Below are 115,343 nucleotides of genomic sequence, written 5' to 3'. Positions count from 1 at the left end.
GATTTCTACTTGCTTCGTGGTGCTTCTCTGATATTTCGGCTTTGGAACAATTTGTTTTTGAACTGTTTTTTATACATTCTCTATGATCTCATCAGATTTTTTGTCAATAGCTCGTACTACATATTTACTTAAATCCCATTCCCGACAGCTTTTCCGCTTTTCTGTAATCTAACAGTTATGACTTTCTATTTTCCGCTTTTTGGCAATTACAAATCCAATCATTAATATCAAGTTTATAATAAATACAACTACACTACCTTCAATTTTGCAGCTACCACCTGACAAAAGAGGATTTCCACTAATTGCCATATTAAACAAATGTGGATAATCTTCTGCCAAAGATACTCCTCCCAAAATAATTGCGCCAACGCCATTCCATAAAAAATGGATTATAATCGGGGCAATTAAGGACTCCGTATACTCTAAAACTGCTGTCATAAAAAGACTCATTATTATAACATTAAGCACCGGAAGAACACCTGCCTCAAAAGCGCCTCCATGTGCAAAGGTAAATAATCCAGTTGAAACAATAATCGCAGCAACTATATTATAGTTACTTTTTATCATCTGGTATAAATAACCCCGAACCAACATTTCTTGCATAACAGTATTCAAAAAAGCTGAGATCATCCACAACCATAACAGAGAGATACGATTTATTCCAGTTATATGTATCACTCCTGCCAAAGATAATATACCTATAGATGCTCCTAGCCAAACAGCTCCGGTTACACAGCCCAATATGATACTATAAACAGGTTTTTCAGTCAGATGTAATCGTATTTTTCTTTTATCCATTCGCCAGAAAATAAATGTTAGAACAACAATGGATAAAAATGGTATTAATTCAGCCCAAAATCTCCAGATTGCTGCACTCGATGTATCTGGTATTGGTATAACTGATGCACATATTGCCCAACCCACAAAAAAGATTATTGTTTTTAACGACACTGATGCTAATTTCTTCATGTACTTCACTCCCTGACAAATTCTAATTCGTTGCTTACATTATACCACCCCATCGGCCCAAAAAATAAATTTTTTTCAGGGCTTCGATGAAGTAAACGAATTGTCAGTTGAAATGAAAAAGACTTTCCTTAAAGAAAAATGATCATAGACTTATTTTCTCAATCATACAACCTACATTTCGTTATTTCAAGTTTAAATATTCCCGATTTGTTCCCTGATTGCAAGAATCTTACGTACTGTTGAACTCTCAGAAAGAGTTACGTGCAGTGTCTCTGCGTACCTCTGAACCTCTCTTTGTTTCTTCGTATACCGTTTCCGCTGATAAAATTGTTGGCGGTATCTATGATGACCGCTTACTTGTAAAACCGATACCCTCTGCAATCTGCTTCTTTCTATGTGCGACGAGCTTCCTACGCCAAAGAAGAAGAAAAACATCTCCAAAAAATAACGACAAAAAGCCCTTAGCCATGAGTTTCATACCCACAGCTAAGGGCTTTCTAATATGGATTTATTTGTTGCACAACTGTCTATCAATTATTCTCTACCATAAAACCACCGGATTACAAGAATAATAGCTCTTATGCAACTGTTATCAATTTGTTATCAAAAGTCTTTCAAAAGTGCCGCAAACCCGCATAAACGCTGGATTTTCTAAGCATTTTTGTTTATTCGAATTCGCAAAGTTCTATTTGCTTTATGGTACTTTTCCGTTGTTTCAGTTTTTAAACCGTTCATTTATGAACTGTTTTGTATGTGTTCGCTATGTTTTCATCTGATTGTATTGTCATTTTATTGTCAGCAATATACCATTTTTTTAATCAATTGACATTCTTAAATATTATAATATTAACACAGCATCTCACACACTCTCTAAACTGGAATTTTTGCTCTTGACTTTTGTAGTCTAAGAGATTTTTCCACCGCCGTGTCTGAACACTTCGTCTATACTCTTTTACCAGCTTTAAATATGCAATTAATACTTTTTGCTTTAAAGTACAGTTCTATTTCTTTTCTTATGTCCTCAATCTCTGTTTGTGGAAAATTGAAATCATCTAACCAAATCATCATGTTATTATTTTCGTCGGGTGCGGCTTCAATGATGGCTTTGTAGATATGCGTTTCATCTTTTATTGCAAGAAGATAATTGTACATATGAATGTTTTTCATAGCTATCGTATATTTTTTGTTATTGTTTTCATCTATCTCATTTGAAGTTCTTTCTTCAAGCTTCATTTTTTTATAAGTATACCAAAGCTGCCATACTAAAATTGCAATTATAATTATATCGTATATAATCCAAGAACTTCCTAAACATAGTGGCAGTAAAATACATAAGATAATGACAAAAGGTATCATCCATAATGTTCTTCTAAATTTACCTTTATAATTCATCTTCCAATAGATAATTGATTTATCTTTTTTATTTGATGTAGTATTTATATCTTCTGCTTTTTCAATAACTACCGGACATATTTTATGTAATAAATTTGATATTTCTGTTTGACGAAGTTCATCTACAGTTTGTCTGTCACTAGGCGTTAGGTATTCTTCACCATTAGAATATATAAATCTAATTTGTTCATAATTCCAAACAGGGCTTTCGTGTAAATAATATATTTTTTCAACTCCGTGTCTTGGAAAAAGACGACCGTTCATAACTACCCAGTTTTCACTAATAAGGACAGGGAAATATTTTCGTAATATATTGTGCTCAAACAATACTTTTTCAAAACATTCACCTTGTAGAGATTTCTTTAATTCTTCCTTTGTTTTGATATAATTTAATACAGGTACGCAGTGATAAGATAATTTAATATATCGCCATATCTTGCGTGCTGTAAAAATAGTGATAAGCCAAAATAAAACTGTGAGGAATATAAATACACCACGAGGATCGTTAATAGTCATAAAGACCCCTCTTACAGCATAAAATAGGCAAACAAGCCAAATTACTCCTAGTAAAATTTTTTTCAATGGATAGAATTTAAGCCATTCTATCTTTGTTAAAAAATTTAATTGTGAAGTTTGTAAATTTTCTTTAGCTTTACTGCTTTCATCAGCGATTTTTTCTGTTAGCTGTTTTCTAATATATTGGGGTAAATTAGCAAATACAAATATCAGTGCAACAGCGATAATACCATACATCATTTCTCATCCATCCTTTATAAATTTATTTTAACTTCTTTTGATTTTGCTATTTTAACAATTATGTTTTCCTTTATCTGAAGATATCAATTATCTTTACCTCTGAAATTTCAAATTCTTGTATTACTAACATCAAACAAATTCAAATTGTTGTTTACATTATACTTCATCAACAAAAAAAATGGAAGATTTTATACCCCAGAGTTTCTACTTAAACCTGTTAAAAGATTTTCTCTCTTTACCTATATAAATCCTATGATTTACAATTCCAAAAAGCAATGTCTAGACTTTACTTTTTTAGCATAGATTTGATTTCTTCTGCTCCCTTTATTTGCCCTCTCTATCTATACGTCTCTTCTTGATTTTTCGCTTTGCATTTGCCTGCTCCAAATGTTTTGCCACTTCTATCGCTTCCTTGACCTTATTTTCTCCCAAAACAGCTACGACCCGATCCATATCGTATGCCACATTTAACAAAGCTGCATTCTCTTTCTTTATAACAGATACTTCCTCTCGCAATCGATCCACACGACTTTCAAGATCTATGTTTCGATCTGATAGCTTTTGATTTTTGTTTTTCAAATCCAAATATTTGCTATATAATGACTGTATCATATTCGCAACTTTTTTCAATAGAGGGAATATCCTCTTTCGATAAGATTTTGCTGACTCTAAAGTTCCGGCTTCTGGCAGCCATTCTTCCGGGTAATATCCATACTCACGTGCATGTGAGTCAACAAGTCCAGCTTTTGAATTTAGTGCAGAAAATCGTTTTTCTAACACTTCTGTCTTTTTAATTACCGCAGCTCTCTCTTTTTCTGCCTGTTCTTTTTCCTTTTGGATCTCATCCACACATTCACTGATATCATGCAAATCATGTTCCAATAAATTCTTATGTTCCTTTAATTCTTCTACTTCCTGTTCTCGAACCTTTTTCTTGTAATCCAATACAGAAAGATGTGGTTCATGAGTTCCTTTCTGATCCCATTCTATCTCATTTTCCCTCATGACCATGGCTAATTTTTCCTTTTCTGATTGTACCCATTGATTTAGCTCCGTCTCACTTCTGGAACCACCTTTAAATCCTAATGACGATAAGGCTTGTTTTAAAGATACTCTTGTATCAAGTCCTCGCTTACTTCCTGTAACATAGGGAATAAAATCAATATGTAGATGCGGTGTTGCTTCGTCTAAATGCAGATGAGCAGCAAATACTCGCAACGTAGGATTCCGTTCTTGAAATCCTTTCATGTATTCATCTAATATCTTTGCAGCAAGTTGTCCTTCCATCGTTCCTGATCCCATATTGTCTTTATCACCGATCTGAAGGATAACCTCATGAAATAATTTTTCTTGTTTCCCGGAACGTATCTTTTCGTAGTAATCATCTATCTTACGATCTTTTCGAGTCTGTTTATCATTGTAACGCTTCAAGGCGTCGTCAAATAATTCATGATATACGTCTTTGATATCTTCATTACAATATTCAACATTCCAATGAGTTCTGTTCGGATCCGTATTCTTTGCATGAAATTTTCTACTATTATGGTTCAGGGAGCCTTTTCCTGTCATAAAACTAATCGTCCTCTTCAATAAATCTCCTTTCATTCATTTTAAAACGCCAGATATGGCGATTATGTTTTGTTACTTTTGTCAAAAGTAACGCAAAAGCACTTTCGACAGCCTAACGTCCATCAAAAGTACCCTTGCGCCCTGCCGGGAGCTTTCAAATCAGCCAGTACTGTATCGGCTACACCCTACAGCAATTCTCCTTGTTTGGTATGATACAGGTGCGTGCCACGCTCCTGTTCTATATTCCCAAAACAAACATCACCATCGATAACTGGCTGACACTCCACGCTTATCTAAATATTCCTGTCGTGCTTTCTCCTGCTCTTCCTCAGAAGGAGCAGTCTTATACTTCGTATAGAGTTCATGTCTGACTAATGCATCCAATTTTTCTTCCAAGCCATTTCGAATATCTTCTTCATACTGATCATCTGAACCCAAATGATAAAAGATCAATTTTCGAAACAGTTCATAATCAATCTGTACTTTTTTCATCACTTCACTCCTTTTTAATCAAGGTGGCAAGATTCCCTATTCTTTAAGATATGGTAATCTTGCCATCTTCCTTTACTCTTCTTGTAACATCCAGAACCATTTATTTCCTATCTTCACAGAATCAATCTGTAATTCCTTCTTCGCATTCCAAAGTGTTTTCTTTTTAATTCCTCGTTCTTCTGCTTCTTCCGCTATTTTTGCCTGTTCCATTGATCCATTTGCTAAGATCTCTTTTAAAAATTCTTTCGCACTTCGGATCTTTTGCCCTCGTCCATCACCAGACAATAAATCCTCTGCACTGATGTCATATTTTCCAATCCAATGAAATCCTTTTTCTTTGTCTAATCGAAAGGCGATAGCATCTCCTTCCGGAGCAAGAGAACTCTTTACATGACAGATCACTCGGATTTCCGGTTCATCTTTCACTCTTCCAACAATCAATACGCTTCTTGCTGCCGCTTGAAAGTCAATAGACCCCAATCCACGATAGGATGATTTTCCATTACTATTCTTATTCATATGACCGATCAGAATAATGGCACATTGATATTTCTCTGCTAATACAGAAATTCTTTTCATCAATGGACGAATCTCATTTGCCCTATGCATATCAACACCAGCCCCTAGAAAGCCTTGAATTGGATCTAATACTACAAGTCTTGCTTTCGTCTGAATAATCGCTTCTTCCAGCCTTGCATCTACCATTGTTAATGGCTGATCCTGGTCATCAATCACTAAGACTCTAGAACAATCTGCCCCTGCCGCTAACAATCTTGGTTTGATTGTATCGCCCAATCCATCTTCAGCTGTTTGATAAATCACATTGATTGGCTTTACACCTGTTTCTTCTTCAGTTATCTCATTTAGTATTGGTTCTCCCTTTGTTAATTTTGCAATGATCTGCAACACCACGGTGGTCTTACCCTCTCCAGGATCTCCCTGAATAATGGTGACCTTCCCGTATGGTATGAACGGATAAAAGAGCCATTCGATTTCTTCCACTTCAATCTGATCCATGTGGATCAATTTCAGGCATGGTTCTGCCTTTTTTACTTCTCTATAATTATCTTCCATTTCCACCTCCTGCCCAACCGGGCAAGTCCCTGGCAAACAGAATTTAACAATTGTTGCAACAACAATTTTGTGATATACTCAAGTTGTTAGGATGGTATATCAGTTATTCTGATAATCAGGGAACTTGCTCAGATTATTTCTGGGCTTTTTCTTTTTTTCTCTTTTCCTTTTTTCATAGTTTCTTTCTTCTGCAAATGCATTTAATATCTCCAACATTGTTCGAATAGGTGTAAACAACTCTTCATCGGCATCCTCTAATGTAGTTAACCTTTTCAGTTCCTCTTCAATCCCTCGAAGCTGTTTTCTAAACTGTACTAACATCAATGGATTTCCTACTGCTGTGACCTTTTGATGTAAAACGCTTTCAATGATATATTCTTGTCTCGTCTGGTATCCACAAAGCTTTACTCTTAAATCTAACTCTGCATTTTCTTCCGGAGACATTCGAAACGCTATGGTTACATTACGCCACCGATTCTTGTTATCCCTATTTTTTTCACTCATCCAGATATTCCTCTCTTTCCTGATTTAGATTTTCCGCCATCTCTGTTTGAATTGTCGGGAACAAATGTGCATATCGATATGTGATCTCCACACTTTCATGCCCTACCCTTTCTCCAATTGCCACCGCAGAATATCCCATATTAATCAACAATGACACATGAGAATGTCGTAAATCATGGATTCGTATTCTCTTCACCCCTGACAACTTCACACCACGATCCATTTCATGATGAAGATAGCTTTTTGAAATTTGGAATATCCTGTCATTTTCATTTAAACCATACAGCATTCCTATATACGATTCTAATTCTTCGCTTAAAAATTCCGGCATGGTGATTATGCGATTACTCTTCACAGTCTTAGGATCCGTAATAATATCCTTCCCCTCTAATCTTTGATAAGATTTATTGATCCGGATAGTACAAGCCTGAAAATCGAAATCTGCCGGTGTCAGCGCTAACAACTCTCCCATACGCACTCCACACCAATATAGAATTTCAAATGCATAAAAGGAGATTGGCTTATCCGCCACCGCTTCAATGAACTTCATATACTCTTCTTTTGTCCAGAAAAGCATCTCTTTTGTTCTTTCTTTTCCCATAGATCCTGCCTTGCGTGCAGCATTGCTTTTCAAATCATAGAAATTCACTGCATGATTCAAAATTGCACTCAGCTGATTATGGATGGTCTTTAGATAGACCTGTGAATAGCCTTCTCCTTGTTTATTTCGATAGTTCATCATGGTGTTCTGCCACTGTCGAATATCGGAAGGTTTTATTTCCTGCAACTTCTTTTTCGAAAAATATGGGAGAATCTTTTTTTCTACAATATGCTTTTTCGTCAGCCAGGTATTATATTTGATTCTGGATTTGATATCATTCAGATAAAGATCTACGAAATCTTCAAAATACATATCCAGACTCAAATTCTCCTTTAATTTAAACGCTCTTTCCCATTCCTGGGCATCACATTTGCGTTTAAATCCCCTTTTCGTCTTCTGCTTTCTTACGCCGGTCCAGTCCTTATAATAGGTTCTTACCTCGTAAGTATTTGACTTTTGGTTTTTGATTACTGTCAAAACATCACCTCCTGCTATTTCATTTCGTTCATACCGTAAACTCGTTCTTCAAAATATTTACGGCTGATTTTTCCTTTGACAACAACGAAACCTTTTTGCTCCAATTCAGCATTTAACTGACGGATCAAACGATACGCATAGGAATCAGATACTTCTAATTCTTTCGCTACTTCTTTTGCTGATATAAATAATTTACTAGCCATCTATATCCCTCCTTTCTTCTTTCAGTTCATTATTGAACGGTGTATACGCATCATAACATTTCATTTCCGTACTGTCAATAGAATAATTTCAAAAATGAACGGTTTATTTTTATATTTCATTTTTGAACTGTTTATGCTATACTTTTAAGTAACAATCAGCAAAGGAGTGTTTTCTTATGACAGTAGGTGAGAAAATAAGAAAATTCCGGATCGATCAAGGATATACACAGAAAGAATTGGCAATCATGTCCGGATTAAGCGAATCGGCAATTAGAAATTATGAACTTGGGAATCGTTTTCCATCATCAGAACAATTAGAAAAAATAGCAAACTCATTAAAGATCAGTCCATACGCCATGTCTGATCCAAACTTTGATACTTATGTTAGTGTCATGCACGCATTATTTGCTTTAGAGGATCAATATGGTCTGCACGCCTACCGAGATGAGTCCGGCGTACCACAACTCATGTTTAAAGACAAAGGACATGATTCTTTAAATATGCTGGATCATATTGGAACATGGGCTGATATGTACCAGAAATTCAGAAATGAAGAGATTACAGAAAAAGAATATTTAGACTGGAAGAGTCAATTCCCAGCTAAATAAGAAGAAATTATTTACAATAATATTAAAAAAGTATTGTCATTTGATTGTCAACGGACATAGAAAGAGCCAAGAAAGCCCGTAAAATAGGCATTTCTTGGCTCTAATATATTATTCAAACTCGGCGTGTCCTTTGTTATTCTTAACTATATTTGTTTAAGTTTTATGCAAATCCACGCCGTCTTTTACTTCAATTACATCAATTATTCTGGCTTGCTGATTTTCCGTTGCCAAAATGTTGCCACGCCCTTATTATAACAAATCCGCAAGGATTGACAACCTATTTTTGAATGTCGCACAGTAAAATTTCTTTTTCGGAGCGGCAAATATATTGGTAAACCGATATGCTAAATTATATTGGCAAGCACTTTATTATCAGCAGCGTTTTTCAAACGGACAACGATACTACCGATAGCACCTGAAAGATAATTCAAAAGTTCCCCGTCATTTTCATAGTAATTTTTTACGAAAACATCAAGCGCAGTCGCCAACTGTTTTTTCATCTCCTCCAAAGTTGTCTGTTCAAACACCTTCTGCATATAAGAATAATCGTCTTCCTCCAACTCAATTACCGTCAATGATTTTCCCAGTATTATATGTCCTATTACATGAATAAAAACTGTTTCACATATATTATCCATTGATTCCTTCCAATTTCCGTTATCCTTTGACAAGACATTTATAACATAACCCTCAGGAAATAATTTCAAAAATTTCTGTTCTAAACCGATAGATTTGATAAATTCAAAAATCTTGTCGATTCCTGTATACTCTGAAATATCTTTCATTAACGGATAATCAAGAGATACAATCGTATTTTGTGGTTCAAATCGAATGTCGTACCACTTAAAAAATTCTGGTATCCCTTTAACAAAAGTATCATGCAGGCATTTGTTTTCATAGTGGCAAAATTCGGGCAGAATCCTGTTGTATAAATCCAGCGCTTTTTCTGTCTTTTTCTTAACATATTCCGCACCTATTTCATACGCTCTCTGAGCTGGTATTTTTTCATTTAAGGACGGAGCATTTTCACTTATTTCCCGCAATTCGTGAATGCAATATAAGACAGCTCCCATAAGCTGTTCCGCTTTTTCGTATGTTATGGATGTGCTTTCATGTGCTGTATATTTCTCAGCCAACTTGCCCACAATCGGCACTAATTCTTCCATTTCATAGTCCATCAGTTTCACCTCCAACAGAGTTCTTTCAATGCTTCCAGATATAAATCATAATCCCATCTCTTTACATCATCAAATTTTGAATATTCTCCATAACCGTCTGAACCTTTATATCCATCGTAACCAGCCCGGATTGCTTCTGCAAAATTAGCAAGGCAGGTACTCTCTAAATAATCCAAATCGCCAAAGCATATATTTTCAAACTGTTCTTTCATTAAATGGAGAAGTTCATCATCTGTAATTTCATCATGCATTTCATTTTTATATAGATAAAATATTTCCTGCAATCGAATAATTGTTTCCACATAATTGCTTTGATGAATGTACTCAGAATCGCAAAATTCATAAATGATTTTTGTCGCAATTCCTTCACCAAACTCAATTCTTTTTTGTTCCGCCAGTGCGTTTTTCCGTTCCGCTAAAATCAATTTAGCGTCTTCCTCTGTTAAGGAAAGTCCAAACTGTTCGGTTGTCTCGTTTGTTTTAATCACATTGCTCAGTTGATTTTGTCCCTTTAATAAAACCATCCAGTCCTTGTCCAAAAGAACCCCTCCCCATCTTCGTATTTGGAAAGAGATTATAGCACCGTCCTTGAGACATTGGTAGTCTTGTTTTCAGAGCAATTTTGTGGTATTATAATAATGGAAAAAGGGAGCGGTTTTAATCCGTTCCCTTTGTATTTTATAGTTGCTTTCATTATCTTGCATCCCTATCCATCTTTCTTTTTTGTTTTCGTCTCTGCACTCTTTGTTCTTCTTCCAGCCTTTTTTCTCTTAGAACAATGGTTGCAACTGTATCTCGTCCCAAAGCCCGTTCTACCCGATTAAAATCTCCCATTCTTTCCTTCAATGTTCTATTCTCATTCCAAAGTTCCTCTACACGGGCAGTAAGAGAATTAACCTTGTCCCACGCCCTCTCATATGATCTTTGCAGATTGCCGAATCTTCTGGAAAGATCCAGATAAGCCCGATAAACTGATCGCAACACCGTCACAATCTTCTTTATCAGCGGCTTTGCCTTTTTCTCACGGTAAGATTTTCCCGTTTCCAACGTTCCTGCCTCTGGCAGTACCTCTTCTGGATCAGCAGAATATTTCTCTGCAAACATCTCCATCTCTTTTACCATAGGGGCAATCTCCGTCAGCTTTTTCTCATATTGCGCTGCCTTTTTCTTTGCCTGTTCTGCCTGCTTATCAACCTCTTTCCGGCTTTCCTGTGCTGAAAATATATCCTTCTCAACCCTCTCCAACTGATCAAGATATTTTTCGTTGACTTCCTGCATGATGGCATTATGCTCTTCCAACTCTGATTTCTGTTTTTCAAGCATAGAAACTTCCTTTGCCCTCTCCTTTTTTTCAAAATCCAACAAGGACAAATGCTTTTCATGGGTGCCTTTCTGTTCCCACTCAATTCCATGTTCCAGCATAATTGAGGCAAGCTGCTGTTTCTCATCCGCCACCCACTGATTTAATTCTGTTTCCTGTCTGGTGCCTCCTTTAAATCCAAGAGCCGTTAATGCCTGTTTCAGCGATACTCTTGTATCAAGCCCCCGCTTGCTTCCTGTCGTGTACGGTACAAAATCTATATGCAGATGGGGCGTCGCCTCATCCATATGGAGATGAGCCGAAAACACCCTTAATGTAGGGTTTCTTCTCTGAAAATCCTGCATATATTCATCCAGTATCTTTGCCGCCAGCCGTCCTTCTTCTGTTTCCGCTCCCATTGTCTCCCTGTCGCCAATCTGTAGGATAATTTCATGGAACGGCTTCTCCTGTTTCCCTGAACGGATTTTTTCATAATAATCGTCAATCCGGCGGTCATTCCTTGTCTGTTTCTCATTATAACGGACTAACGCTTCATCGAACAATTCATGATAAACGTCTTTGATATTTTCGTTGCAGTATTCCACATTCAGATAACTTCTCTCTGGATCTGTATTCTTCGCATGGAATTTTCTGCTATTATGGTTGACAGAGCCTTTCCCTGTCATAAAACTGATCGTTCTCTTCAATAACTCTCCTCTCTCCCTTTTCGGGCAGTAATCAGCGCCGGATACGGCGCACAGACTTTGTTACTTTCGCCGAAAGTAACGCAAAAGCACTTTTGACAGCCGTTCCGTCCATCAAAAGCTGCCTTTGCGCCCTGCCGGGGGCTTGTCCGTCCTACGGACGGAGCGGCTGTTCCCGCCGCTTTTCTTCCGCCGCCATAGCTTTTCGGATTGCGGATACCAGAGTTGCTACCGTGCTTTCCTCCCATCCCGCAAGCCATACCAGCGTCCGCATTTCTGCCGTTGTCAGTTCCACTTCTCCGAAGATTTCATTGAGTGCGGCAATCTTCCTGGCTTCACTTTCGTAAAAAAATCTGTTCACATTTCGGGTTCCCCATTCTGGCTGAACTATCATCAAATCACACCTTTCTCGTTGTCTGCTATTACAGGAGCGTGCCACGCTCCTGTCTGCTATCTTCAAAGGAAACTACCAGCGAAAGCTGTCCGGCACTCCACGTTTTTCCAGATATTCCCATCTGGCTTTTTCCTGTTCTTCCTGAGTGGGTGCAGTCTTATATTTCGTATATAATTCATGCCGCACCAGAGAATCCAGTTTCTGTTCCAATCCCTGCCGGATTTCATTCAGGCATCTGTCATCTTCTATCAAATGATAGCGGAGCAGAGATACAAATAATTCATGAGAAATCTGCACATTCTTCATAGTAATCCTTTCTGCGTCGGTTTGCGTCGGTAGCGTCGATATTTTCCATACCAACCTGCTATAAAAAATACCGTCGCAACCGTCGCATATCGTCGCTTTTACTCTTTCGACTCAAGCCGTTTAAGAATAATTTTCCTTTCATGCCCCCGCTTGTTATTATAAAAAATCCCATAATCGTTGAGCAGTTGGCTGTTAGCTACATTCAGCTTTCTGGACAAGACATTCGCCTGTATCTGTATATCTGTCAGCTGACCTGCAAGTTCCGTTGCTGTTCCCTCCCATTCCGGCTTGTCTTCTGTCAGAAAGTTGTTGATTGCTTCCAGCAATGGATTCGGCGGCTGTTTCCACAACTCCGTCTCTGCCTTCTTAAATTTCCAGACACAATGCTCCCGGTCAAACTCTATGGTCAGTTCCTGATCCGGCTGGTCACGTCCCACAACATCCAGCACTGCGAGATTGTCAGTACGCTTTTTCTTGTGCATAATGAACGCCCCATCTGCCGCTCCAAGAAGCCCGTTTGTGCCGGAGATCATCTCAAAGCTATCCTCAGATTCCAGCTTACGTGTATGATGTACCACTAACAGGCAGATACCGTATTTGTCGCTGAAAGATTTTAGCTTTGTCACAATCTCATAATCGCTGGAATAGCTGTACCTGTCCCCGCCGACCTCACGTACTTTCTGGAGCGTGTCAATGATAATCAGCCTTGCGTCAGTATGTTCTTTCAGGAATTCCTCTAATTGCCTGTCTAAGCCCTCATTCAAGGTTTTTGCCTGTGTCGCAAAATACAGATTATCCGCACATTCCACACCAAACATGCCGGAGAGCCGCCGCTGAAGCCTTGCGTAATCGTCTTCCAACGCCAGATACAACACCGTCCCTTTTCGGACGGGATAATCCCATAAAGAGATCCCCATTGCCACATGGTAGGCAAGCTGCCCCATAAAAAATGATTTTCCTACTTTCGGTGCCCCTACAAAGAGATAAGTACCACCATAAAGGAATCCTTCTACAATGGGTGTTCTCGGTGGGTAGACCGTATCATACAGTTCCGTCATGGAAATGGTCTGAAGCCTGCCGTTCCCGGATTTCTCCAGGTTTTGTGCGGCTTGCAGATTGATTTGTGCTGTTTCATTTGCTATAATTTCATTGTGTTTTTTTATATTCGGCTGCGCCCCATCTGCGCCAACAGATGATACGGGAGCAGTCGTTTTCATTTTTTCTGTCATTCATCTTCTCCTTTCAAACCGTATAATGTGATTGCGATTACCTGCAGCGTGTAGAGCAGCTCATCATTGTCAGGTCTTAATGTTTTCAGCCGCTTTAATTCTTCATAGATAGCAGCCATCTGATTTTTCAGAGCCTTATACACCCTCGGATTACCCTGTACTACTACGTCCCGGCACAGCAGACGCCTTGTGATATAATCCTGCTTTGTCAAACCGGACAGTGCAACCAAATCGTTAATCAGCTTTGCTTCCTCGTCCGATACCCGGAACGCTACTGTATGATTGCGCCATCGCCCTTTGTAATCAAGTGTTCTTTCCATTTGTGTTCTCCTTTGTCATTCTCTCCATTTCCAGTTTCTCCGCCATTTGCGTCTGCACCGTAGGGAACAGGTGAGCATAGCGGTAGGTGATTTTCTCTGCCTCATGCCCCATGCGCTCCCCAATCGCCAGCACAGAAAATCCCATGTTAATTAACAGAGAAACTGCGCTGTGACGAATATCATGCACCCGTATCTTCTTTACACCTGCCTGCTTCGCCCCTCGCTCCATTTCGTGGTTGAGATAGGATTTTGTGACCGTAAACATTCTCTCGTCCGGCTGAATATCATACAGCATTTTGATATATTCCTGCATTTCTTCGCAGAGAAATGGCGGCATTTTAATTGTACGGTTACTCTTTTTCGTTTTTGGGCTTGTGATAATGTCCCGTCCTTTGGAACGGTGATACGTCTTGCTGATCGTGACCGTCTGTTTCTCAAAATCAAAATCAGCAGGCGTAAGAGCCAGAAGCTCGCCAGAACGGATTCCACACCAGTAAAGCATTTCAAAGGCATAATAGGAACGGGGCTTATCCATCATGGCTTCGGAAAATTTCAGATATTCTTCTTTCGTCCAGAAGTTCATTTCTTTCGGAACCTCATTTCCCATTGTTCCTGCTCTCCTTGCCGGATTGTAGGGCAGATTATAGAAGTTTACCGCATGGTTGAAAATCGCTGTCAGTTGGGCGTGTATCGTTTTCAGATAATCCGCTGAATAAGGCTTTCCTTTCTCGTCCCGGTATGCCATCAGTTCATTCTGCCATGCAATAACGTCCTTTGCTTCAATCTCTGCTATCTTTCGATTCCCGAAATACGGTAAAATTTTTGTGCGGATTACATGGCTTTTGGATTCCCATGTGCTTTCTTTCACCCGCTGCTTTTTGTCAGCTTCATAAATCTCAAAGAAACTGGCAAACGTCATATCCAGTTTCGCTCCCTGTTTCAGCATGACCTCATGCTCCCACGCTAGTGCTTCTCTCTTTGTAGCAAATCCACGTTTCTGTGTCTGCTTCCGCTCCCCTTTCCAGTTCGTGAAACGATAGATTACCCGCCACGTTCCCGTAGCGTTATCTTTGTATACAGCCATTTCATCATCTCCTTTCCGTCAATCGCTGTAACAGACCTTTTTGTGAAAAAATGTAGCGCTCACACGTCCCGCCACTGTCAAATAGCCCTGTTTCTGTAATTCTGCATTCAGTTCTCGCACAATCTGGTAGGCTTTTGACTTTGACACACGCAATTCCTTTGCCACTTCTTCCACTGTCATAAATGATTTTTCTGCCATACTACCATCTCCTTTTCCTAACTGTTTTTGTTTAATTCTTATATGTATAATACTAAATAAATTCCGTTAAGTCAAGTGGCTTACAGAAAAATATTAACTTTTTTTATTTAAGTTTTTCCTTGCTATTCTTATTGTCTCATGCTATACTAAATTCAACAAATTTGTTTAAGTCAAAATAGTTGTATCACTATAACTGCAACGGAGGTTTTATTATGGCAATCGGCAAGCGAATCCGCTTTTTCCGTAATCGAAAAGGCATGACACAAAAACAGCTCGGTGAAATTCTCGGCTTTCTCGGAAAGACCTCTGATGTCCGTGTAGCACAATATGAATCCGAAGCCAGAAAACCCAAAATCGATCTCATCAAAGAAATGGCTCACGTCTTTGATGTCAGCCCACGGGCAATCGATGTCCCGGATATAGACAGTTACCTCGGTCTTATGCACACACTCTTTGCTCTGGAAGATATGTATGGTCTGAAAGTCGGAGAAATCGACGGAGAAGTATGTCTGCGGTTAGATAAATTCAGCGGCTCTACTTACTCGACTATGTTTGATATGTTCCACGCATGGCGGGAACAGGCTGCCCGTCTGGAGCAGGGAGAAATAACCAAAGAGGAATACGACCAGTGGCGGTATAATTATCCTGCACTGGATACATCCGGACACTGGCACAAAGTTTCGCCTTCAAAGGAACTCAGTGACTATCTCGTAGAAGCGTTCAAAGACAGGCTTAAACCGGACAAATAGTACTTTCCTTACAGATCAAAAAAACCTTACCGACTTTCAGCTTCATTTCTGAAAATCAGTAAGGTTTTTCTGTTATTGAAGTATTCTGTTATTTAATGAATGATACCAGAAGTGTTGCCAAATCGTTGCCAGCAATTAAACAAATTTGCTTGTAACCCGTATAAACACTGGGTTTTTAGAGTTCATTTCATCACTCGAATTCTATCGTCGCCACCGGCTTCGGTGTAATCTCATAGCACACTCTGCTGACGCTCGGAACCTCTGCTGTAATTCTGGCACAGATTCTTTCCAGAATATCATAATCAATTCTTTCAATGGATGCAGTCATTGCATCAATGGTATTGACAGCTCTGATCACAACCATATATCCCATACTTCTTGCGTTGTCTCTTACACCAACAGCCTTGAAATCCGGTACTACAGTAAAATACTGCCATACTTTCTTATCCAGTCCTGTTTTTGCAAATTCTTCACGAAGGATTGCATCAGACTCACGAAGTGCCTCCAGGCGGTCCCGTGTAATTGCGCCAAGGCATCTTACACCCAGTCCCGGACCCGGGAACGGCTGACGATAAACCATTTCTGCCGGAAGTCCAAGCTCCAGTCCGCAGGCACGAACCTCATCTTTGAACAGCTGTGCCAGAGGCTCTACCAGTTCAAACTGCAGATCTTCCGGAAGTCCTCCTACGTTATGATGAGATTTTACACATTTAGCTGTCTTTGTTCCACTCTCGATGATATCCGGATAAATAGTTCCCTGTCCAAGGAATTCGATTCCTTCCAGTTTTCTTGCCTCTTCTTCAAATACACGGATAAATTCTCCACCGATAATTTTTCTCTTTTCTTCAGGATCTGCAACATTTTCCAGTTTTCCAAGGAAACGCTCTGACGCATCTACATAGACAAGATTTGCATGAAGCTGATCACGGAATACCTGAACAACGCTTTCTGATTCGTTTTTGCGCATCAGTCCATGGTTTACATGAACGCATACAAGCTGCTGTCCAATAGCTTTGATCAAAAGTGCTGCAACAACAGAAGAATCTACGCCTCCTGACAGAGCCAGAAGAACTTTTTTATCTCCTACCTGTCTGCGGATTAGCTCTACCTGATCTTCGATAAAGTTCTTCATGTTCCAGTTCGGTTCTGCCTTGCAGGTTTCAAAAACAAATTTCTTCAGAGTATCCTGATCCGGAAGTTTATCAAACTTCACATCACACTGAGATTCCGGATAATCTACAGAAATCATAGGATATCCAAGATCATAAAGTTCCGGGCGGATTACTACCGGCTTTCCATCTACAATTCTGTTCTCTCCACCATTGAGAATGATTCCTTTTACATTATCAAGAGCTTTCAGCTCATCCGGGGTAATATCATGGGGATGTATCTCACTGTATACACCAAGGCTGCGGATATCACGGGCAATTACCGTATTTTCGGTACTTCCCAGATCAAGAATGACAATCATGTCCTGTTTCATAATAAACTTCTCCTTTGTTTTTATGATAATAACTGCTGCTTCTATTATAACGTCTTTCTCCAGAAAAATCATTATAAATTCAAAATAAAGCAGGTAATATCTTTACAGATTTCAACGAATTTTTTCTAATGTATCAGAAATCATAGTTATACATTTCTCAATACGTTCCAGCTTCTTCACATCTTCCTGAGGCATTTTAAGTACACGAAATGGATCAGAAGTAATATTTTTACTTTTTCTGAGAGTATCCTGAAAAATTTCCACATAAGCCTGCACAAGAGAATTTGGCTCCTGTATTCTTTCTTCTCTGCTTTTTTTCTTATACCATCCTCGGCGTACACAAATATAGTCGCCTGTATCTGTAACCAGAGTCCTAAGTGCGCCTGTCAGCATTCCATCCGTATACAAATTATTAGACCTTCTTCTTGCATAATTAAACAGCTCTATTCTGGAATGTTCCCGCTGATCTTCCAGGACTTCTTTGTAAAACACTTTTATCTGCTGTGCATTTGACAATTCTATCCACCTCTTTCTGCAGCAATATATTTGCGATTGTATTCATCCATCAGGGAATCATCCCTATCTTTGTTTATGATTTTGGCAAAAAATACCTTTGGATACCATCCTCTTTCCTGTTAAGTTTATCTTATCATCCTGCAGTACAATAGTCAATTATAAACTTTTTAATTTTTTAATTGTTTTTGATTTTAGTATGATATTATATTTTCTCTTATATGCCCTGTATATACAAATTTTAAGCCTCATTTATGTTGGTAATATTCATATATAAATCTTAATATTTTTATGCTCGGACATCACAAATTCTATTTATGAACAAGTCTATATTTACAGTATACAAATTCCAAAAACACAAAGCTCTTTTTATTTGTTAATAAGTAATACTCATTGTCACCCCGTCATTCTTTTGCATTTGCACATTATAAATATCTTTCATATCCGATTCTATTTTTTCACATTTACAATATGCAAATTTAAAAAGCACAAAATTATTTTCTACTTTGTTAATAAGCAATACTCATTGTCACCCCGTCATTCTTTTACACTCGCACATTGTAAATGTCTTTCATATCTGATTCTATTTTTTCACGTTTACAATGTGCAAATTTAAAAAGCACAAAATTCCTTTTTATTTGTTAATAAGCAATACTCATTGTCACCCCGTCATTCTTTTACACTCGCACATTGTAAATGTCTTTCATATCCGATTCTATTTTTTCACATTTACAATATACAAATTTAAAAAGCACAAAATTATTTTCTACTTTGTTAATAAAGCAATACACCTGGCAGTTCCGATTATTCCTTTATATTCGCATGTTACAGACTTCATTGTACACAATACAATATCAACTCATGTATATCTATCTTTAAATTCACTTTTATGGATTATCCAACATAACAAAAAAGCAGCCACTACAGCTGCCTTTCTGTATACAAAAGCGGTTAGAAATAATTCTTCAACAAATGTTGGAGGAAAAAATCATGCACTCTGAAGTTTTATTTACGCAAAACAGCCCGCTATATTCCTTAATATACACGGGCTGTTCTTATTATTTCTTATAAAGATAATTGCTGTATTCGGGATTCTCCAGATTTGTGGTGTCTATCCACGCCGGTTCCAGAAAAACAGTTCCCTCTGCCACTCTGTTTTCCGGATCTGTTACCTTAGCAGCTGCCAGTATGGTCTGATATCCCATTTCATAGGGATCCTGGGACACAATTCCGTATTCCCGGCCGTCCTTCACTGCCTGCTGCTGCTTTGTGGTAGCATCCACGCCGATCATTACCGGGAGTTCTTCCTCTGTCTGTTCCAGAGAAAGATATAATTCTGACACATCCGCATTTGTGCAGTATACTCCTGCTGTATCCGGATTCTCCGCCAGAGCCTCCTGCATGGCAACACTCATATCCTCTACCTGGTCTGCATAAATTTCCTGTACAACTTCCATATCTGTATATTCTGCAATGGCATTTTTAAATCCGCTGACACGTTTCTGACTGCTTTCTGTCTTTTCCTGGGCGGAAAAAATCAGAATACTGCCTTTTTCATTCAACGCTTCTGCCATCTTTTCTCCGGAAATTTCTCCCACACGCTCGTTATCTGTTCCATAAAATCCTGTTACAAGCTCATTCTCACTGATATTCGAATCAAAAATAATTACCGGAATATCATTTTCTGTGGCTGTTTCCAACTGAGCCTGGCAGGAATTCATATCACTAGCAGAAAAACAGAGAACGGAAGGATTTTCTGCAATAACCGCGTCAAGGGTATTTACCTGCTCTTCCACGTTCAGCTCATTATCCGGTCCTTCAAAAGTCATTTTAATCTGGTCATCTGACTTAAAGCCATAAGCGGTATTAAGATCTTTTACTGCATCTTCCATACCTTTATGTACCATGTCCCAGAATTCACCGCTGACGCTTTTACTTACTACTGCAATTCTGCTTCCGGCCAAAACCGGCGCTGATGTATCAATACGGGAACTGTTGTCCTCTGTCTCGCTTTTTTCTGTCTCATCTTCTGTCCGCACATCCGCGATCACGTTTTCCTCAAAAACATCACATTTAGCAAAAATCCCTGCCGCCAGAACTGTACCTGTCACAAGGGCTGCCGCAACAGTTGTTTTTTTCATTGCTTTTCTCCTCTTCTGCTACATCTGTATGTGCTTCCAACTATTTTACGTTTCGATACATCACCTTATCATATTTTACATTTTACGTCCATACTTTTCATAGTTTTTTCACGATTTTGGGTAAAGTTTTACACTTTTCCAGAAGGCATCGTTTTTTACAAACACTCAGGCAGGCAAAAGCCCTCAAATGCCTGCCCCTGAGGTGTTACATAAAAATCCATTTTCTTTCCTGTTTCCGGATGCAGAAAGCTCAGACAGCAGGAACACAGTCCCAGAGGCAGTCCCGAACTGTCTTTTGGATTATATTTTCTATCTCCGATCAGAGGCATATCCGCCTGTGACATTTGTACTCTGATCTGATGATGGCGGCCGGTTTCAAGCTGGATTTTTACCAGACTTCGGTATCCGGATACTGTCCGGTCATCAGAAATCTCTTCCAGAAGTTTATAGGACAAAATCGCTTTTTTAGCCCCCGGAGTCTTTTTTTCTACTGCAAAAGACATATTTTTTCTTCCATCTCTGCATAAATAATCTGTAAGTTTCTTTTCTTTTTCCATAACTTTTCTGTCTGTCACGGCCAGATAAATCTTACCTATTCCACCTGTTGTCATCTGTCTGTTGATATCCGCTGCGGCGGCAGATGTTTTTGCAAAAACAATCACTCCTTCTACCGGCTGATCCAGTCTGTGCAGAACTCCAAGCCACGGAATCGTTTTCCCTCCTGACTTTGATGCCAGATAGTTTTTCAAAGCACTTTCCATATCCATGCTTCCCATTCTTGCATTCTGAACTGCAAGCCCTGCCGGTTTGTGACATACCAGGATCTGGCTGTCCTCATAAAGAATATTTTCCTGTATATTTCCTCGCCACATAAAAAAACTCTCCTTTTTACTTCTGTGGAGAGTATACTCTAAAAGACTGTTTCTGGCAAGAACGACGGTCATCACTTTTTACTTCAATTTCAAAAATGATGACCGTCTTACCATTCTTCGTTATTCAATTTTTATTATCCTCTTTTTAAAGAATTATCTTGTGTCTAATTGGTTTTTATAAATATTTACCTTATTCAGTTTTTCCGTTCCGCATATATTTCTGTATATGTGATTCTTTCTCTGATTTCCTGCTCGTAAACATTATGATTATTTATCATTTTGTTTATTTAGAAAGTTGATAGATTTTGAAATTATAACTTACGGATTATAATTTCTGAAATTACAGCATCCTTTGTGAGAAAATACTCTTCTGATGCAAAGCTTCAATTCATATAAGTCATTTTACAATATCATTATATGGATTTCAAAATATCTTTCCTGTCTGTTTACAAACTTTCCAAAAACTCTTCTTTCCGGCAAAGTTCTAAGACCGGCAGTTATACCTCTTCAGTAAATATTTCTTTACATATTTCCGAAGTTCTCTGTATCAGGTTTGTGACAGTTATTCAATACGAAAAATCGTTTCTATATACCTGAAGTACGTTTTCCTTATTCATATCACTTTAGGAATTTTATCAAATATGATATCTCAATCAGTTATTCCGGTATCTGTCGCTGGAATTTTGTTTTCTGAAAAATATCCTTGCGATTCGTATCTTCCGGATCCGTTCATTCAGATTACTTACTGAATAAATTTCACCTCATGGATTTCCATCCCGCGGATTTTTTGACTTAAAACTTAATTCTCCGGATCAGATCACAAATTATAATATCAGGTGATCATCCCTTTTATGTGACTGCTATGGATTTACTTTTCGATTCTTATGTACCAGGTCTTTCTTGCAGGAAACACGATTCCTGTCACTGTTTCGTATTGATAAATAAGTAAGCTACTTTCCCAATGGAACCACCTTTGCCCTTCTCTTGATTTCATCCTTTTCACGTAACATTTATATATGCTATGAATTGAATGATTTTCTCTTTTGTGCTTTGATTGCTTTTTCTTTTGATGAGTATATAATAGCACCGGCCCTCATATTTGTCAATACATTTTTCGATTTTATTTTCATTTTTTCTACTTATTTTTACTATAATTTGTTTTAAAACAATTATCTTTTTATATTTTTTATAAATTTCAGATAATTTAAAAAGATACTATATCAATATAAAACTGTAAATGAACGTCTTATGCCTGTTTTTCTGTCCTCTTTTATTCTTCTCTCCGCGAATCATAAAAGACCTAAAACACTTCTGTTATCATCTTTATTCCGCCAGAGCAGACATATGCATGACAGATTCAAAACTATGCGCTTCTCGCAAAGTATTTTTACCGGAAAGATTCATACAGAATGTACTGCTGCCCCGGTAAATAAGAACAGCCAAAAACGGATATGAGCTGCCTTCCTGAATCTGATATTTGAAGACAGCTCAGTATTTATCCATTCCCGGCTGTTATAAATCACTTATTTTCTGTTGTAATTGATCAGGCAGCCTTTCAGTATGATTTCTCTCTCATCATCTGTAAGCTCTCCAAGAGTTACCTTAAATTCTCTCAGACCTTCCGATTTTACTACATAGCCGGAGATATTTTCCGCTTTTTCAGCCACTGCCTTACGGACATCCGGAAACAGAAGGTAATCTCCATTCTCAAACGGAAGATCTCCGTCCTGAATCAGAAATGGCAGCATTCCCCAGTTGATCAGGTTGGAACGATATCTTTTTGTTGCATACTCATTGGCAATATTAGCCCAGCCTCCAAGTACCTTCTGGCAGGATGCCGCCTGCTCTCTGGCAGAACCGTCTCCTGGTTTTACTGCAAAAATCGTGCTTCCAATACCCAGATTTCCCTCACCGATCTCCGGGAACTGTTTCTGAATAGTTTCCATTACCTGCTGCAGTTCCGGAACTGCCTCCAGAGGGCATTTACCTTCCTGGATCGCCTTCTGAGCTTTCTGGATCTCCTTGGCGCGGCCTACATATTCAGGATCCTTTCTGGATAACGTAAACTCAGCCAGTCCAAGAGGATTGGAACGATAAGAAGAGGTTTCTCCTGACGGAATCAGCTCATCTGTTGTGGTAACCGGATCATGAATTTCGGAAACCACTTTCAGCACAAGATTCTCTGCCAGTTCCGGCATTTCCGGCCAGTCCTTGATGTTTGGTCCAAACTGAATCTCCACATCCGGATCAGCTACACCCTTACTGTCAAAAATACGGTTTTCATAAATTGTTTTGTCAAAGAAATACTTCTGACCTGTATAAGTTCCGGTAAAGCTTTCTGCTGAGGTCAGGAAGCCTTTGTTCGCTGCTGTAGCCGCAATAGATCTTGCATCCATAAGCGCAACAGAAGATATCTGTCCGTTCTGGATCTTTGAGCCTTCCCGGTTAGGGAAATTTCTTGTTGTGTGGCGAATGCTGAACGCATTATTTGCCGGTGTGTCTCCTGCGCCAAAGCACGGTCCGCAGAATGCTGTTTTCACAACTGCACCTGTTGCCATAAGATCTGCCAGCACGCCATTTTTTGCAAGTTCCATATAAATCGGCGTACTTGCAGGATATACGCTGAGCGTAAAAGCATCTGCACCAATACTGGTTCCTCTGAGAATATCCGCTGCTGCACAGATATTTTCAAATCCGCCTCCGGCGCATCCTGCAATGATTCCCTGGTCTACATAAAGCTTACCGTCAACCACTTTATCTCTTAAAGTAAACGGCACTTTACCATCCAGACTTACCTGAGCCTTTTTCTCAACATCGCTTAAAATATCGTCAAGATTTTCATTCAGCTCATCAATCGTATATGTATTGCTTGGATGGAACGGCATAGCGATCATCGGTTTGATCTCGCTGAGATCCACCTCCACGCATCCGTCATAATAAGCCACATTGCCCGGCTGAAGTTTTTTATAGTCTTCTTTTCTTCCATGAATTTCATAAAATTCTTCAATGGTATCGTCTGTCTGCCAGATAGAGGAAAGACAGGTTGTTTCTGTAGTCATAACATCAATACCGATTCGGAAATCTGCGCTGAGGCCTGACACTCCCGGACCGACAAATTCCATGACCTTATTTTTTACATAACCGTTTGCAAAAACTTTTCCTATAATTGCCAGAGCAACGTCCTGAGGACCAACTCCCGGCCGTGGCTCGCCTTTCAGGTAAATGGCAACAACGCCCGGCATATTGATATCATAAGTCTGAGAAAGAAGCTGCTTTACCAGCTCTCCGCCGCCCTCTCCCATTGCCATGGTTCCAAGGGCTCCATATCGGGTATGACTGTCAGAGCCAAGGATCATTTTTCCGCCTCCGGCCAGCATTTCACGGGCATACTGATGAATAACAGCCTGATGAGGAGGCACATATACACCGCCGTATTTTTTCGCGCAGGTAAGTCCGAACATATGGTCATCTTCATTGATCGTTCCGCCTACTGCACACAGAGAGTTATGGCAGTTTGTGAGTACATACGGTACCGGGAATTTTTCCAGACCGGATGCTCTGGCTGTCTGAATGATTCCTACAAAGGTAATATCATGAGATGTCAGTTTATCGAATTTAATCTGCAGTTTTTTCATATTTCCGGAAGTATTATGGGCTTCCAAAATTCCATATGCCATCGTATTTTTTGCAGCCTCTTCCCTGGATACAGGCTGAGTCATGCTGTTTTCTTCTACGATGTCATGACCGTTTACAAGATAAACACCGCCTTCGTACAATTTCATAATAGCTCCTCCATTCATAAAATATGGTCTGTATAATTATTTCATTATAGTGCATTTTCAGAAAATCCGCAATGAATTTTCTTTACTTATATACGGATAATCGGTATACTGGGAACGTAGTAAGCAGTAATGTATATACCAGAAAGAGCGTCTTATAGACAGGAGGAATTTTATGTTTCGTTTATGGGGAAAATTATGGAAAAGTAATCGTTTGATAAAGGATACCGTAGTATGTAATGATTCAGATGACACCAGAACACACAAAATCTTCCGGGGTCTGGAAGAAATCTGCTATGAATTTGACCTGGAAAATCCCATCTGGCTTGACAGTACCGTTACGGACTTTAAACGTCATTCCAAAACGAGATTTTACCAGGACAGTTTTATAGAACAAATAGAATTCGATTACCTGGAAATTCAGGTTATCGAAGAAGACTGATCATTTTAATTTTTTGTTGGTAATGGACAGATAATCTCTGTCCTTTGCTTTTTTACGCGGAACAAAAAGAGAGATCACTCTGCGCTTTCCACGTTCTCTTGCATAAAAGAAACCGATCACTGAGAATACCACAGCTCCGATAAAATTAACAAAAAGGTCCTTGATGGTATCATAAAGCCCTATATCCAGATATCCTCCAAGTCCCAGTGCCTGCTGTGTTCCATCTCCATGAACCAGTATCACATCCGCAATTTCCCGGACTGCAACGGAATGATTGGCTTTTGCCGGATCCAGCATTACACTGCTGATCATATTTACAATGGTATCTTTCTGCATATCAAAGTTCAGGAAGCGATCTACTCCAAACTCAAAGAATTCCCACATTACGCCTACAGTCATGGAAAAACAGAATGCCACCAGCGCCAGGAAAAACGGAGACAGATCAAAAGTCAGTTTCTCATTGTCATTTAATAATAAGACCAGGGAAAATCCCACAGCCGCACACAAAAATCCATTCAATGTATGAAGAATGGTATCCCATCCGGGAATTACAATATAAAAAGCATTAATCTCTCCCAGAATCTCCGCCGCAAATATAAAACACAGAATGGAAATTTCCAGTCCTATCGGGATTTCTATCCTCAGTTTTACCTGAAGCCAGCTTGGAATATACAGAAGAAGCAGCGTCAGTACACTGAGGAAAAAGCTCTCATAATTGTGAAGAAAAATCTGGCGGACCATGCAGCCAATAACCAGGATCCTCAGTACAGAAAACACAATAAATGTACTTCTGTGCTCTTTTAATTCCATATTAATGGCCTGTCGCAGCGCCTTCATACGATTCTTTCTCTTTTGTCTTTTATCTTTCATATCAAGTCGTCTCCTAATGGCATTTTTTACATCAGCCACCTTTTTACAAAAGGAATCTTTCTAAATAAAGATACGGCAATCCAACTTACTGCAAAAATCAGGAATATAACAATGGGAATAGCAATGGCCGTATTGCACATCATCATACTGTCTATACCGTTTCTGTAAAAAAGATCCCGCACCAGCGCATGGATCAGATAGATTCCAAAGGTGCAGCCTCCCATATTGCAGATAAATTTTTCTTGCTTTTCACTCCATTTAATTTTTGAAATATAATTTTTAAAGAAAAGAAAAATTGCCACACTCCAAAAGAATACAGCAACTGTGAAATTGTCATAAAATGCCTGTATCGGCTTTCCTGCTTCTATTGATCTCTGCTGACTAAGCCAGATACCTGCAAAAATAAACCCGATTCCCAGAATATAAATCATTTTTTCCATTTTCTTCGGTACACCATATTCATACAGATAATGCCCCAGAACATAATATCCTACATAGCTTGTAATCAGCTCCGGATGCACAGTATTAAGCAAATTCTGGATATGAGGTTTCCACGGAAGATCAAAGCAACTTATGGTATAAGTCAGGATCTGAAATACCAGAAACAAAGCAATCATATATTCGCTCCACTGCTTTCCTCTGGAACTGTTTACTATTTCCCACAACAGCGGAGTAAGAATCAGAAGTCCGATCAACATGGGAAGATACCACAGATGAAACCAGGGTTCACTGATATAAACCAGAAGCTTCTTTATAAATTCTGGGCTTCCGGGCGATGGGCTTCCCTGGATCAGTATTCTGTATACTGCATAAAAAATCTGCCAGAAAAAATAGGCTGCTGCCACTGAAAGAATATTTTTTGTCCATAAACGCTTTATATCCCAGTTTCTTTTTCTGTCAAGATACAGACTTCCGCTGATCATAATAAATCCTGCTACTGCAAACCGATTAATGCCATGAAAAAAATTCGATACTTTCCAGGTGAATGTATCTATGGGAATATCCCTGAAATGCTGAGAACCTGCATGAATACCAATCACTGCGATACAAGCTGCTATACGCAGCAGTTCAATCCATGTAATTCGTTTTTTTTCCATATCAATAAACCCTGTTTCTGTCCTCTCCGGCCAGAAATGCTTCTATATTTTTTACCACCTCATCTCTGCACCGGAATCTCGTTTCCACAGGCGCCCATGCCATATGAGGTGTGATCAGAAGCTTTTTGCTGTCCTGAATCTTAATGAGAGGGTTATCTTCTGCCATAGGCTCCTGTTTCAATACGTCAAGCCCTGCTCCTGCGATCATATTTTGTGTAAGAGCAGTATAAAGATCCTCCTGATTTACAATAGGACCTCTTGCCACATTAATAAGGACCGATGTAGGTTTCATTTTTTTCAGTGCCTGAAGATCAATAAGGTTTTCTGTCTGACTGTTTAACGGCGCGTGGATTGAAAGAATATCAGATTCCTTTAATATTGTGTCGAAATCTACCTGTTTTCTGTTGGAGGGAAGCTGATATTTTCTGCCGGATGCAGAATAGCAGATCACTTTGCAGCCAAAAGCTTCCGCAATACCGGCAACTTTTTGTCCAATGGCTCCCATTCCGATGATTCCCCATGTTTTCCCACTGAGTTCATAAAAACGCTGAGAAAAATATGAGAAACTACGATTTTTCATATAAGCGCCTGATTTTACATAGTCGTCATAAAAGCTCAGCTTTTCCCACAGGTAAAAAAGCATGGCAAACGTGTGCTGGGCAACCGCATCTGTGGAATAACCGGCTACATTACAGGCATGAATGCCGCGTTTTTTCAGATATTCTCCATCCAGATTATTGATTCCTGTTGCTGTCAGACAAACCAGTTTCAGATTTTTTGCGTCTTTGAGAGTTTCCTCACACATGGGAAGCTTGTTCGCCACAATAATATCCGCATCCTTTACCCGTTCAGGCATCTCCTTCTCTGAAGTGGATGGATAAATTGTAACTTCCCCAAGATGAAGAAAAGGGGTGAAGACCATGTCCTCACCCAGATTTTCTCCCTCAAGAAAAATAATTTTCATAAAGTATCAGAGTCTTTTAAGGAGCTCTTCTCTTTCTTTTTCATAGCCCGGCTTGCCAAGAAGAGCGAACATATTCTTCTTATAGCTTTCAACTCCCGGCTGGTTAAACGGATTTACTCCAAGAAGATATCCGCTGACGCCACATGCAAACTCAAAGAAATAGAATAACTGTCCCAGATAGAACTCGTTCTGCTCCGGAATATCAACTCTCAGGTTCGGAACCTGTCCGTCTGTATGAGCAAGGATTGTTCCGTTCATTGCGCTTTTATTAACAAAGTCGACCGTTTTTCCTGCCAGATAGTTCAGTCCATCCAGATCCACTGCTTCTTCTCCGAGAACAAGCTCTGCGCTGGATTTTTCTACATTCATAACTGTCTCAAACAGGATACGGTTTCCATCCTGGATAAACTGACCCATAGAATGAAGGTCTGTTGTCAGATCTACTGCTGCCGGGAAAATACCTTTCTGATCTTTTCCTTCACTCTCTCCGTAAAGCTGTTTCCACCACTCATTGATATAGTGAAGGCTTGGTTCGTAATTTGCCAGAACCTCTACAGTTTTTCCCTTGCGAAGAAGAATGTTACGGATTGCAGCATATTTCAGCGCGTCATTATCCTCAAAGGCATTGTTAAGCGCGATCTCCCGTCCGGAAGCAGCTCCTTCCATCAGCTTATCAATGTCAGCTCCGCTTACTGCGATCGGAAGAAGTCCTACGGCTGTAAGTACAGAATATCGTCCTCCTACATCATCCGGAACAACAAACTCTTCATATCCTTCTTCATCTGCAACCTTCTTCAGGGCTCCGCGAGCCTTGTCTGTTGTTGCATAGATTCTCTTTGCAGCGCCCTCTTTTCCGTATTTCTTTTCAAGGATTTCCTTAAATACGCGGAAAGCAATGGCAGGCTCTGTGGTAGTACCGGATTTAGAAATCATGTTAATAGAGAAATCTCTGTCTCCCACTACGTCAATAAGCCCCTGGATATAGCTGCTGCTGATACTGTTTCCAACATAGTAGATCTCCGGTGTTTTGCGGATTTCTCTGGAAACATTATTATAAAAACCATGTCTCAGAAACTCAATTGCTGCTCTGGCTCCAAGATAGGAACCTCCGATACCGATTACAAGAAGTACCTCAGAATCCTCCTGGATCTTCTTAGCTGCTGCTTTGATACGGGCAAATTCTTCTTTATCATAATCAACCGGAAGGTCGATCCAGCCAAGGAAATCATTTCCTGCACCTGTTTTTTCTGTCAGGGTTTTTGCCGCTGCCTCAGCCAGTGGCTTCATCGCCTCAACTTCATGATCTGCGATAAAGCAGCCTGCTTTTGAATAATCAAATGTTACTTTGCTCATGGCTCTCACTCCTTTTATTATTTTCAATCCGGATTTCTTTTTCAGAAACGGATCGGGATATCTGAAAATTTTTCAGCACCACTTCCTGATGCTGTCCACGCTAAGTATAACAAAAACTTGTCTTTTCTACAAGAAGGAGATACCAACAAAGTATAAAAACCAACGCCATAGAAACAACATCATCTGGTTTCTGAACTATATCAGTTCATAAATTCTCTGATGATCTCCCTCATAATTTCCTCTTCTTCCGGGCTCAGCATTTTACTGAAATGACTTCCCGTAGCTGCCGTCTGCCGGATACTTGCAGTGATCTTTTCTACCATTTCCTCCTGAAATACAGGATCCTGTTTCTCGCACACTGCTGTTTCTGACATTCTCCCTGATGCAGAAATTTCTTCCTTCTTTGCCCGGGCCTGCAGAATATAATCTGCCAGAGAATTCATAACAAGATCTTCTCTGTAAGTAAAATCAAGAGCCTGTCTTAAAAGAAGCAATATCACAGGCACTGCTGTTCCAATATAAAGATACTGCAGAGAAAGGCCGTTCTTAAGCTCCAGTCTGGTAGCAAAAAAAAGAGCCAGTCCCAGACACGCCACTGACAGAAGCGACGGTCCCCACACAAGAAGATTCATCCTGTTAAGAAGCCTGTCCCTGGTTTTCCAGAGATTCAGCCATTTTTCCTTCAGGTTCATCACTGCTTTTGTTTTTCGCATGGCTCTTCTGTAGGTAAGGTGTACGGCCAGCATTCCCACTGCTCCCAGCGCTCCCAGCGCAGTCATGGTGTAAAGCAGAAGGTGCAGATCCATAATTCGTTCCAGCATGATTCCCTCCTTGATTTTCATATTCCGGCCGGTCATGTAATGAAACATCTCACCGACCGGCTTATGCCTTTCATTTTACACCCTGAAAGTCAAAGAGGGAACAAAAATCGTTCGTCAAATTCTCCCCGGTTTCTACAATTTTTCCAACGCCTGAACCACATCCTCAAATTTCATGAAATGGGACGCTTTTACCAGAACCGTATCTCCCGGCTGTATGTAATCGCTTAAATGTTCCAGAAGTTCCTCACGGGTTCTGATATGGCAGATATCAAAATCAGGATCTGTTTTCTTTGCCGCCTCTGCCATATGTGTGGAAAGCTCTCCTACACAGATACATTTGTCGATTCCGCAGGATGCCGCATGAACTCCCACTTCCTGATGAAGCTGGATCTCATTTTCTCCAAGCTCTCCCATATCTCCCAGAATGGCAACTTTCCGTCCGGATCCGTCTTTCAGAACATCCAGGGAAGCTTTCATGGACATTGGATTTGCATTATAACAGTCGTCTACGATCAGAAGCTTATCTGTCTCGATCATGTGGAAACGGCCGCTGACAGGCTCCAGACTTTCAATTCCTCTTCTGATCTCCTCTGTTGTCAGTCCGTAAATTTTTCCGATTGCAGCTGCTGCAAGGGCATTGTATACCATATGGATCCCCGGCATTGGAACAAGTACGGAAAAGCTCTGATCTCCCATATGGATCCTGCAGGACATACCTTTCAGTCCCAGACTTTTAATCTCGTCTGCATATACATCGTACTTTTGGTTTAATCCAAAAAATACCGGACGGATTCCACGATATTCTTTTACTGTGGCAAGCTTGTCATCATCACCGTTGAGAATGATATTTCCGTTGGGTTTCAGAGAGGCAAAAATTTCTGTTTTTGCCTTCAGGACTCCATCTCTGTCACCAAGATTTTCCAGATGACAGGTTCCGATATTTGTAATGACACAGGTTTCCGGTTTTGCAATTTTTGCAAGCCTGGTCATTTCGCCAAAATCACTGATCCCCATCTCCAGAACTGCAATTTCATCCTCATCTCTCAGACGGAACACAGTGAGAGGAAGACCAAGCTCGTTATTAAAATTACCCTGAGTTTTTAATGTTCTGTACTTTTCTTTCAGAACAGAGGCAATGACTTCTTTGGTACTTGTTTTTCCCACACTTCCGGTAATTCCCACAACAGGGATCTGAAGCTGCTCCAGGTAAAACTCTGCAATATCCTTTACTGCCTGAAGCGAAGATTCTATCTGGATACAGGCGTAATCAGTCCCTTCCGGCTCTTTTTCGGAAAGAGTTGCAAGACACCCCTTTTCCATTACGTCCGGAATAAATTTATGAGCATCCACCCGCTCTCCCACAATGGGAACAAAAAGAGCGCCTGCTTCAGCTTTTCTGCTGTCCGTGATAACAGAAACCACTTCACGGTCCAGAAGTTCTTCCGGTCCATGATAAGTACCGCCGCATACCTTTGTTATATTTCTTAATGTAAGATTTTTCATAATATCTGTTCCTTACCTTCCGGATAAAATGTTTCCCGGAAATTCTTATTTATATTTTTTCTCAGATACCCGGATCAGTTCCTCGCATAAAGTAGGATAATCCATACCAAGCACTGCCGCTTCCTGAGGGATCAGACTGGTAGGAGTCATTCCCGGAAGGGTATTTGCTTCCAGACAGTAGATTTTTTCATCATCTGTAACAATAAAATCAAGTCGTGCATAGCTTTCCAACCCAAGAGCCCGGTAGCCCTGAACTGCATAGTCCTGAAGCCTTCTGGTAAGCTCCTGAGAAATCGGAGCCGGACAGGTTTCTTTGACTGCTCCGGGCTTATATTTGTTTTCATAATCATAAAATCCCTGGCAGGGTACGATCTGAACAACCGGATAAGCTTTTCCGTCCACTACAGCTACTGTATATTCGGTACCCTGAATAAACTCTTCTACTACAACCTCTTCCTCATAGGCAAAAGCTTCATCCAGAGCTTTCATGTATTCTTCCTGATCTTTTACAATATAAACGCCGATACTGGAACCGCCGCAGCAGGTCTTTACAACAACAGGAAAGGCAAGTCCCAGCTCTGCCAGATCTTCCTTCCGTGTCTGACGCTTCATGGTAACTCCGCCCGGAACAGGTACTCCCTTCATCTGGAACATCCATTTCGTCACGCCTTTGTCCATTGCCATGGCGCTGCTGAGATATCCGGTTCCTGTATATTTGATTCCCATAAGGTCAAAAGCTGCCTGTATTCTTCCATCCTCACCATTTGCTCCGTGAAGTCCAAGGAAAACAAAATCTGCCTTTCTGCACAGTTCCAGCACATTTGGCCCAAAGAAATCCTTACGGGCTTTTTTCAGCTGCTCAATATGGGGATTAAAGCTTTTTATATATGCGCTGGCAGCTTCCACATCATATTCCTGTGGAAAAGGGTCTGTCCAGTCAACTGTTTCCACTCCGCAGAAAACGTCCACAAGAACAGCCTGATGTCCCTTTGCTCTCAAGCCATTGCAGATACCTGTTCCTGAAACAATGGAAACATCTCTTTCTGTACTTGTTCCTCCTGCTAAAACAACAATCTTCATAATTATTCTCCCTTACTGCCGGAGGTCTGGTCTGTACCGTTTATCCGGCTACTTTTAATGTAAAAACTGCTGCAAAAATCCCTGCCGGAATCTCTGCAGCAGTTTCATTCTGTTTATTTATAGATCACAACCGGCATACCGGATCTGACATTTTGATAAACCTCTGATGCCATATCTCCCGGAATCTCAATATAGCCACTGTTATCTGTCCATATGCCTCCGTCTGTACTGCTTTCTCCTGAGCCAAAATCACTGACCGCAGAAAAACCTTCCTCCCAGAAGCCTACGTCACTCTGAGTCAGATTGGGATTATCCACGATTCCTGAATTTTCTTTATAGGGAATCCAGAAATTCACATTCCCTCCGTTGACCTCTGCCGGAGACTGCATTTCTCCAACTGTATAGATCCCTGTTTCGGTTCCGCTTCCCGCACTGATCCCGGTATCTGCCACAGGAATACCATCCTGATATACCACCAGTCTCTGAGCCGGCAGATTGATCTCCACATATGTATAACCAATATCATTGGTATTACGACTCATTCCACTTTGTTTGTATTCCGGCTTACGGACCTGAGTATTTTTGCTTATAATCTCCTGATAAAGAATTTCCGTTTCCTTTTTCTGGTCAATGACCCATCCGTAATTGCCGCCGGAAACTGTAATCTGTCGGTTATCATAAGTTTCAAAGGTTCTCTCCGTACCTACAGTATCATATTTTTCTCCAAGAGTCTTTACATAATCTGCAATCTTCTCTTTATCAAGTACAAGATCTTCATTTCCATCTCTGGAAAGAAAAGTACGGATCACATTCCGGTCCACAGTTTCTTTTCGGTCATCAAAATCATAGGTGATCACAACATCTGTCAGCTCATTCATCTGGTTACAGTCCTTTATAAGTCTTTCATCATCACTGTAAACCTGAGGATTTATATAGCATCCATCCTCTTCAAGATCTGCCACCGGATCCCCTGTGGTCAGCGCTTTTATCACAGTCTCACGGAGCTTTTCCTGATCCACCAGATTTCCCTCTGTTTCAGGAACAATGGCAAACTCGTTTCCTGTATCTTCTATAAACGCATCTACTGGCTGTACATTATCCTGAAGGCACTTGAGGCTCTGAAACTTCTGCTCAAAAAGCTCCTCCTGACAAGAAACAGAGGAGGGAACTTCCAGAGCGCTGTGCTGTCCAAACGACAAAAACCACAGAAAGCGGTTCTGATCATGCATCAGATTTTTCACGCTTCCATCTGATTGATATACCAGACCGATTTCCTCTGCAGTCATACTCTCCTGGCCGTTTCCTCTTGTGCGTATCGCCAGCACATATGCCCGGGTTTTCTTCTCCAGAAGCTTTTCCGTTTCTGCCTGATCCATATAGGAACAGTTAAATCCGTTTACCAGCGTTCCCGGAAGGAAATGTCCGGAAAAGTAATAAACCCCGTAGCCATAAGCTGCTGCCGTTAATACCAGAAGTACCGTGATCAGGCTGATCACCAGTTTTCTGCCTGTACTCATTTTTGTCTTTTCTTCTGTACCGTTTTCCTTCACAGGCTCCTGCTCTTTATTTTTTTCTTCCATGCAGTCTCCCTTCTGCTGCTCAGGCCAAGCTGCCTGACATATATTTTTTGCTGAAAAACAGTATCTGAATATCTTTTATTCTCCCAGCAGCTTTTCTACACTTGCCAGTTTTACACATACCACAAATACATAAGCTGCTTTTTCAAGCTCCTCCATGGACGGGAAGGTAGGTGCGATACGGATATTGGAATCGTCAGGATCCTTTCCATATGGATAGGTAGCGCCAGCTCCTGTCATTACAACTCCGGCCTCTTTGGCTTTCGCCACAATATTTTTCGCACAGCCATTCAGAGAATCAAATGAAATAAAATAGCCTCCCTTTGGAGTTGTCCACTGTCCGATTCCAAGTCCTCCAAGTTCTTTATTCAGAACATCAAGCACCAGTTCAAACTTCGGACGGATGATATCCGCATGTTTTCTCATATGTTCATGAATGCCTTCCAGATTCTTAAAGAATCTGACATGACGGAGCTGGTTCAGCTTGTCATGGCCAATAGTCTGGATCTGCATATATTTGCGGAAGTCCTCAAGATTGGCTTTGGATGCCGCAACTGCCGCAATACCTGATCCTGGGAAGCTGATTTTGGAGGTTGAAGTAAACTTATATACAATATCCGGGTTTCCGGCTTTTGCACACTCAGTAAGGATCTCAAGAAGAAAATCCTGATCCTCATCATAAAGATGATGTACACTGTATGCATTATCCCAGTAAATACGGAAGTCAGGAGCTGCCGGTTTCAGGTTGGCAAATCTCTGAACTGTTCTTGCTGAATAAGTATAGCCCTGAGGATTGGAGTATTTTGGTACGCACCAAATACCCTTAATAGCCGGATCTTCGCTGACAAGCTTCTCTACCATATCCATATCCGGGCCTTCCGGGGACATGGGAACATTGATCATTTCAATCCCAAAAAATTCTGTGATTTTAAAATGTCTGTCATAACCCGGTACCGGACAGAGAAATTTCACTTTATCCAGCTTGCACCAGGGAGTGTTTCCCATAACACCGTGAGTCATAGAACGGGCAATGGAATCAAACATGACATTCAGACTGGAATTTCCATAAATAATAATGTGTTCCGGGTCCACTTCTGAAATCTCTCCCAGAAGACGTTTTGCCTCCGGAATACCGTCGATCACACCATAGTTACGGCAGTCTACTCCTGTTTCACATTTCAGCTCTGCTCCATTTGAAAGGACATTCATCATTTCCATGGAAATATCAAGCTGATCTGTACTCGGCTTACCACGGGACATATCCAGGGCAAGTCCCTGCGCTTTAATGTCTGCATACTGCTGATCCAGCTCTTTTTTCAGAGCAAGAAGCTGGTCTCTGCTCATTTCACTGTATTTTTCCATGTTTTTCCTCCTCATTCCGCTCTTTTCGGACTTCTTTCTATTACATTGCTAAATCATGCTATCTCGTCTATTTTAGTATGCTAAATTCCCTGTTGTCAAGTCCTGTAAGCGTGTATTTATAAAAACTCTTTCGTTTATTCCGGGATTTTGACATATATGCCAAAACACCTGTCGGGATAGCGACCTGCAAACAGCAAAGATATCACCTGTAAACAGGAAACTCCACTCTTTTTCACTTGCAGATTTACTGCAATTCCCCTATACTGAGTGTATCATCAGTACAGACTGATTTTATTAAAACTAATGAGAGGTTATCATTTATGTGGATTGCAGATCAATGGAAAGAATATGAAGTAATTGACACTTCCGGCGGTGAAAAGCTGGAACGCTGGGGCAAATATATCCTGGTCCGTCCGGACCCGCAGGTTATCTGGGATACCCCAAAGGTAAGCCGGGGATGGAAAAATATGAACGCCCATTATCACAGAAGTAAAAAGGGCGGCGGAGAATGGGAATTTTTTGATCTTCCCCAGCAGTGGGATCTTCATTACAAACATCTCACCTTCCACCTGAAGCCATTCAGCTTCAAACACACCGGACTTTTCCCGGAGCAGGCGGTCAACTGGGACTGGTTTGGAGAAAAAATCCGAAATGCAGGCAGACCGGTGAAGGTACTGAACCTTTTTGCCTACACAGGAGGCGCAACTCTGGCAGCCGCAGCCGCAGGCGCAAGCGTTACCCATGTGGATGCTTCCAAAGGCATGGTTACCTGGGCCAAAGAAAACGCTGCTGCTTCCGGACTGGCAGATGCTCCTATCCGCTGGCTTGTTGACGACTGTGTGAAGTTTGTAGAACGGGAAATCCGCAGAGGCAATCATTATGACGCTATTATTATGGATCCCCCTTCCTACGGAAGAGGTCCAAAAGGCGAAATCTGGAAAATAGAAGATGCCATTCATCCTCTGGTCAAGCTGTGCAAAAAGATTCTCAGTCCTGATCCTTTGTTTTTCCTGATCAACTCCTATACAACAGGACTTGCCCCGGCTGTCCTTACCTACATGCTGGCAACAGAACTGAAAGAGTTTAACGGAACCGTAGATTCTCAGGAAATCGGACTTCCGGTTACCTCCAGCGGTCTGGTTCTTCCCTGCGGCGCCTCCGGACGATGGGAATCTTTATAACTCCTTCTTTATATAAAGCCATGGGAGGAAATTACAAATGAGTAATTTTTTATCAGCCTTCAAAAATATGGATGCAAAAATAGAGCTGAAACGATACAGCTGTGCAGTGATCGCTGCAGTGATCTTTGCAGTGAACATCAAAACTTTTGTAAAAGCCGGAGGACTGTATCCGGGCGGCTTTAACGGACTCACTCTTCTGATCCAGGGTATTTTTCAGGAATTTGCAGGAATGGAAATTCCCTATACTCTGATCAACGTTATACTGAACGCAATTCCTGTTTTTATAGGTCTGAAATTTATCGGAGTAAAATTTACCATGAGTTCCTGCGTGGTAATCGTTCTGTCCAGTGTTCTGACAGACCTTATTCCCTCGCAGCCTATCACCTACGATCCGCTTCTGATCAGTATTTTCGGCGGTCTGATCAACGGTTTTGTGATCAGTCTTTGTCTGATCGGAAATACAAGCAGCGGCGGAACTGATTTTATTGCCATTTACTTTTCAGAAAAAAACGGACAGGATATCTGGAATTACATTCTCTGCGGCAACGCAGTGATCCTGGTTGCTGCAGGGCTGCTTTTTGGCTGGGACAAAGCTCTTTATTCCATCATCTTCCAGTTTACCTCTACCCAGGTAGTACAGATGCTTCATCAGCGCTATAAAAAGCACACGCTTTTTATTATTACCAGGCACCCGGATGAAGTATATGAAGAAATTTCCAAGCTGTCCCACCATTCCGCCACAAGAATTGACGGTACAGGATGCTACACCGGGGATAACACAGCCATGATCTATTCTGTCGTTTCCAGAGATGAGGCAAAAATCCTTGTAAAAAAAGTAATAGAAGTAGACCCACAGGCTTTTGTAAATATCATTAAAACAGATTATATAAATGGAAGGTTCTACCATAAAACCGATTATTAAAAAGTGACCTGTTCCGCTTATGAAGGAGCCTATTGCTACTGATGGAACGTACACAAAAAAGTACAGGTTTCTTAAATAAAGAATCCTGTACTTTTTGCTACATTGAATCATGAATATATCTCTATTTATTTCGTAGTGTACCATTCTGCTTACAGAAATTTTAAATTTCTTTCTGATCTTTTGGCAGGGTTACAGTAATCTCTGTTCCTACATCTACTTTACTTGTCAGCTTTAATGTGCCTCCCAGGAAAGTAACTCCATGTTTTACAATGGAAAGGCCCAGGCCTGTTCCTCCGATTTCTTTGGAATGGCTTTTGTCCACACGATAGAACCGTTCAAATACCCGATTCCTGTCCTCACGCGGAATTCCGATTCCATTATCCTCTACAGAAATCTGTACAGAATCCCCGAGGTCTTTCAGGTGAATCGTTACTGTTCCATTGTCCTTATTATACTTGATTCCATTGTCACAGAGATTATACAGAACCTCCTCAAAAACAGGCCGCACAGTACGGCAGATCAGACTTTCTCCGTCAATATAAAGATGAATGTTCTTTCTCTGTGCAATTTCCTTCAGGTTTCCACATACGTTTCGGGCAACTGTATAGATATCCACATTTTCCCACTCATAAGGATTTTCGCCTTCGTCAAGCTGCGAAATCTTAATCGTATCCTCCACAAGCTGAATAAGTCTCTGAGCTTCTCTGTAAATTCTGCCTGCAAACTTTTTCACATCCTCTTCTTTCACAAAGCCGTCCTGAATAATCTCGGCAAAACCTGAAATAGAAGTCAGAGGTGTTTTCAGTTCATGAGAAACATTTGCAGAAAACTCTCTTCTGAGATTCTCCCGCTGGATTTTTTCCGTTTCATTCATCAGAAGCAGAACTGCGCCTACCGCTTTTCCATCTCTCGTAACCGGATTTGCGATCAGCTGCACATATTCATTGTCCAGGCGCAAAAGCGCATTTCCATGTTTCCCCTCCAGAACCTGCTCGATCACCTTTCTGAACTCTTCATCTCTGTCCAGAGAGTACACGCTCTGTCCTGTTCCCGGCTCATTTACCTGAAAAATTTTCCAGGCGCTTGAATTGCCGGAAAGGATCATAGTATAAGAATCGATCACAAGAAGTCCTTCCTGCATATTTTCTGTAATAATGGAAAACTCTTCCTGATTTCTTCTCGCCTCTTCCAGCTGTTTCTGTATCTGGCGGTTCTGACGGTTTATTTTTCCAAGAAGAGGAGCCACCTCTTCATAGATCTCATTTTCCTCCGGTTTTTCCAAATCAAGCTCATTAATCGGCTCCACGATTTTTGAAGCAACTCTTGAAGCGATCACTCCTGCTATGATCAGCATTACAAAAATAATACAGAGTATCGGCTGTACAAGCTGAAGCATCAGTGCAAATACAGAATACTGTGTACTGGATACACGAAGAACAGAATTATCAGAAAGCCGTATTGCAGAGTAAACAGTTTTTTCCGAAAGGGTGTCAGACATACGCACGGCCTCACCTTTCCCCTTATTCAGCGCCTCCTGAAACTCTTCACGATTTTCATGGTTTTCCATTTCATCAGCATCAGCTGTGTTGTCATAAAGAACTGTTCCGTCCTGATCTATGTAGGTAATTCTGGAATCACCATATTTGATCTGTTCCAGATACTTCTCCCCTTGCTGTTCTACTCCGTAAGCCAGATATCTGGCTTCCTTTTCCAGCTCACTGTTCAGCTGCCGTCCAAAATACTGGTACAGGATTCCAAGGACAAACAAAACTCCCAGTATCAGGACAGTGGCAGAGGCAAGAACTGTAGATTTAAAAATCTTTTTTGTCAATTCCTGTTTCCTCCCACTTGGTGTTCGTTGTTTCTGTGAACACCTGTAATAGAATATTCTACCCATTCTGCAATGTTCACCGCATGATCTCCGATACGCTCCATATATTTTGCAGTCATCAGAAGATCAAGCCCTGCCTTGGCATCCATATTCTTGTAGATCAGATCCGCCAGTTTATTTTTTGCCTCGTTGAACAGCTCGTCTACAATATCATCATCATTAATCACTTTACGGCAAAGTTCCAGATCTGCCTTCACAAAAGCATCAATACTTTCTGTTACCATAATAACTGTTTTTTCCGCCATTCTCTCAATCTCATCCGGAGTCTCCACATTACTGCGGTCAATAAACTGGGATAAATCAGCAATATCCGCAGCCTGATCTCCGATACGCTCCATATCTGAAATCATTTTTAAAGCGGCAGAAATTTCACGAAGATCTCTGGCAACCGGCTGCTGATGAAGAAGTAAGCGCATACAGAGCGCCTCTATCTCTCTTTCCTGACTGTCAATTTCTCTGTCTGTATCAAAAACCTCTTTTGCATCACCTTCACCCTGGATCGCTCTGGTAGAAAGAACAATTGCTTTTTCACAATAACTTCCCATCTTAATAATCTGAATATGAAGCTCTTCAAGCTGTCTTTCAAAACGTGTCATCATATCAGCCAAATCTCCCTCTTTTCTTTATTTTTCACAACATTACATTTTACTGCTGTGATACCATTGTACGAAAATCATGTAAAATCGACTACCGCTTGATTGTTAAATCAAAGTAAAATCTATTTCCTCCCCCTTTCTTTGGATATTCTTCTATCCTTTCTTTATCTCCGTCAAGATTTTTCTTCAATGATAATTTTCTTATATTATTATGTATAAAAATAGATGATTCTGACTTTTATCTTTTCAGAATCATCCATTTCTTTTCTATCTATTCTTTTTTTTATTATGTTTCCTGAACCAGATAAGCGCTCCAATTAATAACAAAGCGCCTGCTGCAATAAAAACATACAGCATAACAGGCGTTGTATCACCTGTTTTTACCGGCTTGCCTGGGGTGCCTGGTTTTGAAAGATCAGAGGGATTTGAAGATTCCGAAGGATTTCCCTGATAAGAATTTTGAAATTCCAGCTCCCCGGATTTTTTTCCATCTCCTTTTTCTGCTATTACCTGAGTAATAAATTCCCCATTCTCTCCATTTTTTACATAGACTGTAATCTCATAACAGCTTTTATCATATTGATACTTATCTTTGTCTTCTGTTGTCTGTTTCAACTGATAATGATAAACACCCGCATGTGCATATTTCAATGAAAGCTTTGTTTCTGCCTGCTCACCGTTCAATGAAAAAGAATAGATTCCATCTTTTGCATTTTCCGGCATGGGCGCTTCCTGATCCAATGCACAGAATTCATAATTCCCTGTAAACTCCATCTCTTTCACAGGATTTTTTACAATAAATTTTTGTTTTACCTTCAATGACACTTCCGCCATATTTTGAGATGCAAAAACCTGATTTACAGGAAAACACAGAAAACTGAATAATAGAGCAGCCAAAATAAGTATCTGTTTACTCTTTCTCATATTGTAAGTCTCCCTGTTCCCTTTCAATTTCATCCATTATTCTTCCAATCAGAAGATGTCTGCCATTGGTGCTGTCAGAAGTACAGGTGGATAATGTTATAAATTTTTCATTTTCCCGAAATGAAAGTTCCTGAAAATGAACTGCCTGCTTTTTCACATAATCCAGATAAGCCTGCGTATCCTCTGGCTGCAAAAACGTATTATAAAGCATGGTGTCATACGCATCTGCCTGAAGAAAAGCAAAAAACTCCACATCATGCCATGCATGTTCGTAGTAAATAGTCCCCTCCAGATGCTTTTGAAAGTAAGACTGCTGTTCATAATACTCCAACTCACCAAACATGGCATCCTTTGCCATATGATGTCCATAAATGATATGGTTCACATCCGAAAAATCCTGCTGATTACGACAATCCAGAAAAATACTTCCTGATAAGGAAAACTCTCCCAATACGTCCATATTTACATATTTTGAATTATTTTCTCCCTGTACCAACGGATAATCAATGTGCGTATCTTTTACTGTCAGCCAGCCAAAGACTTCAGGATTCTGTTTTTGAAGTTCCGCAAGAGATAAATCATCTTTGTCCACCGGACGGTATGTTTCATAAAGAGACGCATCCGCCTGTTGATTGATATGCTGAGAATCCCATACAACATAAATCCCATAGCAGAGAACCGGCAAAAAGCACAGTACGATCAACAGGCTGATGCCCCGATCTATCATCCGGATTAATTTCTCCCAACGCAATACTATCTGTCAGATGTTCTGCGTTTTTTTACAAATACAAGCGCACCAAACGCAAGCACTGCAACACCGATCAGAAGAAGAAATGGAAGATTGTTCATAATAATGCCTGTTAATGGAACTTCATGGTAAGCATTTTCAAATTCTACCTTGTTTTCATTTTCTCCTATATGGTTTCCACTTTGAGAAGAAACTAAATCATCGGCATCTGTTCCGGTAACACCCTGTCCTGCAGTTCCATTCTCTGTTACCTTTACATGCGCCACATATCCATCTTTCGCACCTTTTTCTGTTACTGTATATTTCGTACCTGCCGGAAGATTCTGGAATTCTAATTTATCCCCGTCGGCAAGTTGAAAATCAGCAGTTCCCTTAGAACAGGTTACTGTTTCTGTTGCTCCGCCTTTTCTTGTAAGTGTTCCTGTGAAATCTGCTAAATTCTCTTCTGTTGCTGATTTTTCAAATCTAATTGTAAAATCAAATCGTTTACTCTTATCTGCTAATTCTCCGCTTGTCTTTTTTTCAATAACAAGGGAAGCGTTTTTGCGATATGTATTGGTAAATAAAATCTTCTCTGCTTTATTTGCCGGATCTCCGCTGTTCGTTCCTTTTTCAGCTGTGATCGCTTTTACAAATACTTTACCGTTCTGTCCGTTAGCAACATATACTCTCAAGGTATAGGTATCTGTGGAATAAGTAATGCCCTGATCAGTTCCCTTCGTTTCTTTTACTGTATAAACATATTCCCCGGCATGCGGAAAATTTCCAAAAGAAATCTCAGAGTTTTTGGAAATTGTATATTTTCCTCCGTTTGCCTCTCCTTTGTTATCCTTATCTGTATAGGAAATAGAAGAAATCGTAGCCTCCGGCGCATCTGAAGTTACCTTTTCAGCTGTAAAATCAAAGGTAACTGTGGGAATGCTGAGTCCTTCTGACATTTCAAAATCTTTTGTAATAGAAACAGTAGCCGGTTTCTGCTCTGTTCCGTTTCCTACTGTGGGAACTTTTACATCCGCTGCAAAAGCTGTACTGCTCATCCCCAGCATCATCGTTCCTGCTAATAATAACGCTCCGATTCCTTTTTTGCTCATCATATTTTTTTCCTCTTTTCTTTATTTATCTGTCACAGTTTTCATTAAAATCCTCTGTGACGAAGTAACGTAATTACTGTTCCCTTAATTTCTTCTTTTTTTATTGCTCCGTAAATACGGCTGTCCTTTGCATTGGAACGATTATCTCCTAATACAAAGTATTCCTCTTCTCCTAACGTAATCGGAAATGAAATTCCCTCCTCATAAGGAAGTGTTTCCGAGTAAACAGCTGCTTCCTGTTGTAAATAACCATTTACTTTCAGTCCCTCTGAAGTTATGTCTACGCTGTCCCCGGATTTTGCAACGATTCTGCGAATTTGCTTTTCTCCGTCTTTTTCGATCACAACAGTGTCTGTCGGCTGATATTCTTTTTGTAATCGATAATAAATTGCGATATCGCCATCTTTAAACGCAGGCGACATCATATTGTCACCACAACGACAAATTCCAAAAATGACGAAAAACATTACCGCAAATAATGCCAGAAAAATTACGATCTTCAGTGCAAGAAACAAAAGATCCTCTTTGATTGTATTTCCTCTTTTTTTCTGTTCCATCGCTGCTATCCTCTGCGTCTGCGGAAGAAACCTTCAAGGAAAAGCAAGAAAACTGCCACAAGGGAAAGTGCAATACCAATGCCTGCACCGTGACCTGTATTCTCTTTTATTCCTGTAGGCGGAACAAACTCTCTGTTATTTACTACCTCAACAGACGTATCCGTTTCTAACTTTCCGGCTGGAATTTCTGTTTTTCCGTTATATGTCGTTACATAATGTTCCTGATCCGCTTCTCTTTCTACAATGCTGTAGGATGCCTGATATGGAAGATCATAAATCGTAATCTTCTGTCCATGAGAAAGAGAAATCTTTGCTTCTCCTTGCGTAAACTGGATTTTACCATCTGCCGGCTTTTGTGCTCCGGAGCCTTCCTCCACACTTCCAACATAATCGTAGATTTTATTTACCGGTCGTCCGTCTTTATCTCTTAATGTTATGATAAATTCAAACTGCTTTGTTTTATCCCCCAATTCTCCGGTAACTGTTTTACTCAGTGATAGATCCGGAAGCTTGGTGTTGGTAACAACTACCTGGATCTCATCACTGATCGGAATTTCTCCTGTAGGATTTGTAATACCGCTCTGATACCCCGGCAGGCTTTCTTCTTCTACGACAAAATGTACTCCCGCCGGAAGGTTGGTGGCTTTTTTGGTTTCTCCGTCTTTTAAGGTAAATTCAGCAACACCCTTATGAAATTCTAAATCTCCATATACACCATTGATTTCTTCATGCTGCAGCAATCGCAATGTAAAATGAAAATCATTTTGGCTGTCTGTTTCTCCCACAACTTTTTTCGTAATCGATATATTGCCTACATTCTCTGCTCCAATGCCTTTTGTAATCTGCAGCGTTTTATTATGTATAATAGCGCCAATCATATTCTGAAACTTTTTTCCATCAAACACGACATCCGACATCGGAGAATATTGCTTAAATTCCTGAAGCCAGACAAACTCTGCCTGTATTCCAAAGGATTCGCCAATAGTCGGTTGGTGATCACTTACAAGTTCATAGTCCTCGTTTCCATATACATAATTCAGATTATCACACAAGGCGGTTATTCCTTCTGGCAATTCTAATCGGTATAACCCACGATATACGTCCGGTTCCCTGATACGCAAAGTACCGCTGTGCCACATTCCATCTTTTGGATTAAATGTAAATTCCAGATCACCTAACACTTCTATCTGATCGCTGCTCGGCTCATAATTAAGCAAACCTCCTCGCTCAGAATAGGTAAATAATATTTTAGAAAGTTCCGAATGTGAATCTAATGATGCTAAATCATTGTCTTCTATGCCATAAGTAAAAAGCAAATGCCAGACTGCATACTGCGTTGCATTATAGGCCTCTTCCTCTGTTACAAAATAATGCCCTCCATAAATCGTCTGAAAGTTTCCCAACGGCTCTACTGTGTTATCAGGATGGTTAAAGCAATCTACAAAACTAAATGCTGCTTTAAAAAAAGGCATAGCTGTAATATCTGCGATCGTTAATCCATTGACTGTTGCTCCACCACTTGAATTCAATTTATAAGTATCTGAAATAAATTTTGTTAAATACTCTATATGCTGCTCATTATTGGTTGTAAAATCCGAATACTTAAAATCGTGATGTCCCAGATAAGGAAATGCTGTCTGCAATATGGGCGGAACGATTAACATCTGATTGAATTCTTCTACTGTCGGCATATAGTTTGAAGAATCTGCCACAATCTGATACAGACGTTCTCCATTGTAGGGATAACCGGCATAGAGAAGCTTTGACAACCGTCGCATACACTCATCATAATCTTCCTGAGATTTAAAATCCTCCGGCGTTAAATATCCCTCTGTATATCCTGGCACCTGTACGTCTCCCATCTCTGGTGTATGATGCGGCCAGTGTCGCGTATTATTCATACAAAAAAGCGTGATTTTTTTATCCGGATATGCAGGATCAATAATGTAATGGATTCCATTCTCATATATGATCTGATTTCCTTCTGTCCCGAAAACACTGTTTCCATCTGAAAAATCTTCTACACTTCCATCCGAAAACACTTCTTCCTCTTTTTCCGGTATATCCTCCGGATTCTCATCGGTATCCTCTCCGATATTATCACCTGAAATATCTTCCTGATTTTCGTTTTCTACTTCTAAGCCAATCTCCTCATCGGTAAATGATCCTGTTGATTGTATACTTGTAATTTTGCGTGATCCTGTATATGAAATGTTTGCATCTGTCGGAGATGCTGCCAGGTATTCCACAAAATATTCGGTACCTGCTTCTCCTACAGTAAGAAAGTTCGACCCGTCATATCCAAAATTGGGATCCGTATTGCATATCACGGACGTTACTGTAACGTCTAACGGTTCCTGATCCGCACCATATGCGAAAACATTTTCCAACAGATCAATTTGTGTATTCTCTTCCACCTCTCTATCTTCCAGACCCTGAAATCCACCTGTATCTGCTGCTACATAAGCCGGAAAAGAACAAACGATAACACATAAGATCAAAGAAAGTGACAGCCAACATCTCAACCATGATCTTCTCTGTTTCTTCATATTTATCTTTATCCTTTCATCTGGTTTTCATAAACTCCCTGCTGTTTATATTCTTTCCCCTCCCTTTTCCTGTATTGGAGTATTTCATTCTAAAGAATAATACCCAATTATTCCCAACATTATTATAAATCTTTTCCAACTCATCCGTTTCCCAATTTTAGTCTTTACCCCCCCCCCCTTAAACTGGGAATCTATACTATTTTAGTGCATTTTCCTGTAATATTGCATTTCCAACATAAATGGACTAAAATGAATATAGATTATTTTTTATTGGAGATGCAGGAAATGCTTGAACATTATTTAGAGAAAAATATACAAAACAAGCTAAAATTGTTTAACATTTTGTATTCAAAACCTTCCATAACAATCCATGACATTCTCTACTTTTTACCACTAAGTATAAATGGAATCCATTCTTTAATTCACGAACTGAATATTGATTTAGCCGGACTCGCTGAAATAAAAAGACAGGTCTCCGGTTTTACGATCATTTTTTATAAAAAAACCACTTTTATGGAATTACTGCATATTATCTGTCAGTCTTCCAATGTACTGCAATGTCTGAAATTTATGATTCTAAATGAAGAAAATCAATCCCTTACTTCCTTTATAGAAGAACGTTATCTTACCAAATCTTCTGCATACAGGATTCGGGAAACTTGCGGAGAATACTTACATTGTATTGGCTTAACCCGCAATGGCAATCAAGTCATTGGAGAAGAGTACCGCATTCGATTTCTGATTGCCTTATTGTACTATCAGTTTGGGATTGACTGCTACGCGATCACCAGAAATGATATAAATCTTACAAGAAACTTTATATTATCTACCACTCATTCTATTGATTCAAACTACTCTGACACTACGGAAAATGAATATGGATTTTTTGAGTGTCTGTTTATTTTATTATGGAAAAGGAAAAAATTTGCAACGGAATCGATTGTTTCAAAAGAATTAGAAGATTGTAAGTCATTGTTTGTCTACGAAAAGCTAAAAAATGCTTTAAAAGCATTTGAGCCAAAATTAAATATCATGCTGTCCGAATATGATTATGATTATCTTTACCTTGTTTACTGCACTACAAACAATTACTTATTCGCAGATCAGTGGACAACCCAGGACATCAAACTACTGCACAAAATTGTTTTCTCCACCCCTGCGTTTTCGGATTTATTAGACAGAACCGAAAAAAGACTTGGGAAGGTTATCGCAAACTCTCCCATATTAAAAACCGCCTTGGTATATTTTTACAAAAAATGCATATTGGAGCTCCAATGCATTATTCCAAATAAAAACTTTTATCTGGATGCAACCAAAAGCCCTATCACGCAACTGATTTACAATACCATTTCCGATACAATGGACGATTGGAGAAAAAGTAACCATAAAAAATATGCGATCAGTGACGGTCATGTTTTTTATCTGGCATTACAAATGGAAATGATCATCAAACAGTCTTTAAAGCCGGTTTCTGTATGGGTCCTTTCCGAGCTTCGCTCTGAATTGGATATTATGACCGCTTATTTAAAACGACTGTTTCCGGTTGAACGGGCAGAAATCTGTCCTTTTTGTATCGGCGCCGATCAAAAAGAAATCATTTGCTCCCAAAATCAAAGTGTGATCATTATAAACAAAAAATTTCGGTATCTGATCGAGAAATGGAATCTATCTGAAGATAACACAATCCTGCTTGTTACCGTAGAATTAAATAAACAGGAGCTTATTGACATTTCAACTGCCATTATGCAGCACGAAAAAGAAAACTTCTTTGCCTTTGTAAGAAAAATTTCCTCTTAAAAAACAGGAAGAACCATTGATTTCTCTTTGATTCTTCCTGTTTTACCGTTTATACTTTCGCTCCCATATATTCCGTAATCAGATCCACAACCGCTTCTTTTCCGATGCTGACATCAATGATATGCTGCTTTTTCCACACTCACGCACGGGATCAAAAGATCACAACAAATAGAATACATAATTCGGCGCCGGTCTGATAAGGCATTTGGTCATACAGATAATGCGTACTGAAATTTCCATATTCAATTAACCAAATCTTCCTGTAATATAATCCTCCGTTTTTTTATTTTGTGGGGTAGAAAATAATGTATCTGTCAGATTAAACTCAATCAGCTCACCCAAAAGGAAAAACGCACAGCAATCAGAAATACGAACTGCCTGCTGCATATTATGCGTAACCATAATCACCGTATATTTTGATTTCAGTTCCATAAGCAGGTCTTCTATTTTTCCTGTGCTGATCGGGTCAAGCGACGCTGTACTCTCATCACAAAGAATTACTTTTGGCTGTACTGCCAGAGCTCTCGCAATGCAAAGCCTCTGCTGCTGTCCTCCGGACATTCCCAACGCAGATGTTTTTAATCGATCTTTCACTTCATCCCAAAGAGCCGCATCTCTTAAAGACCGTTCCACAATTTCATCCAGTTTCACTTTAGAGCGAATACCATGAGTTCTGGGCCCGAAAGCTACATTGTCATAAATGCTCATGGGAAATGGATTCGGTTTCTGAAATACCATTCCAATCTCTTTACGCAGTTCATTTACATTTGCATTGGAGGAAAATATATCCTTTCCATCATATTTTACCTCTCCCGTAATACGGACATTATCCACAAGGTCATTCATTCGGTTTAATGTTTTCAAAAATGTGGATTTACCACAGCCACTGGGGCCGATCAAGGCAGTAATTTTATGTTCCGGAATATCCATGGAAATTCCCTTTAACACCTGATGGTCTCCATACCATAATTTGAGATCTTTGGTTTGTATAATCGAGTTCATTTCTGTCTCCTTTTTGTCATTACTCATATGCCCTTATCCTTTCGCAATTCGTTTCGCTGCTTTTCCTGAAAGCCAGTTAATAACCAGTACAAAAACAAGAATCACAACTGCCGTAGCAGATGCCTGTTCCATATGCAGACCCTCGCTGGAAAGCACATACATATGAAGAGCCAGCGTACGTCCGGAGCCCATCAGATCAGGAACCTGGGCAACCGTTCCCGAGGTATAAAGCAGCGCTGCCGTTTCACCTATAATACGGCCAATAGCCAGAATGATCCCCGCCAGAATCCCAGGAACTGCCGAAGGAAGTACAATGGTAAAAATAGTACGGAGCTTTCCTGCCCCCAGACCAAAACTGGCTTCTCTGTAGGAATCCGGAACTGCCTTCAGAGCTTCTTCTGCAGTTCGCATAATAAGCGGAAGAACCATAATTACCAATGTAAAAATACCAGCCAGAAGAGACATTCCCCACTGTAGCGCAGTTACAAAAAACAACATACCAAATAAACCAAACACAATAGAAGGAATACCGGAAAGCGTCTCAGCGGTAATACGAATCACTTTCACCAGACGGTTTCCTTTTTGTGCGTATTCTACAAGATAAATCGCAGCAAAAATACCAACCGGAGCCGCAATAACAAGCGTCAATACTGTCATAATAAAAGTATTGATAAGAGAAGGCATCAGGGATACATTCTCAGAGTTATATTCAAAGCTAAATAATTCCGGTGTCAGACAGGGAATACCTTTTACCAGAATATAGCCTACCAGAAAGATCAGTACCGCAAAAGTCCGTATCGCCGCCAGTCCTGTCAGAAGAGCAAGAATACCGGAGCCCGGATGATGCAGATAAGAGCGAAGCTGATCTGTAAACGAAGAACTGTTTCTGTTTTTTGAATCGGCCTGTGAATTCAGAGTTGCAGTATCAGTTTGCATTTTCCGTCCTCCTGTTCAGTAGTGAAAGACTTAAATTAATAATCAGGATAAAAACAAACAACACCACACCGGTGGCAATAAGCGCCTCTCTGTGCATGCCTGTCGCATATCCCATTTCAGTGACAATATTTGCAGTCATCGTACGCAGTCCCTTGAGAATTCCCTGAGGCATTCTCGCCTGATTTCCTGCTACCATGATAACAGCCATAGTCTCGCCAATAGCACGGCCTATTCCAAGGACTACCGCTGCAAGAATACCGGATTTTGCCGCCGGAAGCATTACACAGAAAATACTGCGCTCCTTTGTAGCTCCAAGAGCCAGCGCGCCTTCATAATAGCTTTCCGAAACGCTGCGGAGCGCTGATTCTGTAGGACCGATAATGGTAGGAAGAATCATAATCCCAAGAAGCAGGGAGGCTGCCAGCCAGCTTGTTCCTGTTCCCCCGAATGTTTTCCGGATCATTGGCACCATAACCACCAGACCAAAAAATCCATACACGATCGAAGGAACTCCTGCCATCAGTTCAATGCCTGATTTTAATGGTCTGTAAATCTTTTTCGGGCAGTAGCGGGCCATAAATACAGATGTGAGCAGGGCTACAGGAACTCCTACCAGGATTGCCCCTCCTGTTACATAAATACTTGCCACGATCATTGGAAAAATTCCATACAGATCATTGGAGGGACGCCATTCTGTTCCAAAAAGAAACTCCAGAGGACCTATTTTTCCGATTGCCGGAATCCCACTGGCAAAAAGGAACAGACAGATCAGGAATACTGCCAGTACAGAAGCGCAGGCAGCAACCATAAATACAATTTTCATTCCCCGTTCTTTGACATTATTCATAAAATGATTTCTTCCTCTCTAACTTCCTGACTGCAGAACGGAAGCCCGGATTTCCGGGCTCCTCTGCGTTCTGTCATGTTATGCAGCTCTATTACTATGCCAGATCTTCCCACTCTGTTGTTTCGCCTGTGAAGATTGATTTTACCTGATCGCTTGTCAGATCCTCGATCTCGTTCTCATTATTTACAACTACTGCAATACCATCTTTTGCAATTACGGTAGCGGTAAGATTCTGCTTTGTTTCCTCATCTTTCAGTTCACGGGAAGCCATTCCGATATCACAGATACCTTCTGCTGCAGATGTAACACCTGTTGTGGAATCGCTCTGCTGAACCTCTACTGTAACATTTTTGTTCACTGCCTCATAAGCCTCTTTCAGCTTCTCCATTACAGGAGATATGGAAGAAGAACCAGCTACAACAACCTTACCTTCTACATCGGCTGCTTCATAAGGTTTTGCTTCTGCGTCAGCTTTAATATAGCCGTTGTCCTCAACAATCTGCTGACCTTCTTCACTCATAATGTAATTCACAAAATCCTGTGCTGCCTCGCTTACTTTCTCGCCTGTTACAATGTTAAACGGACGGGAAACTTTATATGTATCATTTGCAACGTTCTCAGCAGTTGCCTCATTGCCGTCAATCTTTACAGCTTTTACAGTATCATTGAGAGATCCAAGAGAAATATATCCGATTGCATTCTCATCACCTGCTACAGTTGTCATCATAACAGATGTGCTGTTTGTGATACTGGCATCTACAGTAGTGTTATCAACCTTTTCTCCGTCTTTTTCTTCCTGAATACCAAACAGCTCAATGAAAGCGCCTCTTGTTCCTGATCCATCCTCACGGGAAATTACATTGATGGTTCCGCTTGCCGCACTTGCTACAGTTGCAAATGCTGTTGTTCCGATTACTGCTGCTGCTAAAATTCCTGCAATTTTTTTCTTCATGATAAATCTCCTCTTTTTTATAAATAATATTTTGTTTTCTCATTGACAACTGTCATTATAGGCAGGAAAAGTTAAAACAAAAATCCTGCCTGAGTAAAATCTTTGTAAAAAACTTTGAGGTTTCAAATAAAAAAAGATCCTCCAGATACTGCAATAATTAACGAAAGCAGTATTTGAAGGATCCTGATAAGGTCACTCTATCCCTGTAAGTTTTTTTGCTTTTTCCCAGTCTTTTTTATATACCAGGATTTCATATTCATACATCTTATCTGCAGGTACGCCTGCAGCTCCGGTCTTTCCACGCACAGTCCCAGCTCCAGTCCATTGCCCCATCCGATTTTTTACCTTATGTTTGTAGGTGATCCCAGCCTGTTCCAACTGTTCACGAATCCGGTTAAAGCATTTCATGTCTGTTCCAATCCACAGACTCTCGGAATTTAATAATGTAAGCATGGACATTCCCCCTTTTCACTATAAAACCTCACCGTCAGTTATAATTTCACTATAAACTGCCAATCCGGTAAATGCAAGGGAAAATATTTTTATATAAGGGCTCCTTATCGTTCCACGAATTTCATCTGACTGTAATAGAAATCTGCATAATATTAAGGAAACTAATCCTGCTCATCCAACGGAAAACATACCGTAATTTTTGTCCCTCTGCCTTCCTGGCTTTCTACCAGGATTCCGTAATTTTCACCGTAAATAAGCTTCATGCGGTCATCTACATTGTTCACTCCAATTCCGGTAAAATGTTCTCTGGAGGCATTCTTTTTGTCCAGAAGATCCCGTAAAGTTTCACTGCTCATTCCGATTCCGTTATCCTCAATTTCCACCTTCAGAAGATTATCACTATGGCGCACAAAGATAGAGATCGTACCTTTTTCCCCCTGAGGAAAAGCATGGAAAAATGCGTTTTCCACAAAAGGCTGAAGGATCAGCTTGGGAACTTTCTTTTCCTCACAGTCCGGCATCACATAAAACTCTACATTCACCTGATTCCCATACCTTATCTGGTTAATCAGCACATAGTTTTTCAGATTTTCAATTTCTTCTTTCATGGTGATAAATTCATTTTTATTGCTGATAGTATTTCGCAGAAGCTGGATAAAAGCATCGATCACCTGCACTGATTTTTCTTTGTCCCCCTGCCAGATCAGCCACTTAACGCTTGCCAGAGTATTATAAATATAGTGAGGATTGATCTGCATCTGAAGAGAATGGATCTCCGCCTCACGTTTGGATTTTTCTACCTGCATTAACCTCTGAATATAATTATCCAATTCTCCCAGCATGGCATTATAAGTAACGGAAAGCTCCCGAACTTCCTGGGTTCCTTCCACTTTTACCAGCCTGTCCAGTCTCCCGTCCTGCACTTTCCGCATATTTTCCACCAATTTGGAAAGAGGCTTTGTCTGCTGTCTTACCAGTACAAAAATAATCAGAATAGCCACAGCTGTGATCGCAACTGTTACTTCTATAATATACCGGAAATCATATACACTTTCAAAAGCCTGATCCGGACGGACAATACCCATGACCCTATAATTGGTATTATGAAACGTCTGCATCAAATAAACCGTCAGCCTGCCATTCTCCTGGGTGGTGATTATCAGACTTTTTTTATCCCGCATCTTCTCAACCGCATCCCGAACTTTTTCTGCTTCACTGGACACAGTGAAATATTCTGCCTGATTAGAGGAAATAAGCTCATTATCCTGGTTAAAGATCAGAATATCATTGAAATTAGTAGTAAAAACATCATAATTATTTCGAAAGTCTTTTTCTTTAATGGTAAGAAGAATCACACCTTCTATGTTTTTTCCTCCATTGCTGGTAATTGCTTTTGCCATCATGATAACAGGATCATTTTTCATTACATCTGTATATCCGCAGTTTTCGTATCGGCAGATCAGCTTTTCAGGTGTCTCATATGCCAGTTGGATAATCTCCGTTTCCAGCAGTTCTTTGCCCGAAAGGATCAGACGTGAAGTTGTATTATAATTATAGGTTTTGCCATTTTTTCCAACCAATATAAGACTCACATCACTGTATTTTGCAAGAGGCTGCTGATGAAGGATTTTTTTTACATCCAGAATATTTCGGAATTCGTCTGCTGCCTCCCACTGTTCTTTATTCAGATATTCCCACACTGCGGAACTGCCACAAACAGCAGAGGTAGTAGAAGTTACAGTCTGAAAAAATTCATAAATATTTTCATCGATCTGCCGGAAAATCTTCCTTTGTGACTCCACAAAATTCTCCACAAAAACGTCCTGGGAAGCCTTGATGTTCAGCATACTCAAAGCTGCCGCAAGACACAGGATAGCGCCCAGCACAACTATAATAATCTTAAAAAAAAGTGTGTTCCATTTATTTTTCATTGTTCTGCTCACCTGAGTTTTTTCTGTGCCGGTACTGACTTGGCGTCTGTCCCATCAGCTTTCGGAATATCCTGCAGTAATACCCGTGATTGGAATATCCAACTGCTGCACTGATATCAGAAATAGACATTTTTGTGCCGGTCAAAAGAGCGCAGGACTTTTCAATCCGTACGGTATTCAGATATCCGCTGAAGCCTTCTGAAATATGCTGATTAAAATAGGAAGAAATATAATGATAATTAAACCCGAATTCCTGGGCAATATCTGACAGGTCCAGCTTTTCACTGTAATGCTCATTTATGTAATCTCTGATCTGAACAATAATCGGATCTGCATCTGAACTATCTTCAATCCCTGACACAATTTCTCTCAGGCAGGAAAACGCCCCTTTCTCACAATATTCCAGATACTCTTCCACACTGGCCGTCTGGTCGATCCTGCGAAAAAACTCTTCTCGAAGCTTATCGCTTTCCACACCATATTTTTCAATTTCCATCAAAAAATTATACAAAAGGTTTTTCAGAAGGTTTTTACTGAGGTATTCATCATATTTATTCTCTGCCAGATATCTGATATATTCCTGAAAAATATCCAGAGCCTGGCTGTATTGCTTCTGCTTTAGAAGTTCCGTATATTTTTCATAATGAAAACGCCGGATTTCCACAACAGAATATTCCTCTTCTCCGATCAGAACCTTATCATTAAAATAAAACTTCTGCTGTAGACATGGTTTTACTCCCTTTTCATATATTTCTTTTATATGGGTCAGATCTGTAAAAGGTCTGCTTACCACAAATAAAATCTTTTCCGCGATCCGCCCTGCTCTCTGGGCGCTGCTCTGAATACTGAAAAGAATTTCCTCCTCTTCCTTTTTCTTATAGTTTACAATATAGCACAGAATTTCCTGCTCAAGCCACAGAGCCTGGTATATATCAAATCCATCCTTTTTCATTCTGTCCTGAAGCATTTCCTGAAGCTGTTCCATCTGACGGCGGTTATTTTTGCATGCTTTTTTCATATCTACTGCAAAAATCCGGTAATTCAGATACGGAAAACAGTTTTTCAGACCTTCCTCTTCCAGTGTTTCTGAATATCCTGTAAGATATCGCTCCAGCTGAGTACCGATATCTACTTTTTCTTTCCGATCCAACTGGAAGCCGGGAATATTCCGGGCAGCTTTTTTCAGAGCCCGGAGCAGTATCTCCGGGTTCAGCGTAGGTTTTAAAACATAATCCACTGCTCCGTTAAGAAGTGTTGTACGAACATATTCAAAATTATCATAACTGCTCAGAATGATCAGTTTAATATCCGGATATTTTTCCTGGAGAATAAGAGAAAAATCAATGCCGTTGAGAACAGGCATCACAATATCAGCCAGAACAATTTCCGGCTGATATTTTTCGATCATCTCCAGACCTTCCTGTCCGTTGGACGCCTCCCCTACAATCTGAAATCCTTCCTGCTCCCACAAAATCATATGCTTGATTCCCTGACGAGTGATAAATTCATCATCAATTACCAGCACCCTGCAATATCTGCTCATAATGTATCATAGCGTCAGCGTACAGGATAAAACTCCCGTACACTGACGCTTCCTTTCTTTTAAATCATTCACAAATTTTTCTTTTATTTTACACTGGTTTGATACGGAATACAACGTCCATGTTCCTGTCAGAATGTATTCTGTACCGATCGTGTACAGGCGCTCCCCAGCTGTCATCTCCGCCTACGCCCATCTGCGCTGCAAGAATACGGACCCAGGTATGATGAGGAACCGGAAGCTCTTCCAGATGTGATGCGCTGTCAAGCTGCGCTGCACTGTAGGGAAGCACGCTCATTTCAAAAGGCTGATCCTCCGCCTCAAAACGCAGACCTTTTCCGCCCTCATCTGTTACCTCCAACCAGCGCACACCTGTGCGGTTTCCACATTCCTGAGGAACAAGATAACCGGACATATTTCCTTTGGCCGTATTTCTGTAAATACCAAGTCTTGCCCCTTCCATACGATCCACATAGTTTTCTTCCGGTCCATAACCATAGTAACGGAAATTATGAAGCGCTTCTTTCAGCTGCCATTCCATACCAAATGCAGGAAGATCCGCCAGCCCCTGTTTTCCCTTATAGGAAGCATGTACAGTTATGGTTCCGTCAGCTGCAGCACAATAAGAAACACAGGATTCCACTTCTCCGGAAACAGGCACTGCAAACTTAAATGTCACAGTTACAGAATTTTCGTTTTCCTCTGTCTGAACATCACTGATTTTCTGATACTGCCCTGCATTCTGCCAGCATCCGCAGTCAAAACCAAGAGCGCATCCTCTGTCATTGTCTGTCAGAGCTCTCCAGTAAGTCACACGGGGCCTTCTGGTGATAAATTCTTTTCCGTTATAACACAGCGATACAAGACCTCCCTCTGCTCTGGAAAACATGGCTGTAAAGTTTTCTCCTTTTACTCCAATGTTTACATCGCCGTGAATAATCTGAAGCTTTTTATCCACAAAGAACTTCTTCTGTTCTTCATTTTTCCACACATATTCACCAAAAGAAACCTCATACCCTTTTTCCGCCCAGATTTTTTCATGACTGAGGACCGCGGAAACCTGAAGCACATATTCTCCCATCTCTTCATTGAGAGAACCAAGCGCCGGAATTTCTCTGTATTCCTTTTCAAGAGCCCTGACCTCTGCAGAAAAACTTCCTTCCTGTATTACATTGCCGTCTTTCATCAGTTTCCAGAAAAACTCATACTCCCCTGTGGAAATAAAGTTGTTTCTGTTTTCAATGAACACACCATTTCTGTCAGGTATCAATCTTACAGGCGCATAAAGATGTTTCACCTCCTGCGCTTTAGGAGAAATTGTTCTGTCTGCATATACAATTCCGTTTGTACAAAATTCATAATCAGAAGCACGGTCGTCAAAATCTCCTCCATAAGAAAGTACGGTTTCCCCAAATTCATTGACACGCTCTGCGGCCTGGTCAATATAATCCCAGATAAAGCCGCCCTGATACTTCTGGTATCTGTCCTCAAGATCTGTGTACAACTTCATTCCGCCGCAGGAATTTCCCATGGCATGCATATATTCACAGCTGATGTAAGGCTTTTTCGGATCTGATTCCAGATACTCTGCAATCTCGGCAGGCTTTGCATACATTCTGGATTCTATATCTGTAATAGCCTCATATTCACGGTTCCACACACAGCCCTCATAATGTACCAGTCTTGTATTATCTCTCTCCCGGAAAAACTCCGCCATTGCCAGAATATCCTCTCCTGCATAAGACTCGTTTCCACAGGACCAGATCACTACAGACGGATGATTTTTGTCACGTTCCAGCATGGAGCAGGCTCTGTCTACAACATTCGCCCTCCACTCCGGCAAACTTCCGGGTACGTTCCAGGAAGGATCACATTCTCCCAGCTTCTGCCAGGAACCATGGCTTTCCAGGTTTGTTTCATCGATCAGATAAATTCCATATTCATCACAAAGCCTGTACCAAAGACTCTGATTGGGATAATGGCTTGTACGCACAGCATTAATGTTATGGCGTTTCATAAAACGAATATCCCAGAGCATTTCCTCTGCTCCGATAGCTCTTCCCTTTCTGCGGTCAAACTCATGACGATTGACACCCCGGAACACCATACGCTTTCCGTTGATAAGCATAAGCCCGTTCTTCATTTCAAAGCGCCGGAATCCCACCGCCTCTTTCACTACTTCGATCAGACTTCCATTGCCGTCATAAATCCGCACATACAGGGTATAAAGATAAGGATCTTCTCCACTCCAGGGCTTTACTTCCCCAATCTCCTGCGCCTTTACACCTCCGCTAGAAGCAGCTGTTCTTTCCTTATAAAGTACATTTCCACTATGGTCTTCCAGAACAAGCTCAAGCTCTGCGCCCTCCTTGTGTCCAAAAAGGTCCCATTCTGCAGAAAAAATACCCTTTTCATAGCTGTCATCCAGATCTGCCTTCACAAAAAGATCCTGCACATGAAGCTCCGGTACCGCATACACATACACATCTCTGAAAATACCGGAAAATCTCCAGAAATCCTGATCCTCCAGCCAGCTTCCACTGCATCTCTTATATACTTCTACTGCCAGCTTGTTCTTTTTATCCTTTACAAAAGGTGTGATATCAAACTCAGCAGGGGTAAAGCTGTCCTCACTGTACCCTACAAAGCTTCCGTTCAGCCACACATAAAAGGCAGCCTCCACACCCTGAAAGGAAACAAAAAGCTTCTTTCCCTTCAGGTTCTGTTCCAGTTCAAATTCCTTTACATAACTTCCCACAGGATTGTACTCTCTGGAAATCTTAGGCGGGCGAAGTTCTTCCTGTCCATCCCAGGGGTACATAGTGTTGATATAATGCATATGGTCATAGCCCTGTGTCTGGATATGACCCGGAACCTGGATCCGATCAAAATGACTGATATCATAGTCTTCCTGATAAAAATCCTTTTCCCTTCCATCCGGATTTTCACTGTAAGAAAAACTCCATTCTCCGTTCAGATACTGGCGCAGGGGCATTTTTTCTCTCAGAGAAACTTCTGTTTCCTTTTCGTAGAAAAAATGATCTGAATGTGCTTTTATACGGTTTACCTGAAAAATTTCCGGATTTTCAAGCCATTGCAATGATGCTTCTGTTGTTCTCATAAACTGCTGCCCTCCAAATATTTCTGTTTATCATCCTTTTACGGAACCGGTCATGCCTGCTACAAACTGCTTCTGCAACAGGAAAAAGATCAGAGCTGTAGGGATCGTAGCCAGCACGACTGCCGTCATCATCATACCATAATCCGGCGTATAAGAGGATCCCATTGCGGAAATAACCAGAGGTAATGTTCTTTTTTCCGGAGACTGCAGTGCGATCAGAGGCCACAGATAGCTGTTCCAGCTGTTCATAAAGGTTACAATAATCGCTGCCGCATAAGTAGATTTCATGGTAGGCATAAAAATTTTGAAAAAGATCCCAAACTCTCCCACACCATCGATTCTGGCTGCCTCGATCATCTCCTTTGGAAAGCTTTCTGTATTCTGCCGGAAGAAGAAAATCAGAAATGCAGTCGAAATTCCAATTACAATAACTGCTCCCGGTGTATTTAATGCAATTGTTTTTAACAACGGAACACTGTTAAACTTGCTGAACAGGCGGAACAGAGGAACCATCAGCGCAGCAAAAGGCACCATCATGGATAAAAGAATAATGTTAAATACTCGCTCTCTGCTTTTTGACCTGTAGATAACAAAAGCATATCCTGCCGCTGAAGAAACGATCATAGCAAGAATCGTAGTCACTACAGAAATTATAAGAGAGTTTTTAAATGCAGTGGTATACTGAAGATCTGAGCTGAGAACTGCCTTTAAATTCTCCATAAAATAGCTGCCCGGCATCAGAGTTCCTTTTGTTACATCCACAGATTTGTTTGTTGCCGCAATAATCATCCAAAAAAATGGAAAGATAGAAATAAAGGCACAAATACTCAAAAATATATACTGAAAGGTTCGAATTACTTTTTTAGTCATTTTTATCCCCCACTTTCATCTGAATCATAGACAGAATTACGATCAGCACAACCACTACATAAGATACTGCAGCCGCATATCCAAAGTCAGGTGAATACTTAAACAGAATGTTGTATATATACTGGGAAATCGTAATAGTAGCATTTGCCGGACCGCCCTGAGTAATATTCATAGTCTCGTCAAAGAGCTGTAAAGTACCAATCGTTGAGTTAATTGTTGTAAAAAGAATAATCGGCTTCAGCATCGGAACTGTGATACTCTTAAATTTCTGCCATACTCCTGCGCCATCGATCTCAGCAGCTTCATAAATGGAATCATCAATTCCCTGAAGTCCTGCCAGATAAAAGATCATATTATATCCTGTCCATCTCCATGTAATAGCAATAATAATCAGAACCTTTGACCATACCGGATGCATAACCCATGCAATAGGCTCACTGATAATATTCAGGTTCATAAGAAACGCATTTACAAAACCGTCTGTAGCAAACAGACTTTTAAAAATAATAGAATATGCCACAAGGGAAGTTACACATGGAAGAAAGATCGCTGTCCGGAAAAATCCCTTTGCCTTCAGACCTTTTGTATTCAGCATAGATGAAATCGCCAGCGCAAGGATGATCATAATCGGAACCTGGATCACCAGATACAAAAGTGTATTTCCCAGAGCTTTTCGGAAAGTCAGGTCATTAAGCAGACGTTTATAATTCACAAGCCCGCTGAATGTAAGCTGATTTCCTGCTCCAGTCTGAAATGATGTGATAAAAGCCTGGATCATTGGATAAAATACAAATAAAATAATAAGAATCAGACTGGGCAGCACAAAAGTCCAGGCTTTTCTGTTCAGCTTTGGACTGTAGCTGCGTTTTGATTTTATATTTCCACTCATAATGCTCCTCCTGAAATTTTCTTTTTATCTGAAAAAGGGGCAGGCACTCAAATGCCTGCCCTTTTCTGTATCAACATATATTAATTTGCTGCTACACCTTCAATCTGTGCCTGATACATCTCAAGTGTCTCATCAATATCTGCACCGCTTATAATAGCCTGTACAACCTCTGTCATAACATCTTCAATTATATAAGTATCTTCGCCGTAATTTACATTTGGAACATTATTTGCCCACTCTGTAAAATCTTTAAAAATTTCCTGACCGCCATAGAACTCAATGCCCTTGCTGTAATTTTCACAATCGCTGGATGCTTTCAATGAACTTACCAGATTAATATCTTCTGCAAGTCGGTTCATAAGGTCAACATTAGATGCAAACGTATCTTTCAGGAAAGCTTTTGCCGCCTCCTCATGGCCTACATTTTTCAGTACATACCAGCCGCCGCCGCCAATGGAAGAAGCATTTACAGAATTTTCGTTTTCTGCCATTCTAGGATATGGAGCTACTGCCCATTTGCCACTCTGATCCTCGCTTTTTAAGATAGATGCAGAAATCCAGCATCCAGTAGGAACAGTCGCAACTTCACCGCTGTTAAACGCTCCTACGAACTGATCCCAGTCTACAGTCTGTTTCGCAATTCCGGAATCAACAATTTTTTTGTATATCGTAAGAGCATCTTTCAATGCCTGGTTATCTTTAATATTTACCTTTCCTTCAGCGTCTGTATACCAGGATCCAGCGCTCTGAAGCATCATACGGATCTCACCAAGGTCGCCCGGATCTATTGTAAACATATATTTTCCGGTTTTTTCCTTAACTGCCTGTCCGATCTCAATATATTTGTCCCAGGTAAGATTCTGCATATCCTCTGTTGTGTATCCAGCCTCTTCAATATAATCTGTACGATAGAAAACTGCCGCTACACCGGAATCGAACGGAATCCCATACATTTTTCCGTCAATTGTGTTTACACCTGTTTTATACTCTGTGAAATCATCCGGGGAAGCAATATCGGAAAGATCTGCAAACTCATCCGGGTATGCATTCAGATAACCCTGGATTCTGTAATCCTCGATCAGCACAATATCCGGAAGACCTTCATAGGAACCGGAAGCAAGACTTGTGTTTAATTTCGCAACAATATCACTCTGCGCCATAGTTACTACGTTCACTTCTACATCAGGATTTATCTCTTCATACATTTCTTTTGCAACATTTGCAGCTTTGATATTAAACGCTTCGTCCCACGCCCAGATTGTAATCTCATCTGCGGCTTTCTTTTCTGCACTTACAGTTGCAGTTGTTCCAAACAACACGGTTCCCGCAAGTAAAACCGCTGCCAGTCTTTTCAGCTTCATAACTTTTCCTCCTTAATCACGTCTGATTCACTGTTCTCTTGATGATGCTATCTTATCACAGTTTGTTCAAAAAACATTAATAGAATCTTCACCGGAATTTGGATTTTGTTTGGATTTTAGGCTGCTGCGAATGTAAATTAGGATTATTTTTATGAATTAGGATTTTATTTGGATTTTTGTATGCATCTTCACTTTTCCATATAACAGAAAAACCCCGGAAACCTTACGGTTCCGGGGTAATCTTACGTTTGGACACAATGTACCTTACGGTACTCTATATTTAGATATATTCACAGTGCACGCTTTCGATTTCGCTATGCTTCATCTCAGTCGGGGCATTCGTCCTATAAGTCCTTCGTCAAATATCCTTCTGCGAGTAGACTCCCATCAGATATTTTCCTTGTACTTGCACTGCTCATTGCTTATCGAATATTACTCGATGATTGTAGCAACACGACCTGATCCTACAGTACGTCCACCTTCACGGTATCAGAATGGCGTGTTGCATAGGCTAAATGGTTATTTTTCGTCCATTTTGTGCGAGAAAATGCGGATTTTCCACTGTGTCCGTGTGGTTTTTGGAAATTTTGTTATCATGGTGTTATCAGTCCCTTTGTCTGTTCTTCCAAATAATCTTCATATAATCCCATATAATTTATGATAACCTTTCCACTTGCTTGTGCTAATTTAGGAGGAACTGCATTTCCTATTTGTAAACTCATTTCACCCATATTCCCCTGAAATTCAAATTTATCATCAAAAGATTGCAATCTTGCCGCTTCACGTATAGACAATCCTCTATTTTGTGTTGGATGACAATAACGCCCTTTTGAAATAATAGTACAGCCAGAAGTAATCGTAGGTGCTGGCTTGTCTGGATCTATAATTCCATATGTATCTGTGTACGACACATTTTCCTTTTTATGACATTTAAGTTGTAATTCTTCCGAAATCATTTCGCGATTTCCCCCATGAAGTCGAATTTCTTGCAACCGTTCAATATTTGTTTCTGATAGACTACGTGCTTTATGATTTTTTATTATCCCATCATCATAACTTTCCCCAGCCTCTAAAATTGGCAAATCAAATATTGCTTTGCGAACAGTTACCCATTTTCTATACCCTTTCTGTTTTTCTTTGGAATGTGTAGGGTTCGGTAATATTTTCTGTTTTTCTTTATCTAATCCTAAATTATCATATACATCATTGCGTATTCCGTGCAATACCAATCGTTTTCGTATTTGGGGCACACCAAAATCCGCAGCATTTAACGTAGCATACTCAACATGATAATTTTCTTCTAGTTCTTTTACTACTTTTTTAAATATTTCTTTACCAACTCCAGTAGACATTCCCGGAACATTCTCCATTAAAATAAAAGACGGTTCTAATTCATTTATTATTCTAATGTATTCATACACTAATTCATTCTTTTCATCACTTGCATCTCTTTTTCCTAAACTTGAAAACCCCTGACATGGCGGACATCCTGCAAGCAAAAAATTATCATGTCTGTTTATTCCGGTCAATTCAGTTATTTTCTCTCCAGTAACTTTTTTAATATCTTCTTTTAATACTTTAGTGCGTTTCAAATTACATTTATATGTTTTCAAAGCTTTTCCATCAATATCTACACCCAAGCATAATCTGAAGCCACTCTTCTTCAATCCTGTCGATAGCCCGCCCGCTCCGCAAAACAGATCAATTGCTTTGAATTTCATAAATACAACCACCTCTATACCTATTTCTTATATATTTCATTTATAATCTCTTCCAATCTTTTCTTATTTGAGCTATCTTCCATACTCCATTTATATGCTAACTTTTGTATAAGATCATTTATATGCTCTTCATTTCCATAATCTGCTTCTGAAATGGTTGCAAATATTTTTTTTGCATTGTCATTCGTAATATCTACATTTTCATTCACTATACTAGAATATTGCTGTTTCACATATTGGGATTCCAGTAAAATTTTTTCTGGTATAGATTTATTTGGCAAATAAAATACACTATCCGTATAATATTTAAGGTACTCTTTATATGCATCTATCTCTTGATCTTCTCGTTTTCCACCATTTCCACCATCAACGTATGCCTGAATATCCACTCCATATGCTTTTTGTACGCATTCTTTCATATATGAAACATCTTTTTCTTGTTTCACTGTCAATTCATCCACGTTATATATGTAATCCGTCTGCATATCACCATCTAATACCAAAAATACTCTTTCTTTAAAGAAATCATGTGTAACAAATGTTGGTAAATATTTTGTAAGTAATGTTTTTTCACCACCCGGATTAAACTCCACATCAAAATATTGAGTTTTATCCATTCTTTTCAATATTTGCTCTACAATGTTTTTTGCTGCAAAATCTTCACAAAATATTATTTTTTTATCAGATACGCAATCTTCCAAATCATAAAACGCTTCTCTATAATCAACATTTTCTTTTACTTCAAATCTTCCCTGCGAATTTGTAATATACAATTTAATCGCTTCTGATGGCATATCTCTAATTAATATAGGCGAATGCGATGATATAACTACCTGTAATTTTTTTCTCTTTGTCACTTCTAGTAAATATTCTTTGAGTTTCTCCTGTGCTCCCGGGTGAATCGAGACTTCTGGCTCATCCAAAAGAATCAAACTATATTCTTGTGCTTCCTCAATCTTTTTTACCAATTGAATTACAGCAACTTCTCCACTTCCTGCATTAGCTTCCGAATATCTTGATGATAGTTTTGTTTTTACATAAATTGATGTTCCCGGATTTTTAAATAATGAATGTTCCGCAACTTTAATACTTACATATTCTTTCCCCAGAATAGAACTGATTTTCTTTTTCATTTCATCATTAAGCTCTTTAACAACACCTACTTTTTCATCGGGAGCACCTGGAAAACGCATTGCTTCTCCATTAAATAGCCTGTTCAAATACTTCGAACGTTTTCTTAACAAATCTTTTTTACCTGAAATGTCCCCTTTTGCGAAATGGAATATTTTATCAAATGCGCTTACTTCTGCTCTAAAGTCTAAATATACAACATCTTTCTTTACAGGATCATTTCTTGTTTGTGCAGTCATCCCATCCTTTTTTATCGGTTTTGAGGTTTCCCAATAATCTGGATCCTCTTCTTTTGTTTTAGATCCTCTTCTCATTCGAGTTTTCATTACTTCTTTTATTTCTGATTGTTTATCTTCCCGATATCCATAGAAAAACCTATTTTTCCCCTCGCCACCAGTTTCTTCTATAGGATCTACTTCTGTAGAAAACCAAAAATCTGCACATGATTTCCAATACGGTGCACCATATAATGCATGTAAAGTCGAACTTTTTCCTGATCCATTCTTTCCCACCAATATCGTTATTGGAAATTCCAAATTAATTTTCGTTCCTGGAACTAAATTTTTATAATAAGGAAATACTATGTACTCAATATATTTTTTAAATGCACCATTTTCTTTCATATTTCTTATAGTATCAATTTCTTTATCCATTTTTTTCCTTCGTATATTATCTATTTTCATTCTTCAATTCTATTTTAATCGTTTCCCATACTCATAAATCCGTTTAAGCATTCCGTCTTTGTCTTCACCCAATTCACCACGGATTTTATCTCCAAATCCCATATATGTATTAAATCCAAGCATATATACAGCCATTGCCATAGATAACTCTCCATTTTCTTCGCCATACAATGATGCTACTTTTCTTAATTCATCTATAACTGTATCATGTGGTACCTCAACACCACCTTCTTCATTCACTACAGAATTGATTACTTCCGGCAATGCCATACACATCTTGTAGAACGCATCTTCTTCGCCAGTAAGGATTGCATAAAACTGATCCATGCTCACACGGCGGATCAATCTATGCTGCACATTCTTTCCATCTACCTTTGTTGACCATTTAATGTTCTGTGACTTCTTTGCGATTGCCTCTACCAATAAACATGCACAATCATCATCTTCCAAGATCTGTCCTTGCATCTTTATGTAGGTTTTGGCAGAAGACGCTGAATTCATGGTATTATGCTTATTCTTCATCTCCACATATAAGGTATGTACGATATCTCCGTCCGGCATCTGTATTCCGTCTGGATTTTTATAAATAACATCCCAACCTGCCTGCGGAACTTCACACCCTTTAAAATATGAGAAAATATTCTGATGGAAGTAACCAATATCATTATTATTAGATTTATCCCTCTGCCGGAAGATCTCATTGTTTACGATTTCTTCCCAACTTGTGCGATATACAGATTTATCAAAGATCAATTTAATCGGATCAATCAAATTACTGTTAAAGCGTTTCAGATCATACGACTCCAGCTTTTCTCCATACTTCATAATTGTTGCACGCACATGCTTCTTAAAATCTTCTTCTGATATAAAATCTAAATTCCAAGCCATCTATTTTACCCCCTCTAATGATTTATGTATCTCTAACCCTATTTCATATGCTAAATTTACCGGAACTGCATTACCAACCTGTTTATACTGAGATTGAACACTACCGCAGAATTGCCATTCATCTGGGAATGTTTGACATCTCGCATTTTCACGCACAGTAAATGGTCTTGCCTCCAATGGATGACATCTTTCTGTCTGTTTTTGAGATGGTGAAGTTAATACAGTCAATGAAGGCTCATCCAAACTCATTCTTCTTAAAATTCCAGTTCTTCCACCTTCCATATCCCAGCAACTTTTCATATATGCCTTAGCAATTTCCGGATCAATATCTCTCCAATATCCTCCCGGCGGAACCAACTCAAAAATTTTCCTTTTATTCTCGCCATATGGAACGCCCGAACCTTCTGGACAATCGAGTAGAACATCCCTCAAAACAGGCTTATAATCATGCTCTTTTGGAAAAGAAAATGAAATCTTATCCACCAAATCATTTCTAATTCCTATCGTAATCAATCGTTCTCTTTTCTGCGGAACACCGAAATCCCATGCATTTAACACCTTTTTCTGAATTGTATAACCAGCTTGTTCAAAAATATTTGTTATAGTTGCATAGGTTCTTCCCTTATCATGTGTCAGCAATCCTCTTACATTTTCAAACAGAAACATTTTCGGCTGAAGTTTCTGTAAGAATGTTGCGTAATGATAAAATAACGTTCCTCGTGCATCCTCCAACCCTAAACGTTTCCCTGCATAAGAAAATGCCTGACATGGTGCACCTCCCGATAATAGATCCAATTCTCCCTTTTTTATTCCAAAATACTCTTCAAGATCCAAGCAAGAAATATTGGCTATATCATCATGGATAACTCTCCACTTTGGTCTATTTGTTTGCAACGATTCGGCTGCATCCTTATCAAATTCGATCAAGCCCAATGCTTCAAATCCAGCTTTTTCGATTCCCAAAGCCAGACCTCCTGCTCCAGCAAACAACTCTATGGTTGTAAACTCATTACTATCTACTTGTATTGGTTTCTCTTTTTTTATTTCTACAACATCTTCTATTTTGCAATTCAACGTAAAACATATTTTTTCTATTGATTCAAATGAAACCGGCTCATTTTTCCCCATACGAGCCAATACATTAAAACTTATTCCTGATGCCTCTTTTAATTCCGTGCGGTTCATCTTCTTATCTATCAGTAACTTCCATAATTTGTCATAACAAATCGCCATTAAAATTCCTCCAAAATCAAAAATAATTCAATTAATATTTTATCATATCCCCAAACCATCAACAAGCATTTTTCTCACCATATCGTTAGATTTACTCTTGAAGCCTTCTTATCCAAATTTGATATTTCCTATGTTTTTTGATAATATAATTTCAACAAATCCTATTATCTTCACGCAGAAAGAAGGTACTTATATATGCCACGAGACTCCCTCACTGTTTCAAAGAATATGCGTAAAATCCATAGCAAAGATACTTCCATAGAACTTCAACTTAGAAAAGCACTATGGCACAAAGGATATCATTATAGAAAAAACTATAAAGCACTTCCCGGCTCCCCTGACATTGTCCTCACCAAATATAAAATTGCTATTTTCTGTGACAGTGAATTCTTTCACGGAAAAGATTGGGAAATTCTCAAACTCCGCCTTGAAAAAGGAAAAAATCCAGACTTTTGGATTAAAAAAATTGAACGAAACCGCAACCGTGATTGTGAAAATGATAGGAAGCTACTCTTTCTCGGTTACACTGTTCTCCACTTCTGGGGTCAAGATATCACCAAACACACCGATGAATGTCTGCAAGCTATTGAAGAAGCCATCTGGGACATTAAATTTTCCGATAGTTCCATGGATGATAATTTTCCCGAATAAAATGTACTCTTATAATTCAACGAGCTGTCTGTATTTATTTACAGACAGCCGTCCTTTTATACATAAAGAATATTCTTGCATACAATTTCTTCCGCCGCACTCTTTATATTGTTCATCTTCCCAACCCACTCCATTTGATTTTTACGCTTTAATTCCTCGGTGACCACCAACTGTTTTGACATCTGTTTCATCAATACCTCTACATGTTCTCTGGCTTCCTGATCTACTGCATTCAGATGCTCTGTTAGCTTCCCGGTCATCAGTAAATACTGATATCTTGCCGATCTGTGTTCTTTCAGAAACTGTTTCCGCATCATTCCATATTTCCCATATGTCGGTTCGTCCTCGTTAATCACAAAATCCGGCAGATAATAATCTCCATGCAGTGTGTAACTTAATCCATTCTTTTCATCATAAATATGCTTTTTCATATCCTTACAACTCCATTCCTCTGTTCTTTGTTCTGTTTTTCTTACGTTGCTGATTTTCCATTCTTCGTTTTTCCTCAGCCCATGCCATTCTTTCCTTAATACTTCCCTGTGGCATTTGCTCCATCCGTCGTTTTTCTTCCAGAATTTTCTGGTTCTGAATATCTCTCTGGACAATATCTTCCACCATATCATTCCCCAGTACACGCACGATCCGGTGGTATCGACCTGCCAGGTCTTGAAGTATGTCTTTCTCCTTAGACAGTTCCTTTTTATCCTGTTGGACTGCCTGCAGTTCTTCTTTCGTCTCCTCACACTCCTGCTTTTTCTTCTGAAACTTATTTTTCCAGGCATCACGTTCTCTGGTAAGTTCCTTAACCTGAGCAGCCATTGCAGCAATCTTGTTTTTCATTTGAATAAATAACGGTTTGATTTTCTTATCCCGATAAGTTGTTGCACGCTCCAATGCACCTGCTTCCGGAAGAAATGTGTTAATCGTCCCGTATTCTTTTATTTCCTTACTGACATTATCCATGACCGGCTGCAGTCGTTCTCTGCGATTTTCCAGATTTTCTAATTCCTTTTCTGCCTTCTCAGCCCGCTTTTCAGCGTCTTCTTTTTCTTTGACAGCCTGTGCCTTATCCTCTTTCAAATGCTGTATATTATCTCTTGTTTCTGCAATCTGTATGGTCAGTCCCTCATTTTCCGCTGTCAGATATTTCTTCTCCTGCTCCAGTTCCTGTACTTCTTTTATCCGTTCCTTTTTCTTAAATTCATATACATTCAGATGCTTTTCATGTGTTCCTTTTTTCTCCCACTCAATTCCGTTCCTCTCCATGATTTCAGCCAGAACTTCCTTTTCATGGTTAATCCACTGGTTCAGTTCTGTATCTCGTTTTGATCCACCTTCGAATCCAAGACTTTTCATTGCCTGCTTTAACGATACTCTGGTATCCATCCCTTTTCCTTTCCAGCCAGATACATAAGGAACAAAATCAATGTGCAGATGCGGAGTTGCTTCGTCCAGATGAAGATAACAGTTAAATACCCGTAACGCAGGGTTGCGTTTCTGGAAATCTCTCATATATTCGTCCAAGACTTTTACAGCCAGTTCTCCCGCTTCAGTTCCAACAGCCATGTCTTTGCTGTTTCCTATCTGAAAAATCATTTCATGAAACAACTTTTCCTGTTTTCCCTGACGTATTTTTTCGTAATAATCTGTAATCTTCCGGTCATTTCTTTTCCCCTCATTGTATCGCTCCACTGCCTGGTCAAATAATTCATGATAGACTGTTTTCAGATTTTCATCACAATACTTAATGTTCAGATGAACTCTTTCCCGGTCAACATTTTCTGCAACAAAGGCACGTCTGTTATGTGCCAGGGAGCCAGCTCCGATCATTCCGCTTATCGTTCTTTTCATTTCCATTTTCTCTCACCTCCCATTCTTAAATCAGTGCCAGATATGGCACAAAATCTGTATTTACGCCAGTTATGGCGATTATAAGAAATCTTCGCCGGATACGGCGGTTTTGTTACTTTTGTCAAAAGTAACGCAAAAGCACTTTCGACAGCCGTACCGTCCATCAAAAGTACCCTTGCGCCCTGCGGGGCTATTCATGTTTCATCATTTCTGCTCCTTTCCCATGTGTAAACGGAATTTGTAAACACAGCTCAAAAGATTTTAAAAGTTAACTTTTCCATTCTTTTTACAAAGTCTCGTTTACATTGTTTACAGTTGTGTTTACTCAAATGGTATCTCCAGTTGTTCCGGTACTTCCATAAATCCGTCTTTATCTTTCTTCACAGAATCTTCTATCCGTTTCCATGACCGCTGTATTCCATATTCCTTTCCGAAACGGTGAGTTCCGTGTGCTTTCCATCCTTCAATTGCATTATTCATAATATTTGCGATTTCTTTGCTTTCCCACTGTTTCATCTCACCTGTCCGGTGCAGTGCATCATCAAACAATAGTTTTGTACATACATAATCGTCTTCATAATCATCAAGAAATGCCTGGATAATTCCTGCATTTGTATCTTCCGACATGAATTCTTTCTGCAGTTTCTTTGCTTCTTCCTCGATTTCTTTTGTAAAACTGAGATATACATTTTCCTGCTGATAAAGCACCATAGCCTCAGCCCATGCCTGTACGATATAAGCTCTGCTCTCTTCTTCATCGTCCATAATATGAACTTCTGCTTTTGTTACATCCGTCATAACCGGAGCAAATCTTCTGTTTCCGGTTCTGTCTAATGGAAGAAAATTCAAATCATTCGATGTTCCGCAGAACACACACTGTCGTGGTCTGTCCTCCGGGTGAACCTCATAAGGAACTTTGTAAGTTTCTTTCTGTCTGCTGAGAAATGATTTGATTTGCTCAATGTTCTTTGCCGTCACAGTTGCTTTCATTTCTCCCATCTCTATGATCCAATGGTTCTGTAATTTCCGGTAAATATTCTCATCATCCAGGTGATCCAGATTGTCACTGAACCAATCGTCCTTTATTGCCAGATATTTGAAAAAAGTAGATTTTCCGGCTCCCTGACTTCCTACCAGACAGAGCATAATATCATACTTTATTCCCGGTTCATATATCCTGGATATTGCCGCCAGCATGTGCATTTTCATCACACCAGTTGTATAATTGTTCTTTTCAGCTCCAAGAAATCGTGGCAACAAATTCTTAATACGTGGAACACCGTCCCATACCAGACTCTCCAGATAATCTCTGATCGGATGATATTTATTTTCATTGGAAACAATATCTACTGCCGCTTTTATTACCCGTTCACTTGTAATCTCATAGTTTTCTTCCAGATACATTTTCAGGTTATAATCATCTGTATCCGTCTCCGTAAGGCTGCTGTTTCTTCGTTCCCACGGTACTTCTTTTACAATATCTATCCTTCCGGAAAGCTCATTTCTCCGAATTGCTTTTTTCAACACCGGATCATTTTGCAGTACTGTCACACAATTTCGGATTGTCTGTCTGGTTCTGCCTTTATCTGTATGAGCCAGCATTTCATTAACATCCTCGACTGTAAGCATTTCCTCGTCCACAATATTCTCTAATTCCATCAAGGACTTCTCGCTGATATTTGTTAACTCTTTCTTCAATTCGTTCAACCTCCCTTCTTTTCACTTTGAAAAAATCTATAATTTCTTCTCCGGTTCCAAACATCAGCACATCCAGATAGTCATTTATTCTTCTTTCATTTGCCAATGCCTCCGTAAATAATTCGTGCCATTCTTCTTCTGGGTTTGGTTTATAAAATTCTTTCCAGAACTGAATCCACCTCAGATATCGGATCAGCACATCTGTCGCATAGTTTAGCCACTGCTCTAATTTTTCTCTGATCAATACGACTTTAGGCTTTTGTGTTTTCAGGGGAGCCCTGTTTCCAATTCTTCTACGCTTTCTCTTATCTTCGATATGAATATCCAATCTGAAATCTTCGATAAGCCTTTTTGCTGCTTCATACTGCGATAGTCCAAATAATCTCGCCGTAAAATCAATCGCATCCCCACCCGCTCCACATCCAAAGCAATGATACATTTTATCTGCTTTCATGCTCGGATGCCTGTCACTGTGAAACGGGCAGCAAGCCATTCCGTTATTTTTTACTTTTATCCCGTAATGCTCTGCAGCCTGCCTGGCTGTTACGCACTCTTTTACCTGTTCAAATATTGTCATATCCACCTCTTGCCCTTCCGGGCAAGTCTCTGATAAACAGATATTCGGGAATTGTTGTATCGTTCAATTCGTGATATACTGAATCTGCCAAGATGATATATCAGTGAATCTGATTATCAGAGAACTTGCTCAGATATTTTGTCTGGGCTTTTTCTTTTTTTCTGTCAGTAGCCATGGTTCCACTCCTTATACGAATCTCCTTGTAGGAATAATGATAATTTCAAATTTGCTTCCGTCCTCTAATTCAAGAAGAATCACATAATCTGAATCTCGATCTGGTAAAATGGAACTTATCTTCAACTTCTTACTGTAGTTAATTGCATCAAATATTTTTCCGACTACTTTCTTTGTTTTCATTTACTTCTTCCTCCGTATTAACGTTTGTTGTCCAACATCTCAGCTACCTTTTTTTGCTGTGACGGATACAGGTGACCATACGTATTTAATGTCATCTGAATATCTTTGTGCCCCAGCCTTTCCTTGATAATCAGCGGTTCCACACCCTGATAAATCAGATAGGCAACATGACTGTGCCGGATATCATGCACTCTGATCTGCTTCACACCGCTCTGCTTTTCATATCTCTTGAGTCGTTTCTGCAGTGTTCTTGCCACGATCGGAAATAATCTCTGGTTTTTCGGAAATCCATAGCGTTTCTTCACATATTCCTGAACTTCTTCTTTCAGAAAATTAGGAATGTCAATGGTGCGAACTGAATTTTCCGTTTTGGGAGTATCGATCACATCTCGCTTCTGAATCCGGTTATAAGTCTTGTTGATATGCAGCCTGTTCCCACTCATATCAAAATCTGAAAAGCTCAGTGCCAGAAGTTCCCCTTCCCTTATACCGGTCCAGAACAAAATTTCAAATATCAGATAATCCTCACTTCCCGGATCAATCACCGTAATAAAACGTTCATATTCTTCTTTCGTCCAGAATTCCAGCTTGTCTGCGTCCGATTTTCCCATACGCTTTACTTTCTTACATGGATTTTCCTTCAGATTGTAAATTTTCTGTGCATGATTGAATAATGCATTCAACTGGTTCTGAATCATGCGTTCATAAGTCTTGCTGTAACCTTTTTCCTGAATGGTATTCTGCCACTGGATAACATCTGCCGGTGTGATCTCATTCATTTTTCTTGTTCCAAAATACGGAACAATGTGTTTGTTCATCATGTGCTGCTTATTCCGGATTGAATTTTCTTTCAGTTCTTTTCTCTTGTCTCCAAAATAAACTTCGATGAAACTTCCCATCTCCATTTTCATATCCGCTGCAGTCTTTCTCATGAATTCCTTTTCATAATTCAATGCTTCTTTCTTCGTCTTGAACCCTCTTTTCAGCTTCTGCGTTTTCTTTCCTGTCCAGTCAATATAACGGAAGCTCACATACCAGGTTCCCTGTTTTGTGTCCTTGTAAGCTGACATTCTAAACCCTCCTTTAAACTGCTCTCTGAGAGCATCCATAAAATTTTGTTTCCCAATAGGGACGTGGAATCTTTCCACGAACTGCCACATATCCTTCCTTTGCCAGTTCATCATTAAGCTGCTTCAGAATGGAATATGCCTTACTGCGTTTTACACCTAATTCTTCCATGACATCATCAACAGTCATCATATAATTAGTTCTCATATCGTCCTCCTTTCCAGTCACTTTTGTGACTTTGTCAATAACCTTTTGCAAATTTAATTTTTATATTCCAAAGTGTTTCACGATCCACTCTGAAAAAACAACCTCTTTCACATCATTCACTTTTGTGCTAGAATAGAAACACAAATATAATTAAGGAGGCAGCCATAATGGTAGGTAAAAAAATCCGGGCATACCGGGAATTCAGAGGATACAGTCAGATACAATTAGCCGAGCTGTCCGGCATTAATGTTGGTACGATAAGAAAATATGAACTGGGAATCCGGAATCCAAAACCGGATCAGCTAGAAAAGATTGCAACTGCACTGGGATTAAATGTCAGTGTTTTTCTTGATTTCAATATTGAGACTGTTGGAGATGTACTCTCCATCCTGTTTGCAATCGATGACTCTGTAAATCTTTCTCTTTCGGAGACTTCAGATCAGAAGATTGCAATGACATTTGATAATCCTACAATGCAGGATTTCTTTAAGAAGTGGTGTCAGTTTAAAAATGTCTACAAAAAGGAAAAAGCTGAAATATTAGCTATTGAAGATGAAGATAAGAGGCAGGAAGAATTGGATAAGCTAAACGCTACCCAGGAAGAATGGAAATTGCGTGCTATGGGAACCACGATAGGGTGCCATACTGTAATCAAAAAAGGTTTCAAAGATCTGTCTATTCGAACATGTGATCTCACTTAAATTAATATGTAGGAGGTAAATATGATTACTAAAATAAAATGGAACAATCACGAAATACTCGGAAATTTAGAACTAGATTTTACAAAAGCAGATGGTTCTCCTTATTCAACCATCATATTAGCTGGCGAAAATGGAACAGGCAAAACAACTATTTTAGAAACCTTAAGTACATTTCTAAACCTCGGAAGTATAGAACCATTCGAATTTATTGAATATAACATCGAAAATAATCTATATACAATTATCCCTTTATCGGAAGATAACAAACAGCTTGGTTTTCATAAAAGAATTTGCAAAATCGATGGAACAACCAAAGATATTACATCCAATCGTTATAATAATACTGATTCCATTGTCAATGATATTTCTGATATCAGACATTATGGATGTTCTTATTCAAAGGCACGCTCAGGATTTGCAACAGACAAAGTAACATCCGTAACTACATCACAATTGGATTCTAACAAATATGAAAATGATGATAATGAAAACTTCACTTCAATCAAGCAATTAATTGTGGATATAGATACTCAAGATAACTCCGATTGGATGGAAATAAGTAAATCTAATACAGGAAAATCACTGGATGAATTTTTACAAACAGCAAAATTATCACGTTTTAAATACTCTTTTGATAATTTTTTTGATAATTTATCGTTTTCAAGGATTGATAATTCATCTCCTGAAGAAAAGCGCATTTTGTTCAAAAAATATGACCATGAAATATCTGTTGACGCCTTAAGTACAGGTGAAAAACAAATCGTATTTCGCGGTGCTCACTTACTAAAAAATAGTAATAGCATAATCGGCGGCACTGCACTTATAGATGAACCAGAATTAAGTATGCATCCAACTTGGCAAAAAAGAATTTTACCTTATTATCGTAGTCTATTCTCCTCCGGACTAGAACAAATGACGCAATTAATTATTGCAACACACTCGGAATACGTATTGTCTTCAGCTTTACAGGATTCTGACAATGTGCTTGTCGTTGTATTAAATCAATCTCAAGCAGGTATTTCTCAAAGACGCATTACAAGTCCTTCTGTTCTTCCAACAATTACCGCTGCTGAAATAAACTATTTAGCATTCAATATTGCATCTACCGATTATCATATAGAGCTTTACGGAAATTTGCAGCATAAATTAGGAGATTTAAATGTCATAAATACGGATAGCTATATCAAAGCTCATAATTTATATAATGTTTCTATGCACTCTAAACCATCATCTTTCACTAATCGGAATGGGCATATCACAAATTATGAAACATTACCAACCTATATTCGAAATGCCATTGATCATCCAGATCCTATAAATCGTCCATATACTTCTTACGAATTGCAATGTTCAACTAATTTACTTATTGAAATTTGTAATTCAATTCCATAAAAGTTATCATTCTGTTATCACAAACGGTTGTCAGGACACTCTCCCGGCAACCGTTTTTCTATACTGTTCGTTATTCTTTTCCGCTCTTTTATATATTTCCGGGCAACAGAAAAACCCGTAGAACCGAAGTTCTACGGGTATCTTACGTTTGGACACAACGTTATCTTACGATAACAAATTTATATTCAGATTGTATTACTCGATGATTGTAGCAACACGTCCTGATCCTACAGTACGTCCACCTTCACGTTTGTGAGGTTCTTAAAATCCCATTATTTTCTGTGATTTTCGTGTCCATATTGTCTTGTGTTGTGGATTTTCCAGGCTATATCTCTATTCTCTGCATTTTTTAGTATCAAAATAGTATCACAAAATAAGTAATACATTCAAAACGAAGGATTGGTCTCCCAATCCCTCGAAATTAGTGGCTGGTCTTACGCTATTAGCTGCCCTTCCATTATCTATGATATGCACTAAATAAAAAAAGTAAACTAAACTAGCTTACTTTTTATGTAGCTGGCTTTACGTATATTAAATACAACCCTTCTACGCACTTATTATTCACAGCTGGCTTTACGCTTCTACACTACCCTTCTGTGATTTAAATTTATCATATTTTTCTTGAAAAGTCAATGCTATTTTGTGATCGACATTAAAACATATTATTATACTTTGATTACCTTTTTTCTCGAAATGAAGCTTTGAAGCATCTAACAATTCAGATAATACCTGTACTATATCATTAAAGGTCAGATTTCGAATTTCATCTTTTCCTAACTCTAATTCAATAGAGCCTTTTTCTATTTTTACATTATAATAAACATCATCAAATTTATTGTCAATCCAAAATTGATACATTTTATTTTCAAAAACTTTTTTCTCTGAATAAAATTTCTTATACTCATTCAATCCCTTTTGATTCGACAATTTAAAGTATTCTTCCACCCGCAAAATTACCTTTTCAATTTCCGCCGGTTCCGCACATACTAATTTTTCAGAATTGTAATATCTACTATGTATTTGTTTTTCTGTAACAATATTAATCTTATCAACTCGAGCAATAGAATTAGTTGAAACGATTCTACACCCAAAGCCTTGTCTTTTACATTTTTCCCACCGCTCTTTTGTATACGTCGTTAAGGGTACAACATAATACATTTTTTCTTCTTTTAGCATCCGTACAACCATCGCCGGGTGTACCCCTTTAAATTCGTATTCTTCTGTTCCCCCTAAATCTATTGCATAAATGCATCCATTAATAACCTTCTTCATCCGTATCTCCCTTTATGACTTAATATTTAACAGCTTCTTGAATTCTGTACGTCGTCCAGTATTAGATTGGTTTTTAAAATTAACATTCATATACCACTCACACAATTTATTTTCAACTTCTTTTCCCATATTATCTGGATAATATACAAAATATCCTGTTAAATATGTTATATAATCTATTCTATCTGGTTCTTGCAAATTGTGTTCCTGAATAAACTGAAGTGCTTTATCTAGTGCTTTCAATGTCAATTCAAAGCATCTTTGAATTTCTGAAGGTTTAAGACTACACAACTGGTTCTCTTTTGTATCAGATGGAATAGGAGTATATGCTTCTGTATGTTCCTTACCTGTTATAATTTCATATGCCGAATTTAAAGTAGCAATTGGATAAGAGACCTCTGTTTTTTTAGGGACAAAGAAGTTATAACCATGTTCCAAAAGTCTATCTCTGAAAATATTCGTATATTGCGTATAGATATCAATTCCATGAATTTTCATCTTTGAAAATCTCATTTGTAAAGCACTTACACGACTTCCTGCATTATTTAATACTTCAAACCATTCTATTTGTTCATCTTCTGACAAATCATCTGCTTGATTAATTGTATAATAATAATTCCTAATTTTAGTCCGGCACTGTAATAAAACAGGTAACACATTTTCTTTTCTTAGGTATTTAGAATTCATAACATACGAATAAAACACGCTATCTTCTTTATTGAGCAGCTTTCCAACTGGAATCTGATATCTTTCTATTGCTCCCTCTACCAGAAGAAATCTTCCTTTTATTAAATCCAAAACTATATTTCGAAAATCCTCACTATCCGTATATGCTTTATAGTTCGTTGTCAGTCTTTGCTGTCCATCTACAATTGAAATTTGAGTTCTACTCATATCCTTAACTATTTCTCTCGTTATAAATGATACTTGTGGCACGTAATCCTGCAGATCATTAATCGCATTAACTGAAAGTGGCGAAACCGGAGCTTTTCCTAATAATTGATAATTTAAAAGAGAAATGCATTTATGCAAATTCCAACTCATGTCTCTCTGATATAACGGTAAAGTTATTTGCTGTTTTTCAATTTGCTGACACATACTTAAAACTGTTAATTTATGCGATTTTTCTGTAGGGTTAAATTCTGCAGCCCTAATTAGTTTTTGATTTATATTCATTTTTCACGTCTCCTTTTTTTCATACTATACTCTATTTATTATTTTGTCAAGCGCAGCGTCCATTATTTTTTTACTTTTTCCATATTTTATGCTTATTTTATTTTAGCTGCTCTTTTTTTCCGCTTGTAAATATTTATAAAAACACCGCTTAGCTATATAACTAAGCGGTAAATTCAATATCACTATAATTAAAAAAAGCACCTATCTCTAAAAATGTCAAAATTTTTTTCTCGCAAAACTATATATATCCCCCGAGAAGTAACCTTTAAGCACCTTTACTGCATTCTCTGCATCATCGGTTTTCACGAATATATCCACACCATATATTCCAAATCCAGGTGCCCCATGCATTGCAACATTCGCACCTGCTTCCTGTGAAAAAGCTGCTATTCCATTTTGCTTTAACATTTCTACAAGTTGTTCTGTCTCTACTATATTCTGTGCATTATAAATTTTTGTCCATTCTACCTTAGATAGGGAAGTTTCCTTTTTCTCCTGAACATTTGACGAATTCTGGTTTCTTTTTCGATTAATAAATGCCAAGAGCCTAAGAATAATAAATGCCACAATAGTAATACCAATCAGAAATCCCAATGCTAACCGTGTTATCTGTGTTTCTGTAGCCCCCATTCTGAATAAGCATACACCATAGATGACTGTAAAAATTCCTGCACATATCACACTGGTGAGAAAATCTCTCCATATAGTAGCACTTTTTGGCAAACATTTATCCCATATTCCATTGTACACCATAATAGAGGCGTACAGGATTCCTCCTACCAAAGCAGTTGCTGTCTCTCCTAAAACCAAGCGAATATCCACAGTTAATAACATCTGAATAATAATCGCTAACACACTAATCACAAACATTGATGCAAATGCAAGATTTCCAGCCTTTAATGCTTTTTGTTTCACCCATCCTTCATACACCGCAACTTTGTCCAGTGTTTCTTTCATCTCTTTATTCATAGTCTGGCTCCTTTCTCCATCCAGGAGCTCTCTCATCTCAACATCGTAGTATTCAGCAAGTTGAACAAGTATACTGAGATCTGGCATATTTATTCCTGTTTCCCATCTGGAAACTGTTCTTGCAGATACCTCAAACTTCTCGGCAAGCTGCTCTTGCGTAAGATTCTTTTCTTTACGACATTGCTTTAAAAAAGCTCCAATCTTTTTTGTGTCCATGTCTCTACCTCTCTTCCACTTACAGCTTACCAATATGTATCAAAATTACCACGACATAAAACGAGAATCCGCTAATTTTCAACCGGACATCGTATGTCTAAAACAAATAAACGGTATTTTCACCCCAAAAGCATTCTATTCCTCTATAAATTAACCTTCTATTTTATGTCTATCCATAAGCAGCAGAATAAACATAACAAACCATATCACCCATGCAATTAAACAACCGATTCCTATATGCCAAATATCTATAATCATTCCAACAATAAAAGGAATTGACATAAACATCATTCTCTTCCCATATGCCTTACACATAGCATTTTCATCATATTTTTTTCGTTCTTCTGCTGATTTCATATTATAACCAGACAAGAATTTGGATGCTTGTCCTTTTGACCTATAAAACCATATTCCAAATAAAATCATAATCACTGCCATTGCAAAGTCAAAAACAATATAGAACATATAATGCTTCCTTTCAGTCGATTCCACAAATTGAATTTATCGTCTTGTTCCATTCTTATCAAAATTCTTTTTTAATGCTATTTCTGTTGGGAGAATAGACCCAATTAAAGGAATAAGTTGAACACCACAGATAATCCCTCCTATACTCCCAACACAATCTTCATTTTTTCCAATCACTAAAAGCATGAATATTACTGTTATCGGCAACATAACCATTCCACAGACATACCAGACTTTACCACAATATTTATGAGCAAATTCCCATGTGTCTTTGTTCTTCATAGACATTGAAGTCCGATATCCAAATACTGAATTTATTTCCTTTGGAGCCTTTTTCATAAAATATCTTCCAAAACCAATCATCGTAAATGGAAGAAGCAAATCCATAATCAACATAAAAATCCAAAACCCCATTGTAAACCTCCTTTACTACAACTTCCGATTGTGCGTTTGTGCAAAACACCTTTATTTCAAACGTATGAAAAGTATTGACATTCGCCGAGATTACTTAGCACGTCTCTAAGCACAAACATAAAGTTCAACTTGCTTTTGTTTATAGTTTCTCCTTCAATTCTACTGCAGTAATTTTGTACTTTCTCAAGTTCTTCAAACAATAATCTATTACAAATTTCTTTAGCTTCCTCCAAAACAAGAGCATCACAATACACCGCATCGATAAAATATTCTTCTTCTTCCACTATTAAGCATTGTTTTTCAGAGTGAAATCTTTTTGCGAAATTTGAAACAATTATTTTTTCGTAATCTTCATCGCACAATTCTATTATACAAGGAACAAAATTATCATTATTTTGCTTTTTGTAAAATGTAATATCAAGCATTGTTCTTACCTCCAGTTTTCCTTTTTTTCACTTTTTCACGAACTTCTTTAACTTTTTCGGGTGAAAGGTCATCGTAAAGTTTTATCCCTTTTGCTTCAGCCCTTTGCTTTGTTTTTGGAGAAGCTTTAGCTTGGACTAAAGCTATGCTAACCCCTTGCTCGCTGAATTTATCAATATCACTTGGAAAAATTTTTGCTCTTGCTTTAATTTCTCCATAACCTTTTTCAGCCATTCTCAGCTTCCTCCAATCATCTGCTAATATTTATTATCTGCGCTAATCTTTTAAATACCTATCCAGAATAAAAATTAACTTTTGTTCATCTTCCTTGGGATAGCTAAAATCACCCAAATGTGAATTTCCTTCTGTAGATTGAATATCTATTCCATATTTCTCGCCAATCTCTTTAACCATCAACTTAATATCTCTATGTTCAGCCAGTTTTTGAATAGCTTTATTTTCATCCTCAGATTTCTGATAATCGACTATAGAAAAATCATTATACATCATCCTCTACCTCCTCCTTAGTGAACACATTAATATATAAATTTTCTGCTACTCAAAAGAACAATATGTAAATTCGTAGCTAAAAATTTTACTCTGCCATGCCACATACTGCGAACCTCTCACAGTATAAGCAATTTTTTGTTCACCTTCTGCAGCTAAGACATATTAAAACAATCCCGATTTGAGAAGAAGCCCAAGGGACTTTTAATGTTCCTTATGCTTTTCTCTTTTCTTTAGCTGTTTTAGTTCAAACATTCGCTGTTCTTCCGCTTCTTTTTTCTTTCGGCTTCTCTCTTTACGCTCATGCTTGTTCTGTTCCTGCTGTAATTTCAACGCCAGTTGTGATTTTGTACTAATACCAGTTTCCAGCATCTGCTTTTTTGCTGAACGCTGCATCCGTTTCGGATTTCTTTTTATATCCTTTACAATAGCTTCAACAGCCGGACTGAATTTCAAACCGAAATAGTATTTTTGAATATATTCCTGCACTTCATAATCTTTTGGTTCTACGCCAAATGTTACCTTTGCCACAGATAATTTACCATCTTCAATATGCTCAAATATGCCTACCCAAAATGGTTCTTCAAAATATACCGTCAATCTTCCATTTACTTTGTCCATAAAAATCCCTCCTAAAATTTATTGAACAAAGAATGGACAACCCGGAGGGGCAGGTTACTTACCCTATTTATATAGGACGGCCGGGCTACCTACCGGCTCTGGCACATCAAAGATGCACGTTGCGTTTTTATCTTTGTTTTGATAACTTTCAATTTACCTTCACTTTATTTTACCATAGTGCTTTCTAAAGTTCTATTCTAATATACAAAAATGTAAAAAAGCGATTTTATCCCCCTCGCAATCACACATATATCATGTTTTTCAATACAATTTCTTCTGCACTAGCTTTTATATTATTCATCAGCCTGACCCACTCCATCTGATCCTGTGCCTTTAATTCTTCAGTTACACCCTGTTTTTCTGTCATCTGTTCCATAAGCGTTTCCACCTGTTCTCTAGCTTCCTGATCAGTCTGATTCAGATGTTCATTCAGTTTTCCAGTCAATAACAAATACTGATACCTTGCTGATCTGTGTTCTTTTAAGAACTGCTTTCGTAACATTCCATATTTTCCATATGTCGGTTCTTCTTCTCTTAAAACCAGATCCGGCAAATAGTAATCTCCATGCAACGTATAGCTCATTCCATTTTTTTCATCATAAATTTGTTTTTTCATAGTCTAAATCTCCAATCCTTTGTATTTTGTTCTATTTTTCTTACGTTGTTGGTTTTCAATCTGACTCTTTTGAGTCGCCCATTCCAACTGTTTCAGAACGCTTCCCTTTGGCATTTGCTCCATTCGCCGTTTTTCTTCCAGTGTCCTTTGTTCTTTAATATCCTGCTGCACCACATCCTCTACAGTTTCTGATCCCAAAATACGCACCACTCTGTCATATCTGTCCGAAATCTCTTGTAAACGTTGATTATCATTTAATAATTCCCCATTTTCTTTACGCACATCATCTAACTGCGTTTGGATATCATCACATTTCTCCGTAGATTTTTGATATTTGTTTTTCCAGCTTTCTATCGTTTTGTTAAGTTCTACAACCTTTCCAGCTAATGCAGCAATCTGATTCTTCATCTTGATAAACAATGGCTTGATTTTATTTTCTCTGTAAAGTACTGCACGTTCAAATGTTCCTGCCTCCGGTAAAAACGTCTTAATCATTCCATATTCTTTTATTTCTTTACTGGCATTATCCATAATCGGCTGCAGCACATCTCGACGCTCTTCCAGACTTTTTACTTCTTTTTCTGCGTCCTCTGCCCTTTGTTCTGCTTCTTGTTTCTCCCTGATTGCCTGTTCCTTATCGTCTTTTAAAATCTGGATATCTGCTCTGAATTCCGCAATTTGTGCTGTCAGTTCTTCGTTTTCTGCAGTTAGATACTCTTTCTCCTGCTCCAGCTCCTGTACTTCCTTTTTTCGCTCTTTCTTCTTGAAGTTATAAACATCCAAATGTTCCTCATGAGTACCTTTCTGTTCCCATTCAATGCCATGCTGTTTTGCAATCTCTGCCAGGACCTTTTTTTCATGGTTCATCCACTGGTTCAACTCTGTATCATGCTTATTTCCACCTTGAAATCCAAGACTTTTTAATGCCTGTTTCAACGAAACTCTGGTGTCCATTCCTTTTCCTTTCCAATCAGTCACATAAGGAATAAAATCAATATGTAAATGTGGAGTAGACTCATCCTGATGTAGATAACACCCAAATACCCGTAGCGCTGGATTCCGTTTCTGGAAGTCCTTTACATATTCATCCAGCACTTTTACAGCCAGATCTCCTTCTACTGTTCCGACAGCCATATCTTCTCGATTTCCAATTTGAAAAATCACTTCGTGGAACAACTTCTCTTGTTTTCCCTGCCGAATTTTTTCATAGTAATTTGTAATCTGCCGTTCTTTTCTTTTTCCGATGTTGTATCTCCCCACAGCATCATCAAATAACTCTTTATAGACTTCCTTCAGATTTTCATTCTGGTAACAAATATTTAATTGTACTCTGTCCGGTTCTACATTCTCTGCGAAAAACTCTCTCCTGTTATGGGCCAAAGAACCTTTCCCTATCATACCGCTAATTGTTCGTTTTATCATAATGTTTCTCACCTCTTTTCTGAGCAAGTGCCAGATAGCGCATAATTTTTATTTACGCCAGTCATGGCGATATTAAGAAATTTTCGCCGGATACGGCGGTTTTGTTACTTTTGTCAAAAGTAACGCAAAAGCACTTTCGACAGCCGTACCGTCCATCAAAAGTACCCTTGCGCCCTGCCGGGGGCTATCCGATCAAATTATTCCGGTATTCTTGCCTGTACATATTCCAGATCTCCGCAATATGGTGTTCCCACCAGATACCATTCTCTTGCCGGATTCATCTCCATTCTTGTCCGTACCCACTTATCATCAACCAGCACCTCAAGACCTTCTCCACAGTGAAATCCCGTATCAATCCATAAGTCTGATGCCAACAATCCATATCTGTCATTACTGCTGTTATATCCTAATCTTCCCTGTTTCATTGTATCTTTCTCCCTTCTTCACAACTATCAAATTTACAGTAATCTCACATTCCAACCATAGTTTTCCGTCTGCACCTTACCAACTTTCTCCTTGTTTACTTCTCACAGGTGCGTGACACACTCCTGTAAAAAGATAGTCAATAAGAACTGTTACCATCGAAAGCTCTCTTGCATTCCTTTTCTGTCCAGATACTCCTGCCGGAACTTTTCCCGTTCTTCTTCTGTTGGTGCAGTTTTGGATTTACTGTATACCTCACGATTTACCATTGCATCCAGCTTTTTCTCCAAACCATTTCTTATATCATCTGCTTCCTGTTCCTGATCCAGTAAATGATATTTTATAATCTTTCCAAATAACTCCTCTGGAATCATAACGTTTTTCAAGTTCTCACCTTCTTACAATTTATGTAAGGACGCAACACTGCAATGTCTTTACAGATTGCAATCTTGCATTTTAATTCCGCATTTTCTATATACTCTGCAATGTTGCACCCTTAATTTATTCCGGCTTAACTTTATCTAAATCCCAATACCATGAATTACCGATTCGTCTTGCCTTAATTCCAAGTTCCTTTTTTGCATTTTCCAGTGTTCTTTTAGAAATATTCAAATCTTCTGCCATATCAAAGATTTCACTGCTTTGCACAGAAGTTGATGTTTCTGCCAGTTCCCTCAGCATCTTCCTTGCCTGTTCCAGTTTATTTACCTTTGGCGCAATTCCACCAAGCACCTCATCTGCTGTGATTTCATAGTCACCTATCCACTCAAATCCTGTTTCTGTCAGGCGAAATGCTTTGGAATGCCCAAATGCAGCCAGATTATTTTTAATCTGAACCACTGCTCTTAAATCCGGTTCTCCCTCTATTCTTCCTACCAGTAATACGCTTCTGGCTACTGCAAAAAAATCAATCGAACCCATTCCTCTATATGCAGCTTTATTTCCACCAGCTTTATTCATATGTCCGATTAATAAAATTGCACATTTGTATTTTTCTGCCAGCAAGCTCAATCTTTTCGTCATATCCCTTGCTTCATTTGCCCGGTTCATATCCATTGTTCCTCCAAGGTATGCCTGAATCGGATCTAAAATAAGCACTCTCGCACCAGTCTGTTTGATAGCAGTTTCCAGTCTTTCATCAATCATGGAAAGTGATTTTTTTGTTTCATCTATAACCATGATTCTTTCACAGACCGCTTCTGCCAGCTCCAGTCTGGGTTTTACTGTATCTGCCAGTCCATCTTCCGCTGTCTGATAAATAATATTTACTGGTTCTGTTACTTTCATATCATTATCCAGTCCTTCCCCTTTAGACAATCTCGCTGCAACATTTAATACTAACGTAGTTTTTCCATCACCCGGATCTCCCTGAATAATCGTTAATTTTCCATAAGGGATAAATGGATACCAGAGCCAGTCCACTGTCTGGGACTGAACATCTGACATCTTTATCATTTTCAATTCTGTTTTATTCTCATTTCTCTGTTCCATAAATTCCTCCATTTTTCAAACTATTCTCGCCAATTATCTGTTGTTCTTTGGAAGAATCCCTGCTATAATCAACTTGTCTAGGATTGACATTTGTGGATTCGTCCCCATTTGTCACATTGCTCCGGTTGTTCGTACTTCCGGAGCTTTTTATATTTTCATCATCCAGCATATCTGCCACCACTTTCTGCTGATCTGGATATAAGTGCCCATAAGTATTCAATGTAATGCGAATGTCCGTATGTCCAAACCTTTCTTTAATCATCAATGGTTGCACTCCCTTATTAATCAGAAATGCCGCATGACTGTGACGAATGTCGTGTACTCTTATCTTTTTTACTCCAGTCTTTTGAACCACCTGTTTTAACTTATGCTGTACCGCTTCATGAACCATTGGAAAAATCCGTTCATCTTCGGGCAACTCATACAGTCTGCTAATATAGTCCTGAATCTCTTTTTTCAGAAATTCCGGTATGGAAATCGTACGGTTCGATTCTTCTGTTTTGGGAAATGTAATCACGTCCTCTCCATGCATACGGTAGTAAGTTTTATTGATATGAAGTAGATTCCTTTCAAAATCAATGTCAGCAGGTGTAATGCTGAGTGCTTCGCCTTCTCTCGCTCCTGTCCAGAATAATAATTCAAACAGCACATAATATTTGCTTCCCGGTTCTATTTCGGTCATAAACTGCCGATATTCTTCAATTGTCCAAAACTTCATTTTCTTTTTTGAAGTCTTTCCCATACGTTTTACTTTGTCACAGGGATTATCTGCCAGATTGTAGATATTCTTCGCATGATTGAATAATGCCGTCATCTGATTCTGTATTGTTTTCAGATAATCATCTGAATATCCTTTTTCAATAATCGTATTCTGCCACTGGATAATCTCTGCTGGTGTAATACTGTTCATTGATCTGTCCTTAAAATACGGTAACAGTTGAGCCTTCATCGTATCTCTTTTATTCTTGATACTCCTGTCCTTCAATGACTGAGACTTGTCTCGGAAGTAGACTTCTACAAACTCTCCCATTGTCATATCCATGTCTGCTTTCGCTGTTCTTTTATACTCCGCTTCAAAATTTAATGCTTCTTTCTTAGTGCGGAATCCTCTTTTTACTTTTCTCTTTTTGGCTCCTGTCCAGTCCTCGTAATAAAACGAAACATACCAGGTTCCTCTTTCTTCATCTTTGTATGCTGCCATACATTCTCACCCCGCTTACATTGCAATCTGGGAATATCCATAAAATTTCTTTTCCCAGAATGCCCTTGGTATTTTGCCTGCAACGGTCACATATCCCTGATCTGCAAGCTCTTTGTTCAATTTACGAAGTAGCTTATAAGCATATCCAAGTGAAATTCCCATGCTTTCAGCCACTTCTTCTGCTGTAATCATATAGTTCTGTTTCTGCATATCATTTCCTCCTTATCTATAATTATCATTTTCACTGATACTATATCATTTTAAATAATCATTGTCAATAATTTTTATCTGTATAAATGATATTTTCCCATATTGTTGATTTTTATCATTTATGATATACTAATTATAGTTTTGAGGAGGTGTCTATCATGCAGGAATCATCTATTTCAGAGAAAATAAAAGAACTGCGAACTGATCTGAAAATGAATCAGAAAAACTTTTCCGCAGCCATTGGGATAAGGCAATCAACTTTATCCAGTTATGAAAACGGTGTGGTTACTCCATCCAATGAGGTATTATTAACCATTGCTCAAAAATTTCATGTCTCACTGGACTGGTTGTTTGGATTATCTGAAAACAAAATACAAATTTCTACCCTGAGCGATGTCATTTGGGTTCTACTCCAGATGAATGAGTCAAATGAATTACGCTATGAACTGGACATAAATAATAAACTTCCCGGAGATATAGAAACAACAACTCAGAGATGGTATGCCGGACTTCGCTTTTATGGAAATGATCCGGAGCATTCTTTAAATGCGGATATGTGTAATTTTCTTGCAGACCTGCAAGAGAACAGAGAAAGCCTGGAATCTTATTTCACAGGCAAGGATATGTACGATATGTGGAAAAAACAGACGCTGGAATACTACACAGCGAAACCTGTCACACATAAAGAAATTGAAGAACTGGATTTTGAAACACGAATTCGTAAACGAGATGAACTTTTAGCAAAGAAATTTTCCAATAACGAATAAAAATAGTATCATAACAGTATCACAGGCAGATATGCGAAGAAAATAAAAGTCTTCCCATACCTGCCTGTTTTAATTTATTCGCTATTCTTTATAGATTTATTCTTAATTTTTAAGCAACAGAAAAACCCCGGAAACCTTACGGTTCCGGGGCAATCTTACGCTTGAACACATGGTATCTATGATACCAATTTATATATTATAATCTGTCAATCAGTGATTACTCGATGATTGTAGCAACACGACCTGATCCTACAGTACGTCCACCTTCACGGATAGCGAATGTAAGACCCTGTCCCATAGCGATTGGGTGAATCAGTTCGATTGTCATTTCGATGTTATCTCCAGGCATACACATCTCTGTTCCTTCTGGAAGGTTGCAAACACCTGTTACGTCAGTTGTTCTGAAGTAGAACTGCGGACGATAGTTGTTAAAGAATGGTGTATGACGGCCACCCTCGTCTTTTGTCAGAACGTAAACCTGAGCTGTGAATTTTGTATGGCATGTGATTGTGCCTGGTTTAGCAAGAACCTGTCCACGCTCGATCTCGTTTCTCTGAACACCACGAAGAAGTGCACCGATGTTGTCACCAGCCTGAGCCTCGTCAAGAAGTTTACGGAACATCTCGATACCAGTTACAACAACTTTACGTGTCTCTTCTTTGATACCAACGATTTCAACTTCCTCAGATACGTGAAGAACACCAGCCTCAACACGGCCTGTTGCAACAGTACCACGACCTGTAATAGAGAATACGTCCTCTACAGGCATAACGAAGTCTTTATCTGTGTCACGCTTCGGATCCGGAATGTAGCTGTCTACTGCAGCCATAAGCTCCATGATCTTGTCGCCCCACTCGCCGTTTGGATCTTCAAGAGCTTTAAGAGCAGAACCCTGGATAACCGGTGTATCATCGCCTGGGAAGTCGTACTCGGAAAGAAGATCACGGATCTCCATCTCAACCAGCTCAAGAAGCTCCTCATCGTCAACCATGTCACATTTGTTCATGAATACAACGATGTAAGGAACACCTACCTGACGGGAAAGAAGGATGTGCTCTTTAGTCTGAGCCATAACACCGTCTGTAGCTGCAACAACAAGGATAGCGCCGTCCATCTGAGCAGCACCAGTGATCATGTTCTTAACGTAGTCAGCATGTCCTGGGCAGTCAACATGTGCATAGTGGCGGTTCTCTGTTTCATACTCAACGTGTGCTGTAGAGATTGTAATACCACGCTCTCTTTCTTCCGGAGCTTTATCGATGTTCTCGAAATCTGTAGCGGAGTTACCAGCTACTCTCTCAGACAGAACTTTAGTGATAGCTGCTGTAAGTGTAGTTTTACCATGGTCTACGTGTCCAATGGTACCAATGTTACAATGCGGTTTGCTTCTCTCAAACTTAGCCTTTGCCATTTTAAAATGTCCTCCTTAAAACTTGGCTCTTTCTATCAGAGCATATTTTTTAAAGTAAACTTGCTATCCTTGATTATATTGCAAATCAAGGATATTTGCAAGTATTTTATGAATCGATTAAGCGTCTTTCTTGGAAAGGATCTTTTCCTGTACGGACTTCGGAACCGGCTCATATTTCTCGAAGAACATGGAGTAGTTACCACGTCCCTGAGTTCTGGAACGAAGGTCTGTTGCGTATCCGAACATCTCGGAAAGCGGAACGAAACCACGGATCATCTTACCTCCGCCGATATCGTCCATACCCTCGATACGACCACGACGGGAGTTGATATCACCGATAACATCACCCATGTAATCCTCCGGAGTAGTTACCTCGACTCTCATGATCGGCTCAAGAAGAACCGGGGATGCCTTCTGCATAGCGTCCTTAAATGCAAGAGAACCTGCAATGTGGAATGCCATCTCAGAAGAGTCGACCTCATGGTAGGAACCGTCATATACGTTAGCATGGATACCAACAACCGGATATCCGCCAAGCTGTCCAGCCTTCATTGCCTCTTCGATACCTTCGCCAACTGCCGGGATATATTCCTTCGGAATAGCACCGCCGACAACAGTAGACTCAAACTTGTACAGTTCTTCGCCGTTGGCATCCATAGGCTCGAATTTAACTTTACAATGACCGTACTGTCCACGACCACCGGACTGTTTTGCATATTTGCTGTCAACTTCAACAGCTTTTGTGATTGTCTCTTTATAAGCAACCTGAGGAGCACCTACGTTAGCCTCTACCTTGAATTCACGAAGGAGACGGTCAACGATGATCTCCAGATGAAGCTCACCCATTCCGGCGATGATTGTCTGTCCAGTTTCCTGGTTTGTATGAGCGCGGAATGTGGGGTCTTCCTCTGCCAGTTTAACAAGAGCTTCGCCAAGTTTGCCCTGGCCTGCTTTTGTCTTAGGCTCGATTGCAAGCTCGATAACAGGTTCCGGGAACTCCATGGATTCCAGGATAACCGGATGCTGCTCGTCGCAGATGGTATCACCTGTACCTGTTACTTTAAATCCAACTGCTGCTGCGATATCGCCGGCATAAACTTTGTCAAGTTCCTGTCTCTTATTCGCATGCATCTGAAGGATACGTCCTACACGCTCTTTCTTTCCTTTAGAGGAGTTCAGAACGTAAGAACCGGAATTCATTGTTCCTGAATATACACGGAAGAAAGCAAGCTTTCCTACGAACGGGTCAGCCATGATCTTGAATGCAAGCGCTGCGAACGGCTCTTCGTCAGAAGAGTGTCTTACGATTTCATTTCCATCAAGGTCTGTTCCGTCGATAGCCGGTACGTCAAGCGGAGACGGCATAAACTCGATGATCGCATCAAGAAGTTTCTGAACACCTTTGTTTCTGTAAGCAGTACCGCAGCAAACCGGAACAGCTGCACACTCGCATGTAGCTTTTCTAAGTGTTGCTTTCATTGCCTCTACAGACGGTTCTTCACCTTCAAGATATTCCATCATCAGATCGTCGTCAAGCTCGCAGATCTTCTCTACAAGCTCTGTACGATACAGTTCTGCATCGTCTTTCATTTCTTCCGGGATATCTACGATAGAGATGTCATCGCCCTTATCGTCGTTGTAGATGTATGCTTTCATCTCAAACAGGTCGATGATTCCCTTAAATTCGTCTTCTTTACCAATTGGAAGCTGGATGCAGATAGCATTCTTGCCCAGACGGGTTTTGATCTGCTCTACAGCTCCGTAGAAATCAGCGCCGAGGATGTCCATTTTATTAATAAATGCCATTCTCGGTACGTTGTATGTGTCAGCCTGACGCCATACGTTTTCAGACTGCGGCTCAACGCCACCCTTTGCACAGAAAACGCCAACAGCGCCGTCTAATACACGAAGAGAACGCTCTACCTCTACAGTAAAGTCAACGTGTCCAGGGGTATCAATGATGTTGATACGATGCTCAAGAGCGCCCGGTTTTGCTTTGCAGTTTTCCTGCAGAGTCCAGTGACATGTTGTAGCTGCAGAGGTGATTGTGATACCTCTCTCCTGCTCCTGTTCCATCCAGTCCATGGTAGCAGTACCTTCATGAGTATCACCAATCTTGTAGTTAACGCCGGTATAGTAAAGAATACGCTCTGTTGTTGTAGTTTTACCAGCATCGATATGCGCCATGATACCGATGTTTCTGGTTCTTTCTAATGGATATTCTCTTCCAGCCAATGGATTTTCCTCCTCTAATTAGAAGCGATAGTGAGCAAATGCTTTATTTGCCTCAGCCATCTTATGCATTTCTTCTTTCTTCTTAACAGATGCACCTGTGTTGTTCATTGCATCAAGAAGCTCGTTTGCAAGTCTCTCCTCCATTGTCTTCTCAGCTCTTTTACGAGAATAGGTGGTGAGCCAGCGAAGAGCCAGTGCCTGACGTCTGTCTGCTCTTACCTCGATCGGAACCTGATAAGTAGCACCACCGATACGTCTTGCTTTTACTTCAAGAAGAGGCATGATGTTGTTCATAGCTTCTTCAAAAACTTCGATAGCTGGTTTGCCAGCTTTTTCTTCTACTCTGGCGAATGCGCCGTATACAATCTTCTGAGCGACACCTTTCTTACCATCTAACATGATGTTATTGATAAGTTTGGTAACCACTTTGTTGTTGTACATCGGGTCTGCCAGAACGTCTCTTTTCTGAGTATGTCCTTTACGTGGCACGTTACTTCCCTCCTTAATCAATATGATTATATCATCGGTACTCACTTCAAAAACTAAGGTGTTCGCACTGGTAAAGTCCTATATTAACCCGCAACCGACAGGGTATATGGAATACCGTACAAATTTATAGCTGTTAGTGATTCTACAAATGATAGATAATGTTGTGTCCCTGCCTTTCAGTAAGACGGGAACCTTTTCAAACACGCTGTGTTCAAAATTAATGCTTTCAAAAGGCATGAACCTTCTCGATCATTCTGCGATCAGGATCACTACCTTCAAAATTCTCTTTCCCTCTTAATAAGACGGGAACCTTCTCAAATACTTCGTATCTGAGAAATATCGCAAATTTATTCGCTATGCTGCAAAATCTGCTTTATTTTTTCTTCGGTCTCTTAGCACCGTATTTGGAGCGGGCCTGTTTTCTGTTTGCTACACCTGCAGTATCAAGAGTACCTCTGATGATGTGGTATCTTGTACCAGGTAAGTCTTTAACCCTACCACCACGGATAAGAACAACGCTGTGCTCCTGAAGGTTGTGTCCCTCTCCCGGAATGTAGCTTGTTACCTCGATTCCGTTGGAAAGACGAACTCTGGCGATCTTTCTGAGAGCGGAGTTAGGTTTTTTAGGTGTTGCAGTTTTAACTGCTGTACAAACACCACGTTTCTGCGGTGCAGACTGCTCTACTGATTTCTTTCTTAAAGAGTTGAATGTCTTCTGCAGAGCCGGTGCTGTAGATTTCTTTACAGTGGTCTGACGTCCTTTTCTTACTAACTGGTTGAATGTTGGCATTCCATTTCACCTCCCGATTATTTTCTCCATGGATTTCCATGGGGTTGTGCGGTTGCTATTGTCATATTTGTACGCACAAAAAGAAATGCATTCCTGTTGCACGCCTGCTCATTATATCCCGTAAAAATACGGCTGTCAAGGTATTTTCAGGATTATTTTCAGGATTATCTGACTTATTACTGTTCACACAGCATTTTGACCAGGTTGCTGTAAACAAAGTGAACCGTAACGACAGCTTTTTCTCTTTTATCATATTTCCTCATAGGACATCTCCCAGATATCGGCAAATACCGCCAGAGGGCAGTCGGTCAGCAGGCACATTAACAGAAAACACTCATATGGATTTACAATATAGATCTCGCTCATTCCGCATTTATGGAGAACTGTCTGAATCTCATCCAGAAAATGACGGTATCTGCTGTAGGGATCGTCATCCTGCATTTCCTGAGATACAATAAAAAACTCAAGTGTGATCAGATCAAAGCGCTCCACCGGAAACTTATGATTCATAATGCTGTTGATCCGCTGTCTGCTGAACCGTTTCTGGCTGAAATGCTTTGCCAGAATAGATGCTGACATTTTTTTCAGATTTCCCATTTTATTGACAGGTATCCCGCTGCAGATTACTTTTTCCACATCAGAATCTGAAATATCGGAAACATTCCACACCTTTCCCCTGTCTTTTTCCTCCTCGTCCCCCTGATACATGGAAGCAATAATTTCCTTTGCTCTGTTCAGAAGGCGGCAGAATTCCTGGAACGCCTGACTTTTTTCTGACATGGGATCATCTGTCCCGGCTTTTACATATGCCAGATACTGAAACAGCTTTTCCTCGCTGTCAAGGCACAGCCCTCCGGAAAATACTTTAGAAGCTTCTGTATAATTCTCATCCGGTTCCAGCTCGCTGTACCTGTTTTTCAGTTCTTCTGCTTTGTGATATCCATATTGTTTAAAATAGCAGTACCAGTAAATAACCTCTTCCGGATTATGAAAATCAAAATCCTGCTCTCTGAGTACTCTGGTAAGAAAATCCGAAACATCTTCTGCGCTCATTCGCAGTCCGAACCCCAGAAGAAATACAGTTTCTCTTTTTACAGATGCCTGAGTCAGCCAGTTATTTACCAGAGAGGTCAGCTTTGTAGATGTAGGCTTCATGGACTTGGGCGTACAGGTTTCATGAAAAGATTCTATTACAATATCTCTGTAAATGTCCTGAGTTACATCTGCAAAGGGTTCTTCCAGCCCGGCTCTCTCATAAATATACCGTTTCAGATGATCCCCGAAAGAAACCAGTTCCATTTCTTTATACAGATAATGAAAGATTACATCTGCATCTTCATCCTCAAAACCTTCCAGACTTACCACCTGACGAAAACGCTGAACTGCTTTTCTTGTAAACTCAAAATCCTCCACACGGTCAAAAGCAACCGTCTGCTCAAAATCCAGATCCTGCATTCGATTTTTCATTTTTCATCACCTTCATCTCTTTTGTGCATCCTGTTCAGCATTTTACGGAACCAGCTTTTTTCCGGTTCTCTGATCTCACAGAGAACCATTGTTGCATTATCTCTCCCACCTTTTTTCAGTACCCGCTCAAGGAGAAGTTCCACAGTTTCCTGAACAGAAAGTTCTCTTGTCAAAATATCTGCGATCTCCCCGTCTGACAGCATATCGGTAAGCCCGTCCGAACACAGAAGATATCTCATTCCGGGACGCACTTCCATTTTTACAAGAGACGGTTCCAGCGCCATACTTTCCTCCGGAATCCCCACATATTGTACAAGAGGAGATTTTCCAAAAAGAGAGCCTCCCAGAACATGATCACGGGAGACTCTCCGAAACTGGCTGCCCTCTGCCTGATAAATTCTGCTGTCGCCAAGATTACAGCCATATACCTGTTCCCCTGCAAATGCAAGTACCGCCGCTGTTGTTCCCATACTCCGGATTTTATTTTCTACACTGTAGTCACACACAGCCTGATTCATCTGTGTACAGATATTTCTCAAAAACTGTTCCGGATCTTCGGAAATTTCCTCTCTGCACTGCTTATAATACTCTCCGCAGGAAGACGCTGCGAGATATGACGCCATTTCTCCGCAGCTTTCCCCACCCATACCGTCAAATACTGCCAGAAGCGGAAGCTCTTTCTGAGAAGCGCTGCCACTTCTGATATGATCCATTCCCTGATTCTGCGCAGGAAGAAGTTCTCCGCAGCACCAGAAGTTATCTTCATTATTATTCCGTATTTTTCCTATATGACATACATAAGCATATTCAATGCGATACGCTGTCTTCTGTCGCTGCGCCATCTTCTGTCCTTTCTGCCGTTCCTCCTACATTCAGTTCAGCTTCGTATTCTTCTGCCTTGTTCCAATATTTTTCTTCCCGCGCTCTGTATTCATAGTTATCTGTCTCATTATCATGGCAGATATTATCTTCATCTATCCAGCGGATCATCTGTCCCTCTTCATAATAATAAAGATTAGCTTTCTGCTCGCCCGGCTTTAATTCCGGAAAAGTATTGTGATCCGCCCACACATATGCAAAAAACAGTTCTCCATCCCAGTAATAATATTCTTCATAATATCCGTCTTCAGAAAGCTTCGGATAAATAAGGACTTTCATCAGTTCTGCTTCTGTACCCTCTGATTTCAGATAACTGATCTTCCCTTCCTGCTCAGATCCGATCCAGTTATAGTGATTCAGGTTTTCCGTGATTTCTGTAGCCTGAGAGCCAATCTTTTTCAGAGTATCCTGAAGTTTTTTATTTTCTGCTGATTCCACAGTTTCCGTCACGGACTGTTTCAGTCTCTGAAGTTCTGCATTTTCTTTTATCAGCCATACAAAAACGCTGACTGCTATACACACAGCAATAAGCATCACAATTACCGCTGCCACCAACGGATCAAAACGCTTTTTCTGTTTCTTCCTGCCGGAAGAAGTTCTTCGTCTGTGATCTTGCTTTGTGGATACAGACTGTGTATTTCTGCTTTTTGCAGACTCCGGTTTCCGGCTTCCGGACCTTTCTCTTTCCTGCCGAAGCACAATAGTGCCTCCCGGCTCCGGTTCTCCGTAGTGGACTTTTTCGGGAACAGGCTTCCTCTCCTGCTCTCTGCTCTGCGTTTTCTTTGCGTTTTCCGGCTTTGTAGATTCCCCTGTATGCTTTACTGACGGTTTTTGTTCCTGATATCTGACTGCTTCCAGCGCCTCCCGAAATTCTTCCGGTGTCTGATACCTGTCTTCACGTCTGTACGCACATGCCTTTAAAATAACCTGCGCCAACCCGTCAGACGCCTCTGCAGGCACAGGAAGTTCCTCTCCCGACATTCTCCTGTTCAGCGCAGTTTCTTTGTCCCGATATGTAATAAGCTGTTTTTCCAGATTAATAAACGGAAGCCTGTTGTGGTTTCTTAACCTGTATAATACAATCCCCAGAGAATAAATATCCACCCGGTGATCGTACTCCTCACCACGATACATTTCAGGCGCCATATAGGAAAACGTGCCTTTTTTGGAAAGACCATTTACATTTCTGTCCAGCTCTCTGGCAATCCCGAAATCTCCCAGCTTAAATTCTCCGAATCTTGATACAAATATATTTTCCGGCTTGATATCTCTGTGGATGATATTCTGTTTCTGGCAGTATTCCAGAGCTTTACACAGATCAATCCCAAGCTGAAGCACTTCCTTTTCTGTCAGCTCTTTGCCCGTACAATAATCCAGAAAGCCTGTCAGATACTCCATTCGGATATAAATATCCCATCCTATATCATCCAGATATTCCACAACCTTATAATCTTCTACGGATACTACATGAGAATTTCCACGAAAATACTCCATGGTACTGACTTCCTGAATGCAGTCCTCCACAAGACTGTGAAAATATTCTTTCACTGACTGTTCATCAGGATTCTCAGAACGGACACTGCTCAATTCTCCCTGGCTGGAAGGAATGGTAATAATCTTAATGGCAGAATAAAACGTCTTCCCCTGTACGATTCTCTGCGCTTTATAAACCTTTCCAAAAGAACCTTCACCGATTTTTTCGATAATCTTCCATTCCGGCCACACCGAAATCGGAAGCTGTTTTTCCATTCCATTTCCCTCCCCTCATGATTACTGATATCTGACAGTCTTATGAATTACTTTCGGCTCTGTCATTTATCTGTCAGCAAAACTGATGTTTGCATTTACCCTTATTTTTCTGCTGATAAGTCATTATAACATGAGCCTTTCTCTCTGTCTGTATTTTTTGATTTTATTCCATAATTTTTCATATTTTTTTAAGATTTACTCAAACTACTTCCTGAATTTACTTATTTAAAGTTCTTTCTTAGAACAATCTGTGGTAACTTTCTGCTCAGAAACATTTTTCCACAAAAAAAGGAAGCCCTCAGGCCTGTAAGCCGTCTGGACTTCCTTTGTACTTTATCTGCGCACATTCTGCGCTTTTTATTTATTCTTCTTCAGAACCAGTTTCTTCGGTTTCAGCGGAATTATCTTCGCTGCTCTCTTCTTCCACTGCTTCTTCAGTTTCAACTGCCTCAGAGGTTTCCTCCGGTGTAACATCTGCATCTTTTTCTGTAATGTCTTCTGTTACTTCCTCTTCCTCATCTTCCTGCATTCCGGTGTCAAGTTTGATAGCGCTGTAGCGTTTCAGACCTGTACCTGCCGGAATCAGCTTACCAATGATAACGTTTTCTTTCAGACCTACAAGATGGTCAACCTTACCTTTGATAGCAGCCTCGGTAAGAACCTTGGTTGTCTCCTGGAAGGATGCTGCTGACAGGAAGGAATCTGTAGCCAGGGAAGCTTTTGTAATACCAAGCATTACCTGCTTTCCTTCTGCCAGAGTCTTTCCTTCTTTTTCAAGCTGCTCGTTTACTTCTTCAAAATCAAGAACGTCTACAAGTGTGCCCGGAAGGAATTCAGTATCTCCATTATCCTCAATACGGATTTTCTTCAGCATCTGACGCACAAGAACCTCGATATGCTTATCGCTGATCTCAACACCCTGGAGACGGTATACACGCTGAACCTCACGGAGCATGTAATCCTGAACTGCACGAACACCCTTGATTCTCAGGATATCATGCGGATTTACACTACCCTCTGTCAGTTCGTCACCGGCCTCAAGTGTCTGACCATCCATGATCTTGATACGTGATCCATAAGGAATCAGATATGTCTTGGACTCTCCGCTTTCCGGATCTGTAACAATGATCTCACGTTTCTTCTTGGTGTCATTGATAACTGCAACACCCGGAATCTCAGTGATAATTGCAAGACCCTTCGGCTTACGTGCCTCGAAAAGCTCCTCGACACGAGGAAGACCCTGTGTGATATCGCCGCCGGCAACACCACCGGTATGGAAGGTACGCATGGTCAGCTGTGTACCTGGCTCACCGATAGACTGAGCAGCAATAATACCAACAGACTCTCCAACCTGTACAGGCTCGCCTGTTGCCATGTTGGCGCCGTAACATTTCGCGCAGACACCGACTTTGCATTTACAGGTAAGAATTGTACGGATCTTAACCTGATCAATTGCTCCGCCCTCTGCGTTTACACCCTCAGCCATGATTCTGGCTGCACGTTTCGGTGTGATCATGTGATTTGCTTTTACAAGCACCTCACCGTCTTTATTCTTAATTGTCTCACAGGAGAATCTTCCTGTAATACGTTCCTGAAGGCTTTCGATCTCCTCTTTTCCGTCCATAAATCCTTTGACATACATACCGGAGATCTCATCTCTTGTCTCGCAGCAGTCTGTTTCACGGACGATCAGTTCCTGAGAAACGTCAACCATTCGTCTTGTCAGGTAACCGGAGTCGGCTGTACGAAGAGCGGTATCGGAAAGACCTTTACGTGCTCCATGAGCAGACATGAAGTACTCCAGTACGTCAAGACCTTCACGGAAGTTTGACTTGATAGGAAGCTCGATGGTGTGACCGGTTGTATCTGCCATCAGGCCTCGCATACCTGCAAGCTGTTTGATCTGTTTGTCAGAACCACGGGCTCCGGAGTCAGCCATCATGAAGATGTTGTTGTATTTGTCAAGACCGTCAAGCAGAGCTCTTGTAAGCTCATCGTCAGTCTTCTTCCATGTTTCAACAACCTCTTTATAACGCTCTTCCTCTGTGATCAGACCACGTTTGTAGTTCTTTGTAATTTTATCCACGATATTCTGTGCGTTCTGGATCATCTCAGGTTTCTGAGGAGGCACGGTCATATCGGAAATGGAAACAGTCATGGCTGCACGGGTGGAGTATTTATAACCGGTTGACTTGATAGCGTCAAGCACCTCGGCTGTTTTGGTAGCTCCATGAGTGTTGATGACTTTTTCCAGGATCTGTTTCAGCTGTTTTTTACCTACAAGGAAATCAACTTCAAGCAGAAGCTCATTGCCCGGAATGCTTCTGTCTACAAATCCAAGATCCTGAGGAAGAATCTCGTTGAACAGGAAACGTCCCAGTGTAGATTCCACATTGCCGGTAAGAACAGTTCCGTCCGGCATGGTCTTTGTGCAGCGTACTTTGATCTTGGACTGCAGTGTGATGACCTTGTTCTCATAAGCAAGAATCGCTTCATTTACGCTCTTGAAGAACTTGCCTTCTCCCGGATATCCCGGTCTTTCCTGTGTCAGATAGTAGATACCAAGGACCATATCCTGTGAAGGAACGGCTACCGGACCACCATCAGACGGCTTCAGAAGGTTGTTTGGTGACAGTAAGAGGAAACGGCACTCTGCCTGAGCCTCAACGGAAAGCGGAAGATGTACCGCCATCTGGTCACCATCGAAGTCCGCATTAAACGCGGTACAAACAAGGGGATGAAGCTTAATAGCCTTACCTTCTACAAGGATCGGCTCAAACGCCTGAATACCAAGACGGTGCAGTGTAGGTGCACGGTTCAGCATAACCGGATGTTCTTTGATAACGTCCTCAAGAACGTCCCATACCTCCGGCTGGAGCTTCTCCACCATTTTCTTTGCATTTTTAATGTTGTGAGAGGTACCGTTTGCAACAAGCTCTTTCATAACAAAAGGCTTGAACAGCTCGATAGCCATCTCTTTCGGAAGACCGCACTGATAAATCTTCAGTTCAGGTCCTACGACGATAACAGAACGTCCGGAATAGTCAACTCGTTTACCCAGAAGGTTCTGACGGAAACGTCCGGATTTACCTTTCAGCATATCGGAAAGGGATTTCAGAGCTCTGTTTCCAGGTCCTGTAACCGGGCGTCCGCGGCGTCCGTTGTCAATAAGAGCATCTACTGCTTCCTGCAGCATACGTTTCTCGTTGCGGACAATAATATCCGGAGCGCCAAGCTCTAACAGTCTTTTCAAACGATTGTTTCTGTTGATGATCCTTCTGTACAGGTCATTCAGGTCAGATGTTGCGAAACGTCCGCCGTCAAGCTGTACCATAGGACGAAGATCCGGCGGGATAACAGGAATTGCTGTCATGATCATCCACTCAGGACGGTTGCCGGACTCACGGAAAGATTCCACAACCTCCAGACGTTTGATGATTCTGGCACGTTTCTGTCCTGTTGCATCCACAAGCTCTGCCTTCAGTTCCTCAGCATCCTTTTCCAGATCAATGGCCTGCAGAAGTTCCATAACAGACTCTGCACCCATTCCCACACGGAAGCCGTATCCATAGGACTCACGGGCATCCTGGTATTCCTTCTCTGTAAGGACCTGTTTGTACTGAAGCCCGGAATCAGCCGGGTCCAGTACGATATAGTTTGCGAAATATAAAACCTTTTCCAATGTTCTCGGAGAGAGGTCAAGGATAAGTCCCATTCTGGACGGGATACCCTTGAAATACCAGATATGAGATACCGGAGCAGCAAGCTCGATATGACCCATACGCTCTCTTCTGACAGATGCCTTTGTGACTTCTACGCCGCATCGGTCGCACACAACGCCTTTGTAGCGGATTTTTTTGTATTTACCGCAATGGCACTCCCAGTCCTTGCTGGGCCCGAAGATTCTTTCACAGAAAAGTCCGTCCTTTTCCGGTTTCAGAGTACGATAGTTAATAGTCTCAGGCTTTGTTACTTCGCCTCTTGACCACTCTCTGATCTTCTCAGGGGACGCCAGTCCGATCTTAATGGCATCGAAAGTCATTGGCTGATATGTTTCATTGGTATTGGTTGTTTCTGCCATGTATTCTTTCCCCTTTCTATTCTTCGTCATCAAGAGTTTCGTCAAAGTCAAGGAATGCATCTTCCTCTTCTTCGTCTTCCTCTTCCACATCTACAAGTTCTTCACCCTCGAACTCCTGCTGTGTATAACCGTGCTTGCCGAAGGATTCCTCTTCTCTGTCTCTGCTGTGTCTGTCTCCCTCGATCACGGAACGAAGATCTGTGTCGCCGTAATCCACGGTTTCCATAATCTCCACCTCAGTGTTGTCATCTCTCAGAACCTTAACGTCAAGGCCAAGAGACTGCAGCTCTTTCAGCAGAACCTTAAAGGATTCCGGAATTCCCGGCTCAGGAATATTATCACCTTTAATGATTGCTTCATAAGTCTTCACACGACCTACAACATCATCGGATTTAACTGTCAGGATCTCCTGCAGAGTATAGGATGCGCCATACGCCTCCAGAGCCCAAACCTCCATCTCTCCGAAACGCTGACCGCCGAACTGAGCTTTACCACCCAGAGGCTGCTGTGTTACCAGTGAGTATGGACCTGTGGAACGTGCATGGATCTTATCGTCTACCAGATGATGCAGTTTCAGGTAATGCATGTGTCCGATTGTTACCGGACTGTCAAAATATTCACCGGTACGTCCGTCACGAAGGCGAACCTTACCGTCTCTGGAGATCGGAACACCCTTCCACAATTCTCTGTGGGCCTTGTTCTCATCCAGATACTGCATAACGTCAGGAGCAAGTACATCCTGATATTTTGCACGGAACTCTTCAAAGTCCTCTGTGTTTACATAATCGTTTGCCAGTTCCAGAGTATCCTGAATATCATTCTCGTTTGCACCGTCAAATACCGGAGTCGCAACATTGAAGCCAAGAGCTTTTGCAGCAAGACTTAAATGGATTTCCAGCACCTGTCCGATGTTCATTCGGGAAGGTACGCCCAGAGGATTCAGAACGATATCCAGCGGACGTCCGTTAGGCAGGAACGGCATATCTTCAACTGGAAGTACACGGGAAACAACACCCTTGTTACCGTGACGACCGGCCATTTTGTCACCAACAGAAATCTTACGTTTCTGAGCAATATAAATACGAACAGACTGATTTACACCAGGAGAAAGCTCATCACCATTCTCTCTTGTAAATACTTTGGCATCAACAATGATACCGTACTCACCATGAGGAACTTTAAGGGAAGTATCTCTTACCTCTCTTGCTTTCTCACCAAAGATTGCACGCAGCAGACGTTCTTCTGCAGTAAGCTCTGTTTCTCCCTTAGGAGTAACTTTACCTACCAGGATGTCTCCCGCACGAACCTCAGCACCGATACGGATGATACCGCGCTCATCAAGATCTTTCAGAGCATCGTCTCCCACACCCGGAACATCTCTTGTGATCTCTTCCGGTCCCAGCTTGGTATCTCTGGCTTCTGCTTCATATTCTTCAATATGGACAGATGTATAAACATCATCCTGAACAAGTTTTTCACTTAAAAGGACAGCATCCTCGTAGTTGTAGCCTTCCCAGGTCATAAATCCGATCAGCGGGTTTTTACCAAGGGCCAGCTCACCGTTGGAAGTAGACGGACCGTCTGCAATAACCTGTCCCGCCTCTACATGCTCGCCCTGGAACACGATCGGTTTCTGGTTATAGCAGTTGCTCTGGTTACTTCTGAGGAATTTTGTCAGATGGTAGTCATCTTTTGTTCCGTCATCATTCTTGATACTGATATCTGTAGATGTGGAACGAAGAACTGTACCTGCCTTCTTAGCCACAACGCAGACACCGGAGTCAACAGCAGTTTTTGTCTCCATACCTGTTCCAACAACCGGAGCATCGGTGGTCAGAAGCGGAACTGCCTGACGCTGCATGTTGGATCCCATGAGCGCACGGTTGGCATCATCGTTCTGCAGGAACGGGATAAGCGCTGTAGCAACGGAAAATACCATCTTAGGAGATACGTCCATGTAGTCAAACATATGTCTCTCGTATTCCTGAGTCTCCTCACGGAAACGACCGGATACATTTTTGTGAAGGAAATGTCCTTCTTCATCCAGAGGCTCGTTTGCCTGTGCTACATGGTAATTATCTTCTTCATCGGCTGTCATATAAACAACCTCGTCAGTTACCACCGGATTGGACGGATCTGTTTTGTCGATTTTTCTGTACGGAGCCTCAACAAAACCATACTGGTTAATTCTTGCATAGGAAGCAAGAGAGTTGATAAGACCGATGTTAGGACCCTCAGGAGTCTCAATCGGACACATACGTCCATAATGAGAATAGTGAACGTCTCGAACCTCGAATCCGGCTCTGTCTCGTGACAGACCTCCTGGTCCCAGGGCAGACAGACGTCTCTTATGGGTCAGCTCACCTAACGGGTTGTTCTGATCCATGAACTGAGAAAGCTGTGATGAGCCAAAGAACTCTTTCACTGCCGCTGTTACCGGTTTAATATTGATCAGGGACTGCGGAGAAATATTATCTGTGTCCTGAGTTGTCATACGCTCACGCACTACTCTTTCCAGTCTGGAAAGACCAATACGGTACTGGTTCTGAAGCAGTTCGCCTACAGAACGGATACGGCGGTTGCCCAGATGATCGATATCATCATCATTTCCAAGGCCGTATTCCAGATGCATATTATAGTTGATAGAAGCAAGAATATCTTCTTTTGTAATATGCTTCGGAATCAGATCATGGATATCTCTGCGGATCGCATCTTTGATATCCTCAAGGCTGTCATTTTCTTCCAGTATTTTTTCGAGAACCGGATAATATACTAATTCTGTAATACCCAGTTCCTTCGGATCACAGTCAAGCTCAACATGAGCGGAAAGATCCACCATAAGGTTGGAAAGGACCTTGATTTTGCGGTCTTCTTCTCCCTGGATCCACACAAACGGAGCAGCGCTGTTCTGGATTTTGTCAGCGATCTCTCTTGTGATATTTGTACCTTCATCTGCAAGAATTTCTCCTGTAGACGGATCCACAACTGCTTCTGCAAGCTTGTGGCCTACAATTCTGCTGTTAAAATGAAGTTTCTTATTAAATTTATAACGTCCGACTTTGGCAAGATCGTATCTTTTCGGATCAAAGAACATTGCCATGATCAGGCTCTCTGCGCTCTCCACTGCCAGCGGCTCACCCGGACGGATTTTTTTGTATAATTCCAGAAGACCTTCCTGATAATTTGTGGAAGTATCTTTTGTAAAGCTGGCAAGGATCTTGGGCTCCTCACCAAACAATTCTACAATTTCCGCATTGGTGCCGATACCAAGGGCACGAATCAGCACAGTGATCGGAACCTTTCTGGTTCTGTCTACACGAACATAAAAAACATCGTTGGAGTCTGTTTCATATTCCAGCCATGCACCTCTGTTGGGAATTACGGTACTGGAAAACAACCTTTTACCAACTTTGTCATGTGCGATTGCATAATAGATTCCAGGGGAACGTACCAACTGGCTTACGATAACACGCTCTGCACCGTTGATCACAAATGTGCCTGTCTCCGTCATTAACGGAAGGTCTCCCATGAAAATCTCGTGTTCGTTGATCTCTTCTGTTTCTTTGTTAATCAGTCTCACTCGAACCTTCAAAGGTGCGGCATAAGTCACGTCACGTTCTTTACACTGCTCAATTGTATACTTCGCATCCTTTGCGTCAAATGTAAAGTCGATGAACTCCAGACTAAGCTTTCCGCCGTAATCCGCGATTGGAGAAATATCATCAAATACTTCTTTCAGCCCTTCGTCCAGGAACCATTTGTAGGAATCTTTCTGGACTTCGATCAGATTCGGCATTTCCAGGACTTCTTTTTGTCTCTGGTAGCTCATACGCATGCTTTTTCCAGTTTTTACAGAACGAATTCTGTTTTTTTCCATTGACGTTTCACCCCTGTTTTTTTATTTATTACAACATGATCCTGTTTATATTTTCGGGTAAACAGGCATATCTTGCCATAATATAGCATTTTTCACTATAACATACTGCTGTCAACCTGTCAACTGAATTCTTGAAAGTTTTTTATTTTCCAAAAAAGAAACGCAGGAACACCTGCGGCGTCCCTGCGCTGTCTCTTCTGTTCAGACTGAATTATTTCAGAGTGATCTTTGCTCCCTCTGCTTCCAGTTTTGTTTTGATGTCCTCAGCCTCAGCTTTGGAAGCGCCCTCTTTAACTACCTTCGGAGCACCGTCAACTACAGCTTTAGCTTCTTTAAGACCAAGACCAGTTACTTCACGAACAACTTTGATAACTTTAACTTTGTTCGGGCCTACTTCTGTAAGCTCTACGTCGAACTCGTCTTTCTCTTCAGCTGCTTCGCCTGCTGCACCTGCTGCTGCAACTACAACGCCTGCTGCTGCAGATACGCCGAACTCTTCCTCACAAGCTTTTACAAGTTCATTTAACTCTAATACAGATAACTCTTTGATTGCTGCAATAAATTCTTCTGTTGTTAATTTTGCCATTTTAATTTCCCTCCATATAATATTATTTTTAATTTATACCGGTCCGCAGTGTTATACGGGAACTGCGAACTTCTCTACGCGCCATCTGCGTGTTGTAAATCCGGTTCTGCCAAATTTACTCAGCTGCTGCTGCGCTTCCACCCTGTGCCTCTGCAATCTGATTAAGCACACGAGCGAAGTTTGTGATCGGAGACTGAATGCTTCCAAGAAGTTTTCCAAGAAGTTCTTCTCTGGACGGAATCTGGGAAAGTGCCTGGATTCCAGCCTGATCATTGTAGTTGCCTTCAACCACACCTGCGATCAGTTCCAGTGCCGGGAACTGTTTCGCATATTTAGCAAGGATTCTAGCAGGTGCTGTTGCATCTGTAGCAGAGATTGCCAGTGCGTTTGTACCTTCAAGATGTTTGGAAAGGCTCTCACAGTCTGTTCCCTCAAAAGCACGTTTCATCATTGTGTTTTTGTAAACTTTATACTGAACACCAGCTTCTCTTAATTCCTTACGCAGAATAGTGTCCTGCTCAACAGTAAGACCACTGTAGTTTACAAGTACTACGCACTGAGCGTCTTTAATGCTGTTTGCGATTTCTTCTACGATTGGTTGTTTCAGTTCTACTTTTGCCATAAATGGTACACCTCCTTATAGATTTTGATATACCGCCGTTGCAATGGATACTGAGATAAAAAAAGCCCTACTGTACCATGACAGTAAGGTCTCCTGTAATCTTATCAGAATACTAAGTCCTCGGTAGGCGTTTTGATCCTTATGCCTTACGGCACCTACTGTCTTCGGCAGCGTTCTGTAATAGGATAACACGTAGCAAAGTCTATGTCAAGATTTTATTTAAAAATTTTCTGTTTATTATATTTAAAATTTGTTACGCTTATGTTATAATTATGTAATCTTTATCAAGAACTATCTTATTTCCCTATAAAAATCAGGAGGAATTATGAATACTACAATACAACAGGATACAAAGCTTTTACTTATGGATAAGTGCGAAAATGATATCAAAATATCTAACGTTTCCGTCTGCGGTACCAGTTTTACTTTAAGTACAGACAACCTTCCCGTGGAATCCCCGGAAAAAATCCGATTTCTTGTTCAGGAACTTCATGGAGAAGATTCTCTCTGCCTTCATTATGAAACAGATGATTTCAAGTCTTATCGTGTGGATCTTGCCCCTCTGAAAACGCTTGCCGAGTACAAGCGCCAGAAAGTCTATGGTTTCTTTATGGAAATAACCACAAACGGAGAAACGCATATTTTTTCCCTGTCCGAAAAAACTCCTCCAACAGATTCCTTTGAAAACTGGAGGATATTTGCCGACAGCATCTGGTTGCAGGATGAAGAAGCATCTGATGCTGTTGAGTATGTGGGAATGATCTATACAAAAACTGATTTTCAGAACCTTTTCTGCGCTGCTTTATACAGCAGAAACCGATATATGGAGCTTACCTGTTCGGCAAAGCTGTGTTCTCTGAAAATGAGCAAAGGAATCCTGCGCCTGAATTTCCATCTTCGAGCTGCAAACATGAACTATGTAAAAACATTTCTGACTTTCAGAAGCAAACTTGCAGAAGATGCTGTTTCTTATGATTTTACAACAGTAAAATCAAAAAAATACAAAGATCATATAAAATTTCAGGTATCTTTCCCTCTGGACTCCGTTCAGTGGAAAAGCCTTTACTGGGATGTACGCATACAGCTTCAGGATCCGTCAAGCGGAAATACCGGTCAGATTCCTATTGAAATGAGTGTTCCTGCCAGAATGTTCAATAAATTTCTGTATAACGGCTCCTATGCCGGAGAAGGCAACTTTTTCCTGTATCCTTATTACACAGCAAAGCGAACTCTTGCCTTTGTGTACCGCGAAAAAAACAGCTATGACGGCATGGATATTGTATTCAAAGAATTTCTGGCAGTTTTTCTGTACCAGATTGCCAAACCCTACTGGAAAAGCAAACGCATTTGCCTTGTATGCGAAAAATTTTCATCCATGGCTCAGGATAACGGTTATTACTTTTTCAAACACTGTATGGAAAACCAGGAAGAAACCTATCTCGGCAAAAAAATATACTATATTATAACAAAAGATTCTCCCGACAGGCATAAAGTAGAATCTTACAAAAACAGACTGCTTGACTTTATGAGCATCCGCCATTTGTGTTATCTCCTTGCTGCTGATCTGATTGTCAGTTCGGATTCCAGATATCACACATATCCGCTTCAGTGCAGACACAGTATTTTTAACCGTTATATTAAAAAAATACCGTTTGTCTTTCTTCAGCATGGCGTAATTGCTCTGAAACGTGTGGATAACTTTTATGGAAAAGGGCAAAAGGGCGGCTGCGATATGTTTGTAGTTTCCACAAATGCAGAAAAACAAACAATTATCGACAATTTTGGTTACGCACCTGAGCAGGTGATCAATACAGGACTTCCCCGCTGGGATGTCCTCCACGACAGATCTCAGGGCAGACGTGAGATCATGATCATGCCAACCTGGCGAAACTGGCTGGATTCTGTACCTGACAGTGACTTTGAACAAAGCGATTATTTTATTAATTATATGAATCTTCTTAACTCCCGGAGGCTGGGTGATATTCTGGAAAAATACGATATGGAAGTTAATTTTTATCTTCATGCAAAATTCCAGGAATATTCTGACCGCTTCCAGGCCAAAAGCGAACGGATCCACCTGATTTCCTTCGGGGAAGTCGCTGTCAATGAAATGCTGATGCGCTGCCGTATGCTTATCACTGATTATTCCAGTGTATGCTGGGATGTGCTTTACCAGGATAAGCCCATACTTTTCTACCAGTTCGATCTGGATAAGTATGACGAAGCTCACGGAAGCTATCTGGATATGCGCACAGAACTGTTTGGCGACAGAGCAGAAAATCAGGAAGAACTCCTCGATCTTCTGGAGCAGCAGATTAGAAATGATTTTAAGATGAAGCCGGAATATGAGGCAAAACGAAAAGAATATTTCCAATTTAAGGATCAACAGCATAGTCGACATATATGCGAGGAGATTAAAAAAGGACTTTTATAAAAAACAATAAAAACACAATCTGTAAAAAAGGACCACGGATTCGCAAAGAATCCAGGGTCCTTTTTCATGTTTATTTCAATGTGCTGTCTGCCCACAGCATAAATCTGTCCGTAAGCTCTCCGGTAAGCTTATTATAATGGAGCATTTTTTTGAGAAAGTCCAGAAAAAATGAAATCCCAAGGCTGACTGCCAGAAGAAACATGAAAATAACTGCCGCATGTCTGAAAGAATATACAAGCCCCGGTATCCACAACGACCTTACAAATGTATGGGTATAAAAAATATTTGCCGAATGTTTTCCAAGAAACTCCAACACCGGTCTGAGGATCGGAAGCTCAATGACAAATTCATACGCCCAGTAGATAATAGTCACCGGAAGAAGTCCATTCAGTACAAATTCAAAATGCTGAATTCCCCATCGGCTTCCATACATTCTGAACATAATAAAGATCATCAGCGTAGAAACTGCAAATTTCAGTATTTTTCCTGCCATCCGGTTTTTTACAGGCGAAAATTCTTTCAGCCTTTCCAGCACATGCTGATCTGCAAAGCATACCGCAATGGGAACAACAAAAAAGTATTTTGTCAGATGCACATGCTTCTCCAGCATAAAACTTCCAAGAACAAGAAACATGATCACCATAAGCCAGCTGTATTTCTTATAAAACCTCACCATAAACGGCATAAGTACAATAATAAGAATTTCCAGACTCAGAAACCACCAGGTATTGATCATCATCTGAGTGCCAAAAAGATGACCCACTCCAAAAAAATCCATCACAACGCTGATTAGGTTTTCCCATAATCCCCCTTTGTATCGATGACTTGCAGTTCCTGTTGCAAAAGTCAATCCTGCGCATACAAAAAACGGAAGCATAAAAGTAAAGACCAGTTTTACATATCTTTTCAGTACAAACATTGTTGCTTCATGTCCGGAAAAACAATAATCCTTATATGTCTTTTTTAAAGACAGAGTCAGTCCGTAAGCGGATAAAAACGCAAACATTCCCACACAGATAACAAGGTTCTTGCTAATCCACATTGCAGTCCCCTCACTTAGAGGCCAAAAGCTTACATCCGCGCCGCGCAGACGTCCCTTATCAGAAAAGCAATGATAGCAAAGCAAAAATATGATGGCAATTCCTTTTATTGCAAGTGTATTATTTTTTGTAAATCTCAGCTGTTTTTTTTCTGTTGAAATTGTAGAAACCATAAAAACTTTTTCTGTCATCCTCCTTTCATAGCTTACTGTAAGTATACCATCCAAGCCAAGATTTTCAAGAAATAATCCTTCTTTTTCATATCTTGACACCCTATAGACATAATAGTAGTATTATGCATAAATAATCGAAAAGGTTTCTACAGGGAAACCGGAAATAATTATCCTGCGATACTGCGAATCAAGAAAACCGCAGTAAGCAGATATTTTAAAGGAGTATTTATGGAACAGTCATTTACTGTCACACATATCAAAATAAAAAAATCAATATTGCACATAACCCTTAATACCAAACACCCGGTAAACAGCCCCAGAATCAGCCTTTTTTATCAGAATCTTGATCAAAAAATTTCTTATTCTTTCCATGTAAATCCAATGCAAAACTGTATCTGTACTGCATTTATCGATCTCAGTCCATTAAAAATTTCAGAAGGAGACTGGAATGTAGTTGTACATACAAGCCAGGATCCCGCACAAGATCACTGTCCGGTTATTCTGGACAAACAGGTTCGCGCCCGGCTACTTGTAAGCAGAAACCTTATAATCAAAAACAACCTGATTGTTTTTCCCATAGGAACTACAGGACATCAAATGATTCTTCGCTGCCGGACAAAACAGCCCTATGACCGTCTTTCCTTCCGAATAAAGGAATTTGCGGCCTTTGGATCTGCGAAACTCCTTAGTCCTTTTTTGAAAAAAAAGAAGCTCTGGCTGGTTTTTGAAAAATACTGCACTTCTGCACAGGACAATGGTTTTTATTTTTTCCAGTACTGCATGGAAAATCTTCCGCCCCGAAAAAAGAATCATATTTATTTTATTATGGACAAAAATTCTGCTCAGTGGTCAACCATCCAAAAATACCGAAAGCAGGTGATTCCGTTCCTCAGCTTCCGCCACATTTTATATATGCTTCTGGCAGATCTGTACATTGCTTCTGATGCACGTTTACACGCCTACGCCTGGATGCCCATGCCAAATCTGATTTCCCGGGAAATAAACAGACACGATATATTTTTTCTGCAGCACGGAGTTACTGCCCTGAAACGTGTAGATTCAATTTTTGGCTCACAAGGCTTTAGCCCCATGACCTATTTTGCCGTGACATCTGTTGCAGAACAGAAAATTATCACCAGCCATTTCGGCTACGACAGGGCCCACACCCCGGTTCTTGGCTTTACACGGTGGGATGTTCTAAACAACAAAGCCGACATTCATCACAAAAAAATCCTGGTCATGCCCACATGGCGCTCATGGCTTGAGGGCAAAAGCGATGATTTTTTCCGCAATAGCCAATATTATAAAACCTATATGCACCTGCTTCAGAACCAGGAGCTCCTCTCTTTTTTAGACGAAACTGACACTGAGCTGATTTTTTATATTCACCCCAAGCTCCGGGACTTTATACAGAATTTCCATGCCAACAGCTCCCGGATCCGACTCATTCCATTTGGAGCCACTGCACTTAATGAGCTGATCATGGAATGTTCCATGCTGATAACTGATTATTCCAGTGTATGCTGGGATGCCTCTTATCTGAACAAGCCTGTTGTTTTTTATCAATTTGATACAGAAGCCTACGAGACAACAAATGGAAGCTATATAGATATGGAGCATGATCTTCCCGGAGATCGCTGCACAGAAGAAAAGCAGCTTATAGAACTGATAAAAGAATATATCGCCAGTGATTTCAGCGAAAAAAAATGCTACAGCGATAAGAATCAGAAATATTTCGCATACCATGATCACAACAACTGTAAACGAACCTATGATTTTATCATTGAAAACTATGAAAAATAACTACTAAATTAATAACGTCCTGTTCTAATCTTCAGATCTCCCGGCAAAATACCGGGGGATCTGTTAAAATTTCCATAAACGAGAGCAGATTTACGATTTTTTAAAGTTGGTGTCTCTGATGGTGGTGTTTCCCTGTTTATTTTCCCTGATGCCCGCTGTTGATCCCGCAAGTGAAGCTTACGGTAACTAAGAAATCAGTGACAAAGCTCAGAATGTTTAATCTGCATCATTTTGAAAGCAAAGCTTACGGCAGCTGAGAGATCAGTGACGGATTCAACACACGCACTCCTTCTTCGCCCAAAATACGCTCCAGAAATCCTGTGTATTCATCATAAGTCAGACTTCCATCCGGAGTCAGAAGCTCAAAATCTGTTTCATATACATGCGCAAAAAGTCCGGTTTCTTTCAGACCGTTTCTCAGATAAAAGGCTTTTCTCCGTTTTCTGTCTCTGGCGTTCTCCGCCTTTTCATCCTGCATTTCAATTTCAAAAATATATTTATTACTATGGAATCGTTCTAGCAAAAGCTTCAGGGTTTTACTTCCATATCCACCATTTCTTTTTTCGGGAGAAATAGCAAAATAGTCCAGAAGCGCAGTATTTCCATCCATCATGTTAAAGACAAGCCCCACAAATTCTCCCTGATCTGTCACTGCAAGAAGCTCCATCTGTCCTTTTTCCGCAAGATGTTCCATAAGAGAAATCGGCTTTTTTTCTTCAGCAGGAAAAGCTTCCTCATAGAGCGCATAAACCTGTTTTTTTAATTCTGTTCCATCTTTCAATATATTTTTTAATTCCATAATCCATTCCTTTTCCGGGCAGTCATCATAGCCCTTTCCTACATTCTGTATGTTTACCTCCTGAGATAAAACACTCTGCCAGTTCTTTCCGGTATCCTTTAAAATTCCGGCCAGGACAGAATCTCCTCGGAGATTTTTTCCTCATAATCCCCTTCTATATCTATGCTTCGCCCGGCCTCATAAATATTTGTCTCTGCTCCCCATACGTTGTCATAATACTCCCACACGTGAAAGCTCAGTCCCCGGAACATAAAATCAAGACTTCCGCATCCATCCTCTTCTGTATAGGTAAAAGAAATATTTTTACTGTTCAACGCATCCTGAACTGTCTTTAATCTCATAATCCAGCCCCTTTCCAATTACATTGTGTGCCTGTAATTTTACCCCTTGTATACAGCACTGTCAATATGCCCTCAGATACCTGCGTAAGCCCTTATAATGCTTTACGATAAAAGAAAATCCACCCGAAAGAGCCTCTGTCATATGATTGCAAAATCAATTTTTCTACAAAAATAATATCAAAAAATATGCTGCTGCTATCATCTGAATCATTCCATTGATTTTTATCCGGTATATCCAAAACTTCTGCTATGCCCCTGACGATCAGGCACTTCTGCCACTTCCCTGCTTCAGGATTTTCTGCTTTTGCAAATTTTATTCTGCCAAAAATAACAAAATTCAGGCTTACTGCCTCTAATTTATTCGAAGTATGTCCCCACCAAAACCTTATAATTCGAGAATACTATTTTCCCAGTGTCCTGACGGAGCGTTTATCCGTTTCTATGTTATACTTCCGAAACATAACGCACAACTTCCGGATATATTAAAAGGGCTGTAAAAGCCCTTTTGTTTTTGTCAGAATGATTTGAAATTGTATTGGTGAGGAATCTTACCCTCTTCTCCGTACAGCTCTGCATGAAGTTCCTGCCAGAGCAGCCCAATAGAATCCTCTCCCTCTCGGATATCCTCCAGTTCAAGACCTCCGTCCTGCTCCAGAAGGCTAAGCGCTTTTTTGTTTTTGCCAAGCTTATGAAACGCACTGATATAATAAAAGCGGATTCGATTGATGCTCTGGACTTTTTTGTCCAGTTTTTTATAAAAATCGCACAGTTCTTTATATGCCTGACAAAGAGAAAGAATACGAAATCCTTCCTTGAGATATGCAGAATCAGATATTCTCATTTTCATTCCTTTTATGATTGCTTTTTCTGCTTTTTTATTCTTTTCAAAAAGCAGATATACACAGCTCAAAGCATGATATGCCCATGGATTTTCTTTAATAGAAAGCGACTCCTGCAAAGCTTTCTTTGCTTTTTTATATTTTCCGGCTATATAATATCCAACTCCCAAATGATAATAAGCATACCAGTTTGTACTGTTCTTTTCTGCCATGCTTTGTTTCAGGAAATCCAGATTTTCCTCATTGATCATAAACTCATCCGGCACCTCCTGAGCATCCGGACAGTGAAGGACAGATGTGTCAAAAAATCCCTTCCAGTTTTTCAGAGATTTCTGTTCCAGTCTGAATTCCAGATGAGAAGTTAAGGCACTGATTTCTCTCATTGCGCCGTATCCATTCCCGCACTGAATGATCTCTGCTTTTTTACGAGCCATTGATCTGGTATCAGAAAGCTTCTTTTCCAGTTTGTCAGACACATGTTTCCTGCGAAGTTCCGTTGTAAGATACTGGCATCTTTCCCTGTGCTCCTGATCTCTCATTCCCTCCGGAAGCTGAACTGCTCCATACTGCTCCAGCCACTCCCAGGCTGTATGCGGAGCCATTGGAATACACCCGTACTGAGTAGGCGCCAGACCGGCCTGAATCTCTATATATCTTCCTGCCTGATCAGTGAGAAACTCCTGCCAGCGGTCAGAAGCATCCTGATTTCCCCATGAAAAAAGCTTTCTGCTTTTCAGCCTTTTTGTGGAAACATGAAGCAGACCATAACCATTTTTATCTACATTGGCTATGTATTTCGGAGACTCCTCCGGAATATCAAAAAAGTAATCCACAGAATCTTTTATTTTTTTATAATCTGTAATATCCGTCTCCCCAACAACAGGAATCTGAACTTTGTACACTACGCCGTCAACACAAGTAAACGCCTCATCAGCAGGCACGATCACCCGTCCGCCTTCATGTTCTTTCACTGCTATATTACTCCACCAGTACATAGGAACAACTTCTGCAGTTTAGAAAACGACTGTTTTTTTCCAGCCAGAAATCCATCTGATATGTAACCTGACGAATTCTCTCATATTCGTACATACGCAGTACCGGATCTCCCTTTTCTGTTGTTGTCCTTGCCACATACAGAGGCTCCGTTGTAAGAGGCGTGTGACCGATCACACCAAGATTCCATTCCACGCCTCCGCTGAACCAGGCATTCCTCACAGCAAGATTACTGAATCTGAGCACATCATTTGTGTATAAA

General features: G+C 40.1%; 104 protein-coding genes and 1 other annotated feature (1 of these 105 only partly in view). Of the genes, 12 read left to right on the top strand and 92 right to left on the bottom strand.

Going from position 1 to position 115,343, the window contains the following annotated elements; translation table 11 throughout:
• Positions 1 to 168 precede the first annotated feature (168 nt).
• The 8 genes from LU279_RS02910 to LU279_RS02875 all read right to left on the bottom strand — a co-directional run bounded on the left by LU279_RS02910 (position 169) and on the right by LU279_RS02875 (position 8,037).
• A complete protein-coding gene (locus tag LU279_RS02910; RefSeq protein ID WP_274420921.1) occupies positions 169 to 969 on the bottom strand; it encodes a CPBP family intramembrane glutamic endopeptidase in 801 nt (266 codons plus the stop codon).
• Positions 970 to 1,911: 942 nt separating this feature from the next.
• Positions 1,912 to 3,117 (bottom strand): hypothetical protein, encoded by a 1,206-nt coding sequence (locus LU279_RS02905; RefSeq protein ID WP_009263186.1) that lies wholly within the window; start codon positions 3,115 to 3,117, stop codon positions 1,912 to 1,914.
• Positions 3,118 to 3,441: 324 nt separating this feature from the next.
• The gene (locus tag LU279_RS02900) at positions 3,442 to 4,686 is read right to left on the bottom strand and encodes a plasmid recombination protein (RefSeq protein WP_099330046.1); all 1,245 of its coding nucleotides are present in this window, start codon (positions 4,684 to 4,686) and stop codon (positions 3,442 to 3,444) included.
• Between the two features lie 258 nt (positions 4,687 to 4,944).
• Complete coding sequence (locus tag LU279_RS02895) at positions 4,945 to 5,178, bottom strand: hypothetical protein (protein ID WP_003019356.1); 234 nt, start codon at positions 5,176 to 5,178, stop codon at positions 4,945 to 4,947.
• A gap of 72 nt (positions 5,179 to 5,250) precedes the next feature.
• The gene (locus LU279_RS02890) at positions 5,251 to 6,252 is read right to left on the bottom strand and encodes an AAA family ATPase (protein WP_274420916.1); all 1,002 of its coding nucleotides are present in this window, start codon (positions 6,250 to 6,252) and stop codon (positions 5,251 to 5,253) included.
• 99 nt (positions 6,253 to 6,351) lie between these two features.
• Positions 6,352 to 6,756: a plasmid mobilization protein gene (locus tag LU279_RS02885; RefSeq protein ID WP_274420914.1), complete on the bottom strand. Its 405-nt coding sequence runs from the start codon at positions 6,754 to 6,756 to the stop codon at positions 6,352 to 6,354.
• Entirely contained in the window at positions 6,749 to 7,834 is a 1,086-nt protein-coding gene (locus LU279_RS02880; protein WP_009263194.1) for a site-specific integrase, read from the bottom strand. Before LU279_RS02880 ends, LU279_RS02885 begins: the two co-directional genes overlap by 8 nt.
• A 14-nt stretch (positions 7,835 to 7,848) precedes the next feature.
• Entirely contained in the window at positions 7,849 to 8,037 is a 189-nt protein-coding gene (locus tag LU279_RS02875; protein ID WP_003019365.1) for a hypothetical protein, read from the bottom strand.
• Positions 8,038 to 8,213: 176 nt separating this feature from the next.
• On the opposite strand from LU279_RS02875, the gene LU279_RS02870 reads away from it, so the two are divergent.
• On the top strand, positions 8,214 to 8,645 hold the full coding sequence (locus LU279_RS02870; RefSeq protein ID WP_016439640.1) for a helix-turn-helix domain-containing protein: 432 nt from the start codon (positions 8,214 to 8,216) through the stop codon (positions 8,643 to 8,645).
• A gap of 344 nt (positions 8,646 to 8,989) precedes the next feature.
• Here LU279_RS02870 and LU279_RS02865 read toward each other — a convergent pair whose 3' ends face one another.
• The 9 genes from LU279_RS02865 to LU279_RS02825 form a co-directional block, all read right to left on the bottom strand.
• Positions 8,990 to 9,823, bottom strand: coding sequence for a DUF6179 domain-containing protein (locus LU279_RS02865; protein WP_118045236.1), 834 nt, complete (start codon positions 9,821 to 9,823; stop codon positions 8,990 to 8,992).
• Positions 9,824 to 9,828: 5 nt separating this feature from the next.
• Positions 9,829 to 10,362, bottom strand: a complete 534-nt coding sequence (locus LU279_RS02860) for a DUF6323 family protein (protein WP_118045237.1) — start codon at positions 10,360 to 10,362, stop codon at positions 9,829 to 9,831.
• 154 nt (positions 10,363 to 10,516) lie between these two features.
• On the bottom strand, positions 10,517 to 11,809 hold the full coding sequence (locus LU279_RS02855) for a plasmid recombination protein (RefSeq protein WP_118045334.1): 1,293 nt from the start codon (positions 11,807 to 11,809) through the stop codon (positions 10,517 to 10,519).
• A 172-nt stretch (positions 11,810 to 11,981) separates the two neighbouring features.
• Positions 11,982 to 12,221 carry a hypothetical protein gene (locus LU279_RS02850; protein ID WP_182279489.1) on the bottom strand — a complete coding sequence of 80 codons (240 nt, stop codon included), beginning with the start codon at positions 12,219 to 12,221 and terminating at the stop codon, positions 11,982 to 11,984.
• Between the two features lie 72 nt (positions 12,222 to 12,293).
• Positions 12,294 to 12,527: a complexin-2 gene (locus LU279_RS02845; RefSeq protein ID WP_121056263.1), complete on the bottom strand. Its 234-nt coding sequence runs from the start codon at positions 12,525 to 12,527 to the stop codon at positions 12,294 to 12,296.
• 98 nt (positions 12,528 to 12,625) lie between these two features.
• Positions 12,626 to 13,756, bottom strand: coding sequence for an AAA family ATPase (locus LU279_RS02840; protein ID WP_121056260.1), 1,131 nt, complete (start codon positions 13,754 to 13,756; stop codon positions 12,626 to 12,628).
• Positions 13,753 to 14,076 (bottom strand): plasmid mobilization protein, encoded by a 324-nt coding sequence (locus tag LU279_RS02835; RefSeq protein ID WP_121056258.1) that lies wholly within the window; start codon positions 14,074 to 14,076, stop codon positions 13,753 to 13,755. The genes LU279_RS02840 and LU279_RS02835 overlap by 4 nt, the downstream gene beginning before the upstream one ends.
• Positions 14,060 to 15,160, bottom strand: coding sequence for a site-specific integrase (locus LU279_RS02830; protein ID WP_121056256.1), 1,101 nt, complete (start codon positions 15,158 to 15,160; stop codon positions 14,060 to 14,062). The genes LU279_RS02835 and LU279_RS02830 overlap by 17 nt, the downstream gene beginning before the upstream one ends.
• 18 nt (positions 15,161 to 15,178) lie before the next feature.
• Positions 15,179 to 15,358, bottom strand: a complete 180-nt coding sequence (locus LU279_RS02825) for a DNA-binding protein (protein WP_121056254.1) — start codon at positions 15,356 to 15,358, stop codon at positions 15,179 to 15,181.
• Positions 15,359 to 15,570: 212 nt separating this feature from the next.
• Here LU279_RS02825 and LU279_RS02820 point away from each other — a divergent pair, with 212 nt between their 5' ends.
• Positions 15,571 to 16,107, top strand: a complete 537-nt coding sequence (locus LU279_RS02820; RefSeq protein ID WP_118045242.1) for a helix-turn-helix domain-containing protein — start codon at positions 15,571 to 15,573, stop codon at positions 16,105 to 16,107.
• Positions 16,108 to 16,297: 190 nt separating this feature from the next.
• Here the strand turns inward: LU279_RS02820 and guaA are convergent, their stop codons facing one another.
• The 5 genes from guaA to LU279_RS02795 form a co-directional block, all read right to left on the bottom strand.
• The gene (gene guaA, locus LU279_RS02815; RefSeq protein ID WP_022067103.1) at positions 16,298 to 17,590 is read right to left on the bottom strand and encodes a glutamine-hydrolyzing GMP synthase; all 1,293 of its coding nucleotides are present in this window, start codon (positions 17,588 to 17,590) and stop codon (positions 16,298 to 16,300) included.
• Between the two features lie 111 nt (positions 17,591 to 17,701).
• Positions 17,702 to 18,106, bottom strand: coding sequence for a hypothetical protein (locus LU279_RS02810; protein WP_274420885.1), 405 nt, complete (start codon positions 18,104 to 18,106; stop codon positions 17,702 to 17,704).
• 1,055 nt (positions 18,107 to 19,161) lie between these two features.
• Positions 19,162 to 20,244, bottom strand: a complete 1,083-nt coding sequence (locus LU279_RS02805) for a substrate-binding domain-containing protein (protein WP_274420883.1) — start codon at positions 20,242 to 20,244, stop codon at positions 19,162 to 19,164.
• Positions 20,245 to 20,399: 155 nt separating this feature from the next.
• Complete coding sequence (locus LU279_RS02800; RefSeq protein WP_274420881.1) at positions 20,400 to 21,116, bottom strand: RluA family pseudouridine synthase; 717 nt, start codon at positions 21,114 to 21,116, stop codon at positions 20,400 to 20,402.
• Positions 21,117 to 22,639: 1,523 nt separating this feature from the next.
• The gene (locus LU279_RS02795) at positions 22,640 to 24,898 is read right to left on the bottom strand and encodes a hydratase (RefSeq protein ID WP_274420879.1); all 2,259 of its coding nucleotides are present in this window, start codon (positions 24,896 to 24,898) and stop codon (positions 22,640 to 22,642) included.
• 172 nt (positions 24,899 to 25,070) lie between these two features.
• On the opposite strand from LU279_RS02795, the gene LU279_RS02790 reads away from it, so the two are divergent.
• Positions 25,071 to 25,337 (top strand): hypothetical protein, encoded by a 267-nt coding sequence (locus LU279_RS02790; protein WP_274420877.1) that lies wholly within the window; start codon positions 25,071 to 25,073, stop codon positions 25,335 to 25,337.
• On the opposite strand, the gene LU279_RS02785 is transcribed toward LU279_RS02790, so the two are convergent.
• From LU279_RS02785 to LU279_RS02745, 9 genes are all read right to left on the bottom strand, one after another.
• Positions 25,338 to 26,207 (bottom strand): hypothetical protein, encoded by an 870-nt coding sequence (locus LU279_RS02785; RefSeq protein ID WP_274420874.1) that lies wholly within the window; start codon positions 26,205 to 26,207, stop codon positions 25,338 to 25,340.
• Between the two features lie 26 nt (positions 26,208 to 26,233).
• A complete protein-coding gene (locus tag LU279_RS02780) occupies positions 26,234 to 27,304 on the bottom strand; it encodes an acyltransferase (RefSeq protein WP_274420872.1) in 1,071 nt (356 codons plus the stop codon).
• A 1-nt stretch (position 27,305) separates the two neighbouring features.
• Positions 27,306 to 28,268 carry an NAD(P)-dependent oxidoreductase gene (locus LU279_RS02775; protein ID WP_274420871.1) on the bottom strand — a complete coding sequence of 321 codons (963 nt, stop codon included), beginning with the start codon at positions 28,266 to 28,268 and terminating at the stop codon, positions 27,306 to 27,308.
• 6 nt (positions 28,269 to 28,274) lie between these two features.
• Positions 28,275 to 29,621 carry a glucose-6-phosphate isomerase gene (locus tag LU279_RS02770; RefSeq protein WP_138271561.1) on the bottom strand — a complete coding sequence of 449 codons (1,347 nt, stop codon included), beginning with the start codon at positions 29,619 to 29,621 and terminating at the stop codon, positions 28,275 to 28,277.
• A 200-nt stretch (positions 29,622 to 29,821) separates the two neighbouring features.
• On the bottom strand, positions 29,822 to 30,442 hold the full coding sequence (locus LU279_RS02765) for a hypothetical protein (RefSeq protein ID WP_274420865.1): 621 nt from the start codon (positions 30,440 to 30,442) through the stop codon (positions 29,822 to 29,824).
• 132 nt (positions 30,443 to 30,574) lie between these two features.
• Positions 30,575 to 31,945 (bottom strand): UDP-N-acetylmuramoyl-tripeptide--D-alanyl-D-alanine ligase, encoded by a 1,371-nt coding sequence (locus LU279_RS02760; RefSeq protein WP_274420863.1) that lies wholly within the window; start codon positions 31,943 to 31,945, stop codon positions 30,575 to 30,577.
• 45 nt (positions 31,946 to 31,990) lie between these two features.
• A complete protein-coding gene (locus tag LU279_RS02755; RefSeq protein WP_274420860.1) occupies positions 31,991 to 33,025 on the bottom strand; it encodes a D-alanine--D-alanine ligase family protein in 1,035 nt (344 codons plus the stop codon).
• A 113-nt stretch (positions 33,026 to 33,138) separates the two neighbouring features.
• Positions 33,139 to 34,605, bottom strand: coding sequence for a L,D-transpeptidase family protein (locus LU279_RS02750; protein WP_274420859.1), 1,467 nt, complete (start codon positions 34,603 to 34,605; stop codon positions 33,139 to 33,141).
• Between the two features lie 75 nt (positions 34,606 to 34,680).
• Positions 34,681 to 35,964, bottom strand: a complete 1,284-nt coding sequence (locus LU279_RS02745; protein WP_274420857.1) for an aminotransferase — start codon at positions 35,962 to 35,964, stop codon at positions 34,681 to 34,683.
• A gap of 320 nt (positions 35,965 to 36,284) precedes the next feature.
• Between LU279_RS02745 and LU279_RS02740 the strand changes: the two genes are divergently transcribed.
• Positions 36,285 to 37,145 (top strand): class I SAM-dependent methyltransferase, encoded by an 861-nt coding sequence (locus tag LU279_RS02740; protein ID WP_274420855.1) that lies wholly within the window; start codon positions 36,285 to 36,287, stop codon positions 37,143 to 37,145.
• Between the two features lie 37 nt (positions 37,146 to 37,182).
• The gene (locus tag LU279_RS02735; RefSeq protein WP_274420853.1) at positions 37,183 to 38,067 is read left to right on the top strand and encodes a YitT family protein; all 885 of its coding nucleotides are present in this window, start codon (positions 37,183 to 37,185) and stop codon (positions 38,065 to 38,067) included.
• A 160-nt stretch (positions 38,068 to 38,227) separates the two neighbouring features.
• Here the strand turns inward: LU279_RS02735 and LU279_RS02730 are convergent, their stop codons facing one another.
• The 7 genes from LU279_RS02730 to LU279_RS02700 form a co-directional block, all read right to left on the bottom strand.
• The gene (locus tag LU279_RS02730) at positions 38,228 to 39,898 is read right to left on the bottom strand and encodes a sensor histidine kinase (protein ID WP_274420851.1); all 1,671 of its coding nucleotides are present in this window, start codon (positions 39,896 to 39,898) and stop codon (positions 38,228 to 38,230) included.
• A complete protein-coding gene (phoU, locus tag LU279_RS02725) occupies positions 39,895 to 40,557 on the bottom strand; it encodes a phosphate signaling complex protein PhoU (protein WP_274421166.1) in 663 nt (220 codons plus the stop codon). Before phoU ends, LU279_RS02730 begins: the two co-directional genes overlap by 4 nt.
• A gap of 264 nt (positions 40,558 to 40,821) precedes the next feature.
• On the bottom strand, positions 40,822 to 41,478 hold the full coding sequence (locus LU279_RS02720; RefSeq protein ID WP_274420849.1) for a Spy0128 family protein: 657 nt from the start codon (positions 41,476 to 41,478) through the stop codon (positions 40,822 to 40,824).
• On the bottom strand, positions 41,465 to 42,205 hold the full coding sequence (gene srtB / locus LU279_RS02715; RefSeq protein ID WP_274420846.1) for a class B sortase: 741 nt from the start codon (positions 42,203 to 42,205) through the stop codon (positions 41,465 to 41,467). The genes LU279_RS02720 and srtB overlap by 14 nt, the downstream gene beginning before the upstream one ends.
• 26 nt (positions 42,206 to 42,231) lie before the next feature.
• Positions 42,232 to 43,320, bottom strand: coding sequence for a DUF7601 domain-containing protein (locus LU279_RS02710; RefSeq protein WP_274420844.1), 1,089 nt, complete (start codon positions 43,318 to 43,320; stop codon positions 42,232 to 42,234).
• A 41-nt stretch (positions 43,321 to 43,361) separates the two neighbouring features.
• Positions 43,362 to 43,874 (bottom strand): signal peptidase I, encoded by a 513-nt coding sequence (gene lepB, locus LU279_RS02705; protein WP_274420842.1) that lies wholly within the window; start codon positions 43,872 to 43,874, stop codon positions 43,362 to 43,364.
• A 5-nt stretch (positions 43,875 to 43,879) separates the two neighbouring features.
• Entirely contained in the window at positions 43,880 to 46,423 is a 2,544-nt protein-coding gene (locus LU279_RS02700; protein WP_274420840.1) for a DUF7601 domain-containing protein, read from the bottom strand.
• A 285-nt stretch (positions 46,424 to 46,708) separates the two neighbouring features.
• On the opposite strand from LU279_RS02700, the gene LU279_RS02695 reads away from it, so the two are divergent.
• Entirely contained in the window at positions 46,709 to 48,220 is a 1,512-nt protein-coding gene (locus LU279_RS02695; protein WP_274420838.1) for a helix-turn-helix domain-containing protein, read from the top strand.
• A gap of 246 nt (positions 48,221 to 48,466) precedes the next feature.
• On the opposite strand, the gene pstB is transcribed toward LU279_RS02695, so the two are convergent.
• The 15 genes from pstB to dcm all read right to left on the bottom strand — a co-directional run bounded on the left by pstB (position 48,467) and on the right by dcm (position 67,778).
• On the bottom strand, positions 48,467 to 49,222 hold the full coding sequence (pstB, locus tag LU279_RS02690; protein ID WP_274421165.1) for a phosphate ABC transporter ATP-binding protein PstB: 756 nt from the start codon (positions 49,220 to 49,222) through the stop codon (positions 48,467 to 48,469).
• A gap of 33 nt (positions 49,223 to 49,255) precedes the next feature.
• Positions 49,256 to 50,158 (bottom strand): phosphate ABC transporter permease PstA, encoded by a 903-nt coding sequence (gene pstA / locus LU279_RS02685; RefSeq protein ID WP_274420836.1) that lies wholly within the window; start codon positions 50,156 to 50,158, stop codon positions 49,256 to 49,258.
• Positions 50,148 to 51,005 (bottom strand): phosphate ABC transporter permease subunit PstC, encoded by an 858-nt coding sequence (pstC, locus tag LU279_RS02680; RefSeq protein WP_274420834.1) that lies wholly within the window; start codon positions 51,003 to 51,005, stop codon positions 50,148 to 50,150. Before pstC ends, pstA begins: the two co-directional genes overlap by 11 nt.
• A gap of 94 nt (positions 51,006 to 51,099) precedes the next feature.
• A complete protein-coding gene (locus LU279_RS02675) occupies positions 51,100 to 51,957 on the bottom strand; it encodes a substrate-binding domain-containing protein (protein ID WP_274420832.1) in 858 nt (285 codons plus the stop codon).
• A gap of 192 nt (positions 51,958 to 52,149) precedes the next feature.
• Entirely contained in the window at positions 52,150 to 52,410 is a 261-nt protein-coding gene (locus tag LU279_RS02670) for a hypothetical protein (protein WP_274420830.1), read from the bottom strand.
• A gap of 161 nt (positions 52,411 to 52,571) precedes the next feature.
• Positions 52,572 to 54,341, bottom strand: coding sequence for a cache domain-containing sensor histidine kinase (locus LU279_RS02665; RefSeq protein WP_274420829.1), 1,770 nt, complete (start codon positions 54,339 to 54,341; stop codon positions 52,572 to 52,574).
• Positions 54,331 to 55,866 carry a response regulator transcription factor gene (locus LU279_RS02660; RefSeq protein WP_274420827.1) on the bottom strand — a complete coding sequence of 512 codons (1,536 nt, stop codon included), beginning with the start codon at positions 55,864 to 55,866 and terminating at the stop codon, positions 54,331 to 54,333. Before LU279_RS02660 ends, LU279_RS02665 begins: the two co-directional genes overlap by 11 nt.
• A gap of 106 nt (positions 55,867 to 55,972) precedes the next feature.
• Positions 55,973 to 59,002 (bottom strand): glycoside hydrolase family 2 TIM barrel-domain containing protein, encoded by a 3,030-nt coding sequence (locus LU279_RS02655; protein ID WP_274420825.1) that lies wholly within the window; start codon positions 59,000 to 59,002, stop codon positions 55,973 to 55,975.
• A 30-nt stretch (positions 59,003 to 59,032) separates the two neighbouring features.
• The gene (locus tag LU279_RS02650; RefSeq protein ID WP_274420823.1) at positions 59,033 to 59,872 is read right to left on the bottom strand and encodes a carbohydrate ABC transporter permease; all 840 of its coding nucleotides are present in this window, start codon (positions 59,870 to 59,872) and stop codon (positions 59,033 to 59,035) included.
• A complete protein-coding gene (locus LU279_RS02645) occupies positions 59,865 to 60,761 on the bottom strand; it encodes a carbohydrate ABC transporter permease (RefSeq protein WP_274420822.1) in 897 nt (298 codons plus the stop codon). The genes LU279_RS02650 and LU279_RS02645 overlap by 8 nt, the downstream gene beginning before the upstream one ends.
• Positions 60,762 to 60,841: 80 nt before the next feature.
• Positions 60,842 to 62,122 (bottom strand): ABC transporter substrate-binding protein, encoded by a 1,281-nt coding sequence (locus tag LU279_RS02640; protein ID WP_274420820.1) that lies wholly within the window; start codon positions 62,120 to 62,122, stop codon positions 60,842 to 60,844.
• A gap of 593 nt (positions 62,123 to 62,715) precedes the next feature.
• Positions 62,716 to 63,843 (bottom strand): DNA cytosine methyltransferase, encoded by a 1,128-nt coding sequence (locus LU279_RS02635; RefSeq protein ID WP_274420818.1) that lies wholly within the window; start codon positions 63,841 to 63,843, stop codon positions 62,716 to 62,718.
• Positions 63,844 to 63,863: 20 nt separating this feature from the next.
• The gene (locus LU279_RS02630) at positions 63,864 to 65,627 is read right to left on the bottom strand and encodes an ATP-dependent nuclease (RefSeq protein WP_274420816.1); all 1,764 of its coding nucleotides are present in this window, start codon (positions 65,625 to 65,627) and stop codon (positions 63,864 to 63,866) included.
• 39 nt (positions 65,628 to 65,666) lie between these two features.
• Entirely contained in the window at positions 65,667 to 66,545 is an 879-nt protein-coding gene (locus tag LU279_RS02625; protein WP_274420814.1) for an Eco47II family restriction endonuclease, read from the bottom strand.
• Positions 66,546 to 67,778 (bottom strand): DNA (cytosine-5-)-methyltransferase, encoded by a 1,233-nt coding sequence (gene dcm / locus LU279_RS02620; protein WP_274420812.1) that lies wholly within the window; start codon positions 67,776 to 67,778, stop codon positions 66,546 to 66,548.
• Positions 67,779 to 67,973: 195 nt separating this feature from the next.
• On the opposite strand from dcm, the gene LU279_RS02615 reads away from it, so the two are divergent.
• Complete coding sequence (locus LU279_RS02615) at positions 67,974 to 68,429, top strand: very short patch repair endonuclease (RefSeq protein ID WP_274420810.1); 456 nt, start codon at positions 67,974 to 67,976, stop codon at positions 68,427 to 68,429.
• A gap of 56 nt (positions 68,430 to 68,485) precedes the next feature.
• On the opposite strand, the gene LU279_RS02610 is transcribed toward LU279_RS02615, so the two are convergent.
• The 7 genes from LU279_RS02610 to LU279_RS02580 form a co-directional block, all read right to left on the bottom strand.
• A complete protein-coding gene (locus tag LU279_RS02610; protein ID WP_274420809.1) occupies positions 68,486 to 68,860 on the bottom strand; it encodes a TnpV protein in 375 nt (124 codons plus the stop codon).
• A 4-nt stretch (positions 68,861 to 68,864) separates the two neighbouring features.
• On the bottom strand, positions 68,865 to 70,286 hold the full coding sequence (locus LU279_RS02605) for a plasmid recombination protein (RefSeq protein ID WP_274420807.1): 1,422 nt from the start codon (positions 70,284 to 70,286) through the stop codon (positions 68,865 to 68,867).
• 315 nt (positions 70,287 to 70,601) lie between these two features.
• Positions 70,602 to 71,939: a virulence-associated E family protein gene (locus LU279_RS02600; protein ID WP_274421164.1), complete on the bottom strand. Its 1,338-nt coding sequence runs from the start codon at positions 71,937 to 71,939 to the stop codon at positions 70,602 to 70,604.
• A complete protein-coding gene (locus LU279_RS02595) occupies positions 71,887 to 72,555 on the bottom strand; it encodes a CHC2 zinc finger domain-containing protein (protein WP_274420806.1) in 669 nt (222 codons plus the stop codon). Before LU279_RS02595 ends, LU279_RS02600 begins: the two co-directional genes overlap by 53 nt.
• Before the next feature lie 186 nt (positions 72,556 to 72,741).
• The gene (locus tag LU279_RS02590; protein ID WP_009243121.1) at positions 72,742 to 72,912 is read right to left on the bottom strand and encodes a hypothetical protein; all 171 of its coding nucleotides are present in this window, start codon (positions 72,910 to 72,912) and stop codon (positions 72,742 to 72,744) included.
• Positions 72,913 to 72,929: 17 nt separating this feature from the next.
• Complete coding sequence (locus tag LU279_RS02585) at positions 72,930 to 73,982, bottom strand: site-specific integrase (RefSeq protein ID WP_274420804.1); 1,053 nt, start codon at positions 73,980 to 73,982, stop codon at positions 72,930 to 72,932.
• A 13-nt stretch (positions 73,983 to 73,995) separates the two neighbouring features.
• A complete protein-coding gene (locus LU279_RS02580; protein WP_009243123.1) occupies positions 73,996 to 74,187 on the bottom strand; it encodes a helix-turn-helix domain-containing protein in 192 nt (63 codons plus the stop codon).
• Between the two features lie 167 nt (positions 74,188 to 74,354).
• Between LU279_RS02580 and LU279_RS02575 the strand changes: the two genes are divergently transcribed.
• Both LU279_RS02575 and LU279_RS02570 read left to right on the top strand, forming a co-directional pair.
• The gene (locus LU279_RS02575; RefSeq protein ID WP_274420785.1) at positions 74,355 to 74,888 is read left to right on the top strand and encodes a helix-turn-helix domain-containing protein; all 534 of its coding nucleotides are present in this window, start codon (positions 74,355 to 74,357) and stop codon (positions 74,886 to 74,888) included.
• A gap of 21 nt (positions 74,889 to 74,909) precedes the next feature.
• On the top strand, positions 74,910 to 76,280 hold the full coding sequence (locus LU279_RS02570) for an AAA family ATPase (protein WP_274420783.1): 1,371 nt from the start codon (positions 74,910 to 74,912) through the stop codon (positions 76,278 to 76,280).
• A 573-nt stretch (positions 76,281 to 76,853) separates the two neighbouring features.
• Here the strand turns inward: LU279_RS02570 and LU279_RS02565 are convergent.
• The 16 genes from LU279_RS02565 to LU279_RS02490 all read right to left on the bottom strand — a co-directional run bounded on the left by LU279_RS02565 (position 76,854) and on the right by LU279_RS02490 (position 87,706).
• A complete protein-coding gene (locus LU279_RS02565) occupies positions 76,854 to 77,552 on the bottom strand; it encodes a hypothetical protein (RefSeq protein ID WP_055053907.1) in 699 nt (232 codons plus the stop codon).
• Between the two features lie 12 nt (positions 77,553 to 77,564).
• Positions 77,565 to 78,728, bottom strand: a complete 1,164-nt coding sequence (locus tag LU279_RS02560) for a GmrSD restriction endonuclease domain-containing protein (RefSeq protein ID WP_081017107.1) — start codon at positions 78,726 to 78,728, stop codon at positions 77,565 to 77,567.
• 216 nt (positions 78,729 to 78,944) lie between these two features.
• Positions 78,945 to 79,913 (bottom strand): helix-turn-helix domain-containing protein, encoded by a 969-nt coding sequence (locus tag LU279_RS02555; protein ID WP_274420780.1) that lies wholly within the window; start codon positions 79,911 to 79,913, stop codon positions 78,945 to 78,947.
• Between the two features lie 150 nt (positions 79,914 to 80,063).
• Positions 80,064 to 80,378, bottom strand: a complete 315-nt coding sequence (locus LU279_RS02550) for a DUF3784 domain-containing protein (protein ID WP_274420777.1) — start codon at positions 80,376 to 80,378, stop codon at positions 80,064 to 80,066.
• Positions 80,379 to 80,414: 36 nt separating this feature from the next.
• Positions 80,415 to 80,792: an SdpI family protein gene (locus tag LU279_RS02545; protein ID WP_003864540.1), complete on the bottom strand. Its 378-nt coding sequence runs from the start codon at positions 80,790 to 80,792 to the stop codon at positions 80,415 to 80,417.
• A 56-nt stretch (positions 80,793 to 80,848) separates the two neighbouring features.
• On the bottom strand, positions 80,849 to 81,217 hold the full coding sequence (locus LU279_RS02540) for a hypothetical protein (RefSeq protein ID WP_274420743.1): 369 nt from the start codon (positions 81,215 to 81,217) through the stop codon (positions 80,849 to 80,851).
• Complete coding sequence (locus tag LU279_RS02535) at positions 81,210 to 81,449, bottom strand: hypothetical protein (RefSeq protein WP_274420741.1); 240 nt, start codon at positions 81,447 to 81,449, stop codon at positions 81,210 to 81,212. The genes LU279_RS02540 and LU279_RS02535 overlap by 8 nt, the downstream gene beginning before the upstream one ends.
• A 42-nt stretch (positions 81,450 to 81,491) precedes the next feature.
• Positions 81,492 to 81,725, bottom strand: a complete 234-nt coding sequence (locus LU279_RS02530; RefSeq protein ID WP_207659456.1) for a hypothetical protein — start codon at positions 81,723 to 81,725, stop codon at positions 81,492 to 81,494.
• A gap of 201 nt (positions 81,726 to 81,926) precedes the next feature.
• Complete coding sequence (locus LU279_RS02525) at positions 81,927 to 82,343, bottom strand: YjdF family protein (RefSeq protein WP_274420736.1); 417 nt, start codon at positions 82,341 to 82,343, stop codon at positions 81,927 to 81,929.
• A gap of 241 nt (positions 82,344 to 82,584) precedes the next feature.
• Positions 82,585 to 82,959 (bottom strand): TnpV protein, encoded by a 375-nt coding sequence (locus LU279_RS02520; RefSeq protein WP_274420734.1) that lies wholly within the window; start codon positions 82,957 to 82,959, stop codon positions 82,585 to 82,587.
• Between the two features lie 3 nt (positions 82,960 to 82,962).
• Positions 82,963 to 84,381, bottom strand: coding sequence for a plasmid recombination protein (locus LU279_RS02515; protein WP_274420733.1), 1,419 nt, complete (start codon positions 84,379 to 84,381; stop codon positions 82,963 to 82,965).
• 197 nt (positions 84,382 to 84,578) lie between these two features.
• On the bottom strand, positions 84,579 to 84,806 hold the full coding sequence (locus LU279_RS02510; protein ID WP_055053912.1) for a DUF5348 domain-containing protein: 228 nt from the start codon (positions 84,804 to 84,806) through the stop codon (positions 84,579 to 84,581).
• Positions 84,807 to 84,956: 150 nt separating this feature from the next.
• Positions 84,957 to 85,190 (bottom strand): complexin-2, encoded by a 234-nt coding sequence (locus LU279_RS02505; RefSeq protein ID WP_330684536.1) that lies wholly within the window; start codon positions 85,188 to 85,190, stop codon positions 84,957 to 84,959.
• A 115-nt stretch (positions 85,191 to 85,305) separates the two neighbouring features.
• Positions 85,306 to 86,307 (bottom strand): AAA family ATPase, encoded by a 1,002-nt coding sequence (locus tag LU279_RS02500; protein ID WP_274420731.1) that lies wholly within the window; start codon positions 86,305 to 86,307, stop codon positions 85,306 to 85,308.
• A complete protein-coding gene (locus LU279_RS02495) occupies positions 86,279 to 87,496 on the bottom strand; it encodes a site-specific integrase (protein WP_274420729.1) in 1,218 nt (405 codons plus the stop codon). Before LU279_RS02495 ends, LU279_RS02500 begins: the two co-directional genes overlap by 29 nt.
• Positions 87,497 to 87,511: 15 nt before the next feature.
• Positions 87,512 to 87,706, bottom strand: a complete 195-nt coding sequence (locus tag LU279_RS02490) for a DNA-binding protein (protein WP_274420727.1) — start codon at positions 87,704 to 87,706, stop codon at positions 87,512 to 87,514.
• 158 nt (positions 87,707 to 87,864) lie between these two features.
• Between LU279_RS02490 and LU279_RS02485 the strand changes: the two genes are divergently transcribed.
• Positions 87,865 to 88,473, top strand: a complete 609-nt coding sequence (locus LU279_RS02485) for a helix-turn-helix domain-containing protein (RefSeq protein WP_330684534.1) — start codon at positions 87,865 to 87,867, stop codon at positions 88,471 to 88,473.
• Positions 88,474 to 88,690: 217 nt separating this feature from the next.
• Here the strand turns inward: LU279_RS02485 and tuf are convergent, their stop codons facing one another.
• The 11 genes from tuf to rplJ form a co-directional block, all read right to left on the bottom strand.
• Complete coding sequence (gene tuf, locus LU279_RS02480) at positions 88,691 to 89,884, bottom strand: elongation factor Tu (RefSeq protein ID WP_274420723.1); 1,194 nt, start codon at positions 89,882 to 89,884, stop codon at positions 88,691 to 88,693.
• A 117-nt stretch (positions 89,885 to 90,001) separates the two neighbouring features.
• Complete coding sequence (gene fusA / locus LU279_RS02475) at positions 90,002 to 92,119, bottom strand: elongation factor G (RefSeq protein WP_274420721.1); 2,118 nt, start codon at positions 92,117 to 92,119, stop codon at positions 90,002 to 90,004.
• Between the two features lie 18 nt (positions 92,120 to 92,137).
• The gene (gene rpsG, locus LU279_RS02470; RefSeq protein ID WP_177297209.1) at positions 92,138 to 92,608 is read right to left on the bottom strand and encodes a 30S ribosomal protein S7; all 471 of its coding nucleotides are present in this window, start codon (positions 92,606 to 92,608) and stop codon (positions 92,138 to 92,140) included.
• A gap of 373 nt (positions 92,609 to 92,981) precedes the next feature.
• Complete coding sequence (gene rpsL / locus LU279_RS02465) at positions 92,982 to 93,398, bottom strand: 30S ribosomal protein S12 (RefSeq protein WP_022067749.1); 417 nt, start codon at positions 93,396 to 93,398, stop codon at positions 92,982 to 92,984.
• Positions 93,399 to 93,647: 249 nt separating this feature from the next.
• The gene (locus LU279_RS02460; RefSeq protein WP_274420715.1) at positions 93,648 to 94,865 is read right to left on the bottom strand and encodes a hypothetical protein; all 1,218 of its coding nucleotides are present in this window, start codon (positions 94,863 to 94,865) and stop codon (positions 93,648 to 93,650) included.
• Positions 94,862 to 95,707, bottom strand: a complete 846-nt coding sequence (locus LU279_RS02455) for a PP2C family protein-serine/threonine phosphatase (protein ID WP_274420713.1) — start codon at positions 95,705 to 95,707, stop codon at positions 94,862 to 94,864. The genes LU279_RS02460 and LU279_RS02455 overlap by 4 nt, the downstream gene beginning before the upstream one ends.
• Positions 95,673 to 97,493 carry a serine/threonine-protein kinase gene (locus LU279_RS02450; RefSeq protein ID WP_274420711.1) on the bottom strand — a complete coding sequence of 607 codons (1,821 nt, stop codon included), beginning with the start codon at positions 97,491 to 97,493 and terminating at the stop codon, positions 95,673 to 95,675. The genes LU279_RS02455 and LU279_RS02450 overlap by 35 nt, the downstream gene beginning before the upstream one ends.
• Before the next feature lie 361 nt (positions 97,494 to 97,854).
• Positions 97,855 to 101,574: a DNA-directed RNA polymerase subunit beta' gene (rpoC, locus tag LU279_RS02445; protein WP_274420709.1), complete on the bottom strand. Its 3,720-nt coding sequence runs from the start codon at positions 101,572 to 101,574 to the stop codon at positions 97,855 to 97,857.
• 16 nt (positions 101,575 to 101,590) lie between these two features.
• Entirely contained in the window at positions 101,591 to 105,451 is a 3,861-nt protein-coding gene (rpoB, locus tag LU279_RS02440) for a DNA-directed RNA polymerase subunit beta (RefSeq protein WP_274420707.1), read from the bottom strand.
• A gap of 211 nt (positions 105,452 to 105,662) precedes the next feature.
• A complete protein-coding gene (rplL, locus tag LU279_RS02435) occupies positions 105,663 to 106,037 on the bottom strand; it encodes a 50S ribosomal protein L7/L12 (protein WP_015541728.1) in 375 nt (124 codons plus the stop codon).
• Between the two features lie 115 nt (positions 106,038 to 106,152).
• Positions 106,153 to 106,659 (bottom strand): 50S ribosomal protein L10, encoded by a 507-nt coding sequence (rplJ, locus tag LU279_RS02430; RefSeq protein ID WP_274420703.1) that lies wholly within the window; start codon positions 106,657 to 106,659, stop codon positions 106,153 to 106,155.
• A 49-nt stretch (positions 106,660 to 106,708) separates the two neighbouring features.
• Positions 106,709 to 106,845 (bottom strand) — a sequence feature (ribosomal protein L10 leader region).
• A gap of 139 nt (positions 106,846 to 106,984) precedes the next feature.
• On the opposite strand from rplJ, the gene LU279_RS02425 reads away from it, so the two are divergent.
• A complete protein-coding gene (locus LU279_RS02425) occupies positions 106,985 to 109,093 on the top strand; it encodes a CDP-glycerol glycerophosphotransferase family protein (protein ID WP_274420701.1) in 2,109 nt (702 codons plus the stop codon).
• A gap of 70 nt (positions 109,094 to 109,163) precedes the next feature.
• Here the strand turns inward: LU279_RS02425 and LU279_RS02420 are convergent, their stop codons facing one another.
• Entirely contained in the window at positions 109,164 to 110,324 is a 1,161-nt protein-coding gene (locus LU279_RS02420) for a hypothetical protein (protein ID WP_274420699.1), read from the bottom strand.
• A gap of 210 nt (positions 110,325 to 110,534) precedes the next feature.
• On the opposite strand from LU279_RS02420, the gene LU279_RS02415 reads away from it, so the two are divergent.
• On the top strand, positions 110,535 to 112,109 hold the full coding sequence (locus LU279_RS02415; RefSeq protein WP_274420697.1) for a CDP-glycerol glycerophosphotransferase family protein: 1,575 nt from the start codon (positions 110,535 to 110,537) through the stop codon (positions 112,107 to 112,109).
• Positions 112,110 to 112,353: 244 nt separating this feature from the next.
• Here LU279_RS02415 and LU279_RS02410 read toward each other — a convergent pair whose 3' ends face one another.
• The 4 genes from LU279_RS02410 to LU279_RS13450 all read right to left on the bottom strand — a co-directional run.
• The gene (locus LU279_RS02410; RefSeq protein WP_274420695.1) at positions 112,354 to 112,908 is read right to left on the bottom strand and encodes a GNAT family N-acetyltransferase; all 555 of its coding nucleotides are present in this window, start codon (positions 112,906 to 112,908) and stop codon (positions 112,354 to 112,356) included.
• Positions 112,909 to 113,006: 98 nt separating this feature from the next.
• Complete coding sequence (locus LU279_RS02405; protein WP_274420694.1) at positions 113,007 to 113,249, bottom strand: kinase; 243 nt, start codon at positions 113,247 to 113,249, stop codon at positions 113,007 to 113,009.
• Positions 113,250 to 113,763: 514 nt separating this feature from the next.
• Positions 113,764 to 115,059: a DUF5107 domain-containing protein gene (locus LU279_RS02400; RefSeq protein WP_330684533.1), complete on the bottom strand. Its 1,296-nt coding sequence runs from the start codon at positions 115,057 to 115,059 to the stop codon at positions 113,764 to 113,766.
• A 7-nt stretch (positions 115,060 to 115,066) separates the two neighbouring features.
• Positions 115,067 to 115,343, bottom strand: partial view of a DUF5107 domain-containing protein gene (locus LU279_RS13450; RefSeq protein WP_330684532.1) — the end only. 323 nt of this gene lie beyond the right edge of the window; the window shows 277 of its 600 coding nt (coding positions 324-600); the start codon falls outside the window, past its right edge; it ends in the stop codon at positions 115,067 to 115,069.

The organism is Blautia sp. XA-2221 (assembly GCF_028767025.1).
Taxonomy (GTDB): domain Bacteria; phylum Bacillota; class Clostridia; order Lachnospirales; family Lachnospiraceae; genus Blautia_A.
Note: the sequence above shows the minus strand (reverse complement) of the source record. Positions and strands in the feature narration are given on the sequence as shown.

Excerpts from the sequence above, each read along its gene's own strand:
- LU279_RS02910 (WP_274420921.1), bottom strand. The coding sequence starts at position 969 with ATGAAGAAATTAGCATCAGTGTCGTTAAAAACAATAATCTTTTTTGTG.
- LU279_RS02905 (WP_009263186.1), bottom strand. The coding sequence starts at position 3,117 with ATGATGTATGGTATTATCGCTGTTGCACTGATATTTGTATTTGCTAAT.
- LU279_RS02900 (WP_099330046.1), bottom strand. The coding sequence starts at position 4,686 with ATGACAGGAAAAGGCTCCCTGAACCATAATAGTAGAAAATTTCATGCA.
- LU279_RS02895 (WP_003019356.1), bottom strand. The coding sequence starts at position 5,178 with ATGAAAAAAGTACAGATTGATTATGAACTGTTTCGAAAATTGATCTTT.
- LU279_RS02890 (WP_274420916.1), bottom strand. The coding sequence starts at position 6,252 with ATGGAAGATAATTATAGAGAAGTAAAAAAGGCAGAACCATGCCTGAAA.
- LU279_RS02885 (WP_274420914.1), bottom strand. The coding sequence starts at position 6,756 with ATGAGTGAAAAAAATAGGGATAACAAGAATCGGTGGCGTAATGTAACC.
- LU279_RS02875 (WP_003019365.1), bottom strand. The coding sequence starts at position 8,037 with ATGGCTAGTAAATTATTTATATCAGCAAAAGAAGTAGCGAAAGAATTA.
- LU279_RS02870 (WP_016439640.1), top strand. The coding sequence starts at position 8,214 with ATGACAGTAGGTGAGAAAATAAGAAAATTCCGGATCGATCAAGGATAT.
- LU279_RS02865 (WP_118045236.1), bottom strand. The coding sequence starts at position 9,823 with ATGGACTATGAAATGGAAGAATTAGTGCCGATTGTGGGCAAGTTGGCT.
- LU279_RS02855 (WP_118045334.1), bottom strand. The coding sequence starts at position 11,809 with ATGACAGGGAAAGGCTCTGTCAACCATAATAGCAGAAAATTCCATGCG.
- LU279_RS02850 (WP_182279489.1), bottom strand. The coding sequence starts at position 12,221 with ATGATAGTTCAGCCAGAATGGGGAACCCGAAATGTGAACAGATTTTTT.
- LU279_RS02845 (WP_121056263.1), bottom strand. The coding sequence starts at position 12,527 with ATGAAGAATGTGCAGATTTCTCATGAATTATTTGTATCTCTGCTCCGC.
- LU279_RS02840 (WP_121056260.1), bottom strand. The coding sequence starts at position 13,756 with ATGACAGAAAAAATGAAAACGACTGCTCCCGTATCATCTGTTGGCGCA.
- LU279_RS02835 (WP_121056258.1), bottom strand. The coding sequence starts at position 14,076 with ATGGAAAGAACACTTGATTACAAAGGGCGATGGCGCAATCATACAGTA.
- LU279_RS02830 (WP_121056256.1), bottom strand. The coding sequence starts at position 15,160 with ATGGCTGTATACAAAGATAACGCTACGGGAACGTGGCGGGTAATCTAT.
- LU279_RS02825 (WP_121056254.1), bottom strand. The coding sequence starts at position 15,358 with ATGGCAGAAAAATCATTTATGACAGTGGAAGAAGTGGCAAAGGAATTG.
- LU279_RS02820 (WP_118045242.1), top strand. The coding sequence starts at position 15,571 with ATGGCAATCGGCAAGCGAATCCGCTTTTTCCGTAATCGAAAAGGCATG.
- guaA (WP_022067103.1), bottom strand. The coding sequence starts at position 17,590 with ATGAAACAGGACATGATTGTCATTCTTGATCTGGGAAGTACCGAAAAT.
- LU279_RS02805 (WP_274420883.1), bottom strand. The coding sequence starts at position 20,244 with ATGAAAAAAACAACTGTTGCGGCAGCCCTTGTGACAGGTACAGTTCTG.
- LU279_RS02800 (WP_274420881.1), bottom strand. The coding sequence starts at position 21,116 with ATGTGGCGAGGAAATATACAGGAAAATATTCTTTATGAGGACAGCCAG.
- LU279_RS02795 (WP_274420879.1), bottom strand. The coding sequence starts at position 24,898 with ATGAAATTGTACGAAGGCGGTGTTTATCTTGTAAACGGTCATGACATC.
- LU279_RS02790 (WP_274420877.1), top strand. The coding sequence starts at position 25,071 with ATGTTTCGTTTATGGGGAAAATTATGGAAAAGTAATCGTTTGATAAAG.
- LU279_RS02785 (WP_274420874.1), bottom strand. The coding sequence starts at position 26,207 with ATGAAAGATAAAAGACAAAAGAGAAAGAATCGTATGAAGGCGCTGCGA.
- LU279_RS02780 (WP_274420872.1), bottom strand. The coding sequence starts at position 27,304 with ATGGAAAAAAAACGAATTACATGGATTGAACTGCTGCGTATAGCAGCT.
- LU279_RS02775 (WP_274420871.1), bottom strand. The coding sequence starts at position 28,268 with ATGAAAATTATTTTTCTTGAGGGAGAAAATCTGGGTGAGGACATGGTC.
- LU279_RS02770 (WP_138271561.1), bottom strand. The coding sequence starts at position 29,621 with ATGAGCAAAGTAACATTTGATTATTCAAAAGCAGGCTGCTTTATCGCA.
- LU279_RS02765 (WP_274420865.1), bottom strand. The coding sequence starts at position 30,442 with ATGCTGGAACGAATTATGGATCTGCACCTTCTGCTTTACACCATGACT.
- LU279_RS02760 (WP_274420863.1), bottom strand. The coding sequence starts at position 31,945 with ATGAAAAATCTTACATTAAGAAATATAACAAAGGTATGCGGCGGTACT.
- LU279_RS02755 (WP_274420860.1), bottom strand. The coding sequence starts at position 33,025 with ATGAAGATTGTTGTTTTAGCAGGAGGAACAAGTACAGAAAGAGATGTT.
- LU279_RS02750 (WP_274420859.1), bottom strand. The coding sequence starts at position 34,605 with ATGGAAGAAAAAAATAAAGAGCAGGAGCCTGTGAAGGAAAACGGTACA.
- LU279_RS02745 (WP_274420857.1), bottom strand. The coding sequence starts at position 35,964 with ATGGAAAAATACAGTGAAATGAGCAGAGACCAGCTTCTTGCTCTGAAA.
- LU279_RS02740 (WP_274420855.1), top strand. The coding sequence starts at position 36,285 with ATGTGGATTGCAGATCAATGGAAAGAATATGAAGTAATTGACACTTCC.
- LU279_RS02735 (WP_274420853.1), top strand. The coding sequence starts at position 37,183 with ATGAGTAATTTTTTATCAGCCTTCAAAAATATGGATGCAAAAATAGAG.
- phoU (WP_274421166.1), bottom strand. The coding sequence starts at position 40,557 with ATGATGACACGTTTTGAAAGACAGCTTGAAGAGCTTCATATTCAGATT.
- LU279_RS02720 (WP_274420849.1), bottom strand. The coding sequence starts at position 41,478 with ATGAGAAAGAGTAAACAGATACTTATTTTGGCTGCTCTATTATTCAGT.
- srtB (WP_274420846.1), bottom strand. The coding sequence starts at position 42,205 with ATGATAGATCGGGGCATCAGCCTGTTGATCGTACTGTGCTTTTTGCCG.
- LU279_RS02710 (WP_274420844.1), bottom strand. The coding sequence starts at position 43,320 with ATGATGAGCAAAAAAGGAATCGGAGCGTTATTATTAGCAGGAACGATG.
- lepB (WP_274420842.1), bottom strand. The coding sequence starts at position 43,874 with ATGGAACAGAAAAAAAGAGGAAATACAATCAAAGAGGATCTTTTGTTT.
- LU279_RS02700 (WP_274420840.1), bottom strand. The coding sequence starts at position 46,423 with ATGAAGAAACAGAGAAGATCATGGTTGAGATGTTGGCTGTCACTTTCT.
- LU279_RS02695 (WP_274420838.1), top strand. The coding sequence starts at position 46,709 with ATGCTTGAACATTATTTAGAGAAAAATATACAAAACAAGCTAAAATTG.
- pstB (WP_274421165.1), bottom strand. The coding sequence starts at position 49,222 with ATGAACTCGATTATACAAACCAAAGATCTCAAATTATGGTATGGAGAC.
- pstA (WP_274420836.1), bottom strand. The coding sequence starts at position 50,158 with ATGCAAACTGATACTGCAACTCTGAATTCACAGGCCGATTCAAAAAAC.
- pstC (WP_274420834.1), bottom strand. The coding sequence starts at position 51,005 with ATGAATAATGTCAAAGAACGGGGAATGAAAATTGTATTTATGGTTGCT.
- LU279_RS02675 (WP_274420832.1), bottom strand. The coding sequence starts at position 51,957 with ATGAAGAAAAAAATTGCAGGAATTTTAGCAGCAGCAGTAATCGGAACA.
- LU279_RS02670 (WP_274420830.1), bottom strand. The coding sequence starts at position 52,410 with ATGCTTACATTATTAAATTCCGAGAGTCTGTGGATTGGAACAGACATG.
- LU279_RS02665 (WP_274420829.1), bottom strand. The coding sequence starts at position 54,341 with ATGAAAAATAAATGGAACACACTTTTTTTTAAGATTATTATAGTTGTG.
- LU279_RS02655 (WP_274420825.1), bottom strand. The coding sequence starts at position 59,002 with ATGAGAACAACAGAAGCATCATTGCAATGGCTTGAAAATCCGGAAATT.
- LU279_RS02650 (WP_274420823.1), bottom strand. The coding sequence starts at position 59,872 with ATGACTAAAAAAGTAATTCGAACCTTTCAGTATATATTTTTGAGTATT.
- LU279_RS02645 (WP_274420822.1), bottom strand. The coding sequence starts at position 60,761 with ATGAGTGGAAATATAAAATCAAAACGCAGCTACAGTCCAAAGCTGAAC.
- LU279_RS02640 (WP_274420820.1), bottom strand. The coding sequence starts at position 62,122 with ATGAAGCTGAAAAGACTGGCAGCGGTTTTACTTGCGGGAACCGTGTTG.
- LU279_RS02635 (WP_274420818.1), bottom strand. The coding sequence starts at position 63,843 with ATGAAATTCAAAGCAATTGATCTGTTTTGCGGAGCGGGCGGGCTATCG.
- LU279_RS02630 (WP_274420816.1), bottom strand. The coding sequence starts at position 65,627 with ATGGATAAAGAAATTGATACTATAAGAAATATGAAAGAAAATGGTGCA.
- LU279_RS02625 (WP_274420814.1), bottom strand. The coding sequence starts at position 66,545 with ATGGCTTGGAATTTAGATTTTATATCAGAAGAAGATTTTAAGAAGCAT.
- dcm (WP_274420812.1), bottom strand. The coding sequence starts at position 67,778 with ATGGCGATTTGTTATGACAAATTATGGAAGTTACTGATAGATAAGAAG.
- LU279_RS02615 (WP_274420810.1), top strand. The coding sequence starts at position 67,974 with ATGCCACGAGACTCCCTCACTGTTTCAAAGAATATGCGTAAAATCCAT.
- LU279_RS02610 (WP_274420809.1), bottom strand. The coding sequence starts at position 68,860 with ATGAAAAAGCATATTTATGATGAAAAGAATGGATTAAGTTACACACTG.
- LU279_RS02605 (WP_274420807.1), bottom strand. The coding sequence starts at position 70,286 with ATGGAAATGAAAAGAACGATAAGCGGAATGATCGGAGCTGGCTCCCTG.
- LU279_RS02600 (WP_274421164.1), bottom strand. The coding sequence starts at position 71,939 with ATGGAATTAGAGAATATTGTGGACGAGGAAATGCTTACAGTCGAGGAT.
- LU279_RS02595 (WP_274420806.1), bottom strand. The coding sequence starts at position 72,555 with ATGACAATATTTGAACAGGTAAAAGAGTGCGTAACAGCCAGGCAGGCT.
- LU279_RS02590 (WP_009243121.1), bottom strand. The coding sequence starts at position 72,912 with ATGAAAACAAAGAAAGTAGTCGGAAAAATATTTGATGCAATTAACTAC.
- LU279_RS02585 (WP_274420804.1), bottom strand. The coding sequence starts at position 73,982 with ATGTCAGCTTACAAGGACACAAAACAGGGAACCTGGTATGTGAGCTTC.
- LU279_RS02580 (WP_009243123.1), bottom strand. The coding sequence starts at position 74,187 with ATGAGAACTAATTATATGATGACTGTTGATGATGTCATGGAAGAATTA.
- LU279_RS02575 (WP_274420785.1), top strand. The coding sequence starts at position 74,355 with ATGGTAGGTAAAAAAATCCGGGCATACCGGGAATTCAGAGGATACAGT.
- LU279_RS02570 (WP_274420783.1), top strand. The coding sequence starts at position 74,910 with ATGATTACTAAAATAAAATGGAACAATCACGAAATACTCGGAAATTTA.
- LU279_RS02565 (WP_055053907.1), bottom strand. The coding sequence starts at position 77,552 with ATGAAGAAGGTTATTAATGGATGCATTTATGCAATAGATTTAGGGGGA.
- LU279_RS02560 (WP_081017107.1), bottom strand. The coding sequence starts at position 78,728 with ATGAATATAAATCAAAAACTAATTAGGGCTGCAGAATTTAACCCTACA.
- LU279_RS02555 (WP_274420780.1), bottom strand. The coding sequence starts at position 79,913 with ATGGACACAAAAAAGATTGGAGCTTTTTTAAAGCAATGTCGTAAAGAA.
- LU279_RS02550 (WP_274420777.1), bottom strand. The coding sequence starts at position 80,378 with ATGTTCTATATTGTTTTTGACTTTGCAATGGCAGTGATTATGATTTTA.
- LU279_RS02545 (WP_003864540.1), bottom strand. The coding sequence starts at position 80,792 with ATGGGGTTTTGGATTTTTATGTTGATTATGGATTTGCTTCTTCCATTT.
- LU279_RS02540 (WP_274420743.1), bottom strand. The coding sequence starts at position 81,217 with ATGCTTGATATTACATTTTACAAAAAGCAAAATAATGATAATTTTGTT.
- LU279_RS02535 (WP_274420741.1), bottom strand. The coding sequence starts at position 81,449 with ATGGCTGAAAAAGGTTATGGAGAAATTAAAGCAAGAGCAAAAATTTTT.
- LU279_RS02530 (WP_207659456.1), bottom strand. The coding sequence starts at position 81,725 with ATGATGTATAATGATTTTTCTATAGTCGATTATCAGAAATCTGAGGAT.
- LU279_RS02525 (WP_274420736.1), bottom strand. The coding sequence starts at position 82,343 with ATGGACAAAGTAAATGGAAGATTGACGGTATATTTTGAAGAACCATTT.
- LU279_RS02520 (WP_274420734.1), bottom strand. The coding sequence starts at position 82,959 with ATGAAAAAACAAATTTATGATGAAAAAAATGGAATGAGCTATACGTTG.
- LU279_RS02515 (WP_274420733.1), bottom strand. The coding sequence starts at position 84,381 with ATGATAAAACGAACAATTAGCGGTATGATAGGGAAAGGTTCTTTGGCC.
- LU279_RS02510 (WP_055053912.1), bottom strand. The coding sequence starts at position 84,806 with ATGAAACAGGGAAGATTAGGATATAACAGCAGTAATGACAGATATGGA.
- LU279_RS02500 (WP_274420731.1), bottom strand. The coding sequence starts at position 86,307 with ATGGAGGAATTTATGGAACAGAGAAATGAGAATAAAACAGAATTGAAA.
- LU279_RS02495 (WP_274420729.1), bottom strand. The coding sequence starts at position 87,496 with ATGGCAGCATACAAAGATGAAGAAAGAGGAACCTGGTATGTTTCGTTT.
- LU279_RS02490 (WP_274420727.1), bottom strand. The coding sequence starts at position 87,706 with ATGCAGAAACAGAACTATATGATTACAGCAGAAGAAGTGGCTGAAAGC.
- LU279_RS02485 (WP_330684534.1), top strand. The coding sequence starts at position 87,865 with ATGCAGGAATCATCTATTTCAGAGAAAATAAAAGAACTGCGAACTGAT.
- tuf (WP_274420723.1), bottom strand. The coding sequence starts at position 89,884 with ATGGCAAAGGCTAAGTTTGAGAGAAGCAAACCGCATTGTAACATTGGT.
- rpsL (WP_022067749.1), bottom strand. The coding sequence starts at position 93,398 with ATGCCAACATTCAACCAGTTAGTAAGAAAAGGACGTCAGACCACTGTA.
- LU279_RS02460 (WP_274420715.1), bottom strand. The coding sequence starts at position 94,865 with ATGAAAAATCGAATGCAGGATCTGGATTTTGAGCAGACGGTTGCTTTT.
- LU279_RS02455 (WP_274420713.1), bottom strand. The coding sequence starts at position 95,707 with ATGGCGCAGCGACAGAAGACAGCGTATCGCATTGAATATGCTTATGTA.
- LU279_RS02450 (WP_274420711.1), bottom strand. The coding sequence starts at position 97,493 with ATGGAAAAACAGCTTCCGATTTCGGTGTGGCCGGAATGGAAGATTATC.
- rpoC (WP_274420709.1), bottom strand. The coding sequence starts at position 101,574 with ATGGCAGAAACAACCAATACCAATGAAACATATCAGCCAATGACTTTC.
- rpoB (WP_274420707.1), bottom strand. The coding sequence starts at position 105,451 with ATGGAAAAAAACAGAATTCGTTCTGTAAAAACTGGAAAAAGCATGCGT.
- rplL (WP_015541728.1), bottom strand. The coding sequence starts at position 106,037 with ATGGCAAAATTAACAACAGAAGAATTTATTGCAGCAATCAAAGAGTTA.
- rplJ (WP_274420703.1), bottom strand. The coding sequence starts at position 106,659 with ATGGCAAAAGTAGAACTGAAACAACCAATCGTAGAAGAAATCGCAAAC.
- LU279_RS02425 (WP_274420701.1), top strand. The coding sequence starts at position 106,985 with ATGAATACTACAATACAACAGGATACAAAGCTTTTACTTATGGATAAG.
- LU279_RS02420 (WP_274420699.1), bottom strand. The coding sequence starts at position 110,324 with ATGACAGAAAAAGTTTTTATGGTTTCTACAATTTCAACAGAAAAAAAA.
- LU279_RS02415 (WP_274420697.1), top strand. The coding sequence starts at position 110,535 with ATGGAACAGTCATTTACTGTCACACATATCAAAATAAAAAAATCAATA.
- LU279_RS02410 (WP_274420695.1), bottom strand. The coding sequence starts at position 112,908 with ATGGAATTAAAAAATATATTGAAAGATGGAACAGAATTAAAAAAACAG.
- LU279_RS02405 (WP_274420694.1), bottom strand. The coding sequence starts at position 113,249 with ATGAGATTAAAGACAGTTCAGGATGCGTTGAACAGTAAAAATATTTCT.